The sequence below is a fragment of the Pseudomonas sp. TE12508 genome (assembly GCF_056279485.1).
Genome location: NZ_JBWCCN010000002.1, coordinates 338,623 through 447,832, shown reverse-complemented (window position 1 = coordinate 447,832; position 109,210 = coordinate 338,623). Strand labels below are relative to the sequence as shown.

The following is a 109,210-nucleotide window of genomic DNA, read 5'->3' as shown; positions in this document are numbered from 1 at the left end:
GGGCGGGGGGGTCCGCGCGGGGGGGGTTTCAGCGCACCGTCTTTGGGACCCCCCCCCCCCCCCCCCCCCCCCCCCCCCGCTCCCACAGGTTCCGCGGCAAGCCTGGCTCCTACAGAAGGCAAAATGAAAAAGCCCGCCAAGGCTTACACCTTGGCGGGCTTTTTTGTATCTGGGCGGTTTAGAACGCGCCCATGTAATCGCGCTTGCCCACTTCCACGCCGTTGTGACGCAGCAGTGCGTAAGCGGTGGTCACGTGGAAGAAGAACTGCGGCAAACCATAGCTCAGCAGGTAAGCCTGGCCAGTGAAGCGCTTCTCTTTAGGCGTGCCTGGACGGGTAACGATCTCGATGCCTTCCTTGCCGTCGATCTGCTCGGGTTTGATCTCGCCGATGAAAGCCAGAACCTTGGCGATCAACGCTTGCAGTTCGGCGAAGGTGGTTTCGGTGTCATCGTATTTCGGCAGTTCGACTTCAGCCAGACGCGCCGAAACACCTTTGGCGAAATCGACGGCGATCTGCACCTGACGCACCAGCGGGAACATGTCCGGGTACAGACGGGCTTGCAGGAACGCGTTCGGATCAATATTTTTCGCGCTAGCGTGGGCTTCGGCCTTGCTCAGGTTGTTGCTCAGGGCATTGAGCATTTGCTGGAAAACCGGAACGGAAGCGGCGTACAGGGAAATAGTCATGATGGTCTCGTGTGGTGACAGGAGTAAAAACGTGGAGCGATTATAGCCATGCCCGACCGCCCTGCGGCTTGTCTTTTATCCTGCAAGGATTAGGCTAGGCGGCTTCGACTGCATGCTTCGACTGCATAGGGAAAAGCGCGATGAGCACTGAGCAAGAAACGACCTCCGACGAACCGCGGCTCAACAGCACGGAAATCCGCATTCTGGGCTCGTTGATCGAGAAACAGGCCACCAGCCCGGAAACCTATCCGCTGACGCTTAATGCGCTGGTGATTGCCTGCAACCAGAAAACCAGCCGCGAACCGGTGATGAACCTCAGCCAGGGCCAGGTCGGCCAGAGCCTGCGCGTTCTGGAAGGTCGCGGTTTTACCCGGTTGGTGATGGGCAGCCGTGCCGACCGTTGGGAGCATCGGGTCGACAAGGCGCTGGAGCTGGTGCCGGCGCAGGTGATTCTGACGGGGCTGTTGTTTCTGCGCGGCCCGCAGACGGTCAACGAACTGCTGACCCGCAGCGGCCGCATGCATGACTTCGAAGATGCCGAGCAGGTGGTGCATCAACTGGAGCGCTTGATCGCCAGGGGTCTGGCGCTGTTGATCCCGCGCCAGGCCGGCCAGCGCGAAGACCGTTACATGCATGCACTGGGCGATCCGGCGGATATCGAAGTGATCCTGGCTGCCCGGCAAAATCCTGTGGAGCGTGGCACCAGTGGCGGTGTGTCGGTAGAGCGAATCGAAGAGCTTGAAGCGCGGATCGCGGCGCTGGAAGAGCGACTGGCACGCCTCGAATAAACGCCTTGTTCGCGATGTACGAAGTCCTTGTGGCGAGGGAGCTTGCTCCCGCTGGGTCGCGAAGCGGCCCCAAACCTGTCAACGCATTACGTCTGGCTCACCGGGTTTGCCTGCCTTGCGACTGCTTCGCAGCCGAACGGGAGCAAGCTCCCTCGCCGCAGGGTTCGCGCTCAACTCTGAACTGCTACTCGCCATCCCAATAATCCACGCCATCGGCCTGCCTGGCGACGGCGACGAAGCCTGAAGCATTGCCCTGGGCATCGACCTTGAAGTCGTCCATCACCACGTATTTGCCGGAATCCGGGTATTCGCAAATGTCCGGTGATTGCTGGCTGCTGACCGCCAGATAGCGCAATTCGCCGTTGCTGGTGTTGATGATCTGGTGCGCGGCTTCAGGACCACCCGCCGGGCAGGCAATCACATCACCAGCGCGGATCGGAAAGCGTTCGGCACCCAGGCGAATCTCCCCCTCCCCGCCCGCGATTGGCCAGTACAGTCAACTGTCAGCTGCGGGCAAACGCCACGGCTTTCTGGAACTGCTCATCGGTCGGCCGCACGCCGGTGTACAACACGAACTGTTCCAATGCCTGGATCGCAATCACTTCCAGCCCGGTGATCACCCGCTTGCCTTCGGCACGACCGCGCACGATCAGTGGTGTTTCCGAGGGGATCGCCACCACATCGAAGACAGTTTCCGCCGCAGCGATAGCGTCAGGCTCAAACGCCAGTTGATCGGCCTCCGGCCCGCCGGTCATGCCGATGGGCGTGACGTTGATCAGCATCTGCGGGCGTTGAGCGCCCAACTCCGCCAGCCAGTGATAACCCAACGATTCAGCCAAGGCATGCCCGGCACGCTCGTTACGGGCCACGATCAGGCCGTTTTTGTAGCCGCCATCGCGCAAGGCACTGGCCACAGCCTTGGCCATGCCGCCACTGCCACGCAGGGCAAAGGTCGAATCCTTGGGCACCTGATGGGTTTCAAGCAACTGGGCGATGGCAATGTAATCGGTGTTGTAGGCCTTGAGGTGACCGTTGGTATTGACGATAGTGTTGATCGATTGGATGGCCTCAGCCGATGCATCCAGCTCATCGACCAACGCAATACAAGCTTCCTTGAACGGCATCGACACCCCGCAACCCCGGATCCCCAAGGCGCGGATGCCGCCCACGGCGCCCGGCAAGTCCTGGCTGCTGAAGGCCTTGTAGTAAAAATTCAGGCCCAATTGTTCGTACAGATGGTTGTGAAACCGCAGGCCGAAGTTGCCGGGGCGCCCCGAGAGTGACATGCACAGCTGAGTGTCTCTGTTGGGGTTCATCTGCATTGGAATCTCCTTCAATAGCACTTTCGGATGGACGGGATTAGCCACTTCACCGGTTCTGATTGATCATAAAAGCCAGTCTGCACTTGGCACACAGCCGTAAAGAAGCCGGTACAGACCTTACACAAAATTTACCCAACGGCTGTGCTGATTTTCAAAAAAATACTGTCTTAGAAGTATCCCCGCGACAACTTGTGTCTATTGCAGACGCGAGCGCCGGGTCGAAGAACCGAGGACTTATCATGATCCGTAAAATCCCCACAGTAGCCTTGCTGATCGGTGCTCTTGCTATCGCAGGGCAGGCAGAAGCAGGTGGTCGTGGTCATGGCGGCTGGGAAGGTCCGGCTGTGTTTGGTGCGATCGTCGGCTCGGCAATCATTGGCTCAGCAATAATCAGCCGCGACCGTCCAGTGTATGTGGAGCAACCGGTCTACGTTCAGCCACAACCGGTGTACGTGCAGCCACCGCCTGTTTATTACCAACCGGCGCCGGTCTACGTTCAACAACCGATGTACTACCGCCCGGCACCGATCTATTACGGTCCGCCACGCGGGTATGGCCCACCACGCGGCTATTACGGCCCTCCCCATGGTTATTATCGTGGCGACCGCTGGTAATACGCTCATCAGGCCCCGCTTTAAAAGCGGGGCCTTTTTTGTGACCACTGGCTGGACGAAGTCTGAATAAATCTCGCCAAGGTCGCTGTCGGGACAGTACCGGCCGGTAAAGTTGGTCATATTTATGTCATGTCCGATCCGCAAGCTTGGATCTGTCCGTAAACAACAGGTTGATAAAAACAAGGACGACCTTCATGCCCACACAAAACCCGCATCGCATTGTCGGCTTATGCACTTCCGACAAGGTGTACAACGCACTGACCGAACTCAAACACCTGGAAGGCCATCGCAGCGCAAAATTTCTTTCGCTGCTGGCAGAAAACCTGGTGCGCAAAGGCCTGCTCAATGAGCAGGAGGTGGTGCATATGCTCGATCTAGTGGTGGATTGACCGCAGAACTCATTGGCATCAATGACGACTATCGAAAGCGTTGATTGTCCGTTCAAGCGTCCGATCCGTAAGGTAGCTCCATAGATTAATGGAGGTACTTATGACTCAGGTTCAGATCATGTCCGTTATCGGCAGCGCCGTACCCGCATCGCTCAGAGCGCGGGGGTTACTCGCTTGTTGGTATCTGATGCAGGACGGCGAGCCTATCAGCGGTCCACTCACCTCGCTTCCCGCCGCCCAAGCCATGTCGCAACGTATCGGCTCGGGCCAGCTCAGTGCTTAAGGCAGCTGAACCTTGGGCTTGGAATCGATGAAAATCGCCCAGCTCGACACGAACAGCGCCGCGATCAACGGCCCGATGACAAAACCGTTCAGGCCAAAAAGCGCCAGGCCGCCCAGGGTCGAGATGAGAATCAAGTAGTCCGGCATTTTGGTGTCCTTGCCCACCAGGATCGGTCGCAGGACGTTGTCCACCAGGCCGATCACGAACACTCCGAACAAGGTCAGCACGGTGGCCTGCCAGATCGCGCCGCTGAACAGGAAATACGCCGCCACCGGTACCCAGACGATCCCCGCCCCCACCGCCGGCAACAGCGACAGAAACGCCATCAACACCGCCCAGAGCAGCACGCTCGGGATGTCCAGAAACCAGAAAATTAAACCACCCAATGCCCCTTGCGTGATCGCCACCACCACATTGCCCTTCACCGTGGCCCGCACCACTCGATTGAACTTGAGTTGCAAACGACGTTTCTGGTTGTCTTCCAGCGGTATCGCCGCACGTACTTTACGTGCCAGTTCGGACCCGTCCCGCAGGAAGAAAAACAGCAGGTACAGCATGACGAAAAAGCTCACCACGAATTCGAACGTGCCCTGACCAAAGTTGAACGCCTTGGTCGCGACAAACTGGCTGCCCTGCATCGTGCTCTTGATGATGTTCTCCCGAAGCCCGCTCAGCTCACCCATGCCGAAACGGTCGAGCAAGTACTGAACATAGGGCGGCAGACTTTGCTTGAACTGCAACACATACCCGGCGATGTCCAGTTCACCGCTTTCGATTCGGTTGTACAGCGCCGCACCGTCCTGAACCAGCAAGGTACTGATGGTGATTACCGGCAGGATCGCGATCACCACACAGAGACTCAAAGTGAACAGGGCCGTCAGGTTGCGTGGCCAGCCGAACCTCTGTTGCAACTGATGCTGCAAGGGCGAAAACAGAATGCCGAGGATGACCGCCCAGAACACCGCACCATAGAGCGGCAGCAGAATCCATATGAAGGCAATGCTCACCAGGGTCAGCAAGACCATCAGCGAGGTGTTTTGCAGCTTCGTTTCGTTCATGTCCGATCCATGTCAGTGCACAGGGGCGCCAACGCGCGTCTTGATGTTTAGTCCGCCACGGCTCGCGCGAGTGCCATCCGTTTTTCATCAAGCATAGATCCAGATCAATAAACCCCGCGGGCAAGCCGCTTACCCTTGCCGGCTTTTGCGATCGACACTGCCATGACCAGCGCCATAACGCTCACGCCCCCGGAACTGCTCGCCCCCGCCGGCACCCTGAAAAACATGCGTTATGCCTTCGCCTATGGCGCCGACGCGGTGTACGCCGGCCAGCCGCGCTACAGCCTGCGGGTGCGCAACAACGAATTCGATCACGCCAACCTCGCGCTCGGCATCGCCGAGGCCCAGGCTCAGGGCAAGCGTTTCTATGTGGTGGTGAACATCGCCCCGCACAACGCCAAGCTCAAAACATTCTTGAAGGACCTGGAACCGGTGATCGCCATGGCGCCGGACGCGCTGATCATGTCCGACCCGGGCCTGATCATGCTGGTGCGCCGGCACTTCCCGCAGATGCCGATCCACTTGTCAGTGCAGGCCAACACGGTGAACTGGGCCAGCGTCGAGTTCTGGCAGCAACAGGGCTTGAGCCGGATCATCCTGTCCCGCGAACTGTCGCTGGAAGAGATCGCAGAAATCCGCCAGCAGGTCCCGGCGATGGAGCTGGAAGTGTTCGTCCACGGCGCGTTGTGCATGGCCTATTCCGGGCGCTGTCTGTTGTCGGGTTATATGAACAAGCGCGACGCCAATCAGGGCAGTTGCACCAACGCCTGTCGCTGGAAATACTCGGCGACACCGGCCAGCGAAAATCAGCTTGGCGAAATCGTTCAGCAGTTCCGTCCCGAACCGACCCTGGGCATCGGCGCGCCGACCGATCAAGTGTTCCTGCTACAAGAAGCCAATCGCCCTGACGAACTGATGCCGGCATTCGAGGATGAACACGGCACCTACATCATGAACGCCAAGGACCTGCGCGCCGTGCAGCATGTCGAGCGCCTGACGCAGATGGGCGTGCATTCATTGAAGATCGAAGGCCGGACCAAATCGCACTTCTATTGCGCGCGCACCACCCAGGTGTATCGCCGCGCAATCGATGATGCGGTGGCTGGCCGAGCGTTTGATCGCAGCTTGATGACCGACCTGGAATCCCTGGCCCAACGTGGCTATACCGAAGGTTTTCTGCGTCGACATGTGCATGACGAATATCAGAATTACCAGAACGGCAGCTCGGTTTCAGAGCGTCAGCAGTTCGTGGGCGAGCTGACTGGCGAACGCCGGGATCGGCTGGCCGAGGTGCGGGTAAAGAATCGCTTTGGTCTGGGCGATCACATGGAACTGATGACGCCCAAGGGTAATTTCCACTTCGACTTGCATCAGTTGCAGAACGTCAAAGGTGAGGCCGTTGAAGTGGCGCCGGGGGATGGGCACACGGTGTATTTACCGATACCGGACGCGGTGGATTTGCGCTTTGGGTTGTTAATGCGCGATGTCAGCATGAGTTAAGAAATTTGAGCGACAAGCCCCCTTTAGGAGCGAGGCTTGCCCGCGAAAGCGATGTAATGACTTACGAATACCGCAACGCCGTAGCCGGCTCGACTTTCGCCGCCCGCCACGCTGGATACACCGTCGCCAAAAAGCTCATGATGAAACCGGCGGAACAGATCAACAACACATCCGCGCCCTGCAGCTCCGATGGCAAGTTACTGACAAAGTACACATCGGAACTGAAGATGTGCTGCCCGCTGACCCGCTCCATCCAGCCCACCAGCTCACTGACGTTCAGCGCTGCGATCACGCCCAGTACGCCGCCAATCAAGGTGCCGACAACCCCGATCACCGTGCCCTGCACCATGAAGATCGCCATGATCTGCCGAGGTGTCGCGCCGATGGTGCGCAGGATCGCGATGTCCGCGCCCTTGTCGTTCACCACCATGATCAGGGTCGCAATGATGTTGAACGCCGCCACCGCGACGATCATCAGCAACAGTAGGCCGATCATGGTTTTTTCCATCTTCATCGCGCTGAACAGACTGCCCTGGGTGTGGGTCCAGTCGTCAGCCTTGTAGGCAGCGCCCAGGCCTGTCGCGATGTCGCTCGACACTTGCGGCGCGGCGTACAGATCCTTCACCGCCAGGCGCACGCTCTGCACCTGATTCGGCTGCCAGTGTTGCATCTGCGCGGCATCGGCGACGTGGATCAGCGCCATGGAGCCGTCCAGCTCGGCGCCAACCTTGAACACGCCCACCACGTTCAGCCGCTGCATGCGCGGGGTGATGCCGCCCGGTGCGGTGCTGATTTCCGGCACGATCAGGGTGATCTTGTCGCCGACGTTCAAGCGAAAGCGCCGCGCAGTGATCTCACCGATCACCACGCCAAACTCGCCGGGCTTCAAGGCGTCCAGACGCCCCTGAACAATGTGCTTGGCAACGATCGAGACCTTGCCTTCCAGCGCCGGGTCGACACCGCTGACCTGGATCGGCTGCATCGTGCCCTTATAGGACAGCATGCCTTCCATCTCGGTGAAGGGCACCGCCGCCGTCACTTCAGGATTCTTCATCGCCGCGGCGGCCACCGGCTGCCAATCATCGATAGGGTTCACGCCGACGATAGTCGCGTGGGGCACCATGCCGAGGATGCGCGAGCTCATTTCGCGCTGGAAGCCGTTCATTACCGACAACACCACGATCATCGCCAACACGCCCAGGGCGAGGCCGATCATCGAGGTCATCGATATGAAGGAAACAAAGCGATTGCGGCGCTTGGCGCGGGTATAGCGCGCGCCGATAAAGATCGATAACGGTCTGAACATTCGCTGGGCACCGTATAAAAATAAAAGACCCGACGTACTGTTCAGTACGTCGGGTTTCGGTCAATCAGATGGGTGTCAGGTAACCTTCCTGCAAATGCAGGACGCGATCCATCTGGCGGGCCAGGTTCATGTCATGGGTCACCACCAGAAACGCGGTGCGCATCGAGGTGCTGAGTTCCAGCATCAAATCCTGAATGCCCTGGGCGGTGTGGGAGTCGAGGTTGCCGGTCGGCTCGTCGAGCATCACCAGGCCTGGCTTGTTCACCAGGGCACGGGCAATGGCCACACGCTGGCGTTCGCCACCGGACAATTCCGCCGGTTTGTGCTCCAGACGATGGCCCAGCCCTACCCGCTCCAGCAACGCCGTCGCACGCTGACGCGCTTCCGGGATCGCGGTTTTACCGATCAGCAGCGGCATGCAGACGTTTTCCAGCGCGGTGAACTCAGGCAGCAAGTGGTGGAACTGGTAAACGAAACCCAGCGACCGATTGCGCAGCAGGCCACGGGCCTTTTCATTCAGTGCCGAGAGCTCTTCACCGGCCAGCCAGACGCTGCCCTTGGTCGGCGTATCGAGGCCGCCCAGCAGGTTGAGCAAGGTACTTTTGCCCGAACCCGACGTACCGACGATCGCCACGCGCTCACCAGGGTGCAGCTCCAGTTGCAGACCGGCCAGAACCTCTACCGATTCCGGGCCTTCCACGTAGGATTTGCCCAGGTTGCGGCAGCTCAAGATTGCTTTATCACTCATGCCCGACTCACTCATAACGTAGCGCCTCCGCAGGCTGGGTGCGCGCGGCACGCCAGGCTGGATACAGGGTGGCGAGGAAACTCAGAACCAACGCGGCGGCGCAGACCATCAACACGTCCTGGCTCTGCACTTGCGACGGCAGGTAATCGATGAAGTACACGTCGGCGTTGAGGAACTTGTGGCCGATCAGCCCTTCAAGGGCGGAGATCGCGGCGCTGACGTTCAGCGCGGCGAAGATGCCGACCACAGCGCCGATCAGCGTACCGACCACGCCAATGACCGTGCCCTGGACCATGAAGATCGCCATGATCTGCCCCGGCGTAGAACCCAGGGTGCGCAGGATCGCGATGTCGCCCTTCTTGTCGTTCACCACCATTACCAGCGTGGAGATGATGTTGAACGCCGCCACGGCGACGATCAGCAGCAACAGCAGGCCGATCATGGCTTTTTCCATGCGGATCGCTTGATACAGGTTGCCGTGGGTGCGGGTCCAGTCGCGGGCGTAATACTTGTCTTCGCCGAGTTGCTGGGCGATGGTCCACGCAGTTCGTGGGGCCTGGAACAGGTCATCGAACTTCAACCGCAGGCCCTGGACCTGATCCGGCTGCCAGCGGTGCAGCTTCGCCAGATCCTGCAAATTGGTGATGCCCAGATAGCCGTCAATCTCACCGGCGCCGACGTGGAAGATGCCGACCACGGTAAAGCGTTTCATGCGCGGGAACATCCCGGCCGGGGTTACGGTGACTTCCGGCGCGACAAACGTCAGTTTGTCGCCGACCGCCACGCCGAGTTTGGCCGCGGCCTTGTCGCCGATGACGATGCCGAAACTGCCCGGCGCCAGGTCATCGAGTTTGCCCTGCTGCATGAAGTTATCAATGATCGACACCTGCCGTTCCTGCACAGGGTCGATGGCATTGAGCAGCACCTTGGAGACCTTGCCGTTGTTGGTCAGCAGGCCCTGCATCTGGACGAAGGGCGCAACCGCCGCCACCTGCGGGTTCTGCTTGACCTTGGCGGCCAGGCTTTGCCAGTCGCTGATCGGCTCACCGGACTCGATGGTCGCGTGGGGCACCATGCCCAGCACGCGGGTGCGCATCTCATGATCGAAGCCGTTCATGACCGACAGCACGACGATCATCACGACCACGCCAAGGGCGAGTCCGATCATCGAGGTCAGGGAAATGAACGACACAAAATGATTGCGACGCTTTGCACGGGTATAACGCGTGCCAATAAATACGAAGAGAGGTCTGAACATGTCGGGGCTTGTTCGGAGGGAAAAGGAACGTCCTTGTGGCGGGGGTCGATAACCAGCTTTACACTCAGACCACCGCCGCTACCATGGGTTCGCCATGTCGACATTAGATGAAGAAGATCGCCGCGAATACTACCGTATCGAGGACACGATCGCACTGGAAATTCGGCCCCTGTCTGCTCCCGAAGCCGCAGGCCAGGAAGTGTTGCAGGATGCTTCCCCTCTATTCAACCTGCTCAGCGAACTGCACCTGAGCGAATTCGAGTCGCAACACCTGTTGCGACAGATCAGCGAACGCGACCGGACCATCGCCGCGTTCCTGAAATCCCAGAACAAACGCATCGATCTGCTGAGCCAGGTGGTCGCCCTGACCGTGCTCGGACAGATCGGCGAACCGCAGCCGGTCATCCTCTCCGAAGGAGGTATCGACTTCCAGCATCCGACGCCCATCGCCACTGGCGCGCACCTGTCGGTCAAGCTGGTACTCATGCCGCAAGCCCTTGGCCTGTTGCTGCGTGCCCGCGTCACCCATTGCGACCGCAAGGGCGAAGGCTACGATGTCGGCACCGAGTTCGAATATCTGTCCGATGCCCAGCGGCAATTGCTGGCTCGTTACATCTTGCAGCGACAGGCACAAGAACGACGCCTGGCCCGCGAACAAAACGAATCAGGCATTTAATTTAAGGAAGAACCGTGACCCTCATCTACGGCCATCGCGGCGCCAAGGGCGAAGCACCGGAAAACACCCTGACCAGCTTTCAGGAATGCCTCAAGCACGGCGTACGCCGTTGCGAACTGGACCTGCACCTGTCCAGGGACGGCGAGTTGATGGTGATCCACGACCCGACCCTCAAACGCACCACCGAGCGTCGCGGCAAAGTAGTCGAACATACCGCCGCGGAGCTGGTGACCTACGACGCGCGCAAGGGCGGCCCGGGCTGGATCAAACCCTGCCCGATTCCAACGTTGGAAGAATTGTTCGAGAAATGTGATTTCGATCACTGGCAACTGGAAGTCAAAAGCGCTTCACGCACCCGCGCCGCGACCACCGTGCTGGCGATTCGGGAAATGGCGCAGCGTTTCGGTATGCGGGACAAGATCACGATTACGTCGAGTTCACGCGAAGTGTTGAAAGCCGCGCTGGACCTGGTGCCGGACGTGTCTCGCGGTTTGGTGGCCGAGTATGCCTGGCTCGACCCGTTGAAGGTCGCGCAAAACTATGGCTGTGAGATTCTGGCGCTGAACTGGACCCTGTGTACGCCGGAACGCCTGCAAAAGGCGCAACGTCAGGGGCTGCATGTGTCGGTGTGGACAGTCAACGAGCCCGCGCTGATGCGCAGACTCGCCGACTTCGGCGTTGACAGCCTGATTACAGACTTTCCCGGTTTGGCCACTGCCACGCTCGAGAATTGCTGAAATCGGTCTCCCCGGCCGGCTCAGGCCACCGGCCGGAGCCGCTCAAAAAAGCCGGTTGAGGCCATCGTACGCCGCTACCCGATAGGCTTCAGCCATGGTCGGGTAGTTGAACGTCGTGTTGACGAAGTACTTCAGGGTGTTCTGTTCGCCCGGCTGGCTCATGATCGCCTGACCGATGTGCACGATCTCCGACGCCTGATAACCGAAGCAGTGAACGCCCAGCACTTCCAGGGTATCGCGGTGGAACAGGATCTTCAGCATGCCTTGCGGTTCGCCGGCAATCTGCGCACGCGCCATGCCTTTGAAGAACGCCTTGCCCACTTCATACGGCACCTTGGCCTGAGTCAGCTCCTGCTCGTTCTTGCCGATCGAGCTGATCTCCGGAATGGTGTAGATGCCGGTTGGCACATCGTTAACGAAGCGCCAGCTGCCATTGTCGACAATGCTGCCAGCGGCCGAACGCCCCTGATCGTGCGCGGCACTGGCCAGGCTCGGCCAACCGATCACATCACCGGCGCCATAAATATTTGGCACGCAGGTGCGGTAGTTTTCGTCGACTTCGATCTGGCCACGGCTGTTGACCTTCACGCCGATATTTTCCAGACCCAGCTGATCGGTGTTGCCGGTACGACCGTTGCACCAGAGCAAGGCATCGGCCTTGATCTTCTTGCCGGACTTCAGGTGCAGGATCACACCGTTGTCCACGCCTTCGACGCGATCGTAGTCTTCGTTGTGGCGAACCGTGATGTTGTTGTTGCTGAAGTGGTAACTCAACGCCTGGGAAATTTCCGAGTCGAGGAAGCTCAGCAACTGACCGCGGTTGTCCACCAGCTCAACCAGCACACCCAGGCCACTGAAGATCGAGGCGTATTCGCAACCGATCACACCAGCGCCGTAAACGATGAGTTTGCGCGGGGTATGGCCAAGGCTGAGGATGGTGTCGCTATCGTAGATACGCGGGTGATGGAAATCGATGTCCGCCGGGCGATAAGGGCGCGAACCGGTGGCAATGATGATGTGCTTGGCCACCAGTTTTTCGACCACGCCATTGGCGCAGACCACTTCGATGGTTTGCTCGTCAGCGAAGCTGCCGGTACCGAAGAACACGTCGACACGGTTACGGGCGTAGTAACCGGTGCGCGAGGCAACTTGTTTGGAGATGACTTTTTCGGCGCTTTTCAAAACGTCCGGGAACGAGAACCAGCGCGGCTCACCAATGGCCCGAAACATCGGGTTGGTGTTGAACTGCATGATCTGCCGGACCGAGTGACGCAAGGCCTTGGACGGGATGGTGCCCAGGTGAGTGCAGTTGCCGCCGACCTGGCGACGACTATCGACCATCGCCACCTTGCGCCCTGCTTTGGCGGCATTCATTGCCGCGCCTTCTCCGGCCGGGCCGGAACCCAACACCACCACGTCGTAGTTGTAGACAGCCATGCATACTCCTCAGAACAGGCCGCGGCGCCCTCGGCACCTGCGGCTAAATCACGCCGATCTGCGGCGTGAAGGAACAATTTGGGGCCAGTGCAGAACCCGGACACAGTCTATAGAAGCGCCAACGCCGGGCACATTAACCCTTGGTCGCGTCGTAGGCTAGTTTTGCCTGCACTACAACGCCATCAAAAACGCTTTTGATGCCGCAATCACTTGGTTTTCTCACCCACCAGGCGCTCAAAAGCCTGATTGGTGCGTGTGACGAAACCTGTATCGGCACGAATCACAAAGAATGCACCAATGTCATGGGTTTGGGCATAGTCCCAACCCCGTTCAGGACCGAGAATCAGCAACAGCGTCGATAGGCCATCGGCCATTAACGCTGAAGGATGAATGACTGTGACTGACGCCAGGGTGTGTAGGACTGGTGCACCGCTGCGGGCATCGAAGGTGTGGGAATAGCGCTGGCCACCCTGCTCGAAATAATTACGGTAGTCACCGGAGGTGGACACGCCATAGCCGTCGATGGCGATGATTTTTTGCACGACTTGCTGATCGTCTCGGGGTTCTTCCAGGGCGATGCGCCAAGGCGAGCCATCGAGTTTTTTGCCGGCGGCCTTGAGTTCGCCAGTGACTTCAGTCAGGTAACTGTGGATACCCATTGCTTCGAGTTTCGCGGCAATCGTATCGACCGCGTAACCGGCAGCGATGCTGTTGAAGTCGAGCTCGATTGCCACGTCCTTGCACAACTGATCACCGTCGATGCGCAAATGGTTGTGGCCGACGCGTTGCTGCACCTCGGCGAGCGCCTCGGCACTCGGCACTTTTTCCTCTCGCGCTTGCGGCCCGAATCCCCAGAGGTTGAGCAGCGGCTCCACCGTCAGGTCGAAGGAGCCGTCGCTTTGGGATGACAACTGCTCGCCCACACGGATCAATTCGAGCACAGGGCCAGGCATGACCTGACAGCGACCGGCCGGCATTGTGTTGAAGCGTACGGTGTCCGAGTCGCTGCGATAGGTCGAGAATTGTCGATCCACTTCGGCGAGAATATTTTCTACTTCGGCCTGCACCGCTTTCGCCCCCGGCGTGGAGGAATGTCTTACGTATTGGATGGAATAACGACTGCCCATGGTCGGGCCGTCGAAGCGTTCGAGGCTGTCACCGTTGCCGCAACCGGCCAAAACGCCGGCCAGCACCACAAGTCCACCCCACCGTCCAGTTAACAAATCTTCATCTCCCCTCAAAACCGCGCCCGCCATTATGGGCCTCAGAGCGCATGGGGGCGAGGTCTGCCAGCGTCCGTCAGTCAGACGCAAAACCTGTGGGAGCGAGCCTGTGTGGCGAGAGGGCTTGCCCCCGTCCGATTGCGAAGCAATCGTAAATCCGGTCACCGCTATCGCGAGCAGGCTCCCACAGGTGCAGCGTTTTCAAACAAGATTTACCAGCGTGAGTACTTACAAATGTCTTCCAATACGAGCAACGGCAAAGCAATTTTTCGCGTCGTCAGCGGAAACTTCCTGGAGATGTTCGACTTCATGGTCTACGGCTTTTACGCCACGGCCATTGCTAAAACCTTCTTCCCTGCCGACAGCGCTTTCGCTTCCCTGATGCTGTCTTTGGCCACTTTCGGGGCCGGCTTCCTGATGCGTCCGTTGGGGGCGATTTTCCTCGGGGCTTACATCGACCGTCACGGCCGCCGCAAAGGCCTGATCATCACATTGGCAATGATGGCCGCCGGCACACTATTGATTGCCTGCGTGCCGGGTTACGCGACACTGGGTGTCGCGGCGCCGCTGATCGTATTGCTCGGTCGCCTGTTGCAAGGCTTCTCGGCGGGCGTGGAACTGGGCGGTGTGTCGGTGTACCTCGCCGAGATCTCCACACCAGGCCGCAAAGGCTTCTTCGTCAGTTGGCAATCCGCCAGTCAGCAAGCCGCGGTGGTATTCGCCGGCCTGCTCGGCGTGGGTTTGAACCATTGGCTCAGCCCGCAAGAAATGGGTGAATGGGGCTGGCGCGTGCCGTTCCTGATCGGCTGCATGATCGTGCCGGTGATCTTCGTGATCCGCCGTTCGCTGGAAGAAACCCCGGAATTCCAGGCGCGTAAGCACCGCCCTACCTTGCAAGACATTGTCCGCTCGATTGGTCAGAACTTCGGCATCGTCCTCGCCGGCATGGCGCTGGTGGTGATGACCACTGTGTCGTTCTACTTGATCACCGCCTACACCCCGACCTTCGGCAAAGCCGAACTGCATCTGTCGGATCTGGATACGTTGCTGGTGACCGTGTGCATTGGCCTGTCGAATTTCTTCTGGCTGCCGGTGATGGGTTCAGTGTCTGACAGAATCGGGCGCAAACCCCTGCTGTTGGCGGCGACGATTCTGGCGATCCTCACGGCTTATCCAGCGCTGTCATGGCTGGTTGCGAACCCGAGCTTCAGCCATCTGCTGATCGTCGAGTTGTGGCTGTCGTTCCTGTATGGCTCGTACAACGGTGCCATGGTGGTGGCCCTGACCGAGATCATGCCGGTGGAAGTTCGCACGACCGGTTTCTCCCTTGCCTACAGCCTGGCGACCGCGACCTTTGGTGGTTTCACACCGGCGGCCTGCACGTATCTGATCCATGTGCTGGACAACAAGGCGGCACCGGGGATCTGGCTCAGTGGCGCGGCGGTGCTGGGGTTGATTGCGACGCTGGTGTTGTTCCGCGGCAATCGTCATGAACTGCGGACTGCGCAGGCAGCAGTAGTGGGTGGCGCCTGATCGATAGCCTTCGCGGGCAAGCCTCGCTCCTACAGAGAAGAGGATCGTTCCCATGCTCTGCGTGGGAATGCAGCCCAGGACGCTCCGCGCCCCTTCCAAAGCCGAACGCAGAGCGTCCGTTGAGGCATTCCCACGCAGAGCGTGGGAACGATCACCCACAAACAAAAACGCCCCGACCAAAGTCGGGGCGTTTTCATATGCGGCTAAGGCTTAGCGCGGGAATGCTGGCGGGTTTACACCGGCCATGTCTTCCATCACGCGAACTACCTGGCAGCTGTAACCGAACTCGTTGTCGTACCAGACGTACAGAACAACGCGGTTGTCCTGAACGATGGTCGCTTCAGCGTCCACAACACCTGCGTGGCGCGAGCCAACGAAGTCGGTGGAAACCACTTCCTGCGAATTGACGTAGTCGATTTGCTTGTGCAGATCGGAGTGCAGCGCCATGTAGCGCAGGTACTCGTTCATCTCTTCACGGGTGGCGGCTTTCTCAAGGTTCAGGTTGAGAATGGCCATCGACACGTTCGGCGTCGGAACACGGATCGCGTTACCGGTCAGCTTGCCGGCCAGCTCAGGCAGCGCCTTGGCAGCAGCGGTGGCAGCACCAGTCTCGGTGATAACCATGTTCAGCGCGGCGCTACGGCCACGGCGATCACCCTTGTGGAAGTTGTCGATCAGGTTCTGGTCGTTAGTGTACGAGTGAACAGTTTCGACGTGACCGTTGATGATGCCAAACTTGTCATTCACAGCCTTCAGCACCGGCACGATGGCGTTGGTGGTGCAGGAAGCGGCGGACACGATCTTGTCGTCAGCGGTGATTTCACCGTGGTTGATGCCGTGAACGATGTTCTTCAGCTTGCCTTTGCCAGGCGCGGTCAGAACAACGCGGTCGATACCCGGGCAGGACAGGTGCTGGCCCAGGCCGTCGGCGTCACGCCATACACCGGTGTTATCCACCAGCAGCGCGTTTTTGATGCCGTACTGGGTGTAGTCCACTTCAGTCGGGTTCTTCGCGTAGATAACCTGGATCAGGTTGCCGTTGGCGGTGATGGTGTTATTGGCTTCATCAATGGTGATGGTGCCATTGAACGAACCGTGTACCGAGTCGCGACGCAGCAGGCTGGCACGCTTGACCAGATCGTTCTCGGCGCCCTTGCGGACAACGATGGCGCGCAGACGCAGGCCGTCGCCACCACCGGTTTTCTCGATCAGGATGCGCGCCAGCAGACGACCGATACGACCGAAGCCATACAGGACAACGTCGGTGCCGGTACGGCCGGAACCATTCTGCTTGCCGACCACATCGGCCAGTTCGTCACGGACGAATGCTTCGGCGGTACGGCCATTACCTTCGGCTTTGAATTTGACAGCCAGCTTGCCCAGATCTACCGAAGCAGCGCCGAGCTTGAGCTCGCTCATTGCCTTGAGCAGAGGGAATGTTTCGTGGACGGACAATTCGCTGTCATCGGACTGGCGATGGCGAGCAAAGCGGTGAGCTTTGAGAATCGCGATGACAGACTGGTTGATCAGACTGCGGCCATAGATCGAGCTCACCACGTTGTTATTGCGGTAGAGCTGACCGATAAGCGGAATCATCGCTTCTGCGAGTGCTTCACGGTCGATCCATTCACCAAGACACTGGTCGGGCTTCTGAGTCACGGGAACCTTCCACATGTAGGGGCAGAAAAAAGGGGCTACATTATGCCGCCGAGTGGCTCCCGTAGCAATGCGCGCCTGTCGCACAGACGGTAACAAAATCCCGTTCAAAAAAATCACGCCCCACGCCAGCCCAGTAAAACCGGGGCTTTCAGCGCAGTCAATTTTCCGACGACAACGTTGCCGTGTCCGTAACCCTCCGTAACACTGAGCGGTTTTGGCACTACATTTTCAGTGTCAAACCGCCAGTTTTTGTCATTACCACTACATTTCACCCAGCTTGTGCATATAGACACAGTCTGCAACTGACAGCCGGCACCTGAGGCCGTTACAATTGTCGACTTTGTCGCAACGCTTGGAGCTCAACCTTCCGTGCCCGTTCTGCGTCTACCGCTTCTCCCTGCCGCGGCAGGTAAACAGCACTGGGGCAACCTGCCCGGTGCCGCCCTGAGCCTGGCCATTGCCGAGGCCGCCAGCGCTGCCAAGCGCTTTACCCTGCTACTGACCGCCGACAGCCAGAGTGCCGAACGGCTGGAACAGGAGCTGAGTTTCTTCGCCCCGGATTTGCCTGTTCTGCATTTCCCCGACTGGGAAACCCTGCCCTACGATCTGTTCTCGCCACATCAGGACATCATCTCTCAGCGCATCTCCAGCCTTTATCGGTTGCCGGAGCTGGAGCATGGCGTGCTGGTCGTGCCGATCACCACGGCCCTGCACCGCCTGGCGCCGACCAGATTTTTGCTGGGCAGCAGCCTGGTGCTGGACGTCGGCCAGAAGCTCGATGTCGAGCAAATGCGCAGCCGGCTTGAAGCCAGCGGCTATCGTTACGTCGATACAGTTTATGAGCACGGCGAATTCACCGTGCGCGGCTCGCTGATCGATCTGTTCCCGATGGGCAGCAAACTGCCCTTCCGCATCGATCTGTTCGACGACGAAATCGAAACCCTGCGTACCTTCGATCCGGAAAACCAGCGCTCAATCGACAAGGTGGACACTGTTCGCCTGCTGCCGGCGCGGGAGTTCCCGCTGCAAAAGGACGCGGTCACCCGTTTCAAGGCGCGCTTTCGCGAGCGCTTCGATGTCGACTTCCGTCGCTGCCCGATCTTTCAGGATTTGAGCAGCGGGATTACACCGGCGGGTATCGAGTACTACTTGCCGTTATTCTTCGACGAAACCTCCACCCTGTTCGACTATCTGCCTCAGGACACGCAAGTGTTCTCTTTGCCGGGCATCGAACAGGCGGCGGAAAATTTCTGGAACGACGTGCGCAATCGTTACGAAGAGCGCCGCGTCGACCCATCCCGTCCTTTATTGCCACCGGCCGAGCTGTTCTTGCCCGTGGAAGATTGCTTTGCCCGCCTGAAGAGCTGGCCTCGTGTGGTTGCCAGTCAACAGGACGTGGAAACCGGTGTCGGTCGCGAACGCTTCCCGGCTCAGCCACTGCCGAACCTGGCCATCGAAGCCAAGGCCACTCAGCCGTTGGCGGCGCTGGCCGGTTTCCTCGACGAATTCCCTGGCCGCGTGCTGTTTACCGCCGAGTCCGCGGGCCGTCGTGAAGTGCTGCTGGAATTGCTGGAACGCCTGAAGCTGCGGCCGAAAACCGTCGACAGCTGGCCAGACTTTGTTGCGAGCAAGGAGCGCTTGGCGATCACCATCGCACCGCTCGACGAAGGTCTGTTGCTGGACGATCCAGCCCTGGCCCTGGTCGCTGAAAGCCCGTTGTTCGGTCAGCGCGTGATGCAGCGTCGCCGTCGCGAGAAACGCGCTGACGCCAACAACGATGCAGTGATCAAAAACCTCACCGAACTACGCGAAGGCGCGCCGGTGGTGCACATCGATCATGGTGTCGGCCGCTATCTGGGACTGACGATCCTGGAAATCGATAATCAAGCCGCCGAATTCCTGACCCTTGAATATGCCGAGAACGCCAAGCTGTACGTCCCGGTAGCCAACCTGCACTTGATCGCCCGCTACACCGGCAGCGACGATGCCTTGGCGCCGCTGCACCGCCTCGGCTCCGAAACCTGGCAGAAAGCCAAACGCAAAGCCGCCGAACAGGTGCGCGATGTGGCCGCCGAGTTGCTCGACATCTATGCCCGTCGCGCCGCTCGCGAGGGTTATGCCTTCGCCGACCCCAAAGCCGATTACGCGACCTTCAGCGCCGGTTTCCCGTTCGAAGAAACCCCGGACCAGCAAACCACCATCGAAGCGGTGCGCGCCGACATGCTCGCGCCGAAACCGATGGATCGCCTGGTCTGCGGCGACGTCGGTTTCGGCAAGACCGAAGTGGCGATGCGTGCGGCGTTCATTGCGGTGCATGGCGGTCGTCAGGTGGCGATTCTGGTGCCGACCACCCTGCTCGCCCAGCAACACTACAACAGCTTCCGCGACCGCTTCGCCGACTGGCCGGTGAGCGTGGAAGTGATGAGTCGCTTCAAGTCGACCAAGGAAGTCAACGCCGCCGTCGCGGACCTGGCCGAAGGCAAGATCGACATCGTCATCGGCACACACAAGCTGCTGCAAGACGACGTCAAAATCAAAAATCTCGGGCTGGTGATCATCGACGAAGAGCACCGTTTCGGTGTCCGTCAGAAAGAACAGCTCAAGGCGCTGCGCAGTGAAGTCGACATCCTGACGCTGACCGCCACGCCAATTCCGCGCACGTTGAACATGGCGGTGTCGGGCATGCGCGACCTGTCGATCATCGCCACGCCACCGGCCCGTCGCCTGTCGGTGCGCACGTTCGTCATGGAGCAGAACAAGAGCACGGTCAAAGAAGCCCTGCTGCGTGAGTTACTGCGTGGCGGTCAGGTCTACTACCTGCACAACGACGTGAAGACCATCGAGAAATGCGCCGCCGACCTCGCCGAACTGGTGCCAGAAGCGCGGATTGGCATCGGCCACGGGCAGATGCGTGAACGCGATCTCGAACAAGTGATGAGCGACTTCTACCACAAGCGCTTCAACGTGCTGATCGCCTCGACCATCATCGAGACCGGCATCGACGTGCCGAGCGCCAACACCATCATCATCGAGCGTGCCGACAAGTTCGGCCTGGCGCAGTTGCACCAATTGCGCGGCCGGGTCGGTCGCAGCCACCACCAGGCGTATGCTTACCTGCTGACACCGCCGCGCCAGCAGATCACTCCCGACGCAGAAAAGCGCCTCGAAGCGATTGCCAACACCCAAGACCTCGGCGCGGGCTTCGTGCTCGCGACCAACGACCTGGAAATCCGCGGTGCCGGCGAACTGCTGGGCGACGGTCAGAGCGGGCAGATCCAGGCCGTCGGTTTCACGCTGTACATGGAAATGCTCGAGCGCGCGGTGAAGTCGATCCGCAAGGGCGAACAGCCGAACCTCGACCAACCGCTGGGCGGCGGTCCGGAAGTCAATCTGCGTGTACCGGCGCTGATCCCCGAGGACTATCTGCCGGATGTTCACGCGCGACTGATTCTCTACAAACGCATTGCCTCGGCCACCGATGAGGAAGGCCTCAAGGACCTGCAGGTGGAGATGATCGACCGTTTCGGCCTGCTGCCGGAGCCGACCAAGAACCTGGTGCGGATTACGGCGCTGAAATTGCAGGCCGAACAGCTGGGCATCAAGAAAGTCGACGGCGGCCCGCAAGGCGGTCGTATCGAGTTCGCGGCGCAGACACCGGTCGACCCGCTGACACTGATCAAACTGATCCAGAGCCAGCCCAAACGCTACAAATTCGAAGGCGCCACGATGTTCAAATTCCAGGTACCGATGGAGCGCCCGGAAGAACGTTTTAATACTGTAGAGGCGCTATTCGAGCGCCTCATTCCGACCACTGCTTGAAGGACGCCGCATGCGCCTGTTTCGCTCACTGACCTTGTTGATGTCGTTGTTTTCGCCGTTCGCCTCGACGGCGTTTGCTGATGATCTGTATCAGGTTGAAATGATTCTGGTGCGGCAAAACGCCGTGCCCGCCATCGTCAGCCGCGCCGCGCCGGAAGACTGGGATGCCGACGCCCAACGCATCAGCCCCGACAGCTTTCGCACACCGAGCCTTAATCCCGAAGTGGAAAAACTCACCGCCAGCAACGAATACACGGTGCTGTTGCACAAGGCCTGGCAACAGAACCTGGGTGAAGAAGCCAGTAAAGTGGCGATCAGCGAAGGCACCGAGCAGTTCGGCCAGTTCCCGATCGAAGGCACGCTGAGCCTGAAACTGGGGCGTTTCACCGACGTCGATGCAGACTTCTGGGTCAATAAGATTGATGCCAACGGCCTGGTCACCGCCAGCGAACGCCTGAAGCAGGAAAGCCACACCAAGAACGGTCAACTGAACTTCCTCGACAACGGTCACCTGGGCCTGCTGATCAAGATCACCTCGCTGACCGCCCCTGCACCTCGGCCAGTCCCCGATGTAATTCCGGACTGATATGCCCCCGACCCTGAGCAAACCCCTGGCAACATCCTGGGTCAGCCGATTCAAGGAACAGAGCCTGGAGCGTGGCCGCCGCTACGCGCTGGAAAACCGCGTCAGGATCGTCGAAGTCGGCGACGCCACCATCACCGCCAGTTGCGAAGGCTCTGGCGGCAACGTTTACCGTCAGACCATTCGCCTGCGCGAGTCGGCCAAAGGCACCTTGCTGATGATCGACGCCACGTGCACCTGCCCGGTTCATAGCAACTGCAAACATTGCGCGGCGGTGTTGCTGCAAGTGCAGGAAACCCTCGCCTACCCGGCGGCGGCGAAAGACGCCGAACTGCTGGAAAAACTTCAGGCCGTACTGGAAAACCGTAGCCCGAAAGCGCCGCCGCAAGTGCTGGTGGATAATGTGCAACCGGTGCCGCGCCTGTGGCTGGCAAGTATCGAATTCAGTGCCTTTGAACCACGCAACGGCAAGATGCAGCGTTACATCCAGCATCGCGCGGCGCTTTCCTTCAGTTATCTGGACGAATACGTCAGCGGACAGAAAAACACTGACATCCTGATTCGTCAGGAAACACAGACGCTGCGGATAAAACGTCACCCGGAAGTCGAGCAGGTCTACAGGGAACAGCTGCGAATCCTCGGTTTCAAGATCGCCACCCGACAAAGCAAGGCCTTGCCCGAAAGTGCCGGCGAACTCTACGAGATGGTCAACGACAGCGCCTGGCTGACTTTCACCCTCAACGAGCTGCCGAAGCTGCGCACCCAAGGGTGGGAGTTGCAGATCGACGAGGACTTCGGCTTCGACCTGACCGCCGTTGAAGACTGGTACGCCACCGTCGAGCAGGCACCGGAGCGCGACTGGTTCGACCTGGAATTGGGGATCATCGTCAACGGCGAACGGCTGAGCCTGTTACCGATCCTGTTAAACCTGATGCGCTCCCATACCGAGCTTCTCAACCCGGAACGCCTCGCCCGACGCCGCGACGACGAATTGATTCTGGTGAACATCCCGCAGCGCCGCAGCACCGACCAAGGCCCGCTGCAGGTCGCCCTGCCCTTCGGCCGCTTGAAACCGGTGCTGGCCACTCTCGGCGAGTTTTACCTGCAAGAGCCCGGTGAAACCACGCTGCGCCTGAGCAAGGCCGACGCCACACGCCTGAATCCGCTGGAAGGCCTGCCGCTGCTCTGGGAAGGTGGCGAGCAGATCCGCACCTTTGCCCAGCGCCTGCGTGACATCAAAGACCACACCGCAGTGGCACCCGAAGGGTTGAATGCCACCTTGCGCCCGTATCAGCTGGAAGGCCTGAGCTGGATGCAGTCGTTGCGGCAACTGGAAGTCGGCGGGATTCTCGCGGACGACATGGGCCTGGGCAAAACCCTACAGACCCTGGCGCATATTCTCAGCGAGAAGAATGCCGGGCGCCTCGATCGGCCGTGCATGGTAGTCATGCCCACCAGCCTGATCCCCAACTGGCTCGACGAAGCCGCGCATTTCACGCCTCAGCTCAAAGTGCTGGCGCTGTACGGCGCCAGTCGCAAGAAGCACTTCGGCGATCTGGCCGACTACGACCTGATTCTGACCACTTATGCGCTGCTGCCCAAGGACGTCGAACACCTCGCCGCGCAGCCATTGCACGTATTGGTGCTGGATGAAGCGCAGTACATCAAGAATCCCAACAGCAAGGCCGCCCACGCCGCCCGCGAGCTGAATGCTCGCCAGCGCCTGTGCCTGAGTGGCACGCCACTGGAAAATCACCTCGGTGAGCTGTGGTCGCTGTTCCACTTCCTGCTGCCCGGCTGGCTCGGTGACGTGAAAAGCTTCAACCGCGATTACCGCGTACCGATAGAAAAGCGTGCCAGCGACGTAAGACTTCAGCACCTCAACGGTCGGATAAAACCGTTCCTGCTGCGCAGAACCAAGGAACAGGTGGCCACCGAACTGCCGCCGAAAACCGAGATCATCCATTGGGTCGAACTCAACGAAGCCCAGCGCGACGTGTACGAAACCATGCGCCTGGCCATGGACAAGAAAGTCCGCGACGAGATCACTCGCAAAGGCGTGGCGCGCAGCCAGATCATCATTCTTGAGGCCCTGCTGAAGCTGCGTCAGGTGTGCTGCGATTTACGCCTGGTCAACGATGCCGCCCTGCCCGCGCGCGGCAGTACCTCCGGCAAGCTTGATAGCCTGATGGAAATGCTTGAAGAGTTGTTCGAGGAAGGTCGGCGGATTCTGTTGTTTTCGCAGTTCACCTCAATGCTGTCGCTGATCGAGGATGAGCTGAAAAAACGCGGTGTGGCTTATGTAATCCTGACCGGCCAGACCCGTGACCGACGCACGCCAGTGAAGGAATTCCAGAGCGGCAAACGTCAGATCTTTCTGATCAGCTTGAAGGCCGGCGGTGTGGGGCTGAACCTGACCGAAGCCGATACGGTGATTCACTACGATCCCTGGTGGAACCCGGCGACGGAAAATCAGGCGACTGATCGTGCCTATCGCATTGGTCAGGAGAAGCCGGTATTCGTCTACAAGATGATTGCCAGGGGCACGGTGGAAGAGAAAATTCAGCATCTGCAGAAGGAAAAATCCGATCTTGCCGCAGGCGTGCTGGATGGGAGAAAAACAGGAGACTGGAAGTTGCAGAGCGATGATATTGAGGCGTTGTTTGCGCCGTTGCCGGAAAAAATTGATAAGTAGCGGCGATTATTGAATCGCCATCGCGAGCAGGCTCGCTCCCACATTGGATCTGTGTTTGCCCACCATAATTGAGACAACACAAAATTAATGTGGGAGCGAGCCTGCTCGCGATGGGGTCGACTCGATGTAACGACTGATTAACCCTTAAGCACCCGCGCCAACGTCGACTTCACCTTACCCATCCCGTCATGCAATGCCTGCTCAATCTCGGCCATGGTGATCACCGCTGTCGACTTGCCTGCCGCCGGATTCACCACCAGCGCCAGACAGGCGTAATCCAGTTTCAACTCGCGGGCCAACGCCGCTTCCGGCATTCCGGTCATGCCGACAATGTCGCAACCGTCACGCTCCAGCCTCGCAACTTCAGCCACTGTTTCTAGACGCGGGCCCTGAGTGCAGGCGTATACGCCATGGCTGCTGTAGGCAACGCCTTCAGCCGCCAACGCCGCGATCAATTGCTGACGCAGGGGTTCGCTGTAGGGATAGCTGAAGTCGATGTGCGTGACCTGTTCCAGGTCATCGGCGAAATAGGTGTGTTCGCGGCCGCTGGTGTAGTCGATCAGTTGATGTGGCACGCAGAAATGTCCGGTGCCCATCTCGGCATGAATCCCGCCCACGGCGTTGACCGCAAGAATCGCTTCGGCGCCGGCCTGCTTCAAGGCCCACAGGTTGGCGCGGTAGTTCACCTGATGCGGCGGGAAACGGTGTGGGTGCCCATGACGCGCGAGAAACAGCACTTCCTTGCCGGCATACTCACCGATCTGCACTTCGGCCGAAGGCGTGCCGTAAGGCGTGTCCACCGCCAATGACTGACGAATGCTCAAGCCTTCGAGTTGAGTCAGGCCGGTGCCACCGATAATCGCGTAAACCGTCATGACGAAAATCCTCAATCAATCAATTGAGCTTCTTTGAGCGCGCCGATGGCCGCTAGCCAGCGTGGATCTTGACGGTATTCGGTACTGCTGTACGACTGCCCGCGCATCCGCGCAATACGCGCCGAAGGTTTGACCTTCAAACGCTGGGCGGCGCTCAAGGCCAGCTCGGCAGCTGCGCGATCGTTGCACACCAGGCCCATGTCACAACCGGCGGTCAATGCCGCTTCGATGCGACTGGCAGCATCGCCGACCACATGGGCACCGGCCATCGACAGGTCATCACTGAAGATCACGCCATCGAACTGCAGCTCGCCACGCAGGATGTCCTGCAACCAGCGACGGGAGAAACCTGCAGGCTGGGAATCGACTTGTGGATAAATAACGTGGGCTGGCATGACGGCAGCCAGTTGCTTGCTCAATCGCGCAAACGGCACAAGATCGTTAGCGCGGATTTCGTCGAGGCTGCGCTCATCGTTGGGAATCGCGACGTGGGAATCGGCTTCGGCCCAGCCATGCCCGGGGAAATGCTTGCCAGTGGCGGCCATTCCGGCGCTATTCATGCCACGAATAAATGCACCGGCGAGCAAGGCTGCACGTTCGGGATCACCTTCAAACGAACGGGTGCCAACCACCGCACTGCGCTGGTAATCCAGGTCCAGCACGGGGGCGAAGCTCAGGTCGAGACCGACTGCGAGCACTTCGGTCGCCATGATCCAGCCACACTGCTCGGCCAGGTCCTCGGCATTCGGGTTATCGGCGATGGCGCGCATGGCTGGCAACCGCACGAAGCCCTGACGAAGCCGTTGAACCCGACCGCCCTCTTGATCCACCGCCAGCAGCAGATCGGGACGAATGGCGCGGATCGAAGCGCTCAATTCGCGCACTTGGCGCGGGTGTTCGATGTTGCGGGCAAAAATGATCAGGCCGCCCACTTCGGGCTGGCGCAACAATTGGCGATCTTCGGCCGTCAGCCAGGTACCGGCGACGTCCACCATCAACGAGCCTTGCAGGCCAGCAGTCATAGAGATTCCTTGATTACGATAAACCCGGCTCGCACGAATTCGCCGCCATGGGCTGGGCCCTGCGGGTCGGCGATTTCAATGAGGAGCGGGTTCAGAACGAGAGTCGGCATGGGCGGCTAGCTTAGCGGATGTCAGCTGCCGCGCCCACCCGTGTGCGGTTAAACCTTGGCGGCGACCGGGGCCGATTTGCTGCGCGGACGCAACTGCGCGGTGGCCATGGCTGTGTCGGTGACGCCGGTTTCGGCCCGCATGCCAGCGGCCAGGAACGGCACCATCAGACGCATCACTTGTTCGATAGAGGTGTTGACGCCGAAATCGGTCTCGGCAATCGCACGCAAGGCCTTGATCCCCGACATGCTGAACGCCGCGGCACCCAGCATGAAGTGCACACGCCAGAACAGTTCGATCGGGGGAATGCGCGGCGCAGCCTCGTTGACCAACATCATGTAGCGGCGGAACACCTTGCCGTACATATCTTCCAGATAACGACGCAAGTGCCCTTGGCTCTGACTGAACGCCAGCCCCAGCAAACGCATGAAAATGGACAGGTCATTGCCGCTGCGTGGCTGCACCACCAAAGCTTGCTCGACAAGAATCTCCAGCAGCTCTTCAAGGGACGGCTTGTTCTCGGGCTTGGCCTGGCGGCGCTCCAGCTCTTTATCGAGACTGAGACAGAATGGCCCGAGAAAACGCGAGAAGACCGCCTGAATCAGCGCCTTCTTCGACCCGAAGTGATAATTCACCGCCGCCAGATTGACACCGGCCTTGCTGGTGATCAGACGCAATGAGGTTTCAGCAAAACCTTTTTCCGCGAACAACTGCTCGGCAGCATCGAGAATGCGTTCAACGGTTTCCGACTGGGCCATGGCTACTCCGCCTGACAAACACTTGTTTGAAACATACGTTTCAGCCTTGGCCTTGTCAAGTCTGGCGGTTCGTTTTGGGAATGGTCGGTCAGGTATTTAACCATACAACAGTGCCGCTTCAATCAGCGAGCAAAATGACCGTCCAGCGGCCGATAAAAAAAGGGGCATTGCCAAGACCAGTTCACTGTATATAATCCCAGTCACTGTATAAAAAGACAGAGCGATCAATATGCTAAAGCTGACGCCACGCCAAGCAGAGATTCTGGCCTTCATCAAACGTTGCCTCGAAGACAACGGCTACCCGCCGACCCGCGCGGAAATCGCTCAGGAACTGGGGTTCAAGTCGCCCAATGCCGCGGAAGAACACCTCAAGGCGCTGGCCCGCAAGGGAGCGATCGAGATGACCCCGGGCGCCTCCCGCGGCATCCGCATCCCTGGCTTCGAAGCCAAGGCCGACGAGTCCAGCTTGCCGATCATTGGCCGGGTGGCTGCCGGTGCGCCGATCCTCGCCCAGCAGCACATCGAGGAATCCTGCAACATCAACCCTGCGTTCTTCCATCCTCGCGCTGACTATCTGTTGCGCGTCCATGGCATGAGCATGAAGGACGTCGGCATTTTCGACGGCGACCTGCTGGCCGTCCACACCACCCGTGAAGCCCGCAACGGCCAGATCGTTGTGGCGCGGATCGGCGACGAAGTGACCGTCAAGCGCTTCAAGCGCGACGGCAGCAAGGTCTGGTTGATTGCCGAAAACCCTGAATTCGCCCCTATCGAAGTCAACCTGAAAGATCAGGAACTGGTTATCGAAGGCTTGAGTGTCGGCGTGATTCGCCGCTAAAGGAGGCTTTATGCAGTTCCCACATACTTCACAGCAAGCCCAACTGCCGTTGTTCGAGGCGTTCATGGCGCAGCCATTGGCGCCGATCCTGAAGGACGTGGTCGAATCGCCCTGGAGCGCCGAGCCCGAAGTCTTCAGCGAGCTGTCACTGCGCGGCGCGGCCGGGAACTGCCTGAACCTTCTAGCACCGATTCTCCGGGAACTGAGCCAGGATCAGGATGCACGCTGGCTGACACTCATCGCCCCACCCGCCAGCCTGACACAAGCCTGGTTACGGGACGCCGGCTTGAACCGTGAACGCATTCTGCTCCTCCAACCGCGCGGCACGCAGAGCGCTCAGCAGTTGACCTGCGAAGCCTTGCGACTTGGCCGCAGCCATACGGTCGTCAGCTGGCTTAACCCGCTGAGCACAACGTCGCGGCAACAGTTGATCAGCGCTGCCCGTATCGGGGATGCGCAAAGTCTGAATATTCGACTGGGGTAACTGACAAACACGGTGCGCGCTGAACAGCGCAGGGCTTCTCCAGGGATAGAGAAGCCGATCTGTAGAGGTATCCGAAGAATCCGACGGGCGGGATCAATGAAGAACCCGTGACCCCTCTTCCTTATCAAATTCGCCTTCAACCAGGCGTCCTGCCATCTGAACACCGACGCTCAACATCGCCTTGGCGACTTCCACATGCTGGCCTTGCAGGAAAACCTTGGCATCCTCGGAGAAATCCAAAGTAACCAGAGAACCCTCGTCCTCGGCCCTGCGCAGCTCGATTCGGCCGTCTGGTAACTCGACAATTTCTAGAAAGGACGTTGGCATAAAGGTCTGTTCTCCACGAAAGGCGGGGATTATATAGGCATCAGCCAAGCTTCGCTCGGGATCTTGACCAGATGCCATCACGAAGGGAAATTTCTGACAACACTCTTCCTTGAGCAGATCCTTCCCTAAACGCTCAATCTTTCAGCACTCGTTCAACCCTTCGCGAAACCGAATCGCCAGTCCTTTAAGGTTCTGACGCCAGCTCTCCAGCTCTTCCCGACTCAGCTCTTCCGGTGCCTCTTCTTCATCCAGATTAACGGCCAGAATGAGCGGCTGCGTCACATCACCCTTGGGCTTGTGCGGCGCGCGAGGCGGCTGAAACAGTGCGGCATGAGCCGACAGCAATTTGGCCAGCCAGGTTTCAGGGTTTTGGGCCAGTTCGACCATCTCGGCCATTTCCGGAATAGCGATGGTTTCGAGCACTTCGCGGGTCAGCAGCATCTCTGCCCGCGGCGCATTGGCCTGAGGCAGGCGATAGAAACCGGCGATTTCATGGCACAGTCCCAACAGCGCACCGTACAGGTGAAACAACGCCGATTCGCGCCCGGCCTGAATCAGCGCGAGGGAGTTCATCGCCCGCCCCTCTTCGGCTTTGGCAAGCGCTTCCAGCGACAGGCCGGCGAAATAAATCTTCTGGTTGGTACGGGTATAGAGTTCGTGGGCCATGACGGCAGCCTCCACAACGAAATAATTGCTTCACGCAGGTCAGACAGTGTCGTGGATCACCTGAGCTTCCCGCAAGCCCAAAACAAAAGGCCGCATGAAAACCCGTGGGTTGTCATGCGGCCTTTTGCGTACAGCCTTTTAAGCCTTGGCTGATGGACGCTTGTCTTCAACCGTCCACTTCCCGCCGTCGTAATACGCCTTCCAGCCAGTCGGTTTACCGTCAACCTCAGTCTGCACGTATTGCTCTTTGGTCTTGCGGCTGTAACGAATTACCGAAGGAAGGCCGTCCGGATCTTTCTTCGGCGCTTCGCAGAGGAAATGGTACTTCGGATCGATCTCATCCTTGTGCGGCACGATCTCCATGACCAATGGAGCACGGGTCTCGCGGTTTTTCGGGAACTGGCTGGCCGCCAGGAACAGGCCGGAAGCACCGTCGCGAAGGATGTAGGTGTCGTTGACCTTTTCGCATTTGAGCTCAGGCATCTTCACCGGGTCCATCTTCGGCGGCGCCGCGTCACCGCTCTTCAGCAGCTTGCGAGTGTTCTTGCAGGTGGCGTTGGTGCAACCGAAGAACTTACCGAAACGACCGGTCTTGAGCTGCATCTCGCTGCCGCACTTGTCGCACTCCAGGCTCGGACCTTCATAGCCTTTGATGCGATAGGTGCCCTCTTCGATTTCGTAGCCAGAGCAATCCGGGTTGTTACCGCAGATGTGCAGCTTGCGCTTCTCGTCGAGCAGGTAAGCGTCCATGGCCGTGCTGCATATCGGGCAGCGATGCTTGCCACGCAGGACCAGCGATTCGGACTCACCCTCGTCGTCCGCGGCGATTTCATCGCCCGGCACCAGGTTGACGGTGGCCTTGCAGCGCTCTTTCGGTGGCAGGCTGTAGCCCGAGCAACCGAGGAACACGCCCGTCGAAGCAGTACGGATCTGCATCGGACGACCGCACAACACGCACGGAATGTCAGTCATCACCGGCTGATTGGCGCGCATGCCGCCTTCGGCACTTTCGGCTACTTCGAGTTTCTTCTTGAAGTCGCCATAGAACTCGTCGAGCACGTTTTTCCAGTCGCGTTCGCCCTGGGCCACGTCATCGAGGTTCTCTTCCATGCCGGCGGTGAAGCCGTAGTCCATGAGATTGGAGAAGCTCTCGGCCAGACGCTCGGTGACGATGTCGCCCATCTTTTCCGAATAGAAACGACGGTTGTGCAGCGCCACGTAGCCGCGGTCCTGGATGGTCGAAATGATCGCGGCATAGGTCGAAGGACGACCGATGCCCCGTTTTTCCATTTCTTTAACCAGGCTCGCTTCCGAGTAACGCGCCGGCGGCTTGGTGAAGTGCTGGGTCGGATCAAGCTTGATCAGCTTCATCGCGTCGCCCTGGGCCATGTCCGGCAGCACGTCGTCATCGCCAGGCTTGGCAATTTGCGGCATGACGCGGGTGTAACCGTCGAACTTCAGGATGCGGCCCTTGGCACGCAACTCGAAGTCGCCGGCACCGACGGTGACTGTGGTCGACAGGTATTGCGCCGGCAGCATCTGGCAAGCGAGGAACTGGCGCCAGATCAGCTCGTAGAGCCGTTCTGCATCACGCTCCATGCCCGACAGCTTGCTTGGCTCGGTATTGGCGTCAGACGGACGAATCGCTTCGTGAGCCTCTTGTGCGCCTTCCTTGCTGCTGTAGACGTTCGGGTTTTCCGGCAGGTACTTCTTGCCGAACTCACCTTCAATATAAGTACGCGCCATCGCCACGGCATCGACCGAGAGGTTGGTGGAGTCGGTACGCATATACGTGATGTAGCCGGCTTCGTACAAACGCTGGGCCATCATCATGGTTTTCTTCACACCAAAGCCCAGGCGGTTACTCGCAGCCTGCTGCAGGGTGGAAGTGATGAACGGTGCCGACGGCTTGCTGCTGGTCGGTTTGTCTTCGCGCTTGACGATGCTGTAGCTGGAAGCCTTGAGCTTTTCCAGCGCGGCCATGGCCTGGGCTTCGTTGAGCGGCTTGAAGGCTTCGCCTTTCTCACGGGCCACGTCGAAACGCACGGTCGCGCCCTTGGCGGTGCCGAGGTCGGCATGAACTTCCCAGTACTCTTCCGGGTTGAACGCGCGGATTTCACGCTCACGCTCGACCACCAGCTTCACGGCAACCGATTGCACGCGACCGGCGGACAGGCCACGGGCGACCTTGGCCCACAGCAGCGGCGAAACCATGTAACCCACCACGCGGTCGAGGAAGCGACGCGCCTGCTGGGCGTTTACACGGTCAATATCCAACTCGCCCGGTTTGGAGAAGGCTTCCTGGATCGCTTTCTTGGTGATTTCATTGAACACCACGCGCTTGTAGCGGCTGTCGTCACCACCGATGGCTTCGCGCAGGTGCCAGGCAATGGCTTCCCCCTCGCGATCCAAGTCGGTTGCGAGATAGATGGTGTCAGCATCTTTGGCGAGCCGGCGCAGCTCTTCGATGACTTTTTCCTTGCCCGGGAGAATCTCGTACTTGGCTTTCCAGCCATGATCGGGATCGACACCCATGCGCGAGACCAGCTGCTTGCGCGCTTTCTCTTTCGGCGTGAGCACCGGACCTTCACCTGCGGCGGCCTTGCCGCGCTTGGCGGCAGGCTCTTTGCTGGCGCTAGCCGAACCGCTGGTGGGCAGGTCTCGGATATGGCCGATACTCGACTTCACCACGTATTGGTTACCCAGATACTTGTTGATGGTCTTGGCCTTAGCCGGGGATTCCACAATGACCAGCGATTTGCCCATGGATCAGAAAATTCCTGAATTCTAGAAGTGAAAGGCGGTTGGCGCCTGACGCGGCACCGCTATATATAGTGGCTACAAGGTGAGGTCAAGCGCAGGGTTCTGCGCGCACTCCCCTTATGACTGCGGAAAAACGCTCGGTTCGGCTTGCACCAAAGCAAAGCGTGGCACCTGTTCGCCGTCAACCTCGACCGACTCCAGGAACATGCTCAAGGGGCGCACCCAAAAGCCGTAATCGCCATACAGGGCTTGGTAGAAGACCACTTCTTCTTCCGTTTCCGAATGCCGCGCAACAGCGAATACACGGTACTGCGGACCTTTGTAATGTTCGTAGAGCCCAGGTTGTATCGGCATGGTTTGGCCCTCACTCAAATTTTTTCAAAATAAAAACAAAATAAATCCGGAAAAACAAAAACCGGGGCACTTGGCCCCGGCTTCCATCAGCGAAACGCTTAAACGCGTTCGAAGACGGTGGAGATGCCTTGGCCAAGACCAATGCACATGGTGGCTACCCCAAAGGTGCCGCCATTCTGCTTCATCACGTTCAGCAAAGTGCCGGAGATACGGGCACCGGAGCAACCGAACGGGTGACCCAGGGCGATCGCGCCGCCGTGCAGGTTAACCTTCTCGTTCATCTTGTCGAGCACTTTCAAATCTTTCAGCACTGGCAGCGCCTGTGCGGCGAAAGCTTCGTTAAGCTCGAAGAAGTCGATATCGTTGATACCAAGACCCGCGCGCTTCAGTGCTTTCTGCGTTGCCGGTACTGGACCATAGCCCATGATCGCCGGGTCCACACCCGCCACTGCCATCGAACGAATCACCGCCATCGGCTGGATGCCCAGGTCCTGGGCACGCTGCGCCGACATCACGATCATGCACGAAGCACCGTCGGTGATCTGCGACGAAGTACCGGCTGTCACGGTGCCGCCCTTCGGGTTAAACGCTGGCTTCAGAGCCGCCAGGCTTTCCAGGGTGGTTTCCGGACGAATGGTTTCGTCGTAGTCGAACAGTTTCAGGAAACCGTTCTCGTCGTAGCCCTGCATCGGGATGATTTCGTCTTTGAACTTGCCTTCCAGAGTCGCCTTGTGGGCGAGCTGATGGGAGCGCACGCCAAAGGCGTCCTGTTGTTCGCGACTAATGCCGTGCATTTTGCCGAGCATTTCCGCGGTCAGGCCCATCATGCCCGAGGCTTTCGCCGCATACAGGGACATGTGCGGGTTCGGATCGACACCGTGCATCATGCTCACGTGGCCCATATGCTCGACGCCACCAACCACGAACACGTCACCGTTACCGGTCATGATCGCTTGTGCAGCGGTGTGCAGAGCACTCATCGACGAACCACACAGACGGCTGACGGTCTGGCCGGCCGCGGTGTGCGGGATCTGCGTCATCAGGGACGCCATGCGGGCGATGTTCCAGCCCTGCTCCAGGGTCTGGTTCACACAGCCCCAGATCACGTCCTCAACTTCGCTCGGGTCGACCTTGACGTTGCGTTCCAGCAATTTGCTGATCAGGTGCGCCGACATGTCTTCGGCGCGGGTGTTGCGGTGCATGCCGCCCTTGGAGCGGCCCATCGGCGTACGACCGAAGTCGACAATCACGACGTCTCTAGGATTCAAGCTCATATACTTTCACTCTCGCTCTAGTGTGGGCGCTTAACCGAAGAAGCTCTGACCGTTTTTGGCCATTGCACGCAGCTTCGCGGTCGGGTGGTACAGCGCGCCCAAATCAGCGTACTGGTCAGCCAGGGCAACGAACTCTGCAACACCGATCGAGTCGATGTAGCGCAGCGCACCGCCACGGAATGGAGGGAAACCAATACCGTAGACCAGGCCCATGTCGGCTTCGGCGGCGGTTTCGACGATACCGTCTTCCAGGCAACGCACGGTTTCCAGGCACAGTGGGATCATCATCCAGTTGATGATGTCTTCGTCAGTGACTTCGCGCTGTTCGAACACGATTGGCTTGAGCACTTCCAGTACCGAAGGATCGGCGACTTTCTTCTGCTTGCCGCGCTTGTCAGTCTCGTAGGCGTAGAAGCCTTTGCCATTCTTCTGGCCCAGGCGCTTGGCTTCGTAGAGCACGTCGACGGCCGAACGGCGATCGTCCTTCATGCGATCCGGGAAGCCTTCAGCCATGACGTCACGACCGTGGTGACCGGTGTCGATGCCGACCACGTCCATCAGGTATGCCGGGCCCATTGGCCAGCCGAATTTTTCCATGACTTTGTCGATGCGCACGAAGTCCACGCCGGCGCTGACCAGTTTGGCGAAACCGCCGAAGTACGGGAACAGCACGCGGTTGACCAGGAAGCCCGGGCAGTCGTTGACGACGATCGGGTTCTTGCCCATTTTCTTGGCGTAGGCAACGGTGGTGGCAACGGCCACTTCGCTGGACTTCTCGCCACGGATCACTTCAACCAGCGGCATCATGTGCACCGGGTTGAAGAAGTGCATGCCGACGAAGTTTTCCGGACGCTTGAGGGCTTTGGCCAGCAAGGTGATGGAAATGGTCGAAGTGTTGGACGCGAGGATGGTGTCCTCTTTGACCTTGTCTTCAACTTCGGCCAGAACGGCTTGCTTGACCTTCGGGTTCTCGACAACGGCTTCGACGACCAGGTCGACGTGACCGAAATCGCCGTAGGACAGGGTCGGACGAATGCCATTGAGCACTTCGGCCATTTTCGCCGGCGTCATGCGACCTTTATCAACGCGGCCCACCAGCAGCTTGGCGGCTTCCGCCAGACCTTGCTCGATGCCGTGCTCGTTGATGTCTTTCATCAGGATCGGCGTACCTTTGGAGGCCGACTGATATGCGATACCGCCACCCATGATGCCGGCGCCCAATACGGCGGCCTGCTTCACGTCTTTGGCGATTTCGTCGTAGGCCTTGGCCTTTTTCTTCAGCTCCTGATCGTTCAGGAACAGACCGATCAAGCTCTGCGCGGCAGAGGTCTTGGCCAGTTTGACGAAACCGGCGGCTTCGACTTCCAGCGCCTTGTCGCGACCGAAGTTCGCGGCTTTCTGGATGGTCTTGATCGCTTCGACCGGTGCCGGGTAGTTCGGGCCTGCTTGACCGGCCACGAAACCTTTGGCGGTTTCGAACGACATCATTTGTTCGATGGCGTTGAGCTTGAGCTTTTCGAGCTTCGGCTGACGCTTGGCCTTGTAGTCAAATTCGCCAGAGATGGCGCCCTTGAGCAGGTTCAGAGCCGCTTCCTGCAATTTCTCCGGAGCGACCACGGCGTCGACAGCACCGACTTTCAACGCGTCTTCAGCGCGGTTTTCCTTACCGGCGGCAATCCACTCGATAGCGTTGTCGGCACCGATGATGCGCGGCAAACGCACAGTACCGCCGAAGCCTGGGTAGATGCCCAGCTTGACTTCCGGCAGACCGATTTTGGCGGTATTGGCCATGACGCGGAAATCTGCCGCCAGGCACATCTCCAGACCGCCACCCAGTGCGATGCCATTGATAGCGGCGACAGTCGGGACGTTGAGGTCTTCGAAATCGCTGAAAATCTTGTTGGCTTCGAGGTTACCAGCGACAAGCTCTGCATCCGGCAGCTTGAAGTTGTCGACGAATTCGGTGATGTCGGCGCCGACGATGAACACGTCCTTGCCACTGCTGACGATCACACCCTTGATCGAAGCATCTGCCTTGATGGTGTCTACAGCCTGACGCAGTTCGTTCAGGGTAAGACGGTTGAACTTGTTGACGGACTCACCCTTGAGGTCGAATTTCAATTCGACGATGCCACTTTCAAGAGCCTTAACCGTGATGGCTTTACCTTCGTAAATCATCAACTGATCTCCACGATATGGAAGCTGAACAGTACACGTCGGACGCAGGCGACTGGCTCGGCAAGGACGTTTATCGTCGATGCTACGCCAATTCACCCGGCACACCCGCCGACGCGATAGTCGGGATTCTGTAGGAGCGATCTGTAATACAAACGCTCAATTCATACGCCCGTTTGATTTGGGTATGTCACCTTCACGGAATTTCCGGCAATTGTCAATCGCCCAAAATACTGGTTGAAACGCGACTTTCCGGTCACTTCCGTACCACGAAGCCCTGCAACACGCTCATGCATGTGAGGCCATTCATAGAATCAATAGTTAGAAAAGTCGCCCTAATTGCCGGCAGCCTGTGTTTAACAAGCTACGCTGGCGGGACCCTGAAGAAAAAATTTGAACGCTTTGACGAATGTCCAGCGTAAGATCAGCCACACAGAATTACCGGCCTGCCTGGCCAACCTCAGCCCGATGATGATGTCGGGCTTTTTATTGCCTGCCTGTCAGGCGCTGGCGCTTGCTTTTGTAGGGGGTCGGGTTTCAAGCGAGTGCTTTGAGCGTGGCATCGATCTGTTGCAGAACCTCGGCCTCGCCCTTCTCGCCCCAATACAGGGCAATCATTTGCTTGTCTGCTTCGACCTTGTAGACGTTGGCAGGCAATTTTTCGAAATGATTCAGCAGCATCCCATCCTCACAGACCTCCTGCCACTGATTGACCCACACGCCCGGCGCCTTCTGCCAGTAACTCCAGCACGCCGGTCGCGTGCCACGGCGCGGCCGATGGTACTGCGCGCAAGGGCTCGGCGGCTCCTCGCTCAGCCAGTGCGGCCATTCCTGGGGCGCCAGCTGCATGGCCAGGCCAATGCGCCGCGCCTCCATGCGCAGGGCCATGCGCCCGCTCTGAGTACGAGAGGGTCGCAACCAGGCCAGCGGGCTCAAGACCACCAGCAGGATTGACACCACTATCCAGACCGTCATATGTGTACTCCCGATTCTTGATGAGCCCATTGAGTCACTTTGAAACCAATGCGCTTGAAACCAGCCATACTTACCAATATTGCAATCCTCAGGAGGAGCACCTCATGCCCTACAACCACATTCTGGTCGCTGTAGACCTAACGGAAGAGTGCGATCCTGTCATCCACCGGGCTCGCGAGCTCTCGGTGAGCAATGGCGCAAAGCTGTCCCTGGTGCATATTGTCGAACCGATGGCGATGGCCTTTGGCGGCGACGTGCCGATGGATCTTTCCCAGTTGCAACAGCAACAATTCGATCAGGCCAAAGAGCGCCTTGAGCGATTGATCGTGAAATACCCGGAACTCTCCAAGGAATACAGTCACTTGACCTACGGCCAGCCGCGCCAGGAGATTCACCACCTCGCCAAGGAGCAAACGTGCGACCTGATCGTGGTGGGCAGTCATGGCCGACACGGCTTGGCGCTATTGCTCGGCTCCACCGCCAATGACGTACTGCACGGCGCGCCTTGCGATGTGCTGGCGGTGCGCCTGATCAAAAGCTGACAACACGGAACAACGTGGGAGCGGGCTTGCTCGCGAAAGCGGCGTGACAGTCGACATCTTTATTGAATGTTAAGCAGCTTTCGCGAGCAAACCCGCTCCCACAGTGAATCTATGTCGGCGAGCAGATCGTTTTCCATACGAAAAGCCCGGCGCTCATCACTGAACGCCGGGCTTTTTTATCGCCGGATCAATCAGGCATCCAGCTCGGCCCAGCGCTCGACCATCACGTCGAGCTCAGCCTGCAACTGCTCCAGCTGAGCGATCACTGCAGCTGTCTCGGCAGCAGGGCGCTGATAGAAACCGGCATCCGCCATCTGCGCTTCAACCACCGCGATCTGCTGCTCCATGGCTTCGATCTGACTCGGCAACATTTCCAGCTCACGTTGCAACTTGTAGCTGAGCTTCTTCTTTGCCACCGGCGCCTCTACTGCCGCAGCGACTGGCACTGGTTCAGCAGTGACGACAGCCGAGTTCAGGTCGGCCTTGCCGGACTTGCTCTCGGTCACGCCCAACAGGCGCGGCGAGCCGCCCTGACGCAGCCAGTCCTGATAACCACCGACGTATTCGCGAACCTTGCCTTCGCCTTCGAAGACCAAGGTGCTGGTGACCACGTTGTCGAGGAATGCCCGGTCGTGACTGACCATCAGCACGGTGCCGTTGAAGGTCAGCAAGACCTCTTCCAGCAGTTCGAGGGTTTCCACATCCAGGTCGTTGGTCGGTTCGTCGAGTACCAGCAGGTTCGCCGGCTTGCTGAACAGTTTGGCCAGCAACAGACGGGCACGCTCACCACCGGACAGCGCCTTGACCGGCGTGCGGGCACGCTGCGGGCTGAACAGGAAGTCGCCGAGGTAGCTCAGCACATGGCGGCTCTGACCATCGATATCGATAAAGTCGCGACCTTCGGCCACGTTGTCGATCACGGTCTTTTCCAGGTCCAGCTGATGGCGCAACTGGTCGAAGTAGGCCACGTCGATGCGCGTCCCCTCTTCCACCTTGCCGCTGGTCGGTTGCAGACCGCTGAGCATCAGTTTCAGCAGCGTGGTCTTGCCGGTACCGTTGGCGCCAAGCAGACCGATACGGTCGCCGCGCGTCAGGACCATCGAGAAATCCTTGATCAGGAACGGGCCACCCGGGTGAGCGAAGCTCACGTTCTCGAGGACCATCACCTGCTTGCCGGACTTGTCAGCAGTGTCCAGCTGAATGTTGGCCTTGCCGGTGCGCTCACGACGCTCGCTGCGCTCAACACGCAAGGCTTTCAGGGCGCGGACACGGCCTTCGTTACGGGTGCGGCGAGCCTTGATGCCTTGGCGGATCCAGACTTCTTCCTGGGCCAGCTTCTTGTCGAACAGCGCGTTGGCGGTTTCTTCAGCAGCCAGAGTCGCCTCTTTGTGCACGAGGAAACTGGCGTAGTCGCCGTTCCAGTCGATCAGGCCACCGCGATCCAGTTCCAGAATGCGGGTCGCAAGGTTCTGCAGGAATGAACGGTCGTGCGTGATGAACAGCACGGCGCCCTGGAAGTCCTTCAGCGCTTCTTCGAGCCAGGCAATGGCGCCGATGTCCAGGTGGTTGGTCGGTTCGTCGAGCAACAGCAGATCCGGTTCGGAAACCAGGGCCTGCGCCAGCAGGACGCGGCGACGCCAACCGCCGGACAATTCGGCGAGGGTCTTGTCGGCCGGCAGTTGCAAGCGGCTCAAGGTGCTGTCGACCAGTTGTTGCAAACGCCAGCCATCGCGGGCCTCGAGGTCGTGCTGGACGTGCATCAGTTTGTCCAGGTCGGCGTCGGTGACGATGTTCTGGCTCAGGTGGTGATACTGCGCGAGCAGCTCGCCGACACCGTCCAGGCCTTCGGCAACCACGTCGAACACGGTCCGCTCGTCGGCTACCGGCAATTCTTGCGGCAATTCGCCAATTTTCAGGCCAGGTGCGCGCCAAACAGAGCCTTCATCGGGCTTCTGGTCGCCCTTGACGAGCTTCATCATGCTGGACTTGCCAGTGCCGTTGCGGCCGATGATGCACACCCGCTCACCACGGGCGATCTGCCAGGACACCTTGTCCAACAACGGCATAGCGCCGAAAGCAAGGGACACATCGCTGAATTTGAGCAGGGTCATGAGCTTCTCCAAAAACCGGGCGCGCATTCTACCTGACTTGAGGCTTCAGAAGGCCGGCAATTTCAATGTCGAAGCACTCTGCACAACAATTGTTGCGAACTTGTGCCGACAGCTCGGCAAAGCTTTCGCCCACTGCTGGCAAAAGGCTAAGCTACAGATAATTCAGTGCCGCTCTCGCCGGCACTTGTCATGATTTCTCTGCCCGGACGTCTCATGCGCAGTCGCCTTTTCAATCTTTTTTCGTGTTTGCTTCTTACAGCCGCTGCCGCTCAATCCGCCCAGGCGGTGGACCTGTCCACCCAACGCCAGTATTACGATGAAGCCAAGCGAGCCTTGGCCAAAGGCGATTCCGGCCCTTATTTCCGTTACAGCCAGGCTCTGAGCGATTATCCGCTGGAGCCGTATCTGGCTTATGACGAATTGACCGCGCGCCTGAAAACCGCGAGCAACGCCGAAATCGAGAAATTCCTCGCCGAACACGGTGACCTGCCCCAAGCCAACTGGATGAAGTTGCGCTGGCTGCGCTGGCTGACCGAACGCGGCGATTGGGCAACTTTCGTTAAATATTATGACCCCAAGCTCAATTTCACCGAACTGGACTGCCTGAACGCGCAGTATCAGATCAGCCATAACCGCAAGGCTGAAGGCTACGCCAACGCCGATAAACTCTGGCTGACCGGCAAAACCCAACCCGACGCTTGCGATGCTGTGTTCGGCATGTGGGCTGCCGAGGGTCAACTGACTGAACAGAAACGCTGGGAACGCACCAAGCTCGCCGCCCAGGCACGCAACTATCCGCTGGCCAACAGCCTGATCAATGGCCTGACGACACTCGCCCCACGCGGTCGACTGCTGGTGGATGTGGCGCAGAATCCCGAGCTGCTCAATCAGCCGTCGCGCTTCACCCCGGCGGATGAACCGATGTCCGACATCGTCAGCCTCGGCCTGCGCCGCCTGGCCCGTCAGGATCCGGACAAGGCTATGGCACTGCTCGACGGTTACGCCAACAGCATGCATTTCTCCCGCGACGAAAAAGTCGCGATTGCCCGGGAAATCGGGCTGACCCTCGCTCGTCGTTTCGACAGCCGCGCGCTGGACGTAATGACCAAATACGACCCGGAACTGCGGGACAACACCGTTTCCGAATGGCGTTTGCGCCTGCTGTTGCGCCTGGCCCGCTGGGACGATGCCTATGAGCTGACCCGCCGCCTGCCTCAAGATCTGGCCACCACCAACCGCTGGCGTTACTGGCAGGCTCGCAGCCTGGAGCTGGCGCAGCCACAGAATCCGCAAGCGCAGACGCTTTACAAGGGCCTGGCTCGCGAGCGCGACTTCTACGGTTTCCTGGCGGCCGATCGCTCGCAATCCCCCTATTCGCTGAACAACAAACCGTTGGTGCTCAGCCAGGCGCTGATCAACAAGGTGCGTAATACCCCTGGTGTACGACGCGCCCTGGAATTCCATGCCCGCGGGCAGATCGTCGACGGTCGTCGCGAGTGGTACCACGTCAGCCGGCATTTCAGCCGTGACGAAATGGTCGCCCAGGCGAAACTGGCTTACGACCTGAAATGGTATTTCCCGGCGATCCGCACCATCAGTCAGGCGAAATACTGGGACGACCTGGATATTCGCTTCCCGATGGCCCACCGCGAAACCCTGGTCCGTGAAGCCAAGGTCCGTGGCCTGCATTCGAGTTGGGTATTCGCGATCACCCGCCAGGAAAGCGCCTTCATGGCCGATGCACGCTCCGGCGTCGGTGCTAGCGGCCTGATGCAACTGATGCCCGGTACGGCCAAGGAAACCGCACGCAAGTTCAGCATTCCCCTCGCTTCGCCACAGCAAGTGTTCGATCCGGACAAGAACATCCAGCTCGGCGCCGCCTACCTGAGCCAGGTCCACAGCCAGTTCAACGGCAACCGCGTCCTCGCCTCCGCCGCCTACAACGCCGGCCCCGGCCGCGTACGTCAATGGCTGCGTGGCGCCGATCACCTGAGCTTCGATGTGTGGGTGGAAAGCATCCCGTTCGACGAAACCCGGCAGTACGTGCAAAACGTGCTGTCGTACTCGGTGATCTACGGCCAGAAGCTCAACTCACCACAACCGTTGGTGGATTGGCATGAACGGTATTTCGACGATCAATAATCTGTAGGCGCTGTCGCAGGCTGCGATCTTTTTCCGTCGCTGTAAAAAATGCCCGTCTCTTTCAAGGCGGGCATTTTTGTTTGCAGCTCAAAGCACTCACTGATTTTCACCGGACCGGTCCCTTCGAGAGCCCGAAGCAATTTCGCTACTTGGTCGGTTACTTGATCGGTTACTTGATCGGTTACTGGGTCGATTACTGGGTCGATTACTGGGTCGCTCTTCTTTGATGGGAATCGAAAAGATCGTCCCGAACCAACAGTGTCTACGCTCGCAGATCGGTTTCGACTTTGCCGTCATTGAACTGCAACGCCGCCAGCCGTGCATACAGCGCGTTACTCGCAATCAACTCTTGATGCGTCCCCACCGCCACCAGTTTCCCTTGGTCCATCACCGCGATCCTGTCAGCGTTTTTCACCGTGGCCAGTCGATGGGCAATGACCAGCGTGGTGCGATTTTTCATCAGGCTGGGCAGGGCTTGCTGGATCAGGTGCTCGCTCTGGGCGTCGAGGGCGCTGGTGGCTTCGTCCAGCAGCAGGATCGGCGCGTCCACCAGCAGCGCTCGGGCGATGGCCAGGCGCTGGCGTTGCCCGCCGGACAAACCGAGACCCGCGTCGCCGAGGTGAGTCTGGTAGCCGTTGGGCATTTGCTCGATGAAGTCGTGGGCATAGGCGATTTTCGCGGCTTCCTGGACCTGGGCCAAAGTTGCCGTCGGGCGGCCGTAGCGAATGTTCTCTTCGATGCTGCCGAAGAACAGCGCCGGGGTTTGTGAAACCAGGGCGAAACAGCGGCGCAGGTCCAGAGGATCGAGCTGAGTCAGCGGCACACCGTCCAGCAGGATGCGTCCTTCGGCAGGGTCGTAAAAGCGTAATAGCAGGTCATACACTGTCGATTTGCCAGCACCGGACGGTCCGACCAATGCGAGTGTTTCGCCGGCGTTGATCGTCAGATTCAAACCATCGACAGCATAGCTTTGCGGACGCGACGGGTAGCAAAAGCGCACATCTTGCAGTACCAGATCGCCCTTCACCCGCTCAGGCAAAGTCACCAGGCCCTGGGTCGGTGGCTGGATGATGTTTTCCGAACGCAATAACTCGGCAATCCGCTCCGCCGCCCCCGCTGCTCGCTGCAGTTCACCGATCACTTCACTCAACGTGCCGAAGGCACCGCCGACGATCAGGCTGTAAAAGACGAACGCCGCCAGCTCACCCGCGGAAATCCGCCCGGCGATGACATCCATGCCGCCGACCCAGAGCATCACCCCGACGGCGCCCAACACCAGCAGGATCACCAGGGTAATCAACCAGGCTCGCTGGAAGATGCGCTTGCGGGCAGTGTTGAAAGCCTCTTCCACGGTCGTGGCAAAACGCTGCTCGTCCTGAACCTGATGGTTGTAGGCCTGCACGGTTTTGATCTGACTCAGTGTTTCAGAGACATAGCTGCCGATATCGGCAATCCGGTCCTGGCTCAGACGCGACAGGGTGCGCACCCGGCGACCAAAAATCAGGATGGGCGCGACCACCAGCGGCAACGCGACCACCACGATGCTGGTGAGTTTGGGGTTGGTGATAAACAGCAAGACAATCCCGCCGATCACCATCAGCCCGTTACGCAGGAACAGCGACAGCGAAGAGCCGATTACCGATTGCAGCAGCGTGGTGTCGGCAGTCAGCCGCGACTGGATCTCGGAGCTGCGGTTGTCTTCATAGAACCCCGGATGCAGGTAGACCAGATGGTTGAACACCCGTCGGCGGATGTCCGCAACGACGCGCTCGCCGATCCACGACACCAGGTAAAACCGCGCAAAGGTGCCAATCGCCAGACCGACCACCAGCAGCATGAACACGCCGATGGATCGGTTGAGCAAATGCGGCGACTGGGTCATGAAGCCCTGATCCACCAGCAGGCGAATCCCCTGCCCCATGGACAAGGTGATGCCGGCCGTAACAATCAATGCCAGCAAAGCGCCGAAGGCCGGCCAGCGATAAGGCGCGAGGAAACGGCTGGCCAGACGAATGGCGCGGCGGTGACGGGAAGAGAGCATGAAGATCATCCGATGGCGCAACCAATGGCTTTAACTCGACCAAGCCTACACCGCCCAACGGGATTGAACGCGGTAAATCATAATGAGTCAGGTTAATTATGACCGCCAAGACTAGTGGCTAGAGATTATTGGTCTAAAGTCCGGGTGGAAACGTCCGGGTATTTCTGATGGACTGAAGATGCCGACCTGAAAGATCGCAGGGAGTTGTCACAGCCCGGTCACCTGGCGGTTCTACAGTAAGCACACAACCTGATGAGGAGACAGGCCATGTCCTTGCAAAACAGCAGCGAAGACAAGATTCCAGTGATCCGCACGCAGCCAGACCAGTCTCTGGGTTGCTCGATTATTGATAAGGATGGGCACGAAGTACCGATCACTGAAAACATGATCCAGGACGCTTGCCGCGAACTGGAAAAGCGATTGGTCAAGCCTGCCGAACAAGAGTGATATAGCCACCGTCTTCTTGACCCGGCTCTTTTAGCCGGGTTTTTTATGGGTGCCTTTTGAGGGTGCTGCGCGCCCTATCGCGGGCAAGCCCGCTCCCACAGGATTACCGCGATTGCAAAATTGACGCATGACCTGTGGGAGCGTGGCTTGCCCGCGATAAGGCCAACGCGGTACTCAGACAGCCGAAGCCCCCAACGCCGCCACGATCCGCTGCAACGCCGGCGAGTCCCCCTCGACCCGCACGCTCAACCCATCGATCTCACGCCGCAGCGGATAATGTTTGCGCAAGGCATCAAACGCCGCACGCTGCTCGCTCACATTACCTACAAGGCTGCGACGGAAATTCGCATCGTCACGGCGTGGGTCGTACACGCCACGGCACAACATCGCCAGCGCCCAGGCCGGATCGCTGTCGGCGTTCAACGTCACCGCCGACAACCACGGTGCTGGCAGCAAATCGTTCAGGCTGACCTGTTCCGGTTGCCCAAGGAACTCACAAAGCGCCTGATAGATCTGCGCCGTCCCGCGCTGTCTGCCGTCGAGGCTGTAACCGGCAATGTGTGGCGTCGCTAGCACACACAACTCGGCCAGTGCCACATCGACCTCAGGTTCCCCCTCCCAGACATCCAGCACCGCTTGCAGGTCTTCACGTTCCAACAGCACCTGGCGCAGAGCGGCATTGTCGATGACCGGGCCACGACTGGCGTTGATCAGCCAGGTGCCGGGCTTGAGTTGGTTCAAGCGGTTTTTATCGAACAGATGCCAGGTCGACTGAGGGCCTTGCTTGTCTAGCGGAGTGTGCAGACTGATGACGTCGCATTGCTCGATGATCTGCTCGAGGCTGACGTAATCACCCCCTTCGGCCGCTTGCCTTGGGGGATCGCAGACCAGCACGTTCCAGCCCAGACCTTGCAAAACCTTGACCAGCCGCCCGCCCACTTCACCGGCGCCGACCACACCGTAGGTGCGTTGAGTCAGGTCGGCACCTTCGATTTCGGCCAGGGTCAGCAGGCTACCCAGCACGTAATCGACCACACCCCGGGCATTGCAGCCTGGCGCGCTGGACCAGGTAATGCCGGCCTGTTGAAAGTAATCCAGATCCAGGTGATCAGTGCCGATGGTGCAGGTGCCGACAAAGCGCACCTTGCTGCCCTCGAGCAATGCGCGGTTGACGTTGCTCACCGAGCGCACCAACAGCACATCGGCCTGCTCGACAGTGGCGCGGTCGATGGCACGTCCCGGTACCCGGCGGATTTCACCGAAACCTGCGAAGAAGGCATCGAGCAGCGGGATATTTTCGTCGGCAACAATCAGCATGGCAGGCTCCTTTGGCGGATCGGCAGTTTAGGCGTAGATGACCGTGATGGGCCAGCAGGCATTGTTCGTCTTGATGTGAAGGGCAACACGGGCCCTGTGGCGAGGGAGCTTGCTCCCGTCCGGCTGCGAAGCAGTCGTAAAGACTGATGCCGCGGTGTGCCTGAAGGAAATGGGTTGCTGATTTTGGGGCTGCTGCGCAGCCCAGCGGGAGCAAGCTCCCTCGCCACAGGAATGTCGAAACAAGCTGATTACAAATCCCTAACACAGGACTTTTCCTGACCACTGCGTCAAGGCGTAGAATGCGCCGCCTCGCGCATCAAAATCTTTTGGACGTTTCGCCTTGAATTCCGTGACTGACCGCCCCGCCGCTGTTTCCCTCAACCGCCCGGCCCGGGTTCGCCTGGAGCTGAAAAACCTGCTTGGCCTGGCGTTGCCGATCATGATCGCGCAACTGGCGACCACCGCCATGGGCTTCGTCGATGCGGTGATGGCCGGTCGTGTCGGGCCTCGAGATCTGGCGGCCGTCGCGCTGGGTAACTCGATCTGGGTGCCGGTGTTTCTGCTGATGACCGGCACACTGCTGGCCACCACCCCGAAAGTCGCCCAGCGCTTCGGCGCCGGCACGCACAGCGAGATCGGCCCGATCGTACGCCAGGCGTTGTGGCTGGCGCTGGTGGTGGGCTTGATGGCGACCGGCATGCTGTTCAGTGCCGAACCGATCCTGCATATCATGAAGGTCGATCCCGAGCTGATCGGCCCGTGCATGCAGTATCTGCACGGCATCGCCAGCGGCCTGCCTGCCGTCGCGTTCTATCACGTGCTGCGCTGCTTCAGTGACGGCCTGGGTCGCACCCGCCCGGCCATGGTCCTTGGCCTGTGCGGGCTGGCGCTGAATATCCCACTGAACTACATCTTCATCTACGGCCACTTTGGTGTGCCGGCCATGGGTGGGGTCGGCTGCGGCTGGGCCACGGCGATCGTGATGTGGGTGATGGCGTTGGGCATGGCCGGCTGGGAGCGCTGGGCGCCGGCCTATCAGTCGAGCGAATTGTTCAGCCGTTTCGACTGGCCGCAGTGGTCGGTGATCAAGCGTCTGCTGGGCATCGGCCTGCCAATCGGCATCGCGGTATTCGCCGAGTCGAGCATCTTCGCCGTAATTGCCCTGCTGATCGGCAGCCTCGGCGCCACCGTGGTCGCCGGGCACCAGATCGCGCTGAACTTCAGCTCGCTGGTGTTCATGATCCCCTACTCCCTGGGCATGGCCGTGACCGTGCGTGTCGGCCAGGCACTCGGCCGTGAGGAACCACGCGAAGCCCGCTTCGCCGCCGGTGTCGGCATGGGCACTGCCTTGGCTTATGCGTGCTTGTCGGCGAGCCTGATGCTATTGCTGCGTGAACCCATCGCTGCGATTTACACCGCCGACCCGACGGTGATTCAGGTGGCCGCGATGCTGATCGTGTATTCGGCGCTGTTCCAGTTTTCCGATGCGATCCAGGTGACGGCGGCAGGCGCATTGCGCGGCTATCAGGACACGCGGATGACGATGATCCTGACGCTGTTCGCGTACTGGGGAATCGGTTTACCGGTGGGTTACGCCTTGGGCCTGACCGACTGGCTCGGCGCGCCGAGTGGCCCGAGCGGGCTGTGGCAGGGTTTGATCGTCGGCTTGAGTTGCGCGGCGCTGATGCTGTCGATCCGCCTGACGCGCAGTGCACGCAAGCGGATCCGCATCAGTCGTTCGGCGGGTTAAGCGAGTTTCTTGCGGATCCAGTAGAGGTAGGTGCCTGCCTCTTCGTGCTGCGCGACCAGTTCGTGGTCGAGAAACACGCAAAACTTGGGAATGTCGCGACGGGTCGACGGGTCGGTGGCGATCACCTTCAGCAGGCCGCCGGGCACCAGGTCTCGGATGTGCTGGTGCAGCATCATCACCGGTTCCGGGCAATTGAGGCCGGTGGCGTCGAGGGTGCCGTCTACCGGCGTATCGATCATTTCACTCATGGTTTACTCCTGAAACTTGCCGGCATTGTCGCGCATTGCCGGGTGTCTAGTCACTGGCAGCTGATCATTCCCACGCTCTGCGTGGGAATGCATCCCGTGACGCTCTGCGTCACATCCAAAGGCGGAACGCGGAGCGTCCCCGGCGGCGTTCCCACGCAGAGCGTGGGAACGATCGGACATGGGTCCGTGTGTATCAGCGGGACTTGGGTTTCTTCACGTCCAATCGGCGCAAATGGCAGGTCACTTCTTCACGGTCGTGATACAGCTGTTTGCAGCCGATCTCAACCCGAATGCCCCGCGCCTTGAACCCGTCGGCAATACGCTCCAGCAAGCGCTTCACTTCGGCATAACGCTGTTTCATCGGCAGCTTGAGGTTGACCACCGCTTCCCGGCAATGCCCCTCGCCAATCCACTCTTCCAGCATCGCCGCGTTGCGCGCCGGTTTCTCGACGATGTCGCAGACCATCCAGTCCACCGGTTGCTTGGGCTTGAAGGTGAAACCGTCGGCCATCAAGTGCTGCACCAAACCGGTGTCCATCAGGCTTTCGGCCATCGGGCCGTTGTCGATGGCGGTCACCAACATGCCGCGATTGACCAGTTGCCAGGTCCAGCCACCGGGTGCAGCGCCGAGGTCGACACCGGTCATGTCACTGTGCAGGCGCTCGTCCCACTGGTCGCGGGGAATGAAATGGTGCCAGGCTTCTTCCAGCTTGAGGGTCGAACGGCTCGGCGCTTCACGCGGGAATTTCAGGCGTGGGATGCCCATTGGCCACATCGCCGAATTATTCGATTCCGCCAGGCCCATGAACACTTCGCGACCGCTCTTGAAGGTCAGCAGCAGCCGTGGTTTGTGGGGGTCTTCCACCAGTTTTCCGGCCGCCATCAGCGCCTTGCGCAGGTGGCCTTCGAACTTCTTGCAGAAGTTCGACAGTTCCTTGCCATCGTTGGTGTCGACCATTTCCAGCCATAGGCTGCCGCACAGCGGGAAGTCCGCCATGTGCGCAAGGATCACGCTGATGCGGTCGGTTTCCGGCAGATCGATGAAGATCCCGCGAGCCCACTGGCGCGGGAAGATCAGATCGGCGAAACGCTGGCCACGCATCAGGCGCTCGGCGCCGTCTTCTTCGGTACAGATAAATTCGGCGCAGGCGCTGGCGGTTTTGGCCTTGGCATAACCGGCCACGTTCAGCCGCGCGGCATGTTCGGAAATCTCGGAACAGACTTCGCTTTCGAAGCCCGGCCGGCAATGCATAAAGAGGGTGTTCATTCTTACTCCTGGGCAGTTGGCGAAGAATTCAGCCACTGCGCGATGCCCAGACTTGCGTTGAAGCAAAGCCTGTCACGAAAACCGGCGCATGATAGCCGAGATCGGAACCTTGGACTTGTCCTTAGGGTCCAGTTATTAGCCTTAATGTCTAAACGGGGCTAGGTTAAAAGCTCTGCCCGCCCCTCAGTCCGTAGCCGTGCGGATTTAAAGGAGTCATTTCAATGCCGTCCCTCGATAGCCTGAAAACCCTTAAAACCTTACAAGTCGACGACAAGACCTATCACTATTTCAGCCTGCCCGAAGCCGCCAAAAGCCTGGGTGATCTGAACAAGCTGCCGATGTCGTTGAAAGTGTTGCTGGAAAACCTGCTGCGCTGGGAGGACGAGAAAACCGTCACTGGCGCTGATCTCAAGGCGATTGCCGCCTGGCTGAAGGAGCGCCGCTCCGATCGCGAAATTCAGTACCGGCCCGCGCGGGTATTGATGCAGGACTTTACCGGCGTCCCCGCCGTGGTCGACCTGGCCGCCATGCGCGCGGCCATGGCCAAGGCCGGTGGCGACCCGCAGCGAATCAATCCGCTGTCGCCGGTGGACCTGGTGATCGACCACTCGGTGATGGTCGACAAATACGCAAGTGCAAGCGCCTTCGGACAAAACGTCGACATTGAAATGCAGCGCAACCACGAGCGTTATGCCTTCCTGCGCTGGGGTCAGAGCGCCTTTAACAATTTCAGCGTGGTGCCACCGGGCACCGGCATTTGCCACCAGGTCAACCTCGAGTATCTGGGCCGCACGGTCTGGACCAAGGACGAGGACGGGCGCACCTATGCCTTCCCGGACACTTTGGTTGGCACCGACTCCCACACCACCATGATCAATGGCCTCGGCGTGCTCGGCTGGGGCGTCGGCGGGATCGAAGCGGAAGCAGCGATGCTCGGCCAACCGGTGTCGATGCTGATTCCGGAAGTGATCGGTTTCAAGCTCACCGGCAAGCTCAAGGAAGGCATTACCGCCACCGACCTGGTGCTGACGGTCACCCAGATGCTGCGCAAGAAAGGTGTGGTGGGGAAATTTGTCGAGTTCTACGGCGACGGCCTCGCCGACCTGCCGCTGGCCGATCGCGCGACCATCGCCAACATGGCTCCGGAATATGGCGCCACCTGCGGTTTCTTCCCGGTGGACGAGGTGACACTGGAATACTTGCGCCTGTCCGGCCGCACCCCGCAAACCGTGAAACTGGTGGAGGCCTATTGCAAGACCCAGGGCCTGTGGCGCCTGCCCGGCAAGGAGCCGGTGTTCACCGACAGCCTGGCCCTGGACATGGGCAGCGTCGAAGCCAGCCTCGCCGGGCCAAAGCGCCCGCAAGACCGCGTCTCGTTGCCGAATGTCGCGCAAGCGTTCACTGACTTTCTCGGCCTGCAATTCAAACCGCCCAGCAAGGAAGAAGGTCGCCTCGAAAGTGAGGGTGGCGGTGGCGTCGCGGTGGGTAACGCCGATCTGATCGGCGAAGCGGATTACCACCACGAAGGGAGTACTTATCGGCTGAAAAACGGTGCAGTGGTGATCGCCGCCATCACGTCCTGCACCAACACCTCCAATCCCAGCGTGATGATGGCGGCCGGGCTGGTGGCAAAAAAAGCCGTGGAGAAAGGCCTGAAGCGCAAGCCATGGGTCAAGAGTTCGCTGGCTCCCGGTTCGAAAGTGGTCACCGACTACTACAAGGCAGCGGGCCTGACCCAATACCTTGATGAGCTCGGTTTTGCGCTAGTTGGTTATGGCTGCACCACCTGCATCGGTAACTCCGGACCGTTGCCGGAGCCGATCGAAAAAGCCATTCAGAAAGCCGACCTGACCGTCGCCTCGGTGCTCTCGGGCAACCGCAACTTTGAAGGTCGCGTGCATCCGCTGGTGAAAACCAACTGGCTGGCCTCCCCGCCTCTGGTCGTCGCCTATGCATTGGCTGGCACGGTGCGCATCGATATCAGCAGCGAGTCATTGGGTAACGACAAGGACGGCCAGCCGGTTTATCTGCGAGACATTTGGCCGAGCACTAAAGAAATCGCCGACGCGGTAACTCAGGTAAACACCGCGATGTTCCACAAGGAGTACGCCGAAGTGTTTGCCGGCGACGAACAGTGGCAGGCGATCGAAGTGCCGCAGGCGGCGACTTATGTCTGGGACAACGATTCGACGTATATCCAGCATCCGCCATTCTTCGATGACATCGGCGGCCCTGCGCCGGTGGTCAAGGACGTCGAAGGGGCGAGAGTCCTGGCGCTGCTCGGCGATTCGGTGACCACCGACCACATCTCCCCGGCCGGCAACATCAAGGCTGACAGCCCTGCCGGCCATTACTTGCGCGAGCAAGGGGTGGAACCGCGGGACTTCAACTCCTACGGCTCCCGTCGCGGCAACCATCAAGTGATGATGCGCGGTACCTTCGCCAATATCCGGATTCGCAACGAGATGCTCGGCGGCGAAGAAGGCGGCAACACGATTTATATTCCGACCGGAGAAAAGCTGCCCATCTACGACGCAGCCATGCGTTACCAGGCGTCAGGCACGCCGTTGGTGGTGATCGCCGGGCAAGAATATGGCACCGGCTCGAGCCGTGACTGGGCGGCCAAGGGCACCAATCTGCTGGGCGTGAAAGCAGTTATCGCCGAGAGCTTCGAGCGAATTCACCGTTCCAACCTGGTCGGCATGGGCGTGTTGCCGTTGCAGTTCAAGCTGGATCAGAACCGCAAGAGCCTGAACCTCACCGGCAAGGAAACCGTGGACATCCTTGGTCTGACCGGCGTCGAACTGACTCCACGGATGAACCTGACCCTGGTTGTCTCCCGTGAAGACGGCAGCAAGGAAAAGATTGAGGTGTTGTGCCGGATCGATACCCTCAACGAAGTGGAATACTTCAAGGCCGGCGGGATTTTGCATTATGTGTTGCGGCAATTGATTGCCTCGTAACAGCCTGCTGACAACGACACCGCCTTCGGGCGGTGTTTTTGTTTGCGCGGTGTACGTCTCTATAATCGCGCGCCCATTTGTTTTGTGTCGATCACAGGACAAATGGGCGCGCCTGTGGCGAGGGGGCTTGCCCCCGTTGGGCTGCGAAGCAGTCCCAAAATCTCTGATATACCAAAGATTTTGTGAGTGCTACGCACTCAAACGGGGGCAAGCCCCCTCGCCACAGGCCGCTCCCACAGGGAATGAGGCAATCCGCAAAATTTCGGACACAAGGACTTCAAATGATCGCTCTGCCATGGACTTATCTGGCACTTCTCTCCATTGGCTACGGCCTGGCGTTGATCTACGGCCATCTCGGTTGGCTGTCCGCTATCTCTTTTGCGTTGCTGCTGTTCGCCGGTTTCGCCGTTCGCCAGCAACAGGTTCCCGTAGGCCGCTACCTCGGCCACGGCCTGTTCATCTTCCTGGCGGTAGCGCTGGCAATGCACTGGCTTCCCGGTTTCTTCAACGGTCGCGCGATTGATCCCCAGCGTTTCACCGGCGATGCCGTGCCGTTTGCGATGTACCTGAATCAGGACAAACCGCTGATCGGCTTCTGGCTGTTGCTGATTTGCCCATGGATTGTCGGCCGGCGCTCGTTGCGGCTGTCCGTTTATGCCACCGCCCTCGCCCTGATCGTAAGCGCCGTGCTGGCCTTGGGCGGCGCGCTGTTGCTGGGCGTGATCAGTTGGGCACCGAAGTGGCCGGATCAGGCCTGGTTGTGGGTACTGAACAATCTGTTGCTGGTGACGCTGGTGGAAGAAGCGCTGTTTCGCGGCTACATCCAGGGCGGTCTGAGCCGGCAGTTCAAACACCTGCCTTACGGCGACAACCTCGCGTTATTGCTCGCCTCAATGCTGTTCGGCCTCGTGCATCTGGGCGCTGGCTGGCAATGGGTGTTGTTGGCGGGCCTGGCGGGGGTCGGTTATGGCCTGGCTTACCGTTTCGGCGGGTTGGGCGCGGCCATCGCCACCCACTTTGGTTTGAATCTGCTGCATTTCGGGCTGTTCACTTATCCGATGCTCGCTGGCTGACGCAATGGTCGTTTTGCGACGCGTCACTGATTTATGAAAAAAACATTTCAATAAATGCCTGACGATGCCGAGAACCTTTCAAAGCCTTGCGGATTGAAAAAGCCATGCGTAACAACCAGCCCATTACCCAACGCGAACGGACCTTCCCGGCTCAGCAACGGTTGATTTCCACCACCGATGCCAAGGGCGTGATCACCTACTGCAACGACGCTTTCGTCGAAATCAGCGGGTTTTCTCGTGAGGAACTGCTCCGTGCGCCGCATAACCTGGTCCGTCACCCCGACGTCCCGGCTGCGGTGTTCGCGCACATGTGGGGCACACTGAAACAAGGCTTGCCATGGATGGGCATTGTCAAGAATCGCTGCAAGACCGGTGACCACTACTGGGTTAACGCCTATGTCACACCGGTGTTCGACGGCAATCAGCTGGTCGGTTACGAGTCGGTGCGGGTCAAACCCACCGCCGAGCAGATCCGCCGCGCCGAAGCGCTCTACCAACGCATAAACCAGGGCAAGTCAGCCATTCCTCAAAGCGACAAATGGCTGCCGGTACTTCAGGACTGGCTGCCGTTCATTCTGGTCAGCCAGTTGAGCTTCATGATCGGCGCCACCCTGACGTCCCAATGGGGCTTCGCCCTCGCCGCCGGCCTTTCGGTGCCGTTGGGCTTGATGGGTTTGAGCTGGCAACAGCGCGGTATCAAGCGTTTGCTGCGCCTGGCCGAGCAGACCACGTCCGACCCCCTGATCGCGCAGATGTATACCGACAGCCGTGGCGCCCAGGCACGTTTGGAGATGTCGATCCTCAGCCAGGAAGCACGCCTGAAAACCTGCCTGACCCGCCTGCAGGACACCGCCGAACACCTGACCGAGCAAGCGAAACAGTCTGACACCCTGGCCCACAACAGCTCCACCGGCCTGGAACGTCAACGCGTGGAAACCGAGCAAGTGGCGACCGCTGTGAATCAGATGGCCGCCACCACTCAGGAAGTCGCCAGCCACGTGCAGCGCACCGCCGACGCCACTCAGGAAGCCAATCGCCTGACCGGTCGCGGTCGCGACATCGCCGGGGAAACCCGCGAAGCCATTCAGCGCCTGTCGGTGGTGGTCGGTGAAACCGGCCTGACGGTCACGCAACTGGCCAAGGACAGCGACGAAATCGGCGGCGTGGTCGATGTGATCAAAGGCATCGCCGACCAGACCAACCTGCTGGCCTTGAACGCTGCGATTGAAGCCGCGCGTGCCGGCGAGATGGGCCGTGGTTTTGCGGTGGTGGCCGACGAAGTGCGTCAACTGGCGCAACGCACCAGCGAATCCACCGGGCAAATCCACGCCCTGATCGCCAAGCTGCAACAAACCGCCAGCACCGCGGTGCAAACCATGGAAACCGGGCATCGCCAGGCCGAAGAAGGTGTGGCGCGGGTATTGGAAGCGGATCAGGCGCTGGTGGGCATCAGCGAAGCGGTGGCCAACATCACCGACATGACCACCCAGATTGCTGCCGCCACCGAAGAGCAAAGCGCCGTCGCCGAAGAAATCAGCCGCAACATCAGCAACATCTCGCAACTGGCTGACCAGACCTCGGAACAGGCACAGCACTCGGCGCTGTTGAGCGAAGAACTGACCAAGACCGCGAATACCCAGTATTCGTTGGTGGAGCGGTTTAATCGCTGATAGTGCCTCGCCTGATCCTGATCGTTCCCACGCTCTGCGTGGGAATGCAGCCCGGGACGCTCCGCGTCCCAGAAGCGGACGCAGAGCGTCCGTTGAGGCATTCCCACGCGGAGCGTGGGAACGATCGCTTAGCGTAGGAAATCAGCCACCTTCCCCGCCGCAGCCGCCAAATGCTGCTCATGAGTAAACCCGGAAGCCTTCAACGGCTTCAAATCATGATCCGCTGCCTCCAGCCAGAACACCTCGATACCCGGCGCCAACTCATACCCTTCGACCGCAGCCCGATTACCCAGCGCATCCCGCTCACCCTGCACAATCAACGTGCGAGTCTTCAGCGCCGCCAAATGCTCGACCCGCGGTTTTTCCGGTTTGCCGACGGCGTAAAACGGGTACCCCAGGCACACCAGCGCATCCGCTCCCAACTCATCGGCCAACAAACTCGCCATCCGCCCGCCCATGGACTTGCCGCCAATGGCCAGGCGCCCAGCGACATGGCGTCGCACCACCGCATACACCTCACGCCAGCAATCCTGCAATTTGGGCGCAGGGTTGGGGGGACGTTTACCGCCATCGATACGCCGCTGCGCCATGTAGGGAAACTCGAAACGCAACACGTTGACCCCATGCGCGGCAAGGCGCTCAGCCATGTCGCTCATCCAGCCACTGTCCATCGGCGCACCGGCACCGTGAGCGAGAATCAGCGTCGCCGAGGCCTTGCCTGCGGCGGCATTCCACAGCCATCCATGATCCCGCACACACTGCGCCCATTGATCCCCGTCAATACTGGCCTTGTGCTCTTTGTCCATGCTTGCCTCGCTTTTAGTCTGCCTATAACTCCAGGCGAAGGGAGCGTTGCCTTGCGGCTTACTCGCAAAGGCAGGCTCTCACTTCGGCTGAACCGTGGATGGGGAACCATGAACACTTCTATCAGTACCGCCTACAACTACAAGGTGGTCCGCCAATTCGCCATTATGACGGTGGTGTGGGGCATCGTCGGCATGGGGCTCGGGGTTTTTCTCGCTGCCCAGTTGGTCTGGCCCGAACTCAACTTCAACCTGCCGTGGACCAGCTTCGGCCGCCTGCGCCCGCTGCATACCAACGCGGTGATCTTCGCTTTCGGCGGTTGCGCCCTGTTCGCCAGTTCGTTCTATTCGGTACAACGCACCTGCCAGACCCGATTGTTCGCGCCGAAGATCGCCGCGTTCTGCTTCTGGGGCTGGCAACTGGTGATCCTGCTGGCGGCCATCAGCCTGCCACTGGGTTACACCAGTTCCAAGGAATACGCCGAGCTGGAATGGCCGATCGACATCCTGATCACCATCGTCTGGGTTGCTTATGCCGTGGTGTTCTTCGGCACGATCATGCAGCGCAAGACCAAACACATCTATGTCGGTAACTGGTTCTTCGGTGGCTTCATCATCACCGTGGCGATCCTGCACATCGTCAACAACCTGGAATTGCCAGTGAGTTTCACCAAGTCCTACTCGCTGTACGCCGGTGCGACCGATGCCATGGTGCAGTGGTGGTACGGACACAACGCCGTAGGCTTTTTCCTCACCGCCGGTTTCCTCGGGATGATGTACTACTTCGTGCCGAAACAGGCCGAGCGTCCGGTGTATTCCTATCGCTTGTCGATCGTGCACTTCTGGGCGCTGATCACCCTGTACATCTGGGCCGGCCCACACCACTTGCACTACACCGCGCTGCCGGACTGGGCGCAGTCGTTGGGAATGGTGATGTCGCTGATCCTGTTGGCGCCGAGCTGGGGCGGGATGATCAACGGCATGATGACCCTCTCGGGCGCCTGGCATAAGTTGCGCAGCGACCCGATCCTGCGTTTCCTCGTGGTGTCGCTGGCGTTCTACGGCATGTCGACCTTCGAAGGGCCGATGATGGCGATCAAAACAGTGAACGCCCTCTCCCACTACACCGACTGGACCATCGGCCACGTTCATGCCGGCGCGCTCGGCTGGGTGGCGATGATTTCCATCGGTGCGCTGTACCACATGATTCCGAAAATCTTCGGCCGCACACAGATGCACAGCATCGGCCTGATCAACGCGCACTTCTGGCTCGCGACCATCGGCACCGTGCTGTACATCGCGTCGATGTGGGTCAACGGCATCGCCCAGGGCCTGATGTGGCGCGCCGTCAACGAGGACGGCACGCTGACCTATTCCTTCGTCGAAACCCTGGTGGCCAGCCACCCAGGCTTCGTCGTGCGACTGGTGGGCGGTGCGATCTTCCTCAGTGGCATGTTCCTGATGGCTTACAACACCTGGCGCACGGTGCGGGCCTCGCAGCCTGCCGAAGTCGCCGCTGCCGCGCAGATAGCCTGAGGAGTCCGCCATGAAACACGAAACAATCGAGAAAAACGTCGGCCTGCTGATGTTGCTGATGGTGTTCGCCGTGAGCATCGGCGGCCTGACCCAGATCGTCCCGCTGTTCTTTCAGGACGTGACCAATAAACCGGTGGAAGGCATGAAGCCCTACACCGCGCTGCAACTGGAAGGTCGCGACATTTACATCCGCGAAGGCTGCGTCGGTTGCCACTCGCAGATGATCCGCCCGTTCCGCGCCGAGACCGAGCGCTATGGGCATTACTCGGTGGCCGGTGAAAGCGTGTGGGATCACCCGTTCCTGTGGGGCTCCAAGCGCACCGGGCCGGACCTGGCACGCGTTGGCGGTCGCTACTCCGAAGACTGGCACCGCGCGCACTTGTACAACCCGCGCAACGTGGTGCCGGAGTCGAAGATGCCGGCCTATCCATGGCTGGTGGCCAATCAGGTCGACAGCAGCCACACCGAAACCAAGATCCGCGCCATGCGCACCCTCGGCGTACCGTACACCGATGAAGACATCGCAGGCTCAGTGGCTTCGCTCAAGGGCAAGACCGAAATGGACGCGCTGGTCGCTTACCTGCAAGTGCTCGGCACATCCATCAAGAGCAGGAGGTGAGCCATGGCCATGCCCTTTGAAATCGTAAGCGTAATGAGCAGTGGAATGATCCGCGGCCTGGGCACGGTCGTGGTGTTCGTGGCCTTCGTCGGCCTGACGCTGTGGGTGTTCAACCGCAAGCGCAATCCGGAATTCGCCGAAGCACGCCTGCTGCCGTTCGCCGACGAGCCGCATCCCGACAACGCCAACACTCAAGAATCTGCAACAACAAGGAGTACCCGGCCATGACCACCTTCTGGAGTACGTGGATCTGCGTACTGACCATCGGCAGCCTGATCGGCCTGACCTGGCTGCTGATCGGTACCCGCAAGGGCGAAACCAAGGGCAGCGTCGACCAGACCATGGGCCACAGCTTCGACGGCATCGAGGAGTACGACAATCCGCTGCCGCAGTGGTGGTTCATGCTGTTCGCCGGCACGTTGGTGTTTGCCGTCGGTTATCTGGTGCTTTACCCGGGCCTGGGCAACTGGAAAGGCATATTGCCCGGTTATGAGGACGGCTGGACCGGTGTCCACGAATGGGAAAAGGAGATGAACAAGGCTGACGCGAAGTTCGGGCCGATCTTCGCCAAATTCTCTGCCATGCCCATCGAAGAAGTGGCCAAGGACCCGCTAGCCCTGAAAATGGGTGGTCGTCTGTTTGCGTCCAATTGCTCGGTGTGCCACGGCTCGGATGCCAAGGGCGCATTTGGTTTCCCTAACCTGGCGGACAACAACTGGCGCTGGGGCGGCGATGCCGAAATGATCAAAACGACTATCATGGGCGGTCGCATGGCCGCGATGCCGGCCTGGGGAGAAATCCTCGGTGACGCCGGCGTGAAGAACGTCGCCGCTTATGTGCGTCACGAACTGGCCGGTCTGCCCTTGCCTGAAGGCAGCACAGCCGATCTGCACGCTGGACAGCAAGCGTTCAGCACCACCTGCGTAGCCTGTCATGGGGCAAATGGCCAGGGCACTGAAGCCATGGGGGCGCCGAAGCTGACGCAACCGGCCGGATTTATCTACGGTACAAGCCTGGCGCAGCTTGAACAAACCATTCGCCATGGCCGTCAGGGCCATATGCCGGCGCAGAACGAACTGCTCGGTAACGACAAGGTGCAACTGCTGGCCGCTTACGTGTATAGCCTGTCTCAAGGCCTGAGCACCGAGCGTTTACAGGCTGAAGGCAAAAGCGAATAAATCTCGTCCGCGCAACGCCGCATTCACCCGGATGCGGCAGTTCCCTGCCCCTTTGCGACGCATTGTCGCACCCTCCCTTGGTCTTCCTTTCGGTTCGCCGGATTCGGGTCTAAGCTCCTTGCGATGCGGACTGGCCAGCACCGGTTCCAGGTCGATTCAACCCGATGTGTTCGACGAATTTGCTCGATGACAGGCCGCAAAGGCTGGTAGACACCGGCTATCGTCCCCGTTGCCCTCTGTTACCCGATCGTCGTGTTTGAACATACCCCGTTACAACTGACCTGAACCCCTCGCCTCTTTGATCCGTTGCGACATTTTGCCCGAGGGCAATTTTGTCCTTACGCGGCGCATGGAAAGGCCGCAGAATCAGCTTTTGAAAGCATTGACCTACGTCATGGCGCGTTGCAATGACCCCCCGCTTTCTACATACTTGCGGCCGATTTTTACTCCTAATAAAACACCCAAACCGTGGAACCTTAGAATGAGCACAGCAATCAGTCCGACTGCTTATAACTATAAGGTAGTCCGCCAGTTCGCCATCATGACGGTGGTCTGGGGGATCCTTGGCATGGGGCTCGGTGTCTTCATCGCCTCGCAACTGGTCTGGCCGGAGTTGAACTTCGGTCTGGCATGGACGAGCTTTGGACGCCTGCGCCCGCTGCACACCAACCTGGTGATTTTCGCCTTCGGTGGGTGCGCTCTGTTTGCCACTTCCTATTACGTCGTGCAGCGAACCTGCCAAACGCGACTGATTTCCGACAGCCTCGCGGCCTTCACCTTCTGGGGTTGGCAAGCGGTGATAGTCGGCGCGATCGTTACCTTGCCGATGGGTTTCACGACCACCAAGGAATACGCGGAACTTGAATGGCCTCTGGCTATTCTGCTGGCCATCGTCTGGGTCACCTACGGTCTGGTGTTCTTCGGCACCATCGTCAAGCGCAAGACCAAGCACATCTATGTCGGTAACTGGTTCTACGGTGCCTTCATCGTCGTGACCGCGATGCTGCACATCGTCAACCACGCGTCCCTGCCGGTCAGTTTCTTCAAGTCCTACTCGGCCTACTCGGGTGCGACTGATGCGATGATCCAGTGGTGGTACGGCCACAACGCGGTAGGTTTCTTCCTGACCACCGGCTTCCTGGGGATGATGTACTACTTCGTTCCGAAGCAGGCCGAGCGTCCGATCTACTCCTATCGTCTGTCGATCGTGCACTTCTGGGCGCTGATTACCCTGTATATCTGGGCCGGTCCGCACCACCTGCATTACACCGCATTGCCGGACTGGGCTCAGTCCCTGGGCATGGCGATGTCGATCATCCTGCTGGCACCAAGCTGGGGCGGCATGATCAACGGCATGATGACCTTGTCGGGTGCCTGGCATAAGCTGCGCACCGACCCGATCCTGCGCTTCCTCGTGGTATCGCTGGCGTTCTACGGCATGTCGACCTTCGAAGGCCCGATGATGGCCATCAAGACCGTCAACTCGCTGTCGCACTACACCGACTGGACCATCGGCCACGTACACGCCGGCGCTCTTGGCTGGGTAGCGATGATTTCGATCGGCGCGATCTACCACATGATCCCGAAACTGTTCGGTCGTACGCAGATGCACAGCATCGGCCTGATCAACACGCACTTCTGGCTCGCGACCATCGGTACCGTTCTGTACATCGCCTCGATGTGGGTCAACGGCATCACCCAAGGTCTGATGTGGCGTGCAATCAACGACGACGGCACCCTCACCTACTCGTTCGTTGAAGCGCTGCAAGCCAGCCACCCAGGTTTCATCGTTCGCGCCCTGGGCGGTGCGTTCTTTGCCAGCGGCATGCTGTTCATGGCCTACAACGTATGGCGTACCGTACGTGCCTCGAACCCGGCTGAAGCCAAAGCTGCTGAACAGATTGCTGTAGTTGGAGCTCACTGATGAAGCATGAAGCAGTCGAGAAGAATATTGGCCTGCTGGCCTTCTTCATGGTTATCGCCGTCAGCGTCGGCGGCCTGACTCAAATCGTTCCGCTGTTTTTCCAGGACGTCACCAACAAGCCGGTCGAGGGCATGAAGCCGCGTACCGCCCTTGAGCTGGAAGGCCGCGACGTGTACATCGCCAACGGTTGTGTCGGCTGCCACTCGCAGATGATCCGCCCGTTCCGTGCTGAAACCGAACGTTACGGCCACTATTCGGTCGCCGGTGAAAGCGTTTGGGACCACCCGTTCCTGTGGGGTTCCAAGCGTACCGGTCCGGACCTGGCCCGTGTCGGCGGTCGTTACTCCGATGACTGGCAGCGTGCGCACTTGTACAACCCGCGCAACGTGGTGCCTGAGTCGAAAATGCCGGCCTATCCGTTCCTCGTGGAAAACAAGCTCGACGGCAAAGACACCGCCAAGAAAATGGAAGTCTTGCGCACGCTCGGCGTCCCTTACACCGACGAAGACATCGCCGGTGCCAAGGATGCTGTGAAGGGCAAAACCGAAATGGACGCGCTGGTGGCCTATCTGCAAGGCCTGGGCACCATCATCAAAAGCAAACGGTGATTTAGATGGATATCGGGATGATTCGTGGCCTGGGCACCGTTGTTGTGATGGTGGCCTTCATCGGTCTGGCGCTGTGGGTGTTCAGCCCCAAGCGCAAGTCGGAGTTTGAAGACGCGACCTTGCTGCCTTTCGCGGATGATCCCGAAGCCATCAAGCACGTCGAGCAAGCTTCTAGGAGTAACAAAGAATGACTACGTTCTGGAGTCTGTACGTCACAGTCCTCAGTCTCGGCACCATCTTCGCCCTGACCTGGCTGCTGCTGTCCACCCGCAAGGGCCAGCGCAGCGAATCCACCGATGAAACGGTCGGCCACTCCTTCGACGGGATCGAGGAGTATGACAACCCGCTGCCGAAATGGTGGTTCATGCTGTTCGTGGGCACCATCATCTTCGCCCTCGGCTATCTGGTGCTGTACCCGGGCCTGGGTAACTGGAAAGGCCTGTTGCCGGGTTACAACTACCTGGATAACGAGAAGCAGACCGCGTTCGCCAACGGCCAGACCGGCTGGACCGGCGTTCACGAATGGGAAAAGGAAATGCTCAGGTCGGACGCCAAGTTCGGCCCGATCTTCGCCAAGTTTGCTTCCATGCCGATCGAAGAAGTCGCCAAAGACCCGCAAGCCCTGAAGATGGGTGGCCGCCTGTTCGCCTCCAACTGCTCGGTCTGCCACGGTTCCGACGCCAAAGGCGCCTACGGTTTCCCTAACCTGACCGACGCCGACTGGCGCTGGGGCGGTGATGCGCAAACCATCAAGACCACCATCATGGGCGGTCGTCATGCCGTGATGCCGGCCTGGGCTGCAGTGATCGGTGAACAAGGTGTCAGCGATGTTGCCGCTTACGTGCTGACCAACCTCGATGGCCGCAAGCTGCCGGAAGGCGCCAAGGCTGACCCGGTTGCCGGCCAGAAACTGTTCGCTGCCAACTGCGTGGCGTGCCACGGTCCCGCAGGCAAAGGTACGCCAGCGATGGGCGCACCTGACCTGACCCACCCGGCGGCGTTCATCTACGGTTCGAGCTTCGCTCAACTGCAGCAGACCATCCGTTACGGCCGTCAGGGCCAGATGCCTGCACAAGAACAGCTGCAAGGCAACGACAAGGTTCACCTGCTGGCCGCTTACGTCTACAGCCTGTCTCACGGTGAGAAAGCGCCGGAAGCGGACGCCCAGTAAGGCAGACGCTTGATCGCAACAACAAACGGCCCCGCCCATGTGAATTGGCGGGGCCGTTTTCATTTCAGCCTCAAACCTGCTTACTTCAAGACAGGAATGACCCTCACGGCTTCACGGCTGGGCCAGTTACTGTTGTGTACTACGCTGATTTTCAGAGACTGTCGATCATCGGTAAAACTGGCAATAAGATAGGTTTGCTGGGAAGCAGACCCACTCATGAATACGGGCACTTCGCCAAACAGTTCCCATTTTCTGGAGAACACATGGATCCCTACTCCCTTGTGATCATGCCCGCCAAATACAGCGGTCACCTTGTACTGGTTGATCATCTGTTTAAATCGGGAAATCTGCGCATCACTGCCAGCCCAGTCATAGACCTTGTGCATATTGAGAATAATGATTTTGCCCTGTGCTCTCGCGCTTTTCAGATCACGCTCAAGCCAGTCCAGCGCATCAGTAATTTCAAAGGACGTTCGAGCCAACGGATTACCGGAAGTAAAATTAACTGTATAGGTCGGCTCATTATTCAATTGAACAAAATGCACATCACCAAAACCCTTTGAGTAGGCGAGACTGCCGTAATAAATTTTCCCAAGCCCCGAACTTCTTGCCCCCAAGTCCATGGATACCCCTTTTCCCCAATAGCGTGTCTTGAGGTCATTGATACTCCCGGCCGCACAATTATTCCAAACACAATCATCTACGTTATTGGCATAATCATGGTTCCCCAAACCATAGTCATAGAGCCCCAGCAACTTCTTCTCAAAAACCCCCCTCATGTACGAACGCTCGCCTCCATGACCAAACGCCGTGATATCTCCATTAATCATTACAGGTATACGGTGAGCGCCGCCATTAAGGCTTCTGAAGCTCGCGATATCGGAATACTGCAACTCGATCAGCTCTCTTGACCGAGCTTCCTTATTGGGATCTTGTTCACCCTTATCGGTAAGATCACTCCAGGGATATTGCGAATCCGAGGCAAATATCATGTGTTGCGGTGCTTCTGCAAAAGCAACACTTGAGCCCCAGCAATTAACTAACACCAAGGCAAGGCATGCCAGCCACTTATTCATTGATAACTTCATTGAAATCCATTTCCATTGATATTGATTAGCCGCTCTTCGCAGCCATTACGTTGAAGCCGCAAAATACAATAAGCCCTGTTAACTCGCAAATAAATGAAACTTTCAAACCAATAAAATATATGTCTGACATTTCGTTAGTTAAGAATCAAACATATGAACGCGCTCTAACGAGTGCCGAGCAAGCCGCTATACTCAAAATTCAATGGACCTGCATCACGTTTTGTCTGACGGTGAAAAAGCTCCAGCGGCAGCCCCAGTAAGGCAAACGCTTGATGCAACAAAAAAACGGCCTCGCCAATGAGAATTGGCGGGGCCGTTTGCATTTCGACGCCTTCATAATTTGAGACGAATGCTCAATAGACTCGGATTTCAGCGCCCTGTAGCTTCCCTTTTCACCCTGACGAGCAACGTGAGGACCACCGTTCAATAGATGCATTTCAAGGAAGAACCCTATGCGAGAGTCTGACTACGATTGTGTGCTATCACACGAGGATTTCACTTACGTTATCAACGATGTTGAGGGCACGCCCTCAGACAACGAAAGCACAAAACCGGCCACCGAAGATGTCGGTAGAAAAAAAGACAGCGGGCTGGACAGCTTGGGAGACGGAAGGCTGCCTTGATACCTTCTCAGAATAAATGAGCCGCTGCGCTCCAAGGAGCGGCTCACGAGAGGTGATTCATGGATCGTCTATAGTCAATTGATCTGGATCATGACTTGTTGCATCTACTACACCATCCACGTCCTCCCCCCAACGCGACCAAAGGTCGCACCCTCGGGCTAGAGCGACAGGCGTATCATTGCGCCACTGCAACACCTCTTTTTGACCGCGGTCGGCACGTACTGACCGAGGCATTTTTCCACTGCCGTGGGATGCAACGATGAGCAATCAGATTCCGGTACACGACGTCACTCCGCCTGCCAAGAACGCGAACAACAGCGTCGACCTCTACGCCTCTCGAGAAAAGATCTACACCCGCGCCTTCACCGGCCTGTTCCGCAATTTGCGGATGATCGGCGGGGCCGGGCTGTTTCTGCTGTACTTCGGCACGGTGTGGCTGAGCTGGGGCGGTCATCAAGCCGTCTGGTGGAACCTGCCAGAGCGTAAATTCTTCATTTTTGGCGCGACCTTCTGGCCTCAGGATTTCATCCTGCTCTCGGGCATTCTGATCATCAGTGCCTTCGGCCTGTTTTTCATTACCGTGTATGCCGGTCGGGTCTGGTGTGGCTATACCTGCCCGCAAAGCGTCTGGACCTGGATCTTCATGTGGTGCGAAAAGGTCACTGAAGGCGACCGCAACCAGCGCATCAAACTCGACAAGGCGCCGATGAGCGCCCACAAATTCCTGCGCAAGTTCAGCAAGCACACGATGTGGCTGCTGATCGGCTTCGTGACCGGCATGACCTTTGTCGGTTACTTCTCGCCGATTCGCGAACTGGTGCTCGACTTCTTTACAGGCCAGGCGGATGGCTGGTCGTATTTCTGGGTCGGCTTCTTCACCCTCGCCACCTACGGCAACGCCGGCTGGTTGCGCGAGCAGGTGTGCATTTACATGTGCCCGTACGCACGCTTCCAGAGCGTAATGTTCGACAAGGACACACTGATCGTTTCCTACGACCCGCGCCGTGGCGAAAGCCGTGGCCCGCGCAAGAAAGGCATCGACTACAAGGCTCAGGGCCTGGGTGACTGCATCGATTGCACGATGTGCGTCCAGGTCTGCCCCACCGGTATCGACATTCGTGACGGCCTGCAGGTCGAATGCATCGGCTGCGCGGCGTGCATTGACGCCTGCGACAGCATCATGGACAAGATGGATTACCCGCGCGGCCTGATCAGCTACACCACCGAGCACAACCTGTCGGGGCAAAAAACCAATAAACTGCGTCCACGCCTGATCGGCTATGCCACAGTGCTGCTGGCGATGATCGCATTGCTGGTGACTGCATTTTTCATGCGCTCGCTGGTCGGTTTCGACGTCAGCAAAGACCGCGTGCTGTATCGCGAGAACGCCGAAGGCCGGATCGAAAACGTCTACAGCCTGAAGATCATGAACAAGGACCAGCGCGACCACACGTACGTGCTGGAAGCCACCGGCCTGCCGGATCTCAAGCTGCAAGGCAAGCGCGAGATCAAAGTCGCCGCCGGGGAGATTTTCAGCCAGCCGGTCGAACTGTCCAGTGCACCGGAACAATTGCCGTCGAGCACCAACGAGGTGAAATTCATCCTCAAGGATGCCGATGACGCCAACGTCCACGTTGAAGCCAAGAGCCGATTCATCGGCCCACAAATTCGTTGAGAGAAGTGATCATGCCCGCAGCAACTGCCGCAAGTCCCTGGTACAAGCACCTTTGGCCGTGGATTATCATCGCCATCCTGGCCTGCTCGGTGACCTTGACCCTGTCGATGGTGACCATCGCGGTGAACAACCCGGACAACCTGGTCAACGACAACTATTACGAGGCCGGCAAGGGCATCAACCGTTCGCTGGACCGCGAACTGCTGGCCCAGACCCTGCAACTGCGTGCCAGCATGCACCTGGATGACGTGACCGGCGAAGTCGACCTGCGCCTGAGCGGCAACAGCACGCCTGCAACCCTTGAGCTGAACCTGATTTCACCCACTCAGCCGGAGAAGGATCGCAAGATCACCCTGGCCCGCAGCGAAACCGAACAGGGCCGCTACATCGGCCAGTTGAGCGACAAGATTGAAGGTCGTCGCTTCGTCGAATTGCTGGGTGTGCAGGATGACAAGATCTGGCGCATGTTCGAAGAAGAACAGGTCAGCCATGCCAAGGATCTGCTGCTCGGTGATGAGCCGCTGCAGGGCGCGGAAGACCTGAAAAAATAAGCCTTACCCTGATCGTTCCCACGCTCTGCGTGGGAACGCAGCCAGGGACGCTCTGCGTCCCAGCCGAAGCGGACGCGGAGCGTCCGGAGAGGCATTCCCACGCGGAGCGTGGGAACGATCATCGGAACACGCCTCATGACCAATCCAACCCCCTGCTACCACTGCGCCCTGCCCGTCCCGGCCGGCAGCCGCTTCACCGCCGCCGTCCTCGGCGATACCCGCGAGTTCTGTTGCCCGGGTTGCCAGGCAGTGGCCGAGGCCATCGTGGCCGGTGGGCTGGAAAGCTATTATCAGCATCGCAGCGAAGCCTCGGCCAACCCCGAAGCCTTGCCGGTGCAGTTGGTCGACGAACTGGCGCTGTACGACCGCGCCGATGTGCAGCAACCCTTTGTCCGCCACGAAGGCGAACTCGCCGAAACCACTCTGTTGATGGAAGGCATCAGTTGCGCCGCCTGCGGCTGGCTGATAGAAAAGCATCTTCGCAGCCTGCCAGCGGTGGCCGAAGCACGCTTGAACCTGTCCAACCACCGCCTGCATGTGCGCTGGGCCGACGCGCAATTACCACTGAGCCAGGTGCTCAGCGAATTGCGCCACATCGGTTACGCCGCCCACCCCTATCAGGCCGACCGCGCCAGTGAACAACTGGCCAGCGAAAACCGTCTGGCGCTGCGTCAACTCGGTGTCGCCGGGCTGCTGTGGTTCCAGGCGATGATGGCAACCATGGCCACCTGGCCGGAATTCAACATTGACCTCAGCCCCGAGCTGCACACCATCCTGCGCTGGGTCGCGCTGTTTCTGACCACGCCGATCGTGTTTTACAGCTGCGCGCCGTTTTTCAAAGGGGCGATGCGCGATCTGCGCACCCGTCACCTGACCATGGACGTCTCGGTGTCGCTGGCGATCGGCAGTGCCTATATCGCCGGGATCTGGACCTCGATCACCGGGGTAGGCGAGCTGTACTTCGATGCAGTAGGGATGTTTGCACTGTTCCTGCTGGCCGGGCGCTATCTGGAACGTCGAGCCCGGGAACGCACCGCCGCCGCGACCGCTCAGCTGGTCAATCTGTTGCCCGCCTCCTGCCTGCGGCTGAGTGCCGACGGCCAGAGCGAACGGATTCTGCTCAGCGAACTGCGCGTAGGCGATCAGGTGCTGGTGCATCCCGGCTCAATCCTGCCGGCCGATGGCAAGATCCTCGACGGTCAATCGAGCATCGACGAATCCCTGCTGACCGGCGAATACCTGCCACAACCACGGGCCCCGGGCGATGCCGTCACCGCCGGCACCTTGAACGTTGAAGGTGCGCTGACCGTGGAAGTCCTGGCGCTGGGTCAGGACACGCGCCTGTCGGCCATCGTCCGCCTGCTGGATCGCGCCCAGGCCGAAAAGCCACGACTGGCGGAAATCGCCGACCGCGCCGCGCAATGGTTTTTGCTGTTGTCGCTGATTGCCGTCGCGGCCATCGGCCTGCTCTGGTGGGAACTGGATTCTTCGCGAGCGTTCTGGATTGTCCTGGCGATGCTGGTTGCGACGTGCCCGTGCGCCTTGTCGCTGGCCACACCAACCGCCCTCACCGCCGCCACCGGCACGCTGCACAAGCTCGGTCTTTTGTTGACGCGCGGCCATGTGCTGGAAGGCCTGAACCAGATCGACACGGTGATTTTCGACAAGACCGGCACCCTCACCGAAGGTCGCCTGGCCTTGCGTTCGATCCGGCCACTTGGAGCCTTGACCAGCGATCAATGCCTGAGCCTCGCCGCCGCCCTGGAAAACCGCTCCGAGCACCCGATTGCCCGGGCTTTTGGCCGCGCGCCGCTGGCCGCCGAAGAAGTTCACAGCACGCCAGGCCTGGGCCTTGAGGGGTTGGTCGGCGCACAACGCCTGCGCATTGGCCAACCGGGGTTTGTCTGCGAACTCAGCGGCGCTCAAACGCCTGTAATGCCCGATGAGCCTGGCCAATGGCTGTTGCTCGGCGACAGTCAGGGGCCGCTGGCCTGGTTCGTACTCGATGACCGTTTACGTGCCGACGCGCCTGCCCTGCTGGCGGCCTGCAAGGCTCGCGGCTGGCGCACGCTGCTGCTGTCCGGCGACAGCTCGCCGATGGTTGCCAGCGTCGCTGCCGAGTTGGGCATCGACGAGGCCCGAGGCGGTTTGCGTCCGGACGATAAATTGCAGGTGCTGCAACTACTGCACAAGGAAGGCCGCAAGGTGTTGATGCTCGGTGACGGGGTCAACGATGTGCCGGTGCTGGCCGCCGCCGACATCAGCGTGGCGATGGGGTCGGCCACCGATCTGGCGAAAACCAGTGCCGACGCGGTGCTGTTGTCGAACCGCCTCGATGCGCTGGTGCAAGCCTTCAGCCTGGCCCGCCGCACCCGTCGGGTCATCATCGAGAATTTGCTGTGGGCAGCGCTGTACAATGGCCTCATGTTGCCGTTCGCCGCCCTCGGCTGGATCACTCCGGTATGGGCAGCGGTTGGCATGTCGATCAGTTCGTTGACCGTGGTGCTCAATGCCCTGCGCCTGACTCGCCTGCCGAGCTCGCAGCCTGCCAGCACCACGCCAGAAACCCGCCCGCTGCCGGCCTGAGCCGCGCGGGCATGGAGTCCAGATGCCAGCTCTCTACGTGATGATCCCGGCCGCGCTGCTGATCGTGGCCATCGCTATCTATATCTTCTTCTGGGCAGTCGACAGCGGTCAGTACGACGATCTCGACGGCCCGGCCCACAGCATCCTGTTCGACGATCAGGACCCGAACCACAAGGCAGCGGTCGACGAGGCCGGCGGCCATCCGGCCAAACCGGACGATAAGGCGCCGCCCCATGCTTGAGTTGGCGCCACTGTTGGTGTCTGCGCTGATCCTCGGCTTGCTCGGCGGCGGGCATTGCCTGGGCATGTGCGGCGGCTTGATGGGCGCGTTGACCCTGGCGATCCCCAAAGAACAACGCAGCCGACGCTTTCGACTATTGCTGGCCTACAACCTGGGGCGCATTCTTAGCTACGCCGCGGCCGGCCTGCTGATCGGCCTGGCCGGTTGGGCCGTGGCCAATAGCCCGGCGGCGATGTTCATGCGCATTCTCGCCGGGCTGCTGCTGATCGCCATGGGCCTGTACCTGGCCGGCTGGTGGAGCGGCCTGACCCGTATCGAAAGCCTCGGTCGCGGCCTGTGGCGGCATATCCAGCCGGTGGCCAACACATTATTACCCGTGTCGAACCTGCCCCGCGCCCTGCTGCTGGGCGCGCTATGGGGCTGGCTGCCATGTGGGCTGGTTTACAGCACATTGCTCTGGTCGGCGAGCCAGGGCAATGCGCTGGACAGTGCATTGCTGATGCTGGCATTCGGGCTGGGCACCTGGCCGGTGCTGCTCGCCACAGGGCTTGCCGCCGAGCGCGTCACGGCGTTGTTGCGCAAACGCAGCGTACGCATGACCGGTGGCTTGCTGGTGATGGTGTTCGGTATCTGGACCTTGCCAGGGCCGCATCAACATTGGCTGATGGGGCATTAGACCAGTGGCGAGGGGGCTTGCCCCCGTTGGGTTGCGAAGCGACCCCAAAAACACTGCACCGCACCTTTTTAGAACGACCGTGTCCGCCGACTCTACGACTGCTTCGCAGCCGAACGGGGGCAAGCCCCCTCGCCACAAAAGCTATCGCTGTCGCCAATCACTGTTGATGCAAATCAAGATGCCTTTGCGCACTTCTCCCTAGACTCGCCGACATTGCCAGCCTATCCGGGGGAATGCCCGCATGCTCGACGCCATTCGTTGGGACACAGATCTGATCCGCCGTTACGACCTGGCGGGACCGCGCTATACCTCGTACCCGACCGCCGTGCAGTTCGACAGCCAGGTCGGCACCTTCGACCTGTTTCATGCCCTGCGCGACAGCCGTAAAGCCCTGCGGCCGCTGTCGCTGTATGTGCACGTGCCGTTCTGCGCGAACATTTGCTACTACTGCGCCTGCAACAAAGTCATCACCAAGGACCGTGGCCGCGCCCTGCCCTATTTGCGGCGCCTGGAACAGGAAATCCAGCTGATTGCCTGCCACCTCGACCCGACGCAAAAAGTCGAGCAACTGCATTTCGGCGGCGGCACACCCACCTTTCTCAGCCACGACGAACTGCGCCAGTTGATGGCTCAGCTGCGCAAGCATTTCAATCTGCTCGACGACGATTCCGGCGACTATGGCATCGAAATCGACCCTCGCGAAGCTGATTGGTCGACCATGGGCCTGCTCCGGGAACTGGGTTTCAACCGGGTCAGCATTGGCGTTCAAGACCTCGATCCGGCGGTACAACGGGCGGTCAATCGTCTGCAAAGCCTGGAAGAAACCCGCGCAGTGATCGACGCTGCCCGGACCCTGCAATTTCGCTCGATCAACATCGATCTGATCTACGGCCTGCCCAAGCAGACGCCCGAGAACTTCGCCCGCACCGTCGACGAAGTCATCAGCCTGCAACCGGACCGGCTCTCGGTGTTCAACTACGCCCATCTGCCGGAACGCTTCATGCCGCAACGGCGGATCAATGGCAACGATCTACCGGCACCGGCACAGAAGCTGGAAATGCTCCAGCGCACCATCGAACAACTGACGGCTGCCGGTTACCGCTACATCGGCATGGACCATTTCGCCCTGCCTGACGATGACTTGGCGATTGCTCAGGAAGAATCGACGCTGCAACGTAACTTCCAGGGCTACACCACGCATGGTCATTGCGATTTGATCGGTCTGGGGGTATCGGCAATCAGCCAGATCGGCGATTTGTACTGCCAGAACAGCAGCGACCTGAACCAGTACCAGAACGCATTGGCGTCCGCTCAACTGGCCACCAGCCGTGGCCTGATATGCACCGCTGACGATCGCTTGCGCAGAGCCGTGATTCAGCAGTTGATTTGCCATTTCAGCCTGGAATTCCTGGAAATCGAGCGAGTCTTCAATATCGATTTTCGTGGTTATTTCGCCGAGCTTTGGCCACAGCTGCTGGATATGGCCGAAGACGGGCTGATCGAGTTGGACAACGAGCGGATCACCGTACAGCCCGCAGGCCGGCTGCTGGTGCGTTCGGTGTGCATGGTTTTCGATGCGTATCTGGAACACACCAATCTTCAACGCTTTTCACGAGTGATCTAAGGCCTTGCGGTTAAATTGTCGCAGGCTGGCCCGAATGTCCTCCCGTGAGTTACCCTTACGGCTTATGTGTGTTTTCCCACAAGGATTAAAGAAATGTCCGAGCCAGTAAAACTGCGCGCTCATAGCCAGGCCCATTGCAAGGATTGCAGCCTGGCACCTCTCTGCCTGCCACTTTCTTTGAATCTGGAAGACATGGATGCGCTGGACGAAATCGTCAAACGAGGTCGCCCGCTGAAAAAAGGCGAATTCCTGTTTCGTCAGGGCGACACGTTCGATTCCGTTTATGCAGTACGCTCCGGCGCCCTCAAGACCTTCAGCCTGAGCGATGGCGGCGAAGAACAGCTCACTGGCTTCCATTTGCCGAGTGAACTGGTCGGCCTGTCGGGTATGGACACTGAAAAGCACCCGGTCTCGGCGCAAGCCCTGGAAACCACTTCGGTGTGCGAAATTCCTTTCGATCGCCTCGACGAACTGGCCCTGCAACTGCCACAACTGCGCCGCCAGTTGATGCGGGTGATGAGCCGCGAGATTCGTGACGATCAGCAAATGATGTTGCTGCTGTCGAAGAAAACCGCCGACGAGCGCATCGCCACGTTCCTGGTCAACCTGTCGGCCCGTTTCCGCGCTCGTGGCTTCTCGGCCAACCAGTTCCGGCTGAGCATGTCGCGCAACGAAATCGGCAATTACCTGGGCCTGGCGGTGGAAACCGTGTCGCGGGTGTTCACCCGTTTCCAGCAAAACGAACTCATCGCCGCCGAGGGCAAAGAAATACATATCCTCGACCCGATCCAGCTCTGCGCCCTGGCCGGCGGCTCGCTCGACGGCTGATCCTGGCAATGGCGGCTGAGCGAAACGGTTCAGCCGCCGTTATACTGCGACGTTTGCAGCCTGCCAGGACACTTCGACGATGGTCTTCGACTCCTTCGACATCAAATCCCTCATCCGCCCCGTGATTGACTTTCCCAAGCCGGGCGTGATCTTTCGCGACATTACCCCGCTGTTCCAGTCGCCCACGGCCCTGCGCCTGGTGATGGACAGCTTTGCCCATCGTTATGTCGAAGCAGACTTCACCCACATCGGCGCCATGGATGCCCGTGGCTTCCTGATCGGTTCAATCCTGGCCTATCAGTTGAACAAACCGCTGGTGCTATTCCGCAAGCAGGGCAAACTGCCGGCCGACGTGTTGGCCGAGGGTTATCAGACCGAGTACGGCGAAGCCTTTCTCGAAGTCCACGCCGACAGCCTGTGCGAGGGTGACTCGGTGGTGATGTTCGATGACCTGATCGCCACCGGCGGCACGCTGATCGCGGCGGCGAACCTGATTCGGCGCATGGGCGCGCGGGTGCATGAAGCGGCGGCGATCATTGACTTGCCGGAGCTGGGTGGCTCGCAGCGGCTGGAAGACATGGGGATTCCTACTTTCTGTCTGACGCAGTTTGCGTTGAGCGATAAGTAAGGCGGCGCCTGCACCGACGCCATCGCGAGCAGGCTCGCTCCCACAGTTAATCGCTGTCATGCACAGAACTTGCGTACACAGAAAATCCCCTGTGGGAGCGAGCCTGCTCGCGATGGCGTCAGCCGCTACACCGCAGATTAGAGCCCCATCTGCTTACTGATGATCTCATTCATCACTTCCCGCGTTCCCCCACCAATCGACAGAATCCGATTATCGCGATACAGCCGTTCCACCAGGTTCTCGCGCATATAACCCAGGCCACCGAGGATCTGCACGGCGTCGTTGGTAATGCGATCAGCCGTGTCGGTAGCAAAATTCTTGGCCATGGAAATCTCCTTGATCACGCTCTGCCCGGCGGCCATTTTCGCTGCCTGGCGGTAGGTGAATTCCCGTGACACCTCCAGCGCCGTGGCCATTTCCGCGAGACGGTGCTTGAGCACCTGGAACTTGCCGATGGGTTTGCCGAAGGCTTCCCGTTGACGAGCCCACTTCAGGCTCTCCTCCAGCGCCAATTGCGCGCTCATGTTGGCCATCAGCGCCAGGGCCAGGCGCTCGCTCTGAAAGTTACCCATGATGCAGGCGAAGCCCATGTTCTCGGCCCCGATCAGATGACCCGCCGGCACCCGGCAATCATCGAAAAACAATTCGGCGGTGTCTGACGCCCACCAGCCCATTTTCTTCAACTGACGACCGACGGTGAAACCGGGTGTGCCCTTCTCGATCAGCAGCAAACTGATGCCGCCAAAACCCGACTCTCCGGTGCGCACCGCGACGGTGTAGAAATCCGCACGAACGCCACTGGTAATGAAGGTTTTGCTGCCGCTGACCCTGTAAAAGTCGCCGTCTCGCACGGCGCGGGTTTGCAGGTTGGCGACGTCGGAGCCGCCGCTGGGCTCGGTGACAGCCAGGGCGCTGATCTTCTCGCCCGCCAGCACCTGAGGCACAACGCGATCGCGGACTTCGGGCCTGGCCCACTTGAGGATCGGCGGCAGACCAATGTCCAGCGAGCCCAGCCCCGCGACCAGACCACCGGAACCACAGCGCATCAGCTCTTCACTGGCAGCGATCTTGGCAAACAGGTCCCCTTCATGGCTACCGCCCAAGGCTTCGGGATAACCAATACCCAGAATCCCCGCCGCGCCGGCCTTCAGGTAGAGTTCACGAGGGAAGCTTTCGGCTTCTTCCCACTGGTCGATGTCCGGAAGAATCTCACGCTCGACGAAACGTCTGACGCTGTCGCGGACCAATTGGTGGCTGGGGTCGAAGTATTCCTGAAAGGCAGGCATCGGCGAGCTCCACTGAAGGTTCAGCGAAGTTAACCGAGCGCTTGCTTGGTTTTCAAGTGGACTGTGTGAATCAAGGAAACCGAGGCGAGCCATTCGCGAGCAAGCCCGCTCCCACAGGGGATTTGCGGCGCACACAAATCAAATGTGGGAGCGGGTTTGCTCACGAAGACGTCAGTCCAGACAGCACCGTTACAGCGAGATCGGCTTACGCCCGGCAAACGAATGCGCCAATGTCCCGCCATCTACCAGTTCCAGCTCACCACCCAACGGCACGCCATGGGCGATGCGCGAGGCGATCAGGCCTTTGTTGCTGAGCAACTGGGCGATGTAATGTGCCGTGGCCTCGCCTTCCACCGTCGGGTTGGTGGCGAGGATTACTTCAGCAAACGTGCCCGCTTCTTCGATCCGCGCCATCAATTGTGGAATGCCGATGGCATCCGGCCCTAATCCGTCGAGGGGTGACAGATGGCCTTTGAGCACGAAGTAGCGACCGCGGAAACCGGTCTGCTCCACCGCATAAACGTCCATCGGACCTTCCACCACACACAGCAAGGTGTCGTCGCGGCGTGGGTCGGCGCATTGCGGGCACAGATCGTCTTCGGTCAGCGTGCGGCACAAGCGGCAGTGCCCCACTCCTTCCATGGCCTGGCTCAGCGCCTGGGCCAGTCGCGAACCGCCGCTGCGATCACGCTCAAGCAGTTGCAACGCCATGCGCTGGGCAGTTTTCTGACCCACTCCCGGCAAAATTCGCAAGGCGTCGATCAGTTGGCGAATCAAAGGGCTGAAGCTCATGGGGAAAAATCCGACATAACAACGAGACGCGGTTTATACCCGCGCCTCTGTTTAGCGTCAAATAACAGCGTCAATTACTCAGTCCACGCAACCCGCACCACCCGTTTGCCGAAGTTGCAGGACTGGTTGACAGTCGATGCTTGCGGCATGCGAACGCCTCCTCGATCGATGAATTTCGGCTGTATAGGGAGCAGACCTTTGTATAGGTGTCGGGTTCGAAGTTTCGTCAGTTGTACCGAGGTGACTTCATCGCGGGCAAGCCACGCTCCCACAGGATTCAGGTAATCCCTGTGGGAGCGGGCTTGCCCGCGAAGGCTGCCTCACAGGCACCATACTTCCAACAGACAGAAACAAAAATGCCAGGCGCGATGCCTGGCATTTTTTTGAACCCATCCGACGCGCGTTGGCGAATCAGAATGGCAGTTTCATACCCGGTGGCAATTGCATGCCAGCGGTCACGCCGGACATTTTGTCCTGGCTGTTGGCTTCGATCTTGCGCACGGCGTCGTTGACGGCTGCGGCGAATACCGCTTCCAGCATTTCCTTGTCGTCTTCGCTCAGGCCTTCGACCAGGCTTGGGTCGATGGTTACGCGCTTGACGTCGTGACGACCGGTCATCACCACGGTGACCATGTCGCCGCCGGCTTTACCGGTGACTTCGGCGTTGGCCAGCTCTTCCTGCATCTTGGCCATTTTTTCCTGCATCTGCTGCGCCTGCTTCATCAGGCCGGCCATGCCACCTTTCATCATGGGAATCACCTCAAAAGTACTTGGATAAAAACAGCGCCCGGCGAATGTGGCCAAGCGCCTTCAGTTATTAGCCCTGACTGACCAGGGCCTCGACAGGTTCAATAGTATCGTGACGGACCACCGCCCCGAACTGCTGCATCATTTGCTGGATGAACGGATCGCCGTGGATCGATTCCTCGGCCTCACGCTGACGATTGGCACGACGCCGGGATGAGGCCTGAGCCGGGGTTTCCTGCTCGGGCTTGATCAGCTCCATGCTCAGGGTCAGCGTGCGCCCGTGGAGCTGGTTCAGTGCATCGTTGAGGCGACGTTGTTGTGTCGCGTTGAACAAGGCACTGTGGGCCGGGTCCAGGTGCAACAACCAATTGTCGCCATCGACGGCGATCAGCGTGCAGTTGGCGGCGATGCTGGCGGTCATGCCGGATACCGGAAGTTTCGGGAACAACTCCAGCCATTGCAGGGCCAGGCCGGTGGCCGGCATCGCGGCCGGTTCAGGTTCGGGTTCCGGCGCAGGTTCGGCGGTGTGCTCGCTGGCCAGGTCGTCGAGGTAGCTGTAGGCCGAATCCATGTCCGGCTCGATGTAGTCCTCGTCCAGCGGCGGCTCGTCGTCCTGATCCATGCCTGGCGTGGCGGCATCGACTTCGGCCACGGACGGTTCCGGGATCGGCGCAGCAGCCCATTCCGGCGCATCCGGCACCACACTGTCCGGGGTCGGCATGGGCATCGGTGGCAATTCGGGTTGTTCGCCAGCCGTTTCCAGCACCGACTCGACGGCGGGCTGCTGGACAACTTCGGGCTCTACCGGGTCGTTCCACGGCAGATCGACGATCTCTTCGACCGCTACGGGCTCGACAACAGCCTCAGGCTCAGGCTCAGGCTCAGGCGCGACCGGCTCAGGCGCAGCTACCGGGACAGGGGCTGGTGCAACCACAGGCGCAACCGGAGGCGGTGTAACGGCCGTAGCGACTACCGGCGCAACAACCGACGCGGCAGCCACCGAGTTTGCGGAATCAACTGTGGCCTGGCTGATCCCCACTGGCTTTAGCGGTTGCCTCGGCGCGTCCGCAGTGTCTGCCGGCCGGAACGCGAGCATTCGCAGCAGGACCATCTCGAAGCCACCGCGCGGGTCCGGCGCCAGCGGCAAATCCCGCCGACCGATCAGGCCCATCTGGTAATAGAACTGCACATCTTCGGCCGGAAGCGCCTGGGCCAGCGCCAGGACCCGATCACGGTCGCCATGGCCGTTGTCGACGCCTTCAGGCAGGGCCTGGGCGATGGCGACACGGTGCAGCACATTGAGAATTTCCGAGAGCACGCCGTTCCAGTCCGGGCCTTGTTCGGCCAGATGGCGCACGGCTTCGAGCAACGCCTTGGCGTCGCCTTCGATCAGCGCATGCAGGACGTCGTAGACCTGACCATGATCAAGGGTACCGAGCATGGCCCGCACGTCGGCGGCCATGACTTTGCCTTCACCGAAAGCAATGGCCTGATCGGTCAGGCTCATGGCGTCGCGCATCGAACCGTCGGCGGCGCGGCCCAGCAGCCATAGCGCGTCGTCTTCGAACGGCACGTTCTCGACGCTCAGCACGTGAGTCAAATGCTCGACCACCCGCTCCGGGGTCATGTTCTTCAGGGAGAACTGCAGGCAACGCGAAAGAATCGTTGCCGGAAGTTTCTGCGGATCGGTGGTGGCCAGGATGAACTTGACGTAGGGCGGCGGCTCTTCAAGGGTTTTCAACAGCGCATTGAAGGAATGGCTGGAGAGCATGTGCACTTCGTCGATCAGGTAGACCTTGAAGCGCCCGCGGCTCGGCGCGTACTGCACGTTGTCGAGCAGCTCGCGGGTGTCTTCGACCTTGGTCCGGCTCGCGGCGTCGATCTCGATCAGGTCAACGAAGCGGCCTTCATCGATTTCGCGGCACACCGAGCACTCGCCGCAGGGGGTCGAAGTGATACCTGTTTCACAGTTCAGGCATTTGGCGATGATCCGCGCGATGGTGGTCTTGCCGACCCCGCGGGTACCGGTAAACAGGTACGCGTGGTGCAGCCGCTGGCTGTCCAAGGCATTGATCAGAGCCTTGAGCACATGGGTCTGGCCGACCATTTCGCCGAACGAGCGCGGACGCCATTTACGTGCAAGAACCTGATAACTCATCGAAAACCGTCGCAACGAAGGAACAGAAGCGGCTAATGCTAGCGGAGCAAGGCCAAAATTGCATCCGGTGCGCTCGTCTATTCTGGCTAAGCTGCACTTTGAGGGGCTTTTATTGGCTCAGGTTAGAGCCGTACCGGAGCGTTTATGCGTTTTGCCTTGGGGGCACTGCTGTTGGTCAGCCTGAGCGTCGCAGCCGCCGAGGCGCCATTGCGCTTTGTCGTGTCCGACAGCTGGGCCATGCCCATGGTGCAGATGGAGCGCGGCGGCCGACCGACCCAGGGCATTCTGCACGACATCATGCTCAGCCTGGCGACACAGGTCGGCATGCCGGCGCAATTTCATGTCTTGCCTCGGGCACGGGTGCAAAACGCCATGGAACACGGCGAAGTCGATGTGCGCTGTTATATTTCACAATCCTGGCTGCCGAATCTGTCCGGCAACTATATCTGGAGCGTTCCACTGCTGGTTCAGCGCGACTTGCTGATTGGCCGGCGAGGCTCACCCGACACGGTCAACCCGGCAGAGCTGCCACAGCAGTCGATCGGCACAGTGCTCGGCTATAGCTACCCGACCCTGCAACCGCTGTTCGACGCCGACCGCCTGCACCGCGATGACGCGCGCAATCAGGAACAGGTGCTGGATAAACTCCTGGCCGGACGCTACCGCTATGCCGTGAGCAGCCAATGGACCCTGGACTGGTTCAACCAGCGCCTGCTACCCGACCGACAACTGCAAAGCGTAGCGCTGGTGCATGAACAAACCGTCGGTTGTTACGTGCGCAACGACCCCAAGGTGCCTGTGCAACGCATTCTGAACACGTTGCAGCACATGAAAATGTCCGGGGAGATCGATGACATCATCCGGCTCTATACCGGTAACCCTGGTCAGTAGCAGCTGCCGAAGCCTGCGTTCGGCGGCGCAGCAGTCGTGAGAAGAGGCCCTGCGGTCTTTCAGTTAAAACGCGAACTCAGGATTTTACGACGGCTGCGCCGCCGAACGCAGGCTTCGCCAGCTGCTACAGGGCGCCGATGGCTCAGGCTGTCTGCTCGAGTGCCTGCCATTGCAACGGGGCGACAAACCCCGCCACCCAGTCCGGCACCTCACCGGGCGGCATCGGGCGCGCGATGAAATAGCCTTGAGCGACTTCGCATCCCAGCCGCAACAGCAATTCACCGTGCTCAACGCTTTCCAGCCCCTCGGCAATCACCTGCCGGCCGAACGCGCGGGCCAAGCCAATCACCGCTGTGGTCAGGGCCAGGTCGTCACGATCATTCAGAATGTCGCGCACGAACGATTTATCAATCTTGATGGTTTGGGTACGTAAACGCTTGAGGTAACTCAGGGACGAGTAACCCGTGCCAAAGTCACCCAGGGAAAACTGCACCCCCAACGCCTGACAGGCCTGCAAACAGGCACTGACATGCTGGATATTCTCGATCGCCACCGACTCGACGATTTCCAGATCGAGCATCTGCGGGGCGACCTGGGCATGTCGAGCGAGTACGTGCTTGAGCCGGTCGACGAAGTCCGTGCGCTGAAAATGTCGCGCCGCGATATTGATACTGATCGGCCAGCCCTGCCCCGCTTGCTGCCAACGGTGCAACTGCGACAGAACCTGATCCATCACCCATTCGCCGATATCGATGATCAGGTCGGTGTCCTCCACCAGCGGCAAAAACTCCCGGGGTGGCACCATGCCGTTTTGTGGGTGCTCCCACCGCAACAACGCCTCAAAACCGACGACCACGCCACGGCGCATGTTCACTTTGGGCTGAAAATGCAGGCGCAACTCACCGGCGACCAACGCCTGACGCACCCGCTCGACGGTCTGGTGAGTGGCCTTGACCTCCTGATCCCGAGAGACATCGAATAGATGAAAGCGGTTTCGCCCGCTCTGCTTGGCCACATACATCGCCTGATCGGCATGACGCAGCAGGGTTTCGGCATCTTCGTTGTCGTGGGGAAACAGGGTAACGCCGATACTGGCGAACACATTGATGTCCTTGCTATGCAGCGTGTAAGGCGCCGAAATCGCCCCCAACACGCGATTCAGCGCTGCGCACAATTCCGGCAGATCACGCACATAACGCAGCACCAGCACGAACTCGTCGCCGGCCAGTCGGGCCACCACGTCTTCGCCGCGCACAATGTCGCGCAAACGCTTGGCCACTTCCACCAGCAACATATCGCCACTGGCGTGACCGTAACCGTCGTTGACCGCCTTGAACCCGTCGAGGTCAAGCATGCACACCGCCAACGGAATGTTTTCATGCCGGGAGAATTCCAGCGCCTGATCGAGTAAATCCGACAGGAAGGCGCGATTGGGCAGCCCGGTCAGCACGTCATGCCCGACCCGCCATTGCAAGGATTGCAGCAGTTGGCGTTTTTCGCTGATGTCGAAACGAATCGACAGGTATCGGTGAACGCGTCCGGTGGCATCGTCGAGCACCGGCACCATGGTGCTGTCGACCCAATACAGGCTGCCATCCTTGGCGCGATTACAGATTTCGCCCTTCCAGATATTGCCCAGGGCGATGGTGCGCCACATGGCGGCGAAGAAATCGGCGGAATGCAGGCCGGAGTTCAGCAGGCGATGGTTCTGCCCCAGCAGTTCCTCGCGGCTGTAGCCGGACACGGCGCAGAACTGATCGTTGACATAGGTAATCCGGCCGTCCAGATCGGTCTCGGAAAAAATCGCGGCTGCATCCACGGCCCTGCGGTATTTCTCATCCATGAGTCAGGCTCACTGTCGCTAGCGGTGGTACCGCTCGACCAGCGCAGGATGCCCGGAAGAGGTGTTTTGAGACGTACTGCGCAGAGACACGTTATCACTCCATGAACAGCATTTGATGACCCCGGACCGCCGAAGATCCAGGGCAAAGTAGCAACACCGACTCTGGTAATATTTCGCGAGGCTTCAGACCGTCAGCGGCCTTTGTGCAGACCCGGCAGGGAACGCAATGCTGGCTTTTTCATATCGCCTAAACTTCAGAAAGCAGATCACCCCAAAATCCTTCGAAGCGGCGATTCTACGAAATGCATCACATTTTGCAAAGCAAGGTGATGGATCATGCAGTTGCCTAATGCAGAAATCTATCGTTAAGTTCTTGATTCTAAATGGGAATTGAGCGATGCAAATTTCAAGTTTGGGTCCGGCCATCCGACGCTACCGTAAGGTCGCAGGGCTTACTCAGGCTGAACTCGGCGAAAAAACCGGTTTTGACCCCAAAACCATCAGTCGCTTCGAAACCGGCACCTATACCCCCAGCGTGGAAGCATTGTTTTTGCTTGCCGACGTGCTGGGCGTGAAGCTGAAAGCCTTTTTCGCAGATCTGGAAGACGAAGATGAACAGCGGGCATACCTGTTCAGCGTCATACACAAAGCCACCCCGAAGGATCTGGGAAAGCTGATCGCAGCGGTTGACCAGGCCTTGTCCAAGCCTAGTAAATGAAGAAAGGAGGCCGATCTGTCGAATGCGACAGATCGGCCTCCTTTTTTATATCCCGCGCTTTAATTCGGAAACGACGAAAAACCGCCCTGGATGAGCTCCATGGCAGGGAAAATAAAACAGTATGTTTAAATAGAAAACACGAAAGAGGGTTCGTGCTGCGTTATGGAGGCAACCCCACCAGCCACACCCCGGCACACAATGTTCCCGCTGTGGCTGCTTCCTTCCGGATCTGACCAGGTTCACGGGTAATCGTTGCGGGGGGACCGATGGGGTCACCATAACGACGCTCACCTGACGGCGAGCCGCGCCATTGTACCTATCTGAGACGAAGTTACAACCGTTCGCGGAGATTAAAAAATATGAGTCCGGTCAAGGACATGCGCTGACCTTTAAAGATCGCAGCCTGCGGCAGCTCCTACATGGATCGGCGTACACCTGTAGGAGTTGCCGCAGGCTGCGATCTTTTGATCCTATTGCGCCAACACCTCATCCGCCCTGCCGCCCTCTTGCTGGATCACCAGATGAATGAAGTGCAGCTTGGCAATCACCGCCGGCGGCAGGGCGAACGGATAAAAATCCGGCTGACCCATGCTGCGCGACAATTCGTTGAGCATGCCGGCCAGTTCGATCCATGCGTTGACGAACGACAGGAACGCCGGACCGCCAGGGTGTTGCGGGTCGAATAGCGTACTGGGCGGAAACGGCTGGTAATCGAAATCCATTTCCTGCGCACTCATGCCAAACCCCAAGGCAGTGTCCACTGCATCCATCATGTGCAGGTAGTGAGCCCAGGTTTCCGCCCAGTCTTCCCAGGGGTGCATGGTGGCGTAGGCGCTGACGTAATATTGCTGCCAGTCGAGCGGCGCGCCTTGCTGATAATGCCGCTCAAGGGCCTCGGCATAGCTTGCTCGCTCGTCACCGAACAGACCGCGGAACGGCTCCAGCCAATGACTGTTGGCGACCAGGCGGTCCCAGTAGTAATGCCCTGTCTCGTGACGAAAGTGACCGAGCAGCGTGCGATAAGGTTCGTGCATCTGCACGCGGACCTGCTCGCGATGGGCATCGTCGGCTTCCTTGATATCGAGGGTGATCAGACCGTTGGCATGCCCGGTGGTCGGCGGCTTGCCTTCGAGATCGATACCGATGAAGTCGAAGGCCAGACCGATGTCTTCGTCCATGGATTTCGGAATGACTGACAAGCCCAGGCTGATCAACTGCGCTACCAGACGACGCTTGGCAATTTCCACTTTGCGCCAGCGCTCGTGGTTCTCGGGGATCGACAGGTCGGGGATGGTGCGATTCAGGCTACAGGCAATGCACAAGGCATCGTGATCATTGGCCGGCAGCAGCCAGTTGCATGCGGCCGGAGAGTCGAGATTGGCGCAGCGGCGGAACACTCCAGCTTCGGGATCGGTGTCGAGCAACCAGGTATCCGCTTGCGGACCGGGCTGCAACGACGACAAGCGACTCTGCTGCGGCTGATAGCCCAGCGCTGCCGAACAGGCCAGGCACTGGCTGTTGCGAAAGAACAGCGACTGCCCACAGCGGCAATGCCAGACCTTGCTGTTGCGCGAACGCTCGCCCATGAAGGGTGCGGCGATGCGTGAACTGAGCTGTTCGAAAAATCGGTACATGGCGATCTCTCCCTGGGGCCTGCGAAGACTAGATCATTCTTGTACCGTGATCGTTCCCACGCTCTGCGTGGGAATGCCGCCTCGGACGCTCCGCGTCCGTTGTGACGCAGAGCGTCACGGGATGCGTTACCACGCAGAGCGTGGGAACGATCAACAGCTGCCGAAGGCTGCGATCCTGGCGATCTTAAACGTCGATACCGTGTTTCTTCAGAAACTCGACAAACGCCTCTTCATCCAGCACTTTCAACCCCAGCTCATTGGCCCTGGCCAACTTCGAGCCCGCGCCCGGCCCGGCGACCACGCAATGGGTCTTGGCCGACACGGAACCGGCCACCTTGGCACCGAGGCTTTCAAGTTTGTCCTTGGCGACATCGCGACTCATCAGCTCCAGCGAACCCGTCAGCACCCAGGTCTGCCCGGCCAGCGGCAAGCCTTCGACGACTTTCTTTTCACTCTGCCAATGCATACCGAAATCGCGCAGCTGCTTTTCGGCAGCTTCGGCGAGCTGACGATTTTCCGTGCCCGCAAAGAACTCACGAACCGAAGTCGCCTGTTTCTCCGGCAGCGCCTGACGCATGTCCAGCCAATCAGCACTCATCACCGCTTCGAGTGAGCCGAACTTGTCCGCAAGCTTCTGCGCCCCGCCCGGCCCGACCGACGGAATGTGCAACTTGTCGAGGAAGCCGCCCAGTGTCGTACTGGCGGAAAATTCGGCACCCAACTCGCCCTGATCCTGAATCTGCATACCGTGCTTGAGCAGATCCGCGATCACCTGCCGGTTATGCGCGTCTTCAAAGAAGCTGTGAATCTCGTGAGCCACTTCCAGCCCGACATCCGGCAGGTACGTGAGCACTTGCGGCAACGCCTGTTGAACACGCTCCAGCGAGCCGAGAGAGCGCGCGAGCACCTTCGCCGTTTCTTCGCCGACATCGGGAATGCCCAAGGCGTAGATGAACCGCGCCAGACTCGGCCGCTTACTGTCTTCAATGGCGCCAAGCAGGTTCTTGCTCGACAGCTCGGCAAAGCCTTCCAGATCAACAATCTGCTCGAACGTCAGGGCATAGAGATCGGCCGGCGAACTCACCAGGCCTTCGTCCACCAATTGCTCGACGCTCTTCTCGCCCAGCCCTTCGATGTCCATGGCGCGGCGCGAGACAAAGTGAATGATCGCTTGCTTGAGTTGCGCACCGCAGGCCAGACGGCCGACACAGCGATACACCGCGCCTTCGCTGATGGTCTCGCGGCCCTTGCTGCGCTTGACCAGTTGCGTACGCTCGACATGAGAACCGCAGACCGGGCACTGCTCGGGAATCTGCACCGGCCGGGCATTCTCCGGACGGCGCTCGGCGACCACTTGCACCACTTGCGGAATCACATCACCGGCGCGACGGATGATCACCGTGTCACCGATCATCAGGCCCAGCCGCGCAACCTCATCCATGTTGTGCAAGGTCGCATTGGCCACGGTGACGCCAGCCACCTTGACCGGTTTCAAGCGCGCCACCGGCGTCACGGCACCGGTGCGCCCCACCTGGAACTCCACATCGAGCAGTTCGGTGAGCTCCTCCATGGCCGGGAATTTATGGGCGATTGCCCAACGCGGTTCGCGGGCGCGAAAGCCCAGTTCACGCTGGGACGCAATGCTGTTGACCTTGAACACCACGCCGTCGATTTCATACGGCAGCGCATTACGGCGTTCGCCGATGTCACGGTAGTAATCCAGGCATTCAGCGATGCCATTGGCCAGTTTCAGCTCATGACTGATCGGCATGCCCCAGGCTTTGAGTTGCTGCAGATTGCCGATGTGCGTGTCGGCGATATCGGCCGAAATCTGGCCGATGCCGTAGCAGCAGAATTCCAGCGGACGGTTGGCGGTAATCTTCGAATCCAGCTGCCGCAAGCTGCCCGCCGCCGCATTACGCGGGTTGGCGAAGGTCTTGCCGCCGACTTCCAGTTGCGTGGCGTTGAGCCGCTCGAAACCGGCCTTGGACATGAACACTTCACCCCGCACTTCCAGGGTCGCCGGCCAACCGGTGCCATGCAGCTTGAGCGGAATATTGCGCACGGTGCGCACGTTGACGCTGATGTCTTCACCGGTGGTGCCATCGCCGCGTGTGGCGCCACGCACCAGCACACCGTCCTGGTACAGCAGACTGACCGCCAGGCCATCGAGCTTGGGTTCGCAGCTGTACTCCACCGCCGCGCCACCGCCGAACAGGTCGCCGACCGGCAAGTCCAGACCTTCCGTCACCCGGCGATCGAATTCGCGCATGTCGGTTTCTTCGAAGGCGTTGCCCAGGCTGAGCATTGGCACTTCATGGCGCACCTGAGTGAACGCCGACAGCGCCGCGCTGCCGACACGCTGGGTCGGCGAGTCGCTGGTGATCAATTCGGGATGGGCTGCTTCGAGGGCCTTGAGCTCGTGGAACAAGCGATCGTATTCGGCGTCCGGAATGCTCGGTTCGTCCAGCACGTGGTAGCGATAGTTGTGCTGATCGAGCTCGGCGCGCAGCTCTAGAATGCGGTTTTTGGCGGCGGTCATGGGTGTTCTCTCATAAAGCAAAAGAGCAGCCGAGGCTGCTCTATCTCATCTCATCAAGATCAAGAGATCGCAGCCTCGTTTCACTCGACAGCCCCTACAGAAAATCGCGAACCCTGTAGGAGCTGTCGAGTGAAACGAGGCTGCGATCTTTTGACTTTAACGCTTCTGGGTCAAAGCGCGACGCTCGAACTCAACGATGCGCTGACGGTAGTGCTCAATCGTTTGGGCAGTCAGCACGCTGCGCTGGTCGTCTTTCAGTTCGCCGTTCAGCTCTTGGGACAGTTTGCGAGCAGCAGCCACCATCACGTCGAAAGCTTGCTTGGGATGACGCGGGCCTGGCAGACCGAGGAAGAAGCTCACCGCCGGGGTGCTGAAATGATCGATATCATCCAGATCGAAGACACCCGGCTTGACCGCGTTGGCCATGGAGAACAGGACTTCGCCGTTACCGGCCATGCTTTCGTGACGGTGGAAAATGTCCATCTCGCCGAAACGCAGACCGCTTTCCAGAATGTTCTGCAGCAGTGCCGGGCCCTTGAAGCCAGCCGGGTCGCGGCAGATCACGCTGATCACCAGTACTTCTTCGGCTTGCGGCTGATCTTTCTCGGCCGAGCTGGCAGGCTTGCTGTCATCCGGGAAATCGTCGTCGCGGCTGTTGAAGCTCGGGCCGCCGTCCAGATCCAGATTGAGATTCAAGTCGCCTTGCGACGGCTCGCCGTGGCCACGCTTGCCGCGCTTGGAACCCGACTCGCGAGGTTCACGGGCAGGCATGCTCACCGACGGCAGATCATGCTCGTCCAGTTGCGGTTCTTTATGGGTATCCAGCACGCGGGGCGGGCCCAACAGCTCGGCGCTGGTGTCCTCATCCGGCAAATTGGACAAACTTCGGTCAAGACGGAATTTCAGTTTTCCCTTGCCGCCGCGCATGCGACGCCAGCCATCGAAAAGTATACCGGCAATGACAATAATGCCGATGACGATCAGCCACTCGCGCAGACCGATTTCCATGTAATCCCGTGCCTCTATAAAAAATGCTGAAAAATAAGGGGTTTACATTGTGCAAACCGCTTTAAAACGTGGCGCCAACTCTATGTTCTGACAGGCGTTTTGCCCACGTATACGAAAAATTGACATTAAACTAGCACGACCAAAGGCAACTTTACACCGTCTCTCACAGTGGCTTGCGCGAATTATGTCGATTGGCCAGCAAGTCAAGGCAGGTAAAAAGCCCTACAGTTCAATAATACTTGCCCTACACGCAATGACTCAGGCGTCCACCATGGCCATCGCCTCCTCCACATCCACTGCCACCAGACGCGAGCAACCGGGCTCGTGCATCGTCACCCCCATTAATTGATCGGCCATTTCCATAGCGATCTTGTTGTGGGTGATGTAGATGAACTGCACCGTCTGCGACATTTCCTTGACCAGCCGTGCGTAGCGTCCAACGTTAGCGTCATCCAATGGCGCGTCAACCTCATCGAGCATGCAGAACGGCGCCGGATTCAATTTGAAGATGGCAAATACCAGGGCCAATGCGGTCAGGGCTTTTTCGCCACCGGAGAGCAAATGGATGGTGCTGTTCTTCTTTCCTGGCGGCTGCGCCATGATCGTTACCCCTGTATCGAGTAGATCTTCGCCCGTCAGTTCCAAATACGCGCGTCCTCCACCGAAAACTTTTGGGAAAAGGGCCTGTAAACCGCCATTGATCTGATCAAAGGTATCTTTGAAGCGGTTTCGGGTTTCCTTGTCGATCTTGCGAATGACGTTCTCAAGCGTGTCCAGCGCTTCCACCAAATCGTCGTTCTGAGCATCCAGATAACGCTTACGCTCGGATTGTTGCTGGTATTCGTCGATGGCTGCGAGGTTGATCGCCCCGAGGCGCTGAATCCGCGCGGCAATGCGCTCGAGTTCTTCTTCGGCGTCTTTCTCGTTGGCCCCGGCCAGCAGCGTGGCGAGCACGCCGTTGAGGTCGTAGCCGTCTTCGAGCAATTGATCCTGCAACGTCTTGCGTCGCACCGTCAGCGCTTGCCATTCCATGCGCTGCTGCTCGAGCTGGCTGCGAATCAACTGGGATTGCTGCTCGGCCTGAGTGCGGCGCTTCTCGGCATCGCGCAGTTCGCGGTCGGCATCTTCCATGGCCATTTGCGCGGTCTTGAGTTCTTCGTCAACCGTCATGCGCTTGTCGAGCAGCTCTTCGAGTTTCAGCCGCAGCTCTTCCAGTGGCGCCTCGCCCTCTTCCAGATTGAGGCTCAACTGTTCGCGCTTCTCGGTCAGGCGCTCGGACTGCATTTCCAGCCGTTCAAGGGCCTGACGAGTGGAGTCGTGTTGCGCCTTCAGCGAACCGAGGCGCACCGCCAATTGATGCGCATGATCCTTATGCTGTCGGGCTTCCTGACGCACCCGGTCGAGGCGTTCGCGCAGGCTGTCGCGCTGGGCCAACAGCAATTCACGCTGCTCGGTGTCCAGCGCCATGCTGTCGAGAGCTTCCTGCAATTGCAGGCGCGCTTCGCCGATGTTCTCGTGTTCCAGGGCGCGCTGTTCACTCAACTCGGTGAGTTCTTCATCGAGACGGGTACGGCGCAACGTCAACTGCTCGACCTTGGCTTTGCCGGCGGACAGCTGGGCTTTCAATTCGCCTTGCTGACGGGCTTCGTCTTGCAGCAAACGGCGCAAATGTTCGCGGCCGTTTTCCTGCTGACGCTGTTGCGCCCTGAGATTCTGAAGTTGGGTTTCCAGGGTTTCGACCGTGGCTTCGCGCTCTTCGCGTTCAAGGCCCAAACGCTGGATTTCCTGGCCACGGGCGAGCACGCCGCTTTCCGCTTCGCTGGCCCGCCGCACACGTAAAAAGTGTCGGCCGACCCAGTAACCGTCGCGGCTGATCAGGCTTTGCCCGGCAGCCAATTGCCCGCGCAACGCCAAGGCCTGTTCAAGGCTGTCGACCGGTTTGACCTGTCCCAGCCATGGCGACAAATCAATCTGCGCCTCGACCTTGTCGAGCAAACTGCCGGGCACTCGCACGCCATCGGTGGCCGGGCTGAGCAGGCGCAAATCGCCTTGGGCAAACCCGGCCAGATCGAAATCACCGAAGTCATCCACCAGCACCGCTTGCAGGTCGGCGCCGAGCACGGTTTCTACCGCCAGCTCCCAACCGGCCTCGACCTTCAGGCCTTCGGCCAGACGCGGGCGATCCGCCAGATGCTGTTCGCGCAGCCATTCGGCAGTGCCGGTGCCGGGATCGAGCGCGGCTTGCTGCAAGGCTTCCAGCGACGCCAATCGCCCGTTGAGCCGCTGCAAATCACCTTGGGCCTGCTGCTGCGCCGAAAGCGCTTGCTGCAACTCCTGACGCAGTTGCTCAAGGCGCTCGACCTGAGCCTCTTCACTGGCCTGCAAGTCTTCGAGCGTGGCCTCGGACGCCGCCAACTGCTCGCTGAGTTCCATGATCGCCGCGTCTTCCGGATCCGCCGATAGCAACGCACGCTCTTCACCAAGACGCTTCTGACGATCGGCCAAACGTTCCAGGCTGGTTTCCAGCTGCTGGATCCGCGACTGCTGAACTTCAGCCTGACGGCGCGGCTCGGCAGCGGTGAGGTTGAACGCGTCCCACTGTTCCTGCCAGCCATGCATGGTGGTTTCGGATTCTTCGAGCGCGGCAGCAGCTTCTTCGGCGGCGGCGCTGGTGACTTCCTGTTCCGGCGTGAGCATGTCCAGCTCTTCGCCCAAGGTCAGCAGCAAGGTGCGGTCGTGACCCAAGTGAGACTCGGTTTCCAGCCGCGCGCGCTCGGCTTCTTTCAGGTCGTCCTGTAGCTGACGCAAACGTTGCTGACCGTGCTGAATGCTCTGCTCGACCCGGGCGATGTCGCCGCCGACCGAATAGAAACGCCCCTGCACCAGATTGAAGCGTTCGGACAGATCGTGATGACCGTCGCGCAGGCGTTCGATGGCCGCGTCGGCATTGCGCTGCTCAGCCACCAGGGCTTCGAAGGTGATTTCCTGGGTGCCGATGATCGACTCGCGCTGGCCGACCTGTTCGTTCAACGCCTGCCAGCGCAGGGCCGACAGCTGGGCCTTGAGCTGGCGCTCTTCGCCTTTGTATTCCTGATACTTCTTGGCGGCCTCGGCCTGGCGGTGCAAGCGTTCAAGCTGACGCTCGAGCTCTTCGCGCAGGTCGGTCAGGCGGGCAAGGTTTTCGTGGGTGCGGCGGATACGGTTTTCAGTCTCGCGCCGACGTTCCTTGTACTTGGAAATACCAGCGGCTTCTTCGATGAAATTGCGCAGGTCTTCGGGCTTGGACTCGATCAGCTTGGAGATCATGCCCTGTTCGATGATCGAGTAGCTGCGCGGGCCGAGGCCGGTACCCAGAAAGATGTCGGTGATATCGCGGCGACGGCATTTGGTGCCGTTGAGGTAGTAAGTGGTCTGGCTGTCGCGGGTCACTTTGCGGCGAATGGAAATCTCCGCATAGGCGGCCCATTCGCCGAGCAGGGTGCCGTCGGAGTTATCGAACACCAGCTCAATGCTCGCCTGACTCACCGGTTTACGGCTGGTCGAGCCGTTGAAGATGACGTCGGTCATCGACTCGCCGCGCAAGTTCTTGGCCGAGCTCTCGCCCATCACCCAACGCACGGCGTCGATGATGTTCGACTTGCCGCAACCATTGGGCCCGACCACTGCCGCCATGTTACTGGGGAAGTTTACCGTGGTCGGGTCGACGAAGGATTTGAACCCCGCCAGTTTGATGCATTTGAGCCGCACGCTTAAGCGACCGTCAGGGCAGAAATCACCAGATCGCAACTGCGCTGGGCATACGCCATCAGCACCACGCGGATCTGAGGAAAGTCACGAGCCAGCACGGCAGCGAGCAAGCGTTCGAACAGCTCGAGGAACTCGCTCATCGAGGCCTTGCGCTGATCCAGCGCGAGGAAATACGCGCGGCTCATGGCCGGCTGCAAATTCTCGACGGTTTCCTGCAAGTACGGGTTGTTGGCGAACGGATAGGCGGCGCGCATCACACTGAAGCTGTCGTCGACGAACGTGCGGATGTCCTGGCGTTCGTAGCTGGCAGTCAGGCGCTGCTGGATCTCCACGAACGGTGCCATGTCGGCCTGGACTTGCCAGCCGCTGGCCACGGCATTGCCGAGCAGAATGTACAACTCGCTCATCAGCGTGCACAGGCTTTGTACCTTGTGCGCCGTCAATTCGGTCACGTGGGCGCCACGTCGCGGCAAAATCGCGATCAAGTGGCGGCGCTCAAGGATCAGCAAGGCTTCACGGACTGAACCGCGGCTGACATTGAGCGCCAGCGTGACCTTCTGTTCCTGAATGCGCTCCCCCGGCTTCATTTCGCCGCGAATGATACGTTCGGCGAGGTGGTGAGCGATTTGCTCGGCGAGGCTGTCCGGCGCCTTGAACGTCATGGTTGTCCTTCAAACTCTTCGATCTGCACAAGCGGCGCAGTGTAGCGCAATTGATCGGTCATGGCGGAGTGCCCACCCAGCGGTTTTTGGCACGATTCACGCAAACAGCAAGCTATCCCGTGAGGGTCAATAATGAAGGAACGAGTCGTTGATCGACAAAATGCTATTTCCTGACCTTTAAGTCAGAAAATCATTGACCGAAAAGTCAGACCTGATAAATTCGGCTCATGTCGGTTAACAACAATAATGAGTTTGCGAGGCCTTCCGTGATCCAGTTTTTACTCAACCAGGAACTCCGTAGCGAGCACGCCCTGGACCCGAACCTGACCGTGCTCAACTATCTGCGCGAACATGTGGGCAAACCCGGCACTAAAGAAGGCTGCGCCAGCGGTGACTGTGGTGCCTGCACCGTGGTGGTCGGCGAGCTGCAGACGGACGACGATGGCCGCGAACACATTCGCTATCGCAGCCTCAACTCGTGCCTGACGTTCGTCTCCTCCTTGCACGGCAAGCAACTGATCAGCGTCGAAGACCTCAAGCACCAGGGCGAACTGCACAGCGTGCAAAAAGCCATGGTCGAGTGCCACGGTTCGCAATGCGGTTTCTGCACCCCGGGCTTCGTGATGTCGTTGTTCGCGCTGCAAAAGAACAGCGACCAGCCCGACGCCCATAAAGCCCACGAAGCCCTGGCCGGCAACCTCTGCCGCTGCACCGGTTATCGGCCGATCCTGGCCGCTGCCGAGCAATCATGCTGTGGCAAACAACCCGACCAATTCGATGCGCGAGAAGCAGACACCATCGCTCGCCTGAAAGCCATCGCCCCCACCGATATCGGCGAACTCAACAGTGGCGACAAGCGCTGCCTGGTGCCGTTGACCGTGGCCGATCTGGCCGACCTCTACGATGCTTATCCACAGGCCCGCCTGCTGGCCGGCGGCACTGATCTGGCGCTGGAAGTCACCCAGTTCCACCGCACCTTGCCGGTGATGATCTACGTCGGCAACGTCGCTGAAATGAAACGCATCGAACGCTTCGACGATCGCCTGGAAATCGGCGCCGCCACCGCCCTCTCCGACTGCTACGACGCCTTGAAGGCCGAGTACCCGGACTTCGGCGAGTTGCTGCAACGCTTCGCCTCCCTGCAAATTCGCAATCAGGGCACCTTGGGCGGCAACATCGGCAACGCCTCGCCGATCGGTGACTCACCACCGCTGCTGATCGCCCTCGGCGCGCAGATCGTCCTGTGTAAAGGCGAAACTCGCCGCACCATGGCACTGGAAGACTACTTCATCGATTACCGGGTGACCGCGCGTCAGGAAAGCGAGTTCATCGAAAAGATCATCGTGCCGCGCGCCAGCGTTGAACAACTGTTCCGCGCCTACAAGGTATCCAAGCGTCTGGACGATGACATTTCCGCCGTTTGTGCCGCGTTCAACCTGCGCATCGACACCGGCGTGATCGCCGACGCCCGCGTTGCTTTCGGCGGCATGGCGGCCATTCCAAAACGCGCCAAAAACTGCGAGGCCGCCCTGCTCGGTGCGCCGTTCAACAACGCCACCCTCGAACGCGCCTGCGCTGCATTGGCCGAAGACTTCACGCCACTCTCGGACTTTCGCGCCAGCAAGGAATACCGCCTGCTCAGCGCGCAGAACCTGCTGCGTAAATACTTCATCGAACTGCAAACACCGCACATCGAGACTCGGGTGACCGCTTATGTCTAATCATCACGCTGTAGAGAAGACCCAAGCCGAACTGGCTGAATTGTTCGCCAAGGACCTGACCACCGGTGTCGGCCGCAGCGTCAAGCACGACAGCGCCGACAAGCATGTGTCCGGCGAAGCGCAGTACATCGACGATCGGCTGGAATTCCCCAATCAGCTGCACGTTTATGCACGGCTGTCAGACCGCGCCCACGCAAAAATCATCAGCGTCGACACCAAGCCTTGCTACGCCTTCGAAGGCGTGCGCATCGCAATCACCCACGAAGATGTGCCAGGCCTGAAAGACATCGGCCCACTGCTGCCGGGCGACCCATTGCTGGCCATCGATGACGTGCAGTTCGTCGGTCAACCGGTACTGGCCGTTGCGGCGAAAGACCTGGAAACCGCACGCAAAGCAGCGATGGCCGCGATCATCGAATACGAAGATCTCGAACCCGTTCTGGACGTGGTAGAAGCCCTGCGCAAACGCCACTTCGTGCTCGACAGCCACACCCACCAGCGTGGCGATTCGGCCACCGCGCTTTCTACTGCCGAACATCGCATTCAAGGCACGCTGCACATCGGCGGCCAGGAACACTTCTATCTGGAAACCCAGATCTCTTCGGTGATGCCGACCGAAGACGGCGGCATGATCGTTTATTGCTCGACCCAGAACCCCACCGAAGTGCAGAAACTGGTGGCGGAAGTGCTGGACGTGTCGATGAACAAAATCGTCGTTGATATGCGCCGCATGGGCGGTGGTTTCGGCGGCAAGGAAACCCAGGCGGCAAGCCCGGCGTGCCTGTGCGCGGTGATCGCGCACCTGACCGGCCAGCCGACCAAAATGCGCCTGCCGCGTGTCGAAGACATGCTGATGACCGGCAAGCGTCACCCGTTCTACGTCGAGTACGACGTGGGCTTCGACAGCACCGGTCGCTTGCATGGCATTGCGCTGGAACTGGCCGGCAACTGCGGTTGCTCACCGGATTTGTCGGCGTCAATTGTCGACCGCGCGATGTTCCATGCCGACAACTCTTATTACCTGGGCGACGCGACCATCAACGGTCACCGCTGCAAAACCAACACCGCGTCGAACACCGCTTACCGTGGTTTCGGCGGCCCGCAAGGCATGGTCGCCATCGAAGAAGTGATGGACGCGATTGCCCGGCATCTGGGCCTCGATCCGCTGGCCGTGCGCAAGGCCAACTACTACGGCAAGACCGAGCGCAACATCACCCATTACTACCAGACCGTCGAGCACAACATGCTCGAGGAAATGACCGCCGAACTGGAAGAAAGCAGCCAGTACGCCGAGCGTCGCGAAGCGATCCGTCGCTACAACGCCAACAGCCCGATCCTGAAAAAAGGCCTGGCGCTGACCCCGGTGAAATTCGGTATCTCCTTCACCGCCAGTTTCCTCAACCAGGCCGGCGCACTGATCCACATCTACACCGACGGTAGCATCCACCTGAACCACGGCGGCACTGAAATGGGCCAGGGTCTGAACACCAAGGTTGCGCAAGTCGTGGCTGAAGTGTTCCAGGTGGAAATGGACCGCGTGCAGATCACCGCGACCAACACCGACAAGGTCCCGAACACCTCGCCAACCGCTGCTTCGAGCGGCGCCGACCTCAATGGTAAAGCGGCGCAAAACGCGGCTGAAATCATCAAGAAACGCCTGGTGGAATTCGCCGCGCGGCAATACAAGGTCAGTGAAGAAGACGTGGAGTTCCACAACGGTCACGTTCGGGTCCGCGATCACATCCTGACGTTTGAATCGCTGATCCAGCAGGCGTATTTCGCTCAGGTGTCGCTGTCGAGCACCGGCTTCTACAAGACCCCGAAAATCTACTACGACCGCAGCCAGGCGCGGGGTCGGCCGTTCTACTACTACGCCTTCGGTGCAGCCTGCGCCGAGGTGATCGTCGACACCCTGACCGGCGAGTACAAGATGCTGCGTACCGACATTCTTCACGATGTCGGCGACTCGCTGAACCCGGCGATCGACATCGGTCAGGTCGAGGGTGGTTTCATCCAGGGCATGGGCTGGCTGACCATGGAAGAACTGGTGTGGAACAACAAGGGCAAACTGATGACCAACGGCCCGGCCAGCTACAAGATCCCGGCGGTGGCAGACATGCCATTGGACCTGCGGGTGAAGCTGGTGGAAAACCGCAAGAACCCGGAAGACACGGTCTTCCATTCCAAGGCCGTGGGTGAGCCGCCGTTCATGCTCGGCATTGCCGCGTGGTGCGCGATCAAGGACGCCGTGGCCAGTTTGGGCGACTACCAGCATCAACCGAAAATCGACGCACCGGCGACCCCGGAGCGGGTGTTGTGGGGCTGTGAGCAGATGCGGCAGTTGAAGGCTTTGAAGCCTGTTGAGGCTGAAGTCGAGTTGGCTTCGCTCTAAACCGCGGCGCGGCCAATCGCCAGCAGGCTGGCTCCCACAGGATTTGCGTTGAATCCAGATTGTGTGGACACCACAAACCCTGTGGGAGCTAGCCTGCTAGCGATGACGGCCGAACAGACAACAAAGATGTCGAGGTGAAACATGTACAACTGGATCGACGCCCTCGCCGACCTGCAAACCCGGGGTGAACCCTGTGTGTTGGTGACCATCATCGAAGAGCTCGGCTCGACGCCGCGTAATGCCGGCTCGAAGATGGTCATCAGCGCCACGCAAACGTTCGACACCATCGGTGGCGGGCATCTGGAGTACAAGGCCATGCAGATCAGCCGCGAGATGCTGGCCAGCGGCCGACAGGACACCCATCTGGAGCGCTTCAGCCTAGGCGCCAGCCTGGGCCAGTGCTGCGGTGGCGTGACCGTATTGCTGTTCGAACCGATGGGCCAGGTTCAGGCGCAGATCGCTGTGTTTGGCGCCGGCCACGTCGGCCGGGCGCTGGTGCCGCTGCTCGCCAGCCTGCCCTGCCGGGTGCGCTGGATCGACTCGCGGGAAGCTGAATTCCCCGATCAGATCCCCCACGGCGTGCGCAAAATAGTCACTGAAGAACCGCTGGATGAAGTGGATGATCTGCCCGCCGGCAGCTACTGCATCGTCATGACCCACAACCACCAGCTCGACCTTGAACTCACCGCCGCGATTCTCAAGCGCAACGACTTCGCCTACTTCGGCCTGATCGGTTCGAAGACCAAACGGGTGAAGTTCGAACACCGCCTGCGTGACCGCGGCTTCGACAGCACCGTGCTGCAACGCATGCGCTGCCCGATGGGCATCGGCGAAGTCAAAGGCAAGTTGCCTGTGGAAATCGCCATCTCCATCGCCGGCGAAATCATCGCCACCTATAACGCGAATTTCGGCCAGCACACCGCCAGCGCCGGATCATCGATCGCCAAACTGCTGCCTGCTTCACGCCGCAGCCAAGCTTTGAACTGAAAGCTTCGAACTGAACAGCTTCGAACTAATTGAGAACGCTCATGCCTCTGACTCGCAAAGCCTACCGCGCCGCCATTCTGCACAGCATCGCCGACCCTGCCGAAGTGGGTATCGAAGCCTCGTACGAATATTTCGAAGACGGCCTGCTGGTGGTCGATAACGGCCAGATCAGTGCCATCGGCCACGCCAGCGAATTGCTGCCGACCCTGCCGGCCGACATCGAGATCACCCATTATCAGGACGCGCTGATCACCCCGGGCTTCATCGACACCCACATCCACCTGCCGCAAACCGGCATGGTCGGCGCCTACGGCGAACAACTTCTGGACTGGCTGAACACCTACACCTTCCCCTGTGAAAGCCAGTTCGCCGACAAGAACCATGCGGACGAAGTCGCGGACATTTTCATCAAGGAACTGCTGCGCAACGGTACCACCACGGCGCTGGTGTTCGGCAGCGTGCATCCGCAGTCGGTGAACTCGTTCTTCGAGGCCGCCGAACAGCTGGACCTGCGAATGATTGCCGGCAAGGTGATGATGGATCGCAACGCGCCGGACTACCTGACCGACACCGCCGAATCGAGCTACGTTGAAAGCAAGGCGCTGATCGAGCGCTGGCACGGCAAGGGTCGCTTGCACTACGCGGTCACTCCGCGTTTTGCACCGACCAGCACCCCGGAACAACTGACCCTCGCCGGCCAGTTGCTCAGCGAATACCCGGATCTGTACATGCAGACCCACATCAGCGAAAACCTCAAGGAAATCGAGTGGGTCAAGGCGCTGTTCCCGGAGCGCAAGGGCTACCTGGATGTCTACGATCACTACCAATTGCTCGGCGAGCGCTCGGTGTTCGCTCACGGCGTGCACCTGTGCGACGACGAGTGTGCGCGGCTGGCGGAAACCGGCTCGGCGATTGCGTTTTGCCCGACCTCGAACTTGTTCCTCGGCAGCGGCCTGTTCAATCTGCCGATGGCCGAGAAGCACAAACTCAATGTCGGTCTCGGTACCGACGTTGGTGGCGGCACCAGCTTCTCGCTGCTGCAAACCCTGAACGAAGCCTACAAAGTCATGCAACTGCAAGGCGCGCGGCTGAGCCCGTTCAAGTCGCTGTACCTGGCCACCCTCGGCGGCGCCCGCGCGCTACGTCTGGAAGACAAGATCGGTACCTTGCAACCGGGCACCGACGCGGACTTCCTGGTGCTGGATTACAACGCCACGCCACTGCTCAGCTATCGCCTGAAACAGGCCAATAACATTGCCGAGACGTTGTTTGTATTGATGACGCTGGGGGATGACCGGACTGTTCTGCAGACGTATGCGGCGGGGAATCTGGTGCATCAGCGCTAGTTTTCTCCAAGCATAAAAAATCCCCCGCAATCGTTGGTTGCGGGGGATTGATCGTTCCCACGCTCCGCGTGGGAATGCAGCCCGGGACGCTCCGCGTCCCAATCCAGAGCCGAACGCAGAGCGTCCGTTGAGGCATTCCCACGCAGAGCGTGGGAACGATCAGCGTCAGGAAGTCAGAGCTTGGCTGTTGAACGCCCAGGCTTCTTGGTCTGCAACAAATGCGAAAACACCGCATGCAAATCATCCGACGCACTTTCTTCGTCGAGGTTGAGTTTGCTGTCGATGTGGTCCATGTGATGCATCATCAAATCCACCGCCAGCGTCGCGTCCCGCGCTTCGATGGCGTTGATCAACTGAGTGTGTTCATCGTAGGAACAGTGGGAACGGTTGCCGCTCTCGTACTGGGCGATGATCAACGAAGTCTGGGACACCAGGCTGCGCTGGAAGCTGATCAGCGGCGCGTTTTTCGCCGCTTCGGCCAGCTTCAAGTGAAACTCGCCCGACAGACGGATTCCGGCACCACGATCGCCACGGGAGAAGCTGTCGCGCTCATCGTTGACCATCTGCCGCAAGTCGGCAATTTCCTCGGCGGTGGCATGCTGAACCGCCAATTCAGTGATCGCCCGCTCCACCAGACGCCGCGCCATAAACACCTGGCGGGCCTCTTCGACACTCGGGCTGGCAACGACAGCACCGCGATTCGGTCGCAGCAACACCACGCCTTCATGGGCCAGACGCGACAGCGCTCGGCGAATGATGGTGCGGCTGACCCCGAAAATTTCCCCCAGCGCTTCTTCGCTCAACTTGGTGCCGGGCGCCAGACGCTGTTCGAGGATGGCCTCGAAGATATGCGCGTAGACAATATCGTCCTGGGTACCGCTGCGCCCGGCTTTGCCTGCTCGCGGTTGTTTCTTGAGGGGTTGCAACTGTTCGTTCATGGGCACTCGAGTCGGGAGAACTGCGGCGAATTGACCGTGACTGTAATACGGCACAGTGGGTCGCTGGCAAGTATCGCGTAAAAAACACCGCGATTGTACACAATGGAAGGTGGCAACACGACTGTACGGCTGTTTGTCGCCTTCGCTGTATTGCAACGACCGGTTACTTTTCAGTTTAGGCTTGAACGCAGAATCCGCAGCCTGAACACAATCCCTTGTGGGAGCGTGGCTTGCCCGCGAAGGCGCCGTGTCATTCAGCATTGATGTCGACTGACACTACGCCTTCGCGGGCAAGCCACGCTCCCACAGGGTTCAGCGTCGCTTCGGACATCTTCATGTATAAGGAACACCGCTTTCATGACCGACGCCACGCACACGCAGCTTCGCCCTCTGACTGACACATCACCCTCGGCCATCGTCGCCGGGTTCATTGCCATGATGACCGGCTACACCAGCTCACTGGTGCTAATGTTCCAGGCCGGGCAAGCAGCAGGCCTGACCAGCGGACAGATTTCGTCGTGGATCTGGGCGATCTCTATCGGCATGGCGGTGTGCTCGATCGGCTTGTCCCTGCGCTACCGCACCCCGATCACCATCGCCTGGTCGACCCCTGGCGCAGCGTTGCTGATCACCAGCCTTGGCGGTGTCAGTTACGGCGAGGCCATCGGCGCCTACATCACCTGCGCGGTGCTGGTGACGATCTGTGGCCTCACCGGCAGCTTCGAACGGTTGGTGAAAAAGATCCCGGCATCGCTGGCGGCGGCGTTGCTGGCGGGAATTCTGTTCAAAATTGGCAGCGAGATTTTCGTCGCTGCCCAGCACCGCACTGCGCTGGTCCTGGGAATGTTCTTCACCTATCTGCTGGTCAAGCGCCTCTCGCCGCGCTACGCCGTGCTCGCCGCGCTGTTGATCGGCACTGTGCTGTCAGGATTTATGGGGTTGCTGGATTTCAGTGGCTTCCATCTGGAAGTCGCGACACCGGTCTGGACTACACCGCATTTCTCCCTGGCCGCGACCATCAGCATTGGCATTCCGCTGTTCGTGGTGGCGATGACCTCGCAGAACATGCCGGGTATCGCCGTATTGCGCGCCGATGGCTACAACGTGCCGGCCTCACCGCTGATCACCACCACCGGCATTGCCTCGTTGCTGTTGGCGCCCTTCGGCTCCCATGGGATCAACCTGGCCGCCATCAGCGCGGCAATCTGCACCGGGCCGCATGCCCATGAAGATCGCAACAAGCGCTACACGGCCGCCGTCTGGTGCGGGATTTTCTACGGGATTGCCGGGGTGTTCGGCGCGACGCTGGCGGCGTTGTTTGCCGCATTACCTAAAGAGCTGGTGCTGTCGATTGCCGCGCTGGCGCTGTTCGGCTCGATCATCAATGGGTTGAGCATTGCCATGGCGCAAGTGCAGGAACGGGAAGCAGCGCTGATTACCTTTATGGTCACGGCGTCGGGGTTGACGCTGTTTTCCATCGGTTCGGCGTTCTGGGGGATTGTGGCGGGGGTGTTGACGTTGGTTATTTTGAACTGGCGTGGAGCCTAGAAGATCGCAGCCTCGTTTCACTCGACAGCTCCTACAGGGCAACGCGTTCCAAGGTAGGCGCTGTGTAGAGGCTGCGATCCTTTGATCTTCACAAAAAAAACGGCGACCCTTGGGTCGCCGTTTTTTAGAACATCAAGCTACCGGATTGATCGGCTTTTCCGGGTACCAGACGTCGATCAGCGGGCTGACGGTTGCTTCGGTCAGTTCGCTGCGGCCTTTGAGCCAGGCTTCAACAGCAGCACGCTGCTCTTCGGAGACCGAGCCACGCTTTTGCAGGCAAACCAGACCGAAGTCGTCGCCGCCAACATAGCCCAGACCGTTGGCTTCCATGGCTTCTTTCAGGAACGCGTCGAGGAAAGCATCAATGGCTTCATCAGCCAAATCTTCTTTGAAATCCAGGTTCAGTTCGAAACCCAGCTCTTGAAATTCATCGACGCACAGTTTTTTGCGCAGACGCTGGGAACGGTTAGTCGCCATTGGAACAATCCTCATAAGTATTAACGGGCCGCACTTTAGCAGTTTAAGGCGCCGATTGCCCGTCTCAGAATGCCGCTACACCTACCGCCGGTAAAAAAATAGCGGATTAGACGACCGGGGTACGGCACAAGCTGTTGCACCTTGGGGCATAATGCCGACACTTTCATGACCGCTGAGGGAATTTATCTCCATGCCCTCGTCTTTTTTCCCCTCGGCTGTAGGGTTTTATTTCAAATGATCAAATCTTTGCGTCCATTGCTGCTGGCCAGCCTTCTTCTGCCCCTGGCCCTCCCCGTTTCCGCCGCCTCGATCAACACCGCCCTGTCGCCCAACGTCGAAAAGGCGCTCAAGGCCAGCAAACTGCAAGACAGTGCCCTGTCACTGGTAATGATCCCGCTCAACGGCCCGGGCACCCCAACCATTCATAACGCTGATGTTTCGGTCAACCCGGCCTCGACCATGAAGCTGGTGACCACGTACGCCGCGCTGGAAATGCTCGGCCCGAACCACCAGTGGAAAACCGAGTTCTACACCGACGGCACCCTCAGCGGCGGCATCCTCAACGGCAACCTCTACCTCAAGGGTGGCGGCGATCCGAAGCTGAACATGGAAAAACTCTGGCTGCTGATGCGCGACTTGCGCGCCAACGGCGTGACCCAGGTCACCGGCGACCTGGTGCTGGACCGCGGCTTCTTCGTTCAACCACAACTGCCTGAATTCAACGACGACGGCAACGACGAGAACAAACCGTTCCTGGTCAAACCCGACGCGCTGCTGGTCAACCTCAAGGCCCTGCGCTTCGTGGCCCGCAACGACTCGGGCAAGGTCCTGGTGTCGGTCGAGCCGCCGATTGCCAGCATCCGCATCGACAATCAGGTCAAGGCGCTCAACTCCAAGCAATGCACCGGTGGCGTGCGTTACAACCCGGTGCCCCAGGCTGATGGCAGCGTCACCGTGACCGTCGGCGGTCAGTTGGGCGAAGGCTGCAGCTCCCAGACCTACCTGTCGCTGCTCGACCACGCGACCTACACCGCTGGCGCTGTGCGGGCGATCTGGAAGGAATTGGGCGGCAGCATCCAGGGCCAGGATCGTCTGGCACCGACGCCGAGCAACGCCAAGGTGCTGGCCCGGGCCTACTCGCCAGACCTGGCGGAGATCATTCGCGACATCAACAAATACAGTAACAACACCATGGCTCAGCAGTTGTTCCTGAGCCTGGGCCAGAAGTTCCGCACGGATGCCGACGGTGACGACGCCAAGGCAGCCCAGCGCGTGGTGCGTCAGTGGCTGGCGAGAAAAGGCATCACTGCGCCGCACCTGGTGATGGAGAACGGCTCCGGCCTGTCCCGCGCCGAGCGAGTGAGTGCCCGTGAAATGGCCGCGATGCTGCAAGCCGCCTGGCGCAGCCCGTATTCCGCCGAGTTCATCAGCTCGATGCCAATTGCCGGCACCGACGGCACCATGCGCAAACGCCTGAAGACCACCGCGATGCGCGGTGAAGCCCACGTCAAGACCGGCACCCTGAACACCGTACGCGCCATCTCCGGCTACAGCCGCGACATCAATGGCAATACCTGGGCGGTGGTGGCGATCCTCAACGACAAGGCACCATTTGGCGCCTCCTCGGTGCTGGATCAGGTGCTGCTGGATCTGTACCGCCAGCCGAAACTGCCGGAAACGGCTTCGGTGTTGTAACCCCCCAATCCGATCGTTCCCACGCTCTGCGTGGGAATGCAGCCGGTGACGCTCTGCGTCACTGCCAAAGCGGACGCGGAGCGTCCATTGAGGCATTCCCACGCAGAGCGTGGGAACGATCACACAGCCCCCTCGCCACAATTCGCTCCCACAGGGTCCGCATGCTGTCCTAGCTCATCTGCCCCTCAACCCGATCCCTTCCCGCCTGCTTCGCCGCATATACCCCTGAGTCCGCCCGCAACAGCAGCGCATCCGCGCCCTCTCCGGCCCGCCAACTGGCAATCCCGAAACTCGCGGTGACGATCCCGACCTCGTCGATCGGCGCACTGCGCAACCCTTGCCACAACTCCACGGCCAGCACGAGGGCCTGTTCGCCGTCGATATCCGGGCAAAGCACCATGAACTCTTCACCGCCCAGGCGACAGAACACATCGGTGCGCCGCAAGCGACCGCCAATGCGCTCGCACACGGCCTGCAATACCCGATCACCCACGGCATGACCGTGCTGATCGTTGATGCGTTTGAAGTGATCGATGTCGAGCATGATCACCGACAACTCGCCACCGCCGCGCTCGACCCGAGCCATTTCGGTGGTCAGGCGCTCCTGGAAGTAGCGACGGTTATGGATCCCGGTCAGGGAGTCGGTCACCGACAGTGCGCGCAATTCCTCTTCCACTCGCTTGAGGTCGGAGATGTCCGAAATGTAGCCATGCCACAGCACACCGCCACCAGGCAGTTCCTCCGGCGTCGCTTCGCCGCGGACCCAACGCAGACCGCGCTCAGGCAATTGCACGCGGTACTCTTCACGCCAGGGGCTGAGGGTGTCCGCCGACGCCAGGATCGAAGCGCGGACCCGGCGCGTGTCCTGAGGATGAATCCGCGCGAACACCGCTTCGGCGTTGAGCAACAGCACCTCCGGCTCGAGTTCGTAGATATCGCGCATACCGTCGCTGGCGTAGATCACGCTGAAGCGCCCATCGAATTCCATCTTGAACTGGTAGATCCCGCCGGGCACATGGGCGCTGAGTTTCTTCAACAACAGGTCACGTGCCGCCAGGGCTTCGTGGACGCGCTTGCGCTCAGTGATGTCGATACAAATCGCCAGGTGCCCGACCCACAAGCCTTGCTCGTCGAGAACCGGGGCCGCCAGCATGTTCACCGTCAAGTGACTGCCGTCGTGGCGGACCAGTGTCCACTCTCGCGCTTCGTGACCGCCCTCTTCCCCGCCTTCGACCAGCATCGCCTGACACGTCGGGATGGGCTTGCCATAGCGCGCGCTCAACTCGGCCGAGCGCGCTTCGAGTTCCCGGGGCAGATGCAGGCTTTCCAGGGTCATATGGCCTATGACCTGCGCACTGCAATAACCGAGCATTTGCTCTGCACCGGCGTTGAAGGTGCTAATCACCCCGCGCAAGTCGGTGGCGATAATCGCCACCTGAGTCGCGGCATCCAGCACACCGCGCAACTGGCCGTGCGTGCCGCGTAACTCTTGCTCACGGTCGTGAAGTTCCCGGGTCCGCTGCTCCACCATTTTCAGCGCTCGCTGGCGCTGGCTGACCAACACATAGAGAAACACACTGAGCAGCAGGCTGAGCAAACCGCCGAGTACCACCAGGCTGGCCACCGAGGAATGGTTGGCTTTCAGGAACGCGGCGCTGGGACGCATATCCACTTGATAGTCATGGTCGGCCAGACGTAGCAAACGCGTGGAGGACAAGCCACTGGCCCCCGCCGTGTTGGCCGACTCATACAACACTTCATGCTGATCATCGGTGGACATGTCGAGGATACGCACCGAGAGAGAGTCATGATTCTCTTCCGGCAGCCCGTCCGCCAACAACTGACGCATGCTGATCACCGCCATGACATAGCCGGCGGGCGCAGCATTGGGGATGTTCTGATGGATGACCGGAGCCACTAGCAACACGCCCCGCGAATAGGCGGGCTCGATGCCTACCAGATGCAACGGTTGCGACACGGCCATGCGGCCATTGCGATCGGCGCGTTCCAGGGTCGAACGGCGCAGGGGCTGGGCCAGCAGGTCGTAACCCAGCGGCGTGGGCAGTCGGCTTTGGGTTTGGGTGTAGAGCACGGGCACGTACTCATCTCGCAAGCCGGCTGGTTGCAACTGACCATCGGCGTTGAGTTCGCGAAAGGTGAAATCGCTCAATCCCTCTGCGCTCACCGCGCGTTCAAGTAGCGGTCGTTCAGTGCGGGAAACCCGAGGGGCCCAGGAGTAGGCCTGGGTGCGACGCAAAAGAGGTTTGGCGTAACCGTCGAATTCCTCGCGGGACACCGATTCGGAATTGACGAAGAACCGACGCAGGCCGTCAAGGCGCTGCTCCTGATCTTCGAAACGTTCTTCGATACGGCTGTAACGTTCACTGGCGAGCAGCTGGAAACGTTGCCGCAATTGCTGATGAAATTGATTGAACGTCGCCCAGGCCAGCAATCCCGTGAGAACCCCGCCGACAAGCAATGCCAACAGTGCGACCAGCCAGGCCGAAACATCTTCGCGGATAAAACCCAGGATCTTGGGGCGCACGGCGTGCAGCGACATAGATACAACTCAAAACGCCAGGTGCCGGAAAAGCCCATTGGCCATGCATTGAGTTATAGCTATTAGCCACTAATTTGACCAGCACTGAAAGAACCCAAGAGCCTTTAAAAATCAAGGCTCTGGATCCAATCAGGCTCAAGTGTCAGCGAGCAGTGATCTTCCACGCACGGTGGATCTTGCCATTACGGGCAAAATCCGGATCGATGGTCTGGGTGGTGATTTCTTCAACGGCATAACGTTCGGTGAGGTTTTCCTCAAGCGTGAACTTGCGGAAGTTGTTGGAGAAGTACAACACCCCACCCGGCGCCAGACGTGCCATCGCCAAGTCGATCAACTGCACCTGATCACGCTGCACGTCGAAGATCCCTTCCATGCGCTTGGAGTTGGAGAAGGTCGGCGGGTCGATGAAGATCAGGTCGTACTCGTCACGGCAGGCATCGAGCCAGACCATCACATCGCCCTGTTCCAGACGGTTTTTGTCGGAAAAACCGTTCAGCGACAGGTTGCGACGCGCCCAATCCAGATAGGTTTTCGACAGGTCGACGCTGGTGGTGCTGCGCGCACCGCCCTTGGCTGCATGAACGCTGGCGGTCGCGGTGTAGCAATACAGGTTGAGGAAGCGCTTGCCGGCCGCCTCTTTCTGGATTCGCATGCGCATCGGCCGGTGGTCGAGGAACAGCCCGGTGTCGAGGTAGTCGGTGAGGTTCACCAGCAGCTTCACGCCACCTTCGTTGACCTCATTGAACTTGCCCTGTGCGCTCTGGCGTTCGTACTGCTTGGTGCCGCTCTGACGCTCGCGACGTTTGACCACCACGCGGTTCTTGTCGATGTTCAGCGCCTGCGGGATCGCCGCCAGGGCATCGAACATCCGTGCCGAGGCTTTTTCCGGATCGATGGATTTCGGTGCAGCGTATTCCTGAACGTGGACCCAGTCGTGATACAGGTCGATGGCCATGGAATATTCCGGCATGTCGGCATCGTAGACGCGGTAGCAGTCGATACCTTCACGCTTGACCCACTTACCGAGGGCCTTGAGGTTTTTTTGCAGACGGTTGGCAAACATCTGCCCGCCTTCGCTCAAGCGCGGTTGCTCGATCACCACCGGGGCCGGTTTGATCGGGTTGCCGTTCTTGTTGTACTTCTCGTACTTGCCCGGCGCTTCGATGTTCGACGGTGCATCGGACTCGGCCTGTTCGCGCTCGATCTGGCGCTGTTCCGGAGTGCGACGCTCGCCGGTGACAAACTGGTCCGGCGTGACCTTGATCAGCAGCAATTTGCACGGCAAGGCGCCGTTCCAGAACGAGTACTGCTTGTGGCTGCGGATGCCCATGCGCTTGCCCAGGTCCGGAGCGCCGGTGAACACCGCCGCTTCCCAGTTCAAGCATGCCTGACGCAGACGTTCGCCGAGGTTCTGGTAGAGGTAGAGCAGGCTCGCCTCATCGCCCAGACGCTCGCCGTACGGAGGGTTGCAGATCACCAGGCCTTTCTGGTTCTGGTCCGGCCGCGGCTCGAACGTCGCGACTTCGCCCTGGTAGATCTTGATCCACTCGCTCAGGCCGGCACGTTCGACGTTATTGCGGCCCGGTTGAATCAGGCGCGGGTCAGCTTCGTAACCGCGAATCCACAGCGGTGACCTGGCCAGGCCAGCTGCGGCGCGTTCGGTGGCTTCTTCGTGAAGTTTTTTCCACAGCGCCGGCACATGACCGAGCCAGGCGGTGAAGCCCCACTGCTCACGACGCAGGTTCGGCGCCATGTCGGCGGCGATCATCGCGGCTTCGACCAGGAACGTACCGACACCGCACATCGGGTCAGCCAGTGCGCCACCATCGGCGGCAATCCGTGGCCAGCCGGAACGGATCAGAATCGCCGCCGCGAGGTTTTCCTTCAGCGGCGCCGCGCCCTGCTGCAAGCGGTAACCGCGCTGGTGCAAGCTATGGCCGGAAAGGTCGAGAGACAAAATCGCTTCGCCACGGTCCAGGCGCAGGTGAATGCGCAGGTCCGGGTTGAGCTTGTCGATGGACGGACGATCGCCCTGGGGGGTGCGCAGTTTATCGACGATCGCATCCTTGACCTTCAAGGCGCCGAAGTGCGTGTTATCAATGCCCGAACCGTGACCGCTGAATTCGACGGCCAGGGTGCCATCGTTGAGCATGTGGTCTTGCCACTCGATATCCAGCACGCCGTGGTAGAGGTCTTCGGCGTCCTTCATCGGGAAGCGCTTGAGCACCAGCAGCACCCGGTTCGCCAGACGCGACCACAGGCACAGGCGATAGGCGGTTTCCATGGTGGCCATGCCGCGCACAGCCGAGGTGTGCTCACGTGCGTCCTCAAGGCCAAGCCCGACGGCTTCCTCGATGAGCAGGCCTTCAAGGCCTTTGGGGCAAGTGAGGAAGAGTTCGAAACGATCGGACATGGTAATTCCAGAGCCTTTAGCTAAGTGAACCGGCAACGCATTGCCGATCCGGTTTTCAATCAGGCGTTTTTCTAACAGAACGCCCGCGTGGCACGAAGGTGTGCCGTCCCACCCTGACTGCTCGGGTTAAAAGAGCTTAGATGCCAGGGCAGATAAAAAAGTTGATGCAACAAAATGTCATAAGTCGACCCTTCGTCGAATAGTCCCCAAGTGAACGGGTGTCATTCTCGTTAAAGGCCTCAACCCTCTCATCCCGCGCAGGGCCGATCATACCGGGGTTTGGCCAACAAACACGGGACAAATATCGTGTTACTTATGGCCATAGCATCTTTATGGTTACGTTCTTATGACAAAACGATCATTCCCTCGATGTGACGCATTGGTTAGAACTCAACTCAGGTTGACGTCGCAACGGCGTCAACACCTTGGCTCGCGACGCCGGCAGCGAGCCACCAACGGCAGAATTTTTCTGCCTGACCTCGATTGAGGTCGACGCGATAAATACAGTCAACAAGTGAGGGCAACACCCTATGAGAAGACTTAAGCGTGATCCGTTGGAAAGAGCATTTTTGCGCGGATATCAATATGGCGTTGGTGGTAAATCCCGTGAGCTTTGCCCTTTTACTCTACCGTCGGTACGCCAAGCCTGGATCAATGGCTGGCGAGAAGGACGCGGCGACAACTGGGACGGTATGACCGGCACTGCGGGAATCCACAGACTCAACGAACTTCACGCCGTCGGCTAATACAGGGCACACACTCCGACACGACAATCTGATTACGTAATGACTTAACCACGCACGTCCCATCCGGACGGCGGGCTTCGGCCCAGGGGCTCCTTCGAGGAGCCCTTTTTTATGCCTGATCCAAATTCAGCGAAGAAACAATTGTGGCGAGGGGGCTTGCCCCCGTTGGGCTGCGAAGCGGCCCCAAAACCAGACGACGCGGTGAATCAGCGAGAACACGGACACAGGGTTTACGACTGCTTCGCAGCCGAACGGGGGCAAGCCCCCTCGCCACAAAAGCCCTCGCCACAAGTCTCCTACCCAGGGATTTAGCGCAGCGCGGCGATGGCATCCACCGATTCACGAATCAGCGCCGGGCCTTTATAGATAAAGCCAGAGTAAATCTGCACCAGGCTCGCACCCGCGGCAATTTTCTCAGCCGCGTGCTTGCCTTCAGTGATGCCGCCTACGGCGATGATCGGCAGACGACCGGCCAATTCCGCCGCCAGCACTTTAACGGTGTGAGTGCTCTTGTCGCGAACCGGCGCGCCGGACAACCCGCCCGCCTCGTCACCATGCTCCATGCCTTCGACGCCAACGCGGCTCAGGGTGGTGTTGGTGGCAATCACCGCGTCCATCCCGGTTTCGATCAACGCTTGAGCGACTTGAATGGTTTCTTCATCAGTCATGTCCGGCGCGATCTTGATCGCCAGCGGTACATGCTTGCCGTGGCGCAGGGCCAGCTCCGCCCGGCGGGTGGCCAGGTCGGCGAGCAATTGCTTGAGCGAATCACCGAATTGCAGGCTGCGCAGGCCCGGGGTGTTCGGCGAACTGACGTTGACCGTCACGTAGCTGGCGTGGGCATAGACCTTGTCCAGGCAGATCAGGTAGTCATCGACCGCACGCTCAACCGGCGTATCGAAATTCTTGCCGATGTTGATGCCCAGTACGCCCTTGTACTTGGCCGCCGCGACGCGAGCGAGCAAGTGATCGACGCCGAGGTTATTGAAACCCATGCGGTTGATGATCGCCTCGGCGTCCGGCAAGCGGAAAATCCGCGGTTTCGGATTACCCGGTTGCGGACGCGGCGTGATGGTGCCGATTTCGACGAAACCGAAACCCAATTGGGCAAAACCATCGATCGCCGCGCCGTTCTTGTCCAGACCGGCCGCCAAACCCACCGGGTTCGGGAACTCCAGGCCCATGACCGTTACCGGCAGTTTCGCCGGTGCCTTGCACAGCAAGCCGTTAAGGCCCAAACGCCCGCCCGCGCCGATCAGGTCCAGGGACAGATCGTGGGAGGTTTCCGGGGAAAGTTTGAACAGCAGCTGACGGGCCAGGGTGTACATGGGCAGGCTTGACTCGGTTGGCGATGAGAGGCGGCGATTATAGCCGTGCATCGGGTCCACAGGCGAGGCGCGCAACAAAATCAGCCGGCGATGGCATATGCCTTGCACCAATCACAGGCATCAGCACTCATGCCAACGGCGGGATGAGTGGAAGGACAATGGCGTC

Annotated in this window: 86 protein-coding genes, 1 other RNA gene and 1 pseudogene; 45 read left to right on the top strand and 43 right to left on the bottom strand. The window is 59.6% G+C overall.

Annotated elements, in window-relative coordinates; translation table 11 throughout:
- Window positions 1-178 precede the first annotated feature (178 nt).
- The gene (locus ACZ9IM_RS04300; RefSeq protein ID WP_192342572.1) at window positions 179-688 is read right to left on the bottom strand and encodes a DUF1993 domain-containing protein; all 510 of its coding nucleotides are present in this window, start codon (window positions 686-688) and stop codon (window positions 179-181) included.
- A 140-nt stretch (window positions 689-828) separates the two neighbouring features.
- Here ACZ9IM_RS04300 and ACZ9IM_RS04295 point away from each other — a divergent pair, with 140 nt between their 5' ends.
- A complete protein-coding gene (locus ACZ9IM_RS04295; RefSeq protein WP_063343056.1) occupies window positions 829-1,476 on the top strand; it encodes a YceH family protein in 648 nt (215 codons plus the stop codon).
- A 184-nt stretch (window positions 1,477-1,660) separates the two neighbouring features.
- On the opposite strand, the pseudogene ACZ9IM_RS04290 reads toward ACZ9IM_RS04295, so the two are convergent.
- Window positions 1,661-1,960: pseudogene (locus tag ACZ9IM_RS04290) on the bottom strand (cupin domain-containing protein); the annotation flags it as partial.
- A 19-nt stretch (window positions 1,961-1,979) separates the two neighbouring features.
- Window positions 1,980-2,798 (bottom strand): shikimate 5-dehydrogenase, encoded by an 819-nt coding sequence (locus tag ACZ9IM_RS04285; RefSeq protein ID WP_476223440.1) that lies wholly within the window; start codon window positions 2,796-2,798, stop codon window positions 1,980-1,982.
- Between the two features lie 239 nt (window positions 2,799-3,037).
- Between ACZ9IM_RS04285 and ACZ9IM_RS04280 the strand changes: the two genes are divergently transcribed.
- From ACZ9IM_RS04280 to ACZ9IM_RS04270, 3 genes are all read left to right on the top strand, one after another.
- Window positions 3,038-3,412 carry a hypothetical protein gene (locus ACZ9IM_RS04280; RefSeq protein ID WP_063343055.1) on the top strand — a complete coding sequence of 125 codons (375 nt, stop codon included), beginning with the start codon at window positions 3,038-3,040 and terminating at the stop codon, window positions 3,410-3,412.
- A 194-nt stretch (window positions 3,413-3,606) separates the two neighbouring features.
- The gene (locus ACZ9IM_RS04275; protein WP_008011397.1) at window positions 3,607-3,801 is read left to right on the top strand and encodes a hypothetical protein; all 195 of its coding nucleotides are present in this window, start codon (window positions 3,607-3,609) and stop codon (window positions 3,799-3,801) included.
- Between the two features lie 100 nt (window positions 3,802-3,901).
- Window positions 3,902-4,084 (top strand): hypothetical protein, encoded by a 183-nt coding sequence (locus ACZ9IM_RS04270; RefSeq protein WP_427628099.1) that lies wholly within the window; start codon window positions 3,902-3,904, stop codon window positions 4,082-4,084.
- Here ACZ9IM_RS04270 and ACZ9IM_RS04265 read toward each other — a convergent pair.
- Window positions 4,081-5,142: an AI-2E family transporter gene (locus tag ACZ9IM_RS04265; protein WP_476223439.1), complete on the bottom strand. Its 1,062-nt coding sequence runs from the start codon at window positions 5,140-5,142 to the stop codon at window positions 4,081-4,083. The two genes, ACZ9IM_RS04270 and ACZ9IM_RS04265, sit on opposite strands and share 4 nt — an antisense overlap.
- Window positions 5,143-5,304: 162 nt before the next feature.
- On the opposite strand from ACZ9IM_RS04265, the gene trhP reads away from it, so the two are divergent.
- Window positions 5,305-6,642, top strand: a complete 1,338-nt coding sequence (trhP, locus tag ACZ9IM_RS04260) for a prephenate-dependent tRNA uridine(34) hydroxylase TrhP (protein ID WP_476223438.1) — start codon at window positions 5,305-5,307, stop codon at window positions 6,640-6,642.
- 61 nt (window positions 6,643-6,703) lie between these two features.
- Here the strand turns inward: trhP and ACZ9IM_RS04255 are convergent, their stop codons facing one another.
- From ACZ9IM_RS04255 to ACZ9IM_RS04245, 3 genes are all read right to left on the bottom strand, one after another.
- The gene (locus tag ACZ9IM_RS04255) at window positions 6,704-7,948 is read right to left on the bottom strand and encodes a lipoprotein-releasing ABC transporter permease subunit (protein ID WP_007907744.1); all 1,245 of its coding nucleotides are present in this window, start codon (window positions 7,946-7,948) and stop codon (window positions 6,704-6,706) included.
- Window positions 7,949-8,012: 64 nt separating this feature from the next.
- Window positions 8,013-8,696 carry a lipoprotein-releasing ABC transporter ATP-binding protein LolD gene (lolD, locus tag ACZ9IM_RS04250; protein WP_020700644.1) on the bottom strand — a complete coding sequence of 228 codons (684 nt, stop codon included), beginning with the start codon at window positions 8,694-8,696 and terminating at the stop codon, window positions 8,013-8,015.
- 7 nt (window positions 8,697-8,703) lie between these two features.
- A complete protein-coding gene (locus ACZ9IM_RS04245; RefSeq protein ID WP_427628092.1) occupies window positions 8,704-9,954 on the bottom strand; it encodes a lipoprotein-releasing ABC transporter permease subunit in 1,251 nt (416 codons plus the stop codon).
- A gap of 94 nt (window positions 9,955-10,048) precedes the next feature.
- On the opposite strand from ACZ9IM_RS04245, the gene ACZ9IM_RS04240 reads away from it, so the two are divergent.
- Both ACZ9IM_RS04240 and ACZ9IM_RS04235 read left to right on the top strand, forming a co-directional pair.
- A complete protein-coding gene (locus ACZ9IM_RS04240; protein WP_123496503.1) occupies window positions 10,049-10,630 on the top strand; it encodes a PilZ domain-containing protein in 582 nt (193 codons plus the stop codon).
- 14 nt (window positions 10,631-10,644) lie between these two features.
- Window positions 10,645-11,367, top strand: coding sequence for a glycerophosphodiester phosphodiesterase (locus ACZ9IM_RS04235; RefSeq protein WP_007907751.1), 723 nt, complete (start codon window positions 10,645-10,647; stop codon window positions 11,365-11,367).
- Between the two features lie 42 nt (window positions 11,368-11,409).
- On the opposite strand, the gene sthA is transcribed toward ACZ9IM_RS04235, so the two are convergent.
- Both sthA and ACZ9IM_RS04225 read right to left on the bottom strand, forming a co-directional pair.
- A complete protein-coding gene (sthA, locus tag ACZ9IM_RS04230) occupies window positions 11,410-12,804 on the bottom strand; it encodes a Si-specific NAD(P)(+) transhydrogenase (RefSeq protein ID WP_008073074.1) in 1,395 nt (464 codons plus the stop codon).
- A gap of 206 nt (window positions 12,805-13,010) precedes the next feature.
- Window positions 13,011-14,060: an FAD:protein FMN transferase gene (locus ACZ9IM_RS04225; protein ID WP_476223437.1), complete on the bottom strand. Its 1,050-nt coding sequence runs from the start codon at window positions 14,058-14,060 to the stop codon at window positions 13,011-13,013.
- A 201-nt stretch (window positions 14,061-14,261) separates the two neighbouring features.
- On the opposite strand from ACZ9IM_RS04225, the gene tcuC reads away from it, so the two are divergent.
- Entirely contained in the window at window positions 14,262-15,560 is a 1,299-nt protein-coding gene (gene tcuC, locus ACZ9IM_RS04220) for an MFS transporter (protein WP_427628089.1), read from the top strand.
- A gap of 210 nt (window positions 15,561-15,770) precedes the next feature.
- On the opposite strand, the gene ACZ9IM_RS04215 is transcribed toward tcuC, so the two are convergent.
- Entirely contained in the window at window positions 15,771-17,234 is a 1,464-nt protein-coding gene (locus ACZ9IM_RS04215; protein WP_476223436.1) for a glyceraldehyde-3-phosphate dehydrogenase, read from the bottom strand.
- Window positions 17,235-17,588: 354 nt separating this feature from the next.
- Between ACZ9IM_RS04215 and mfd the strand changes: the two genes are divergently transcribed.
- From mfd to ACZ9IM_RS04200, 3 genes are read left to right on the top strand one after another with little or no spacing between them, the layout of a single operon-like run.
- Window positions 17,589-21,038: a transcription-repair coupling factor gene (gene mfd, locus ACZ9IM_RS04210; protein WP_427625569.1), complete on the top strand. Its 3,450-nt coding sequence runs from the start codon at window positions 17,589-17,591 to the stop codon at window positions 21,036-21,038.
- A 10-nt stretch (window positions 21,039-21,048) separates the two neighbouring features.
- Entirely contained in the window at window positions 21,049-21,624 is a 576-nt protein-coding gene (locus ACZ9IM_RS04205; protein WP_476223435.1) for a CsiV family protein, read from the top strand.
- Between the two features lies 1 nt (window position 21,625).
- A complete protein-coding gene (locus tag ACZ9IM_RS04200) occupies window positions 21,626-24,316 on the top strand; it encodes an SNF2-related protein (protein ID WP_476223434.1) in 2,691 nt (896 codons plus the stop codon).
- Between the two features lie 137 nt (window positions 24,317-24,453).
- On the opposite strand, the gene ACZ9IM_RS04195 is transcribed toward ACZ9IM_RS04200, so the two are convergent.
- The 3 genes from ACZ9IM_RS04195 to ACZ9IM_RS04185 all read right to left on the bottom strand — a co-directional run bounded on the left by ACZ9IM_RS04195 (window position 24,454) and on the right by ACZ9IM_RS04185 (window position 27,079).
- Complete coding sequence (locus tag ACZ9IM_RS04195; RefSeq protein WP_476223433.1) at window positions 24,454-25,191, bottom strand: S-methyl-5'-thioinosine phosphorylase; 738 nt, start codon at window positions 25,189-25,191, stop codon at window positions 24,454-24,456.
- Window positions 25,192-25,202: 11 nt separating this feature from the next.
- Complete coding sequence (gene nagZ, locus ACZ9IM_RS04190) at window positions 25,203-26,213, bottom strand: beta-N-acetylhexosaminidase (protein WP_427625565.1); 1,011 nt, start codon at window positions 26,211-26,213, stop codon at window positions 25,203-25,205.
- 158 nt (window positions 26,214-26,371) lie between these two features.
- Window positions 26,372-27,079, bottom strand: coding sequence for a TetR/AcrR family transcriptional regulator (locus tag ACZ9IM_RS04185; RefSeq protein ID WP_427625564.1), 708 nt, complete (start codon window positions 27,077-27,079; stop codon window positions 26,372-26,374).
- Window positions 27,080-27,308: 229 nt separating this feature from the next.
- Here ACZ9IM_RS04185 and lexA point away from each other — a divergent pair, with 229 nt between their 5' ends.
- A complete protein-coding gene (lexA, locus tag ACZ9IM_RS04180) occupies window positions 27,309-27,917 on the top strand; it encodes a transcriptional repressor LexA (protein ID WP_427625563.1) in 609 nt (202 codons plus the stop codon).
- 10 nt (window positions 27,918-27,927) lie between these two features.
- Complete coding sequence (gene sulA / locus ACZ9IM_RS04175) at window positions 27,928-28,401, top strand: SOS-induced cell division inhibitor SulA (RefSeq protein ID WP_008073066.1); 474 nt, start codon at window positions 27,928-27,930, stop codon at window positions 28,399-28,401.
- Between the two features lie 93 nt (window positions 28,402-28,494).
- On the opposite strand, the gene ACZ9IM_RS04170 is transcribed toward sulA, so the two are convergent.
- From ACZ9IM_RS04170 to ACZ9IM_RS04140, 7 genes are all read right to left on the bottom strand, one after another.
- Entirely contained in the window at window positions 28,495-28,728 is a 234-nt protein-coding gene (locus tag ACZ9IM_RS04170) for a hypothetical protein (RefSeq protein ID WP_008007084.1), read from the bottom strand.
- A 141-nt stretch (window positions 28,729-28,869) separates the two neighbouring features.
- Window positions 28,870-29,394 carry a DUF6586 family protein gene (locus tag ACZ9IM_RS04165; protein ID WP_038979974.1) on the bottom strand — a complete coding sequence of 175 codons (525 nt, stop codon included), beginning with the start codon at window positions 29,392-29,394 and terminating at the stop codon, window positions 28,870-28,872.
- Between the two features lie 138 nt (window positions 29,395-29,532).
- Window positions 29,533-32,160 (bottom strand): type I DNA topoisomerase, encoded by a 2,628-nt coding sequence (gene topA / locus ACZ9IM_RS04160; protein ID WP_427625562.1) that lies wholly within the window; start codon window positions 32,158-32,160, stop codon window positions 29,533-29,535.
- 114 nt (window positions 32,161-32,274) lie between these two features.
- Complete coding sequence (locus tag ACZ9IM_RS04155) at window positions 32,275-32,511, bottom strand: DUF1653 domain-containing protein (protein ID WP_008007078.1); 237 nt, start codon at window positions 32,509-32,511, stop codon at window positions 32,275-32,277.
- Between the two features lie 98 nt (window positions 32,512-32,609).
- Window positions 32,610-33,785, bottom strand: coding sequence for an acetyl-CoA C-acyltransferase FadA (fadA, locus tag ACZ9IM_RS04150; protein ID WP_076030378.1), 1,176 nt, complete (start codon window positions 33,783-33,785; stop codon window positions 32,610-32,612).
- Between the two features lie 30 nt (window positions 33,786-33,815).
- On the bottom strand, window positions 33,816-35,963 hold the full coding sequence (fadB, locus tag ACZ9IM_RS04145; protein ID WP_008073062.1) for a fatty acid oxidation complex subunit alpha FadB: 2,148 nt from the start codon (window positions 35,961-35,963) through the stop codon (window positions 33,816-33,818).
- A 534-nt stretch (window positions 35,964-36,497) separates the two neighbouring features.
- On the bottom strand, window positions 36,498-36,935 hold the full coding sequence (locus ACZ9IM_RS04140; protein WP_008007072.1) for a hypothetical protein: 438 nt from the start codon (window positions 36,933-36,935) through the stop codon (window positions 36,498-36,500).
- Between the two features lie 104 nt (window positions 36,936-37,039).
- Between ACZ9IM_RS04140 and ACZ9IM_RS04135 the strand changes: the two genes are divergently transcribed.
- Entirely contained in the window at window positions 37,040-37,477 is a 438-nt protein-coding gene (locus ACZ9IM_RS04135) for a universal stress protein (RefSeq protein ID WP_007907790.1), read from the top strand.
- A 191-nt stretch (window positions 37,478-37,668) separates the two neighbouring features.
- Here ACZ9IM_RS04135 and ACZ9IM_RS04130 read toward each other — a convergent pair whose 3' ends face one another.
- Complete coding sequence (locus ACZ9IM_RS04130; RefSeq protein ID WP_427625559.1) at window positions 37,669-39,588, bottom strand: ATP-binding cassette domain-containing protein; 1,920 nt, start codon at window positions 39,586-39,588, stop codon at window positions 37,669-37,671.
- A gap of 213 nt (window positions 39,589-39,801) precedes the next feature.
- Here ACZ9IM_RS04130 and ACZ9IM_RS04125 point away from each other — a divergent pair, with 213 nt between their 5' ends.
- A complete protein-coding gene (locus ACZ9IM_RS04125) occupies window positions 39,802-41,730 on the top strand; it encodes a transglycosylase SLT domain-containing protein (protein ID WP_476223432.1) in 1,929 nt (642 codons plus the stop codon).
- A 262-nt stretch (window positions 41,731-41,992) separates the two neighbouring features.
- Here ACZ9IM_RS04125 and ACZ9IM_RS04120 read toward each other — a convergent pair whose 3' ends face one another.
- Entirely contained in the window at window positions 41,993-43,780 is a 1,788-nt protein-coding gene (locus ACZ9IM_RS04120; RefSeq protein ID WP_476223431.1) for an ABC transporter transmembrane domain-containing protein, read from the bottom strand.
- Between the two features lie 258 nt (window positions 43,781-44,038).
- On the opposite strand from ACZ9IM_RS04120, the gene ACZ9IM_RS04115 reads away from it, so the two are divergent.
- A complete protein-coding gene (locus ACZ9IM_RS04115) occupies window positions 44,039-44,218 on the top strand; it encodes a PA1571 family protein (RefSeq protein ID WP_427625556.1) in 180 nt (59 codons plus the stop codon).
- 174 nt (window positions 44,219-44,392) lie between these two features.
- Here the strand turns inward: ACZ9IM_RS04115 and pdxB are convergent, their stop codons facing one another.
- Window positions 44,393-45,535, bottom strand: coding sequence for a 4-phosphoerythronate dehydrogenase PdxB (gene pdxB, locus ACZ9IM_RS04110; RefSeq protein ID WP_476223430.1), 1,143 nt, complete (start codon window positions 45,533-45,535; stop codon window positions 44,393-44,395).
- A 340-nt stretch (window positions 45,536-45,875) separates the two neighbouring features.
- Here pdxB and ACZ9IM_RS04105 point away from each other — a divergent pair, with 340 nt between their 5' ends.
- Window positions 45,876-47,285, top strand: a complete 1,410-nt coding sequence (locus ACZ9IM_RS04105) for an MATE family efflux transporter (RefSeq protein ID WP_476223429.1) — start codon at window positions 45,876-45,878, stop codon at window positions 47,283-47,285.
- Here ACZ9IM_RS04105 and tusA read toward each other — a convergent pair.
- Both tusA and rlmM read right to left on the bottom strand, forming a co-directional pair.
- Window positions 47,282-47,533 (bottom strand): sulfurtransferase TusA, encoded by a 252-nt coding sequence (gene tusA, locus ACZ9IM_RS04100; RefSeq protein WP_007907805.1) that lies wholly within the window; start codon window positions 47,531-47,533, stop codon window positions 47,282-47,284. The genes ACZ9IM_RS04105 and tusA overlap by 4 nt on opposite strands.
- A gap of 193 nt (window positions 47,534-47,726) precedes the next feature.
- Window positions 47,727-48,800, bottom strand: coding sequence for a 23S rRNA (cytidine(2498)-2'-O)-methyltransferase RlmM (rlmM, locus tag ACZ9IM_RS04095; protein ID WP_427625553.1), 1,074 nt, complete (start codon window positions 48,798-48,800; stop codon window positions 47,727-47,729).
- Window positions 48,801-49,021: 221 nt separating this feature from the next.
- Here rlmM and acnA point away from each other — a divergent pair, with 221 nt between their 5' ends.
- The 3 genes from acnA (at window position 49,022) to ACZ9IM_RS04080 (ending at window position 54,506) form a co-directional block, all read left to right on the top strand.
- Window positions 49,022-51,763 (top strand): aconitate hydratase AcnA, encoded by a 2,742-nt coding sequence (gene acnA / locus ACZ9IM_RS04090; protein ID WP_476223428.1) that lies wholly within the window; start codon window positions 49,022-49,024, stop codon window positions 51,761-51,763.
- A 281-nt stretch (window positions 51,764-52,044) separates the two neighbouring features.
- Window positions 52,045-52,836 carry a CPBP family intramembrane glutamic endopeptidase gene (locus ACZ9IM_RS04085; protein ID WP_427625551.1) on the top strand — a complete coding sequence of 264 codons (792 nt, stop codon included), beginning with the start codon at window positions 52,045-52,047 and terminating at the stop codon, window positions 52,834-52,836.
- A gap of 104 nt (window positions 52,837-52,940) precedes the next feature.
- On the top strand, window positions 52,941-54,506 hold the full coding sequence (locus tag ACZ9IM_RS04080) for a methyl-accepting chemotaxis protein (RefSeq protein WP_476223427.1): 1,566 nt from the start codon (window positions 52,941-52,943) through the stop codon (window positions 54,504-54,506).
- A gap of 128 nt (window positions 54,507-54,634) precedes the next feature.
- Here the strand turns inward: ACZ9IM_RS04080 and ACZ9IM_RS04075 are convergent, their stop codons facing one another.
- Entirely contained in the window at window positions 54,635-55,312 is a 678-nt protein-coding gene (locus ACZ9IM_RS04075) for an alpha/beta family hydrolase (protein ID WP_476223426.1), read from the bottom strand.
- A 108-nt stretch (window positions 55,313-55,420) separates the two neighbouring features.
- Between ACZ9IM_RS04075 and ccoN (ACZ9IM_RS04070) the strand changes: the two genes are divergently transcribed.
- The 8 genes from ccoN (ACZ9IM_RS04070) (at window position 55,421) to ccoP (ACZ9IM_RS04035) (ending at window position 62,345) form a co-directional block, all read left to right on the top strand.
- Window positions 55,421-56,845, top strand: a complete 1,425-nt coding sequence (gene ccoN, locus ACZ9IM_RS04070; RefSeq protein ID WP_476223425.1) for a cytochrome-c oxidase, cbb3-type subunit I — start codon at window positions 55,421-55,423, stop codon at window positions 56,843-56,845.
- Between the two features lie 10 nt (window positions 56,846-56,855).
- Window positions 56,856-57,464, top strand: coding sequence for a cytochrome-c oxidase, cbb3-type subunit II (ccoO, locus tag ACZ9IM_RS04065; protein WP_476223424.1), 609 nt, complete (start codon window positions 56,856-56,858; stop codon window positions 57,462-57,464).
- A gap of 21 nt (window positions 57,465-57,485) precedes the next feature.
- The gene (locus tag ACZ9IM_RS04060) at window positions 57,486-57,692 is read left to right on the top strand and encodes a cbb3-type cytochrome oxidase subunit 3 (RefSeq protein ID WP_427625570.1); all 207 of its coding nucleotides are present in this window, start codon (window positions 57,486-57,488) and stop codon (window positions 57,690-57,692) included.
- Entirely contained in the window at window positions 57,689-58,642 is a 954-nt protein-coding gene (gene ccoP / locus ACZ9IM_RS04055) for a cytochrome-c oxidase, cbb3-type subunit III (protein WP_476223423.1), read from the top strand. Before ACZ9IM_RS04060 ends, ccoP (ACZ9IM_RS04055) begins: the two co-directional genes overlap by 4 nt.
- Window positions 58,643-59,123: 481 nt before the next feature.
- Window positions 59,124-60,566, top strand: coding sequence for a cytochrome-c oxidase, cbb3-type subunit I (gene ccoN, locus ACZ9IM_RS04050; RefSeq protein ID WP_007905436.1), 1,443 nt, complete (start codon window positions 59,124-59,126; stop codon window positions 60,564-60,566).
- On the top strand, window positions 60,566-61,174 hold the full coding sequence (gene ccoO / locus ACZ9IM_RS04045) for a cytochrome-c oxidase, cbb3-type subunit II (protein ID WP_007905434.1): 609 nt from the start codon (window positions 60,566-60,568) through the stop codon (window positions 61,172-61,174). The genes ccoN (ACZ9IM_RS04050) and ccoO (ACZ9IM_RS04045) overlap by 1 nt, the downstream gene beginning before the upstream one ends.
- Before the next feature lie 5 nt (window positions 61,175-61,179).
- Window positions 61,180-61,365: a CcoQ/FixQ family Cbb3-type cytochrome c oxidase assembly chaperone gene (locus ACZ9IM_RS04040; protein WP_003175465.1), complete on the top strand. Its 186-nt coding sequence runs from the start codon at window positions 61,180-61,182 to the stop codon at window positions 61,363-61,365.
- Complete coding sequence (ccoP, locus tag ACZ9IM_RS04035) at window positions 61,362-62,345, top strand: cytochrome-c oxidase, cbb3-type subunit III (protein ID WP_008075160.1); 984 nt, start codon at window positions 61,362-61,364, stop codon at window positions 62,343-62,345. Before ACZ9IM_RS04040 ends, ccoP (ACZ9IM_RS04035) begins: the two co-directional genes overlap by 4 nt.
- A gap of 80 nt (window positions 62,346-62,425) precedes the next feature.
- On the opposite strand, the gene ACZ9IM_RS04030 is transcribed toward ccoP (ACZ9IM_RS04035), so the two are convergent.
- A complete protein-coding gene (locus ACZ9IM_RS04030; protein WP_476223422.1) occupies window positions 62,426-63,421 on the bottom strand; it encodes a metallophosphoesterase family protein in 996 nt (331 codons plus the stop codon).
- 894 nt (window positions 63,422-64,315) lie between these two features.
- On the opposite strand from ACZ9IM_RS04030, the gene ccoG reads away from it, so the two are divergent.
- From ccoG to ACZ9IM_RS03990, 8 genes are all read left to right on the top strand, one after another.
- A complete protein-coding gene (gene ccoG / locus ACZ9IM_RS04025) occupies window positions 64,316-65,731 on the top strand; it encodes a cytochrome c oxidase accessory protein CcoG (RefSeq protein WP_476223421.1) in 1,416 nt (471 codons plus the stop codon).
- 11 nt (window positions 65,732-65,742) lie between these two features.
- On the top strand, window positions 65,743-66,282 hold the full coding sequence (locus ACZ9IM_RS04020; protein ID WP_427625543.1) for a FixH family protein: 540 nt from the start codon (window positions 65,743-65,745) through the stop codon (window positions 66,280-66,282).
- Window positions 66,283-66,417: 135 nt separating this feature from the next.
- A complete protein-coding gene (locus ACZ9IM_RS04015) occupies window positions 66,418-68,868 on the top strand; it encodes a heavy metal translocating P-type ATPase (RefSeq protein WP_476223420.1) in 2,451 nt (816 codons plus the stop codon).
- 22 nt (window positions 68,869-68,890) lie between these two features.
- Entirely contained in the window at window positions 68,891-69,109 is a 219-nt protein-coding gene (gene ccoS, locus ACZ9IM_RS04010) for a cbb3-type cytochrome oxidase assembly protein CcoS (protein WP_008075166.1), read from the top strand.
- Window positions 69,102-69,785, top strand: a complete 684-nt coding sequence (locus ACZ9IM_RS04005) for a sulfite exporter TauE/SafE family protein (protein ID WP_007933361.1) — start codon at window positions 69,102-69,104, stop codon at window positions 69,783-69,785. Before ccoS ends, ACZ9IM_RS04005 begins: the two co-directional genes overlap by 8 nt.
- Window positions 69,786-70,026: 241 nt before the next feature.
- Window positions 70,027-71,409, top strand: a complete 1,383-nt coding sequence (hemN, locus tag ACZ9IM_RS04000) for an oxygen-independent coproporphyrinogen III oxidase (protein WP_427625541.1) — start codon at window positions 70,027-70,029, stop codon at window positions 71,407-71,409.
- Window positions 71,410-71,502: 93 nt separating this feature from the next.
- A complete protein-coding gene (fnr, locus tag ACZ9IM_RS03995) occupies window positions 71,503-72,237 on the top strand; it encodes a fumarate/nitrate reduction transcriptional regulator Fnr (RefSeq protein WP_427625540.1) in 735 nt (244 codons plus the stop codon).
- A gap of 79 nt (window positions 72,238-72,316) precedes the next feature.
- Window positions 72,317-72,865, top strand: a complete 549-nt coding sequence (locus ACZ9IM_RS03990; protein WP_008075170.1) for an adenine phosphoribosyltransferase — start codon at window positions 72,317-72,319, stop codon at window positions 72,863-72,865.
- 137 nt (window positions 72,866-73,002) lie between these two features.
- Here the strand turns inward: ACZ9IM_RS03990 and ACZ9IM_RS03985 are convergent, their stop codons facing one another.
- The 4 genes from ACZ9IM_RS03985 to dnaX all read right to left on the bottom strand — a co-directional run bounded on the left by ACZ9IM_RS03985 (window position 73,003) and on the right by dnaX (window position 77,848).
- Entirely contained in the window at window positions 73,003-74,151 is a 1,149-nt protein-coding gene (locus ACZ9IM_RS03985; RefSeq protein WP_476223419.1) for an acyl-CoA dehydrogenase family protein, read from the bottom strand.
- Between the two features lie 189 nt (window positions 74,152-74,340).
- The gene (gene recR / locus ACZ9IM_RS03980; RefSeq protein ID WP_008075173.1) at window positions 74,341-74,943 is read right to left on the bottom strand and encodes a recombination mediator RecR; all 603 of its coding nucleotides are present in this window, start codon (window positions 74,941-74,943) and stop codon (window positions 74,341-74,343) included.
- A 411-nt stretch (window positions 74,944-75,354) separates the two neighbouring features.
- Entirely contained in the window at window positions 75,355-75,693 is a 339-nt protein-coding gene (locus ACZ9IM_RS03975) for a YbaB/EbfC family nucleoid-associated protein (protein ID WP_007905413.1), read from the bottom strand.
- Between the two features lie 67 nt (window positions 75,694-75,760).
- Window positions 75,761-77,848 (bottom strand): DNA polymerase III subunit gamma/tau, encoded by a 2,088-nt coding sequence (gene dnaX / locus ACZ9IM_RS03970; RefSeq protein WP_476223418.1) that lies wholly within the window; start codon window positions 77,846-77,848, stop codon window positions 75,761-75,763.
- A gap of 144 nt (window positions 77,849-77,992) precedes the next feature.
- On the opposite strand from dnaX, the gene ACZ9IM_RS03965 reads away from it, so the two are divergent.
- Complete coding sequence (locus ACZ9IM_RS03965) at window positions 77,993-78,739, top strand: substrate-binding periplasmic protein (protein ID WP_476223417.1); 747 nt, start codon at window positions 77,993-77,995, stop codon at window positions 78,737-78,739.
- 142 nt (window positions 78,740-78,881) lie between these two features.
- Here the strand turns inward: ACZ9IM_RS03965 and ACZ9IM_RS03960 are convergent, their stop codons facing one another.
- Complete coding sequence (locus ACZ9IM_RS03960) at window positions 78,882-80,582, bottom strand: putative bifunctional diguanylate cyclase/phosphodiesterase (RefSeq protein WP_476223416.1); 1,701 nt, start codon at window positions 80,580-80,582, stop codon at window positions 78,882-78,884.
- A 397-nt stretch (window positions 80,583-80,979) separates the two neighbouring features.
- On the opposite strand from ACZ9IM_RS03960, the gene ACZ9IM_RS03955 reads away from it, so the two are divergent.
- Entirely contained in the window at window positions 80,980-81,300 is a 321-nt protein-coding gene (locus tag ACZ9IM_RS03955) for a helix-turn-helix domain-containing protein (protein WP_008072451.1), read from the top strand.
- Window positions 81,301-81,472: 172 nt separating this feature from the next.
- Here ACZ9IM_RS03955 and ffs read toward each other — a convergent pair.
- The 6 genes from ffs to ACZ9IM_RS03925 form a co-directional block, all read right to left on the bottom strand.
- Window positions 81,473-81,569, bottom strand: an RNA gene (gene ffs, locus ACZ9IM_RS03950) — signal recognition particle sRNA small type.
- Between the two features lie 201 nt (window positions 81,570-81,770).
- Window positions 81,771-82,934 (bottom strand): zinc-binding metallopeptidase family protein, encoded by a 1,164-nt coding sequence (locus ACZ9IM_RS03945; RefSeq protein ID WP_476223415.1) that lies wholly within the window; start codon window positions 82,932-82,934, stop codon window positions 81,771-81,773.
- A 184-nt stretch (window positions 82,935-83,118) separates the two neighbouring features.
- The gene (ligA, locus tag ACZ9IM_RS03940) at window positions 83,119-85,476 is read right to left on the bottom strand and encodes an NAD-dependent DNA ligase LigA (RefSeq protein WP_476223414.1); all 2,358 of its coding nucleotides are present in this window, start codon (window positions 85,474-85,476) and stop codon (window positions 83,119-83,121) included.
- A 156-nt stretch (window positions 85,477-85,632) separates the two neighbouring features.
- Window positions 85,633-86,484 carry a cell division protein ZipA gene (zipA, locus tag ACZ9IM_RS03935; RefSeq protein WP_476223413.1) on the bottom strand — a complete coding sequence of 284 codons (852 nt, stop codon included), beginning with the start codon at window positions 86,482-86,484 and terminating at the stop codon, window positions 85,633-85,635.
- Window positions 86,485-86,742: 258 nt separating this feature from the next.
- Window positions 86,743-90,231 carry a chromosome segregation protein SMC gene (smc, locus tag ACZ9IM_RS03930; protein ID WP_427625533.1) on the bottom strand — a complete coding sequence of 1,163 codons (3,489 nt, stop codon included), beginning with the start codon at window positions 90,229-90,231 and terminating at the stop codon, window positions 86,743-86,745.
- Window positions 90,232-90,233: 2 nt separating this feature from the next.
- Window positions 90,234-90,893: a GntR family transcriptional regulator gene (locus tag ACZ9IM_RS03925; protein ID WP_427625532.1), complete on the bottom strand. Its 660-nt coding sequence runs from the start codon at window positions 90,891-90,893 to the stop codon at window positions 90,234-90,236.
- Window positions 90,894-91,159: 266 nt separating this feature from the next.
- Between ACZ9IM_RS03925 and xdhA the strand changes: the two genes are divergently transcribed.
- The 4 genes from xdhA (at window position 91,160) to guaD (ending at window position 97,339) form a co-directional block, all read left to right on the top strand.
- Window positions 91,160-92,614, top strand: a complete 1,455-nt coding sequence (gene xdhA, locus ACZ9IM_RS03920; RefSeq protein ID WP_476223412.1) for a xanthine dehydrogenase small subunit — start codon at window positions 91,160-91,162, stop codon at window positions 92,612-92,614.
- Window positions 92,607-95,006, top strand: a complete 2,400-nt coding sequence (gene xdhB, locus ACZ9IM_RS03915) for a xanthine dehydrogenase molybdopterin binding subunit (protein WP_476223411.1) — start codon at window positions 92,607-92,609, stop codon at window positions 95,004-95,006. Before xdhA ends, xdhB begins: the two co-directional genes overlap by 8 nt.
- Window positions 95,007-95,147: 141 nt before the next feature.
- Complete coding sequence (xdhC, locus tag ACZ9IM_RS03910; protein ID WP_476223410.1) at window positions 95,148-95,993, top strand: xanthine dehydrogenase accessory protein XdhC; 846 nt, start codon at window positions 95,148-95,150, stop codon at window positions 95,991-95,993.
- Window positions 95,994-96,034: 41 nt separating this feature from the next.
- A complete protein-coding gene (guaD, locus tag ACZ9IM_RS03905) occupies window positions 96,035-97,339 on the top strand; it encodes a guanine deaminase (protein ID WP_427625528.1) in 1,305 nt (434 codons plus the stop codon).
- Window positions 97,340-97,512: 173 nt separating this feature from the next.
- Here the strand turns inward: guaD and ACZ9IM_RS03900 are convergent, their stop codons facing one another.
- Entirely contained in the window at window positions 97,513-98,277 is a 765-nt protein-coding gene (locus ACZ9IM_RS03900; RefSeq protein WP_007896961.1) for a GntR family transcriptional regulator, read from the bottom strand.
- 357 nt (window positions 98,278-98,634) lie between these two features.
- Here ACZ9IM_RS03900 and ACZ9IM_RS03895 point away from each other — a divergent pair, with 357 nt between their 5' ends.
- Window positions 98,635-99,825 carry a benzoate/H(+) symporter BenE family transporter gene (locus ACZ9IM_RS03895; protein ID WP_476223409.1) on the top strand — a complete coding sequence of 397 codons (1,191 nt, stop codon included), beginning with the start codon at window positions 98,635-98,637 and terminating at the stop codon, window positions 99,823-99,825.
- Between the two features lie 132 nt (window positions 99,826-99,957).
- Here the strand turns inward: ACZ9IM_RS03895 and ACZ9IM_RS03890 are convergent, their stop codons facing one another.
- Window positions 99,958-100,302, bottom strand: coding sequence for a YggL family protein (locus ACZ9IM_RS03890; protein WP_007896965.1), 345 nt, complete (start codon window positions 100,300-100,302; stop codon window positions 99,958-99,960).
- Window positions 100,303-100,536: 234 nt separating this feature from the next.
- Here ACZ9IM_RS03890 and dacB point away from each other — a divergent pair, with 234 nt between their 5' ends.
- Entirely contained in the window at window positions 100,537-101,997 is a 1,461-nt protein-coding gene (dacB, locus tag ACZ9IM_RS03885; protein ID WP_038979930.1) for a D-alanyl-D-alanine carboxypeptidase/D-alanyl-D-alanine endopeptidase, read from the top strand.
- A 169-nt stretch (window positions 101,998-102,166) separates the two neighbouring features.
- Here dacB and ACZ9IM_RS03880 read toward each other — a convergent pair whose 3' ends face one another.
- Window positions 102,167-104,557: a sensor domain-containing diguanylate cyclase gene (locus tag ACZ9IM_RS03880; protein WP_476223408.1), complete on the bottom strand. Its 2,391-nt coding sequence runs from the start codon at window positions 104,555-104,557 to the stop codon at window positions 102,167-102,169.
- Between the two features lie 142 nt (window positions 104,558-104,699).
- Window positions 104,700-106,970, bottom strand: coding sequence for a bifunctional 23S rRNA (guanine(2069)-N(7))-methyltransferase RlmK/23S rRNA (guanine(2445)-N(2))-methyltransferase RlmL (gene rlmKL / locus ACZ9IM_RS03875; protein WP_476223407.1), 2,271 nt, complete (start codon window positions 106,968-106,970; stop codon window positions 104,700-104,702).
- A 530-nt stretch (window positions 106,971-107,500) separates the two neighbouring features.
- On the opposite strand from rlmKL, the gene rmf reads away from it, so the two are divergent.
- Window positions 107,501-107,716: a ribosome modulation factor gene (rmf, locus tag ACZ9IM_RS03870; RefSeq protein WP_003223300.1), complete on the top strand. Its 216-nt coding sequence runs from the start codon at window positions 107,501-107,503 to the stop codon at window positions 107,714-107,716.
- 308 nt (window positions 107,717-108,024) lie between these two features.
- Here the strand turns inward: rmf and ACZ9IM_RS03865 are convergent, their stop codons facing one another.
- The gene (locus ACZ9IM_RS03865; protein WP_427625525.1) at window positions 108,025-109,044 is read right to left on the bottom strand and encodes a quinone-dependent dihydroorotate dehydrogenase; all 1,020 of its coding nucleotides are present in this window, start codon (window positions 109,042-109,044) and stop codon (window positions 108,025-108,027) included.
- Window positions 109,045-109,210 lie beyond the last annotated feature (166 nt).

Excerpts from the sequence above, each read along its gene's own strand:
- ACZ9IM_RS03990 (WP_008075170.1), top strand. The coding sequence starts at position 72,317 with ATGGTCTTCGACTCCTTCGACATCAAATCCCTCATCCGCCCCGTGATT.
- ACZ9IM_RS04255 (WP_007907744.1), bottom strand. The coding sequence starts at position 7,948 with ATGTTCAGACCGTTATCGATCTTTATCGGCGCGCGCTATACCCGCGCC.
- ACZ9IM_RS04245 (WP_427628092.1), bottom strand. The coding sequence starts at position 9,954 with ATGTTCAGACCTCTCTTCGTATTTATTGGCACGCGTTATACCCGTGCA.
- ACZ9IM_RS04200 (WP_476223434.1), top strand. The coding sequence starts at position 21,626 with ATGCCCCCGACCCTGAGCAAACCCCTGGCAACATCCTGGGTCAGCCGA.
- lolD (WP_020700644.1), bottom strand. The coding sequence starts at position 8,696 with ATGAGTGATAAAGCAATCTTGAGCTGCCGCAACCTGGGCAAATCCTAC.
- hemN (WP_427625541.1), top strand. The coding sequence starts at position 70,027 with ATGCTCGACGCCATTCGTTGGGACACAGATCTGATCCGCCGTTACGAC.
- fadB (WP_008073062.1), bottom strand. The coding sequence starts at position 35,963 with ATGATTTACGAAGGTAAAGCCATCACGGTTAAGGCTCTTGAAAGTGGC.
- ccoN (WP_007905436.1), top strand. The coding sequence starts at position 59,124 with ATGAGCACAGCAATCAGTCCGACTGCTTATAACTATAAGGTAGTCCGC.
- ACZ9IM_RS04265 (WP_476223439.1), bottom strand. The coding sequence starts at position 5,142 with ATGAACGAAACGAAGCTGCAAAACACCTCGCTGATGGTCTTGCTGACC.
- ACZ9IM_RS03895 (WP_476223409.1), top strand. The coding sequence starts at position 98,635 with ATGACCGACGCCACGCACACGCAGCTTCGCCCTCTGACTGACACATCA.
- recR (WP_008075173.1), bottom strand. The coding sequence starts at position 74,943 with ATGAGCTTCAGCCCTTTGATTCGCCAACTGATCGACGCCTTGCGAATT.
- fnr (WP_427625540.1), top strand. The coding sequence starts at position 71,503 with ATGTCCGAGCCAGTAAAACTGCGCGCTCATAGCCAGGCCCATTGCAAG.
- ACZ9IM_RS04030 (WP_476223422.1), bottom strand. The coding sequence starts at position 63,421 with ATGAATAAGTGGCTGGCATGCCTTGCCTTGGTGTTAGTTAATTGCTGG.
- xdhC (WP_476223410.1), top strand. The coding sequence starts at position 95,148 with ATGTACAACTGGATCGACGCCCTCGCCGACCTGCAAACCCGGGGTGAA.
- ACZ9IM_RS04285 (WP_476223440.1), bottom strand. The coding sequence starts at position 2,798 with ATGCAGATGAACCCCAACAGAGACACTCAGCTGTGCATGTCACTCTCG.
- ACZ9IM_RS04155 (WP_008007078.1), bottom strand. The coding sequence starts at position 32,511 with ATGCCGATACAACCTGGGCTCTACGAACATTACAAAGGTCCGCAGTAC.
- ACZ9IM_RS04015 (WP_476223420.1), top strand. The coding sequence starts at position 66,418 with ATGACCAATCCAACCCCCTGCTACCACTGCGCCCTGCCCGTCCCGGCC.
- rmf (WP_003223300.1), top strand. The coding sequence starts at position 107,501 with ATGAGAAGACTTAAGCGTGATCCGTTGGAAAGAGCATTTTTGCGCGGA.
- ACZ9IM_RS04085 (WP_427625551.1), top strand. The coding sequence starts at position 52,045 with ATGATCGCTCTGCCATGGACTTATCTGGCACTTCTCTCCATTGGCTAC.
- ACZ9IM_RS04040 (WP_003175465.1), top strand. The coding sequence starts at position 61,180 with ATGGATATCGGGATGATTCGTGGCCTGGGCACCGTTGTTGTGATGGTG.
- ccoP (WP_008075160.1), top strand. The coding sequence starts at position 61,362 with ATGACTACGTTCTGGAGTCTGTACGTCACAGTCCTCAGTCTCGGCACC.
- ACZ9IM_RS04195 (WP_476223433.1), bottom strand. The coding sequence starts at position 25,191 with ATGACGGTTTACGCGATTATCGGTGGCACCGGCCTGACTCAACTCGAA.
- ccoO (WP_007905434.1), top strand. The coding sequence starts at position 60,566 with ATGAAGCATGAAGCAGTCGAGAAGAATATTGGCCTGCTGGCCTTCTTC.
- ACZ9IM_RS03960 (WP_476223416.1), bottom strand. The coding sequence starts at position 80,582 with ATGGATGAGAAATACCGCAGGGCCGTGGATGCAGCCGCGATTTTTTCC.
- ACZ9IM_RS04130 (WP_427625559.1), bottom strand. The coding sequence starts at position 39,588 with ATGACCCTGCTCAAATTCAGCGATGTGTCCCTTGCTTTCGGCGCTATG.
- sthA (WP_008073074.1), bottom strand. The coding sequence starts at position 12,804 with ATGGCTGTCTACAACTACGACGTGGTGGTGTTGGGTTCCGGCCCGGCC.
- ccoO (WP_476223424.1), top strand. The coding sequence starts at position 56,856 with ATGAAACACGAAACAATCGAGAAAAACGTCGGCCTGCTGATGTTGCTG.
- sulA (WP_008073066.1), top strand. The coding sequence starts at position 27,928 with ATGCAGTTCCCACATACTTCACAGCAAGCCCAACTGCCGTTGTTCGAG.
- dacB (WP_038979930.1), top strand. The coding sequence starts at position 100,537 with ATGATCAAATCTTTGCGTCCATTGCTGCTGGCCAGCCTTCTTCTGCCC.
- fadA (WP_076030378.1), bottom strand. The coding sequence starts at position 33,785 with ATGAGCTTGAATCCTAGAGACGTCGTGATTGTCGACTTCGGTCGTACG.
- ACZ9IM_RS04240 (WP_123496503.1), top strand. The coding sequence starts at position 10,049 with ATGTCGACATTAGATGAAGAAGATCGCCGCGAATACTACCGTATCGAG.
- ACZ9IM_RS04185 (WP_427625564.1), bottom strand. The coding sequence starts at position 27,079 with ATGGCCCAGTCGGAAACCGTTGAACGCATTCTCGATGCTGCCGAGCAG.
- ACZ9IM_RS04125 (WP_476223432.1), top strand. The coding sequence starts at position 39,802 with ATGCGCAGTCGCCTTTTCAATCTTTTTTCGTGTTTGCTTCTTACAGCC.
- ACZ9IM_RS04140 (WP_008007072.1), bottom strand. The coding sequence starts at position 36,935 with ATGACGGTCTGGATAGTGGTGTCAATCCTGCTGGTGGTCTTGAGCCCG.
- ACZ9IM_RS03975 (WP_007905413.1), bottom strand. The coding sequence starts at position 75,693 with ATGATGAAAGGTGGCATGGCCGGCCTGATGAAGCAGGCGCAGCAGATG.
- ACZ9IM_RS04165 (WP_038979974.1), bottom strand. The coding sequence starts at position 29,394 with ATGGCCCACGAACTCTATACCCGTACCAACCAGAAGATTTATTTCGCC.
- ACZ9IM_RS04115 (WP_427625556.1), top strand. The coding sequence starts at position 44,039 with ATGTCCTTGCAAAACAGCAGCGAAGACAAGATTCCAGTGATCCGCACG.
- nagZ (WP_427625565.1), bottom strand. The coding sequence starts at position 26,213 with ATGACTGCTGGCCTGCAAGGCTCGTTGATGGTGGACGTCGCCGGTACC.
- dnaX (WP_476223418.1), bottom strand. The coding sequence starts at position 77,848 with ATGAGTTATCAGGTTCTTGCACGTAAATGGCGTCCGCGCTCGTTCGGC.
- ACZ9IM_RS03965 (WP_476223417.1), top strand. The coding sequence starts at position 77,993 with ATGCGTTTTGCCTTGGGGGCACTGCTGTTGGTCAGCCTGAGCGTCGCA.
- ACZ9IM_RS03900 (WP_007896961.1), bottom strand. The coding sequence starts at position 98,277 with ATGAACGAACAGTTGCAACCCCTCAAGAAACAACCGCGAGCAGGCAAA.
- ACZ9IM_RS04280 (WP_063343055.1), top strand. The coding sequence starts at position 3,038 with ATGATCCGTAAAATCCCCACAGTAGCCTTGCTGATCGGTGCTCTTGCT.
- zipA (WP_476223413.1), bottom strand. The coding sequence starts at position 86,484 with ATGGAAATCGGTCTGCGCGAGTGGCTGATCGTCATCGGCATTATTGTC.
- ACZ9IM_RS04275 (WP_008011397.1), top strand. The coding sequence starts at position 3,607 with ATGCCCACACAAAACCCGCATCGCATTGTCGGCTTATGCACTTCCGAC.
- ccoS (WP_008075166.1), top strand. The coding sequence starts at position 68,891 with ATGCCAGCTCTCTACGTGATGATCCCGGCCGCGCTGCTGATCGTGGCC.
- ACZ9IM_RS04295 (WP_063343056.1), top strand. The coding sequence starts at position 829 with ATGAGCACTGAGCAAGAAACGACCTCCGACGAACCGCGGCTCAACAGC.
- ACZ9IM_RS03985 (WP_476223419.1), bottom strand. The coding sequence starts at position 74,151 with ATGCCTGCCTTTCAGGAATACTTCGACCCCAGCCACCAATTGGTCCGC.
- ACZ9IM_RS03925 (WP_427625532.1), bottom strand. The coding sequence starts at position 90,893 with ATGACGTTCAAGGCGCCGGACAGCCTCGCCGAGCAAATCGCTCACCAC.
- ACZ9IM_RS04005 (WP_007933361.1), top strand. The coding sequence starts at position 69,102 with ATGCTTGAGTTGGCGCCACTGTTGGTGTCTGCGCTGATCCTCGGCTTG.
- ACZ9IM_RS04080 (WP_476223427.1), top strand. The coding sequence starts at position 52,941 with ATGCGTAACAACCAGCCCATTACCCAACGCGAACGGACCTTCCCGGCT.
- ccoG (WP_476223421.1), top strand. The coding sequence starts at position 64,316 with ATGAGCAATCAGATTCCGGTACACGACGTCACTCCGCCTGCCAAGAAC.
- ccoP (WP_476223423.1), top strand. The coding sequence starts at position 57,689 with ATGACCACCTTCTGGAGTACGTGGATCTGCGTACTGACCATCGGCAGC.
- ligA (WP_476223414.1), bottom strand. The coding sequence starts at position 85,476 with ATGACCGCCGCCAAAAACCGCATTCTAGAGCTGCGCGCCGAGCTCGAT.
- rlmKL (WP_476223407.1), bottom strand. The coding sequence starts at position 106,970 with ATGTCCGATCGTTTCGAACTCTTCCTCACTTGCCCCAAAGGCCTTGAA.
- acnA (WP_476223428.1), top strand. The coding sequence starts at position 49,022 with ATGCCGTCCCTCGATAGCCTGAAAACCCTTAAAACCTTACAAGTCGAC.
- trhP (WP_476223438.1), top strand. The coding sequence starts at position 5,305 with ATGACCAGCGCCATAACGCTCACGCCCCCGGAACTGCTCGCCCCCGCC.
- ACZ9IM_RS04225 (WP_476223437.1), bottom strand. The coding sequence starts at position 14,060 with ATGGCGGGCGCGGTTTTGAGGGGAGATGAAGATTTGTTAACTGGACGG.
- guaD (WP_427625528.1), top strand. The coding sequence starts at position 96,035 with ATGCCTCTGACTCGCAAAGCCTACCGCGCCGCCATTCTGCACAGCATC.
- lexA (WP_427625563.1), top strand. The coding sequence starts at position 27,309 with ATGCTAAAGCTGACGCCACGCCAAGCAGAGATTCTGGCCTTCATCAAA.
- ACZ9IM_RS04270 (WP_427628099.1), top strand. The coding sequence starts at position 3,902 with ATGACTCAGGTTCAGATCATGTCCGTTATCGGCAGCGCCGTACCCGCA.
- ccoN (WP_476223425.1), top strand. The coding sequence starts at position 55,421 with ATGAACACTTCTATCAGTACCGCCTACAACTACAAGGTGGTCCGCCAA.
- ACZ9IM_RS04205 (WP_476223435.1), top strand. The coding sequence starts at position 21,049 with ATGCGCCTGTTTCGCTCACTGACCTTGTTGATGTCGTTGTTTTCGCCG.
- ACZ9IM_RS04135 (WP_007907790.1), top strand. The coding sequence starts at position 37,040 with ATGCCCTACAACCACATTCTGGTCGCTGTAGACCTAACGGAAGAGTGC.
- ACZ9IM_RS04170 (WP_008007084.1), bottom strand. The coding sequence starts at position 28,728 with ATGCCAACGTCCTTTCTAGAAATTGTCGAGTTACCAGACGGCCGAATC.
- tusA (WP_007907805.1), bottom strand. The coding sequence starts at position 47,533 with ATGAGTGAAATGATCGATACGCCGGTAGACGGCACCCTCGACGCCACC.
- ACZ9IM_RS03865 (WP_427625525.1), bottom strand. The coding sequence starts at position 109,044 with ATGTACACCCTGGCCCGTCAGCTGCTGTTCAAACTTTCCCCGGAAACC.
- ACZ9IM_RS03945 (WP_476223415.1), bottom strand. The coding sequence starts at position 82,934 with ATGTACCGATTTTTCGAACAGCTCAGTTCACGCATCGCCGCACCCTTC.
- ACZ9IM_RS04020 (WP_427625543.1), top strand. The coding sequence starts at position 65,743 with ATGCCCGCAGCAACTGCCGCAAGTCCCTGGTACAAGCACCTTTGGCCG.
- rlmM (WP_427625553.1), bottom strand. The coding sequence starts at position 48,800 with ATGAACACCCTCTTTATGCATTGCCGGCCGGGCTTCGAAAGCGAAGTC.
- tcuC (WP_427628089.1), top strand. The coding sequence starts at position 14,262 with ATGTCTTCCAATACGAGCAACGGCAAAGCAATTTTTCGCGTCGTCAGC.
- ACZ9IM_RS04300 (WP_192342572.1), bottom strand. The coding sequence starts at position 688 with ATGACTATTTCCCTGTACGCCGCTTCCGTTCCGGTTTTCCAGCAAATG.
- ACZ9IM_RS04075 (WP_476223426.1), bottom strand. The coding sequence starts at position 55,312 with ATGGACAAAGAGCACAAGGCCAGTATTGACGGGGATCAATGGGCGCAG.
- pdxB (WP_476223430.1), bottom strand. The coding sequence starts at position 45,535 with ATGCTGATTGTTGCCGACGAAAATATCCCGCTGCTCGATGCCTTCTTC.
- ACZ9IM_RS03890 (WP_007896965.1), bottom strand. The coding sequence starts at position 100,302 with ATGGCGACTAACCGTTCCCAGCGTCTGCGCAAAAAACTGTGCGTCGAT.
- ACZ9IM_RS03880 (WP_476223408.1), bottom strand. The coding sequence starts at position 104,557 with ATGTCGCTGCACGCCGTGCGCCCCAAGATCCTGGGTTTTATCCGCGAA.
- ACZ9IM_RS04215 (WP_476223436.1), bottom strand. The coding sequence starts at position 17,234 with ATGTGGAAGGTTCCCGTGACTCAGAAGCCCGACCAGTGTCTTGGTGAA.
- ACZ9IM_RS04120 (WP_476223431.1), bottom strand. The coding sequence starts at position 43,780 with ATGATCTTCATGCTCTCTTCCCGTCACCGCCGCGCCATTCGTCTGGCC.
- xdhB (WP_476223411.1), top strand. The coding sequence starts at position 92,607 with ATGTCTAATCATCACGCTGTAGAGAAGACCCAAGCCGAACTGGCTGAA.
- topA (WP_427625562.1), bottom strand. The coding sequence starts at position 32,160 with ATGGGCAAATCGCTGGTCATTGTGGAATCCCCGGCTAAGGCCAAGACC.
- ACZ9IM_RS03955 (WP_008072451.1), top strand. The coding sequence starts at position 80,980 with ATGCAAATTTCAAGTTTGGGTCCGGCCATCCGACGCTACCGTAAGGTC.